The sequence below is a fragment of the Variovorax sp. ZS18.2.2 genome, from assembly GCF_024701975.1.
In the GTDB taxonomy this organism is placed as follows: domain Bacteria; phylum Pseudomonadota; class Gammaproteobacteria; order Burkholderiales; family Burkholderiaceae_C; genus Variovorax.
This window is the reverse complement of record NZ_JANLNM010000003.1, coordinates 54,282-167,929: the sequence shown is the minus strand read 5'-3', so window position 1 is coordinate 167,929 and position 113,648 is coordinate 54,282. Positions and strand designations below refer to the sequence as shown.

General features: G+C 66.9%; 98 protein-coding genes and 1 pseudogene (2 of these 99 cut by a window edge). 59 read left to right on the top strand and 40 right to left on the bottom strand.

Annotated elements, in window-relative coordinates; genetic code table 11:
* On the bottom strand, positions 1-665 hold the 5' portion of the coding sequence (locus NU688_RS14540; protein WP_257861383.1) for a C4-dicarboxylate transporter DctA. The gene continues 664 nt to the left of window position 1, outside the view; the window shows 665 of its 1,329 coding nt (coding positions 1-665); the start codon lies at positions 663-665; the stop codon falls past the left edge of the window.
* Positions 666-905: 240 nt separating this feature from the next.
* On the opposite strand from NU688_RS14540, the gene NU688_RS14535 reads away from it, so the two are divergent.
* The gene (locus NU688_RS14535) at positions 906-1,553 is read left to right on the top strand and encodes a nucleoside/nucleotide kinase family protein (protein ID WP_257861382.1); all 648 of its coding nucleotides are present in this window, start codon (positions 906-908) and stop codon (positions 1,551-1,553) included.
* Between the two features lie 12 nt (positions 1,554-1,565).
* Here the strand turns inward: NU688_RS14535 and NU688_RS14530 are convergent, their stop codons facing one another.
* Complete coding sequence (locus NU688_RS14530; protein ID WP_257861381.1) at positions 1,566-2,468, bottom strand: AraC family transcriptional regulator; 903 nt, start codon at positions 2,466-2,468, stop codon at positions 1,566-1,568.
* 48 nt (positions 2,469-2,516) lie between these two features.
* Complete coding sequence (locus tag NU688_RS14525; RefSeq protein WP_374684656.1) at positions 2,517-3,821, bottom strand: sugar ABC transporter substrate-binding protein; 1,305 nt, start codon at positions 3,819-3,821, stop codon at positions 2,517-2,519.
* A 253-nt stretch (positions 3,822-4,074) separates the two neighbouring features.
* Between NU688_RS14525 and NU688_RS14520 the strand changes: the two genes are divergently transcribed.
* Positions 4,075-4,677 (top strand): triacylglycerol lipase, encoded by a 603-nt coding sequence (locus NU688_RS14520; RefSeq protein ID WP_257861379.1) that lies wholly within the window; start codon positions 4,075-4,077, stop codon positions 4,675-4,677.
* Between the two features lie 30 nt (positions 4,678-4,707).
* On the opposite strand, the gene NU688_RS14515 is transcribed toward NU688_RS14520, so the two are convergent.
* Together NU688_RS14515 and NU688_RS14510 are read right to left on the bottom strand one after the other, a co-directional pair.
* Positions 4,708-5,310, bottom strand: coding sequence for a hypothetical protein (locus NU688_RS14515; RefSeq protein ID WP_257861378.1), 603 nt, complete (start codon positions 5,308-5,310; stop codon positions 4,708-4,710).
* Between the two features lie 71 nt (positions 5,311-5,381).
* Positions 5,382-5,786 carry a hypothetical protein gene (locus NU688_RS14510; RefSeq protein WP_257861377.1) on the bottom strand — a complete coding sequence of 135 codons (405 nt, stop codon included), beginning with the start codon at positions 5,784-5,786 and terminating at the stop codon, positions 5,382-5,384.
* 142 nt (positions 5,787-5,928) lie between these two features.
* Between NU688_RS14510 and NU688_RS14505 the strand changes: the two genes are divergently transcribed.
* Positions 5,929-6,786, top strand: a complete 858-nt coding sequence (locus NU688_RS14505; RefSeq protein ID WP_257861376.1) for an aldo/keto reductase — start codon at positions 5,929-5,931, stop codon at positions 6,784-6,786.
* Between the two features lie 4 nt (positions 6,787-6,790).
* On the opposite strand, the gene NU688_RS14500 is transcribed toward NU688_RS14505, so the two are convergent.
* The 4 genes from NU688_RS14500 to NU688_RS14485 all read right to left on the bottom strand — a co-directional run bounded on the left by NU688_RS14500 (position 6,791) and on the right by NU688_RS14485 (position 11,517).
* Positions 6,791-8,287, bottom strand: a complete 1,497-nt coding sequence (locus NU688_RS14500; protein WP_257861375.1) for a nucleobase:cation symporter-2 family protein — start codon at positions 8,285-8,287, stop codon at positions 6,791-6,793.
* Positions 8,288-8,448: 161 nt separating this feature from the next.
* Entirely contained in the window at positions 8,449-9,207 is a 759-nt protein-coding gene (locus tag NU688_RS14495) for a GntR family transcriptional regulator (protein ID WP_257861374.1), read from the bottom strand.
* 49 nt (positions 9,208-9,256) lie between these two features.
* Complete coding sequence (locus NU688_RS14490) at positions 9,257-9,994, bottom strand: aspartate/glutamate racemase family protein (RefSeq protein WP_257861373.1); 738 nt, start codon at positions 9,992-9,994, stop codon at positions 9,257-9,259.
* A 29-nt stretch (positions 9,995-10,023) separates the two neighbouring features.
* Positions 10,024-11,517, bottom strand: a complete 1,494-nt coding sequence (locus NU688_RS14485) for an NCS1 family nucleobase:cation symporter-1 (RefSeq protein ID WP_257861372.1) — start codon at positions 11,515-11,517, stop codon at positions 10,024-10,026.
* 869 nt (positions 11,518-12,386) lie between these two features.
* Here NU688_RS14485 and NU688_RS14480 point away from each other — a divergent pair.
* The 7 genes from NU688_RS14480 to NU688_RS14450 all read left to right on the top strand — a co-directional run bounded on the left by NU688_RS14480 (position 12,387) and on the right by NU688_RS14450 (position 20,957).
* On the top strand, positions 12,387-14,834 hold the full coding sequence (locus NU688_RS14480) for an alkaline phosphatase family protein (RefSeq protein WP_257861371.1): 2,448 nt from the start codon (positions 12,387-12,389) through the stop codon (positions 14,832-14,834).
* 117 nt (positions 14,835-14,951) lie between these two features.
* On the top strand, positions 14,952-16,394 hold the full coding sequence (locus NU688_RS14475) for a cytochrome c peroxidase (protein WP_257861370.1): 1,443 nt from the start codon (positions 14,952-14,954) through the stop codon (positions 16,392-16,394).
* Positions 16,391-17,053 carry a hypothetical protein gene (locus NU688_RS14470; RefSeq protein ID WP_257861369.1) on the top strand — a complete coding sequence of 221 codons (663 nt, stop codon included), beginning with the start codon at positions 16,391-16,393 and terminating at the stop codon, positions 17,051-17,053. Before NU688_RS14475 ends, NU688_RS14470 begins: the two co-directional genes overlap by 4 nt.
* Positions 17,054-17,102: 49 nt before the next feature.
* A complete protein-coding gene (locus NU688_RS14465; protein WP_257861368.1) occupies positions 17,103-17,783 on the top strand; it encodes a hypothetical protein in 681 nt (226 codons plus the stop codon).
* Positions 17,784-17,804: 21 nt separating this feature from the next.
* Positions 17,805-18,698 (top strand): 2OG-Fe(II) oxygenase, encoded by an 894-nt coding sequence (locus tag NU688_RS14460; RefSeq protein WP_257861367.1) that lies wholly within the window; start codon positions 17,805-17,807, stop codon positions 18,696-18,698.
* Positions 18,699-18,927: 229 nt separating this feature from the next.
* Positions 18,928-19,593, top strand: coding sequence for a response regulator transcription factor (locus NU688_RS14455; RefSeq protein WP_257861366.1), 666 nt, complete (start codon positions 18,928-18,930; stop codon positions 19,591-19,593).
* Positions 19,590-20,957 carry a HAMP domain-containing sensor histidine kinase gene (locus tag NU688_RS14450; RefSeq protein ID WP_257861365.1) on the top strand — a complete coding sequence of 456 codons (1,368 nt, stop codon included), beginning with the start codon at positions 19,590-19,592 and terminating at the stop codon, positions 20,955-20,957. The genes NU688_RS14455 and NU688_RS14450 overlap by 4 nt, the downstream gene beginning before the upstream one ends.
* 65 nt (positions 20,958-21,022) lie before the next feature.
* On the opposite strand, the gene NU688_RS14445 is transcribed toward NU688_RS14450, so the two are convergent.
* Both NU688_RS14445 and NU688_RS14440 read right to left on the bottom strand, forming a co-directional pair.
* A complete protein-coding gene (locus tag NU688_RS14445) occupies positions 21,023-21,346 on the bottom strand; it encodes a hypothetical protein (RefSeq protein ID WP_257861364.1) in 324 nt (107 codons plus the stop codon).
* Positions 21,347-21,534: 188 nt separating this feature from the next.
* Positions 21,535-21,800, bottom strand: a pseudogene (locus NU688_RS14440) (S-layer protein); the annotation flags it as partial.
* A 128-nt stretch (positions 21,801-21,928) separates the two neighbouring features.
* Between NU688_RS14440 and NU688_RS14435 the strand changes: the two are divergent.
* Positions 21,929-22,324, top strand: coding sequence for a DUF1090 domain-containing protein (locus tag NU688_RS14435; RefSeq protein WP_257861362.1), 396 nt, complete (start codon positions 21,929-21,931; stop codon positions 22,322-22,324).
* Between the two features lie 16 nt (positions 22,325-22,340).
* On the opposite strand, the gene NU688_RS14430 is transcribed toward NU688_RS14435, so the two are convergent.
* Genes NU688_RS14430 through NU688_RS14415 form a run of 4 tightly spaced genes read right to left on the bottom strand, consistent with a single transcriptional unit; the run spans position 22,341 to position 27,005 of the window.
* Positions 22,341-23,567, bottom strand: coding sequence for a M20/M25/M40 family metallo-hydrolase (locus NU688_RS14430; protein WP_257861360.1), 1,227 nt, complete (start codon positions 23,565-23,567; stop codon positions 22,341-22,343).
* A gap of 17 nt (positions 23,568-23,584) precedes the next feature.
* Positions 23,585-25,363 (bottom strand): 2-oxo-4-hydroxy-4-carboxy-5-ureidoimidazoline decarboxylase, encoded by a 1,779-nt coding sequence (uraD, locus tag NU688_RS14425; protein ID WP_257861358.1) that lies wholly within the window; start codon positions 25,361-25,363, stop codon positions 23,585-23,587.
* 2 nt (positions 25,364-25,365) lie between these two features.
* Positions 25,366-26,331: an allantoinase PuuE gene (puuE, locus tag NU688_RS14420; protein ID WP_257861357.1), complete on the bottom strand. Its 966-nt coding sequence runs from the start codon at positions 26,329-26,331 to the stop codon at positions 25,366-25,368.
* A gap of 8 nt (positions 26,332-26,339) precedes the next feature.
* Positions 26,340-27,005 (bottom strand): GntR family transcriptional regulator, encoded by a 666-nt coding sequence (locus tag NU688_RS14415; RefSeq protein WP_242630889.1) that lies wholly within the window; start codon positions 27,003-27,005, stop codon positions 26,340-26,342.
* A gap of 91 nt (positions 27,006-27,096) precedes the next feature.
* On the opposite strand from NU688_RS14415, the gene uraH reads away from it, so the two are divergent.
* Entirely contained in the window at positions 27,097-27,447 is a 351-nt protein-coding gene (gene uraH, locus NU688_RS14410) for a hydroxyisourate hydrolase (protein ID WP_257861355.1), read from the top strand.
* Between the two features lie 2 nt (positions 27,448-27,449).
* Here uraH and NU688_RS14405 read toward each other — a convergent pair whose 3' ends face one another.
* On the bottom strand, positions 27,450-27,947 hold the full coding sequence (locus tag NU688_RS14405; protein ID WP_257861354.1) for a hypothetical protein: 498 nt from the start codon (positions 27,945-27,947) through the stop codon (positions 27,450-27,452).
* Between the two features lie 53 nt (positions 27,948-28,000).
* Here NU688_RS14405 and xdhC point away from each other — a divergent pair, with 53 nt between their 5' ends.
* The 4 genes from xdhC (at position 28,001) to NU688_RS14385 (ending at position 33,268) form a co-directional block, all read left to right on the top strand.
* Entirely contained in the window at positions 28,001-28,807 is an 807-nt protein-coding gene (gene xdhC / locus NU688_RS14400) for a xanthine dehydrogenase accessory protein XdhC (RefSeq protein ID WP_257861353.1), read from the top strand.
* A gap of 213 nt (positions 28,808-29,020) precedes the next feature.
* A complete protein-coding gene (locus NU688_RS14395) occupies positions 29,021-30,226 on the top strand; it encodes a urate hydroxylase PuuD (RefSeq protein ID WP_257861352.1) in 1,206 nt (401 codons plus the stop codon).
* Positions 30,227-30,305: 79 nt separating this feature from the next.
* Positions 30,306-31,655 carry a glycerate kinase gene (locus tag NU688_RS14390; protein ID WP_257861351.1) on the top strand — a complete coding sequence of 450 codons (1,350 nt, stop codon included), beginning with the start codon at positions 30,306-30,308 and terminating at the stop codon, positions 31,653-31,655.
* 170 nt (positions 31,656-31,825) lie between these two features.
* Entirely contained in the window at positions 31,826-33,268 is a 1,443-nt protein-coding gene (locus NU688_RS14385; protein ID WP_257861350.1) for an NAD-dependent succinate-semialdehyde dehydrogenase, read from the top strand.
* Here the strand turns inward: NU688_RS14385 and NU688_RS14380 are convergent, their stop codons facing one another.
* The 4 genes from NU688_RS14380 to NU688_RS14365 all read right to left on the bottom strand — a co-directional run bounded on the left by NU688_RS14380 (position 33,269) and on the right by NU688_RS14365 (position 38,051).
* Positions 33,269-33,985 (bottom strand): MgtC/SapB family protein, encoded by a 717-nt coding sequence (locus NU688_RS14380; protein ID WP_257861349.1) that lies wholly within the window; start codon positions 33,983-33,985, stop codon positions 33,269-33,271. It abuts the gene before it with no gap.
* Between the two features lie 102 nt (positions 33,986-34,087).
* Positions 34,088-36,856 (bottom strand): magnesium-translocating P-type ATPase, encoded by a 2,769-nt coding sequence (gene mgtA, locus NU688_RS14375; protein ID WP_257861348.1) that lies wholly within the window; start codon positions 36,854-36,856, stop codon positions 34,088-34,090.
* 34 nt (positions 36,857-36,890) lie between these two features.
* Positions 36,891-37,649 carry a hypothetical protein gene (locus NU688_RS14370; RefSeq protein WP_257861347.1) on the bottom strand — a complete coding sequence of 253 codons (759 nt, stop codon included), beginning with the start codon at positions 37,647-37,649 and terminating at the stop codon, positions 36,891-36,893.
* 195 nt (positions 37,650-37,844) lie between these two features.
* A complete protein-coding gene (locus NU688_RS14365) occupies positions 37,845-38,051 on the bottom strand; it encodes a hypothetical protein (protein WP_257861346.1) in 207 nt (68 codons plus the stop codon).
* A 569-nt stretch (positions 38,052-38,620) separates the two neighbouring features.
* On the opposite strand from NU688_RS14365, the gene NU688_RS14360 reads away from it, so the two are divergent.
* Genes NU688_RS14360 through NU688_RS14335 form a run of 6 tightly spaced genes read left to right on the top strand, consistent with a single transcriptional unit; the run spans position 38,621 to position 44,421 of the window.
* Positions 38,621-39,004: an ectoine synthase gene (locus NU688_RS14360; RefSeq protein ID WP_257861344.1), complete on the top strand. Its 384-nt coding sequence runs from the start codon at positions 38,621-38,623 to the stop codon at positions 39,002-39,004.
* Complete coding sequence (locus NU688_RS14355; RefSeq protein WP_257861343.1) at positions 38,982-40,220, top strand: MFS transporter; 1,239 nt, start codon at positions 38,982-38,984, stop codon at positions 40,218-40,220. The genes NU688_RS14360 and NU688_RS14355 overlap by 23 nt, the downstream gene beginning before the upstream one ends.
* On the top strand, positions 40,217-41,791 hold the full coding sequence (locus tag NU688_RS14350) for a class I adenylate-forming enzyme family protein (protein WP_257861342.1): 1,575 nt from the start codon (positions 40,217-40,219) through the stop codon (positions 41,789-41,791). Before NU688_RS14355 ends, NU688_RS14350 begins: the two co-directional genes overlap by 4 nt.
* Positions 41,788-42,774 carry a class I SAM-dependent methyltransferase gene (locus tag NU688_RS14345; RefSeq protein WP_257861340.1) on the top strand — a complete coding sequence of 329 codons (987 nt, stop codon included), beginning with the start codon at positions 41,788-41,790 and terminating at the stop codon, positions 42,772-42,774. Before NU688_RS14350 ends, NU688_RS14345 begins: the two co-directional genes overlap by 4 nt.
* Complete coding sequence (locus NU688_RS14340; protein WP_257861339.1) at positions 42,743-43,954, top strand: acyl-CoA dehydrogenase family protein; 1,212 nt, start codon at positions 42,743-42,745, stop codon at positions 43,952-43,954. Before NU688_RS14345 ends, NU688_RS14340 begins: the two co-directional genes overlap by 32 nt.
* Positions 43,951-44,421, top strand: a complete 471-nt coding sequence (locus NU688_RS14335; protein WP_257861338.1) for a low molecular weight protein-tyrosine-phosphatase — start codon at positions 43,951-43,953, stop codon at positions 44,419-44,421. The genes NU688_RS14340 and NU688_RS14335 overlap by 4 nt, the downstream gene beginning before the upstream one ends.
* A gap of 4 nt (positions 44,422-44,425) precedes the next feature.
* Here the strand turns inward: NU688_RS14335 and NU688_RS14330 are convergent, their stop codons facing one another.
* From NU688_RS14330 to NU688_RS14290, 9 genes are all read right to left on the bottom strand, one after another.
* Entirely contained in the window at positions 44,426-44,845 is a 420-nt protein-coding gene (locus NU688_RS14330; protein ID WP_257861337.1) for a thioesterase family protein, read from the bottom strand.
* Entirely contained in the window at positions 44,845-46,146 is a 1,302-nt protein-coding gene (locus NU688_RS14325) for a TRAP transporter large permease (RefSeq protein WP_257861336.1), read from the bottom strand. The genes NU688_RS14330 and NU688_RS14325 overlap by 1 nt, the downstream gene beginning before the upstream one ends.
* Positions 46,143-46,667, bottom strand: a complete 525-nt coding sequence (locus NU688_RS14320; RefSeq protein WP_257861335.1) for a TRAP transporter small permease — start codon at positions 46,665-46,667, stop codon at positions 46,143-46,145. The genes NU688_RS14325 and NU688_RS14320 overlap by 4 nt, the downstream gene beginning before the upstream one ends.
* A 3-nt stretch (positions 46,668-46,670) precedes the next feature.
* Positions 46,671-47,717 carry a TRAP transporter substrate-binding protein gene (locus NU688_RS14315; RefSeq protein ID WP_257861333.1) on the bottom strand — a complete coding sequence of 349 codons (1,047 nt, stop codon included), beginning with the start codon at positions 47,715-47,717 and terminating at the stop codon, positions 46,671-46,673.
* An 84-nt stretch (positions 47,718-47,801) separates the two neighbouring features.
* Complete coding sequence (locus NU688_RS14310; RefSeq protein WP_257861332.1) at positions 47,802-48,800, bottom strand: tripartite tricarboxylate transporter substrate binding protein; 999 nt, start codon at positions 48,798-48,800, stop codon at positions 47,802-47,804.
* Between the two features lie 45 nt (positions 48,801-48,845).
* Positions 48,846-50,462, bottom strand: a complete 1,617-nt coding sequence (locus NU688_RS14305; protein WP_257861331.1) for an indolepyruvate oxidoreductase subunit beta family protein — start codon at positions 50,460-50,462, stop codon at positions 48,846-48,848.
* A gap of 8 nt (positions 50,463-50,470) precedes the next feature.
* Positions 50,471-52,630 carry an indolepyruvate ferredoxin oxidoreductase subunit alpha gene (locus tag NU688_RS14300; RefSeq protein ID WP_257861330.1) on the bottom strand — a complete coding sequence of 720 codons (2,160 nt, stop codon included), beginning with the start codon at positions 52,628-52,630 and terminating at the stop codon, positions 50,471-50,473.
* A 94-nt stretch (positions 52,631-52,724) separates the two neighbouring features.
* Positions 52,725-53,378 (bottom strand): c-type cytochrome, encoded by a 654-nt coding sequence (locus tag NU688_RS14295; protein ID WP_257861329.1) that lies wholly within the window; start codon positions 53,376-53,378, stop codon positions 52,725-52,727.
* Entirely contained in the window at positions 53,375-54,571 is a 1,197-nt protein-coding gene (locus tag NU688_RS14290) for a sorbosone dehydrogenase family protein (RefSeq protein ID WP_257861328.1), read from the bottom strand. Before NU688_RS14290 ends, NU688_RS14295 begins: the two co-directional genes overlap by 4 nt.
* Positions 54,572-54,691: 120 nt before the next feature.
* Between NU688_RS14290 and NU688_RS14285 the strand changes: the two genes are divergently transcribed.
* From NU688_RS14285 to NU688_RS14215, 15 genes are all read left to right on the top strand, one after another.
* Complete coding sequence (locus NU688_RS14285; RefSeq protein ID WP_257861327.1) at positions 54,692-55,606, top strand: LysR family transcriptional regulator; 915 nt, start codon at positions 54,692-54,694, stop codon at positions 55,604-55,606.
* Between the two features lie 415 nt (positions 55,607-56,021).
* The gene (locus tag NU688_RS14280; RefSeq protein ID WP_257861326.1) at positions 56,022-63,497 is read left to right on the top strand and encodes a non-ribosomal peptide synthetase; all 7,476 of its coding nucleotides are present in this window, start codon (positions 56,022-56,024) and stop codon (positions 63,495-63,497) included.
* A gap of 17 nt (positions 63,498-63,514) precedes the next feature.
* On the top strand, positions 63,515-64,834 hold the full coding sequence (locus tag NU688_RS14275) for a glycosyltransferase (protein WP_257861325.1): 1,320 nt from the start codon (positions 63,515-63,517) through the stop codon (positions 64,832-64,834).
* A 31-nt stretch (positions 64,835-64,865) separates the two neighbouring features.
* Positions 64,866-65,078: an MbtH family protein gene (locus tag NU688_RS14270; RefSeq protein WP_257861324.1), complete on the top strand. Its 213-nt coding sequence runs from the start codon at positions 64,866-64,868 to the stop codon at positions 65,076-65,078.
* 8 nt (positions 65,079-65,086) lie between these two features.
* Positions 65,087-66,055, top strand: a complete 969-nt coding sequence (locus NU688_RS14265; protein ID WP_257861323.1) for a glycosyltransferase family 2 protein — start codon at positions 65,087-65,089, stop codon at positions 66,053-66,055.
* The gene (locus NU688_RS14260) at positions 66,052-67,311 is read left to right on the top strand and encodes a TCR/Tet family MFS transporter (RefSeq protein WP_257861322.1); all 1,260 of its coding nucleotides are present in this window, start codon (positions 66,052-66,054) and stop codon (positions 67,309-67,311) included. Before NU688_RS14265 ends, NU688_RS14260 begins: the two co-directional genes overlap by 4 nt.
* 187 nt (positions 67,312-67,498) lie before the next feature.
* Positions 67,499-69,121 carry a xanthine dehydrogenase small subunit gene (xdhA, locus tag NU688_RS14255; RefSeq protein ID WP_257861321.1) on the top strand — a complete coding sequence of 541 codons (1,623 nt, stop codon included), beginning with the start codon at positions 67,499-67,501 and terminating at the stop codon, positions 69,119-69,121.
* Positions 69,122-69,123: 2 nt separating this feature from the next.
* The gene (gene xdhB / locus NU688_RS14250; protein ID WP_257861320.1) at positions 69,124-71,592 is read left to right on the top strand and encodes a xanthine dehydrogenase molybdopterin binding subunit; all 2,469 of its coding nucleotides are present in this window, start codon (positions 69,124-69,126) and stop codon (positions 71,590-71,592) included.
* Between the two features lie 103 nt (positions 71,593-71,695).
* The gene (locus tag NU688_RS14245; protein ID WP_257861319.1) at positions 71,696-72,688 is read left to right on the top strand and encodes a LysR family transcriptional regulator; all 993 of its coding nucleotides are present in this window, start codon (positions 71,696-71,698) and stop codon (positions 72,686-72,688) included.
* A 77-nt stretch (positions 72,689-72,765) separates the two neighbouring features.
* Positions 72,766-74,166, top strand: coding sequence for an NCS2 family permease (locus NU688_RS14240; RefSeq protein ID WP_257861318.1), 1,401 nt, complete (start codon positions 72,766-72,768; stop codon positions 74,164-74,166).
* A gap of 111 nt (positions 74,167-74,277) precedes the next feature.
* Positions 74,278-75,792, top strand: a complete 1,515-nt coding sequence (locus NU688_RS14235) for an ABC transporter ATP-binding protein (RefSeq protein ID WP_257861317.1) — start codon at positions 74,278-74,280, stop codon at positions 75,790-75,792.
* The gene (locus NU688_RS14230) at positions 75,785-76,927 is read left to right on the top strand and encodes an ABC transporter permease (protein WP_257861316.1); all 1,143 of its coding nucleotides are present in this window, start codon (positions 75,785-75,787) and stop codon (positions 76,925-76,927) included. Before NU688_RS14235 ends, NU688_RS14230 begins: the two co-directional genes overlap by 8 nt.
* Before the next feature lies 1 nt (position 76,928).
* A complete protein-coding gene (locus tag NU688_RS14225) occupies positions 76,929-77,849 on the top strand; it encodes an ABC transporter permease (protein WP_257861315.1) in 921 nt (306 codons plus the stop codon).
* A 50-nt stretch (positions 77,850-77,899) separates the two neighbouring features.
* Positions 77,900-79,072 carry a BMP family ABC transporter substrate-binding protein gene (locus NU688_RS14220; RefSeq protein WP_257861314.1) on the top strand — a complete coding sequence of 391 codons (1,173 nt, stop codon included), beginning with the start codon at positions 77,900-77,902 and terminating at the stop codon, positions 79,070-79,072.
* Positions 79,073-79,142: 70 nt separating this feature from the next.
* Positions 79,143-79,517 (top strand): hypothetical protein, encoded by a 375-nt coding sequence (locus NU688_RS14215; protein ID WP_257861313.1) that lies wholly within the window; start codon positions 79,143-79,145, stop codon positions 79,515-79,517.
* A gap of 27 nt (positions 79,518-79,544) precedes the next feature.
* Here NU688_RS14215 and NU688_RS14210 read toward each other — a convergent pair whose 3' ends face one another.
* The gene (locus NU688_RS14210) at positions 79,545-80,372 is read right to left on the bottom strand and encodes a hypothetical protein (protein ID WP_257861312.1); all 828 of its coding nucleotides are present in this window, start codon (positions 80,370-80,372) and stop codon (positions 79,545-79,547) included.
* Positions 80,373-80,455: 83 nt separating this feature from the next.
* On the opposite strand from NU688_RS14210, the gene NU688_RS14205 reads away from it, so the two are divergent.
* From NU688_RS14205 to NU688_RS14195, 3 genes are all read left to right on the top strand, one after another.
* Entirely contained in the window at positions 80,456-81,256 is an 801-nt protein-coding gene (locus NU688_RS14205; protein ID WP_257861311.1) for a GrpB family protein, read from the top strand.
* Complete coding sequence (locus NU688_RS14200) at positions 81,247-81,834, top strand: hypothetical protein (RefSeq protein WP_257861310.1); 588 nt, start codon at positions 81,247-81,249, stop codon at positions 81,832-81,834. The genes NU688_RS14205 and NU688_RS14200 overlap by 10 nt, the downstream gene beginning before the upstream one ends.
* 209 nt (positions 81,835-82,043) lie before the next feature.
* Positions 82,044-82,445: a hypothetical protein gene (locus tag NU688_RS14195; RefSeq protein WP_257861309.1), complete on the top strand. Its 402-nt coding sequence runs from the start codon at positions 82,044-82,046 to the stop codon at positions 82,443-82,445.
* A 64-nt stretch (positions 82,446-82,509) separates the two neighbouring features.
* On the opposite strand, the gene NU688_RS14190 is transcribed toward NU688_RS14195, so the two are convergent.
* The gene (locus NU688_RS14190) at positions 82,510-83,490 is read right to left on the bottom strand and encodes a zinc-binding alcohol dehydrogenase family protein (RefSeq protein ID WP_257861308.1); all 981 of its coding nucleotides are present in this window, start codon (positions 83,488-83,490) and stop codon (positions 82,510-82,512) included.
* Between the two features lie 241 nt (positions 83,491-83,731).
* On the opposite strand from NU688_RS14190, the gene NU688_RS14185 reads away from it, so the two are divergent.
* Positions 83,732-84,793, top strand: coding sequence for an adenosine deaminase (locus tag NU688_RS14185; protein WP_257861307.1), 1,062 nt, complete (start codon positions 83,732-83,734; stop codon positions 84,791-84,793).
* On the opposite strand, the gene NU688_RS14180 is transcribed toward NU688_RS14185, so the two are convergent.
* A complete protein-coding gene (locus NU688_RS14180) occupies positions 84,754-86,058 on the bottom strand; it encodes an MFS transporter (protein WP_257861306.1) in 1,305 nt (434 codons plus the stop codon). The two genes, NU688_RS14185 and NU688_RS14180, sit on opposite strands and share 40 nt — an antisense overlap.
* A 97-nt stretch (positions 86,059-86,155) precedes the next feature.
* Here NU688_RS14180 and NU688_RS14175 point away from each other — a divergent pair, with 97 nt between their 5' ends.
* Positions 86,156-87,106, top strand: coding sequence for a LysR substrate-binding domain-containing protein (locus NU688_RS14175; protein WP_257861305.1), 951 nt, complete (start codon positions 86,156-86,158; stop codon positions 87,104-87,106).
* 12 nt (positions 87,107-87,118) lie between these two features.
* On the opposite strand, the gene NU688_RS14170 is transcribed toward NU688_RS14175, so the two are convergent.
* The 3 genes from NU688_RS14170 to NU688_RS14160 form a co-directional block, all read right to left on the bottom strand.
* Positions 87,119-88,339, bottom strand: coding sequence for an MFS transporter (locus tag NU688_RS14170; RefSeq protein WP_257861304.1), 1,221 nt, complete (start codon positions 88,337-88,339; stop codon positions 87,119-87,121).
* A gap of 127 nt (positions 88,340-88,466) precedes the next feature.
* A complete protein-coding gene (locus NU688_RS14165; RefSeq protein WP_257861303.1) occupies positions 88,467-90,659 on the bottom strand; it encodes a xanthine dehydrogenase family protein molybdopterin-binding subunit in 2,193 nt (730 codons plus the stop codon).
* A gap of 1 nt (position 90,660) precedes the next feature.
* A complete protein-coding gene (locus NU688_RS14160; protein WP_257861302.1) occupies positions 90,661-91,143 on the bottom strand; it encodes a (2Fe-2S)-binding protein in 483 nt (160 codons plus the stop codon).
* Between the two features lie 107 nt (positions 91,144-91,250).
* Between NU688_RS14160 and NU688_RS14155 the strand changes: the two genes are divergently transcribed.
* From NU688_RS14155 to NU688_RS14145, 3 genes are all read left to right on the top strand, one after another.
* Positions 91,251-92,201 carry a GlxA family transcriptional regulator gene (locus tag NU688_RS14155; RefSeq protein WP_257861301.1) on the top strand — a complete coding sequence of 317 codons (951 nt, stop codon included), beginning with the start codon at positions 91,251-91,253 and terminating at the stop codon, positions 92,199-92,201.
* A gap of 89 nt (positions 92,202-92,290) precedes the next feature.
* Positions 92,291-93,118 carry an SDR family oxidoreductase gene (locus NU688_RS14150; RefSeq protein WP_257861300.1) on the top strand — a complete coding sequence of 276 codons (828 nt, stop codon included), beginning with the start codon at positions 92,291-92,293 and terminating at the stop codon, positions 93,116-93,118.
* 89 nt (positions 93,119-93,207) lie between these two features.
* Positions 93,208-94,308, top strand: coding sequence for a BMP family ABC transporter substrate-binding protein (locus tag NU688_RS14145; protein WP_257861299.1), 1,101 nt, complete (start codon positions 93,208-93,210; stop codon positions 94,306-94,308).
* Here NU688_RS14145 and NU688_RS14140 read toward each other — a convergent pair.
* Positions 94,305-95,168 carry a LysR family transcriptional regulator gene (locus NU688_RS14140; protein ID WP_257861298.1) on the bottom strand — a complete coding sequence of 288 codons (864 nt, stop codon included), beginning with the start codon at positions 95,166-95,168 and terminating at the stop codon, positions 94,305-94,307. The genes NU688_RS14145 and NU688_RS14140 overlap by 4 nt on opposite strands.
* 121 nt (positions 95,169-95,289) lie before the next feature.
* On the opposite strand from NU688_RS14140, the gene NU688_RS14135 reads away from it, so the two are divergent.
* From NU688_RS14135 to NU688_RS14110, 6 genes are all read left to right on the top strand, one after another.
* Complete coding sequence (locus NU688_RS14135; RefSeq protein ID WP_257861297.1) at positions 95,290-95,895, top strand: short chain dehydrogenase; 606 nt, start codon at positions 95,290-95,292, stop codon at positions 95,893-95,895.
* Positions 95,892-96,875 carry a hypothetical protein gene (locus NU688_RS14130; protein ID WP_257861296.1) on the top strand — a complete coding sequence of 328 codons (984 nt, stop codon included), beginning with the start codon at positions 95,892-95,894 and terminating at the stop codon, positions 96,873-96,875. The genes NU688_RS14135 and NU688_RS14130 overlap by 4 nt, the downstream gene beginning before the upstream one ends.
* A gap of 98 nt (positions 96,876-96,973) precedes the next feature.
* On the top strand, positions 96,974-98,260 hold the full coding sequence (gene guaD / locus NU688_RS14125; protein ID WP_257861295.1) for a guanine deaminase: 1,287 nt from the start codon (positions 96,974-96,976) through the stop codon (positions 98,258-98,260).
* A 79-nt stretch (positions 98,261-98,339) separates the two neighbouring features.
* Entirely contained in the window at positions 98,340-98,906 is a 567-nt protein-coding gene (gene dcd, locus NU688_RS14120) for a dCTP deaminase (protein ID WP_013542862.1), read from the top strand.
* Positions 98,907-99,006: 100 nt separating this feature from the next.
* Positions 99,007-99,897, top strand: a complete 891-nt coding sequence (locus NU688_RS14115; RefSeq protein ID WP_257861293.1) for a neutral zinc metallopeptidase — start codon at positions 99,007-99,009, stop codon at positions 99,895-99,897.
* 131 nt (positions 99,898-100,028) lie between these two features.
* Positions 100,029-101,513 carry a DEAD/DEAH box helicase gene (locus NU688_RS14110; RefSeq protein ID WP_257861292.1) on the top strand — a complete coding sequence of 495 codons (1,485 nt, stop codon included), beginning with the start codon at positions 100,029-100,031 and terminating at the stop codon, positions 101,511-101,513.
* A 72-nt stretch (positions 101,514-101,585) separates the two neighbouring features.
* On the opposite strand, the gene NU688_RS14105 is transcribed toward NU688_RS14110, so the two are convergent.
* From NU688_RS14105 to NU688_RS14090, 4 genes are read right to left on the bottom strand one after another with little or no spacing between them, the layout of a single operon-like run.
* The gene (locus NU688_RS14105) at positions 101,586-103,211 is read right to left on the bottom strand and encodes a rhodanese-related sulfurtransferase (RefSeq protein ID WP_257861291.1); all 1,626 of its coding nucleotides are present in this window, start codon (positions 103,209-103,211) and stop codon (positions 101,586-101,588) included.
* The gene (locus NU688_RS14100) at positions 103,208-103,807 is read right to left on the bottom strand and encodes a cysteine dioxygenase (RefSeq protein ID WP_257861290.1); all 600 of its coding nucleotides are present in this window, start codon (positions 103,805-103,807) and stop codon (positions 103,208-103,210) included. The genes NU688_RS14105 and NU688_RS14100 overlap by 4 nt, the downstream gene beginning before the upstream one ends.
* Positions 103,804-104,784, bottom strand: a complete 981-nt coding sequence (locus NU688_RS14095; RefSeq protein WP_257861289.1) for an ABC transporter substrate-binding protein — start codon at positions 104,782-104,784, stop codon at positions 103,804-103,806. Before NU688_RS14095 ends, NU688_RS14100 begins: the two co-directional genes overlap by 4 nt.
* Positions 104,781-106,016 (bottom strand): acyl-CoA dehydrogenase family protein, encoded by a 1,236-nt coding sequence (locus NU688_RS14090; RefSeq protein ID WP_257861288.1) that lies wholly within the window; start codon positions 106,014-106,016, stop codon positions 104,781-104,783. Before NU688_RS14090 ends, NU688_RS14095 begins: the two co-directional genes overlap by 4 nt.
* Positions 106,017-106,174: 158 nt before the next feature.
* Between NU688_RS14090 and NU688_RS14085 the strand changes: the two genes are divergently transcribed.
* The 8 genes from NU688_RS14085 to NU688_RS14050 all read left to right on the top strand — a co-directional run.
* Positions 106,175-107,185: an ABC transporter substrate-binding protein gene (locus tag NU688_RS14085; protein ID WP_257861287.1), complete on the top strand. Its 1,011-nt coding sequence runs from the start codon at positions 106,175-106,177 to the stop codon at positions 107,183-107,185.
* Between the two features lie 84 nt (positions 107,186-107,269).
* Positions 107,270-108,349 (top strand): LLM class flavin-dependent oxidoreductase, encoded by a 1,080-nt coding sequence (locus tag NU688_RS14080; protein ID WP_257861857.1) that lies wholly within the window; start codon positions 107,270-107,272, stop codon positions 108,347-108,349.
* A 146-nt stretch (positions 108,350-108,495) separates the two neighbouring features.
* Entirely contained in the window at positions 108,496-109,320 is an 825-nt protein-coding gene (locus NU688_RS14075) for a class II aldolase/adducin family protein (RefSeq protein ID WP_257861286.1), read from the top strand.
* A 115-nt stretch (positions 109,321-109,435) separates the two neighbouring features.
* Positions 109,436-110,437, top strand: a complete 1,002-nt coding sequence (locus NU688_RS14070; RefSeq protein WP_257861285.1) for an ABC transporter substrate-binding protein — start codon at positions 109,436-109,438, stop codon at positions 110,435-110,437.
* On the top strand, positions 110,434-111,498 hold the full coding sequence (locus NU688_RS14065; RefSeq protein ID WP_257861284.1) for an ABC transporter permease: 1,065 nt from the start codon (positions 110,434-110,436) through the stop codon (positions 111,496-111,498). The genes NU688_RS14070 and NU688_RS14065 overlap by 4 nt, the downstream gene beginning before the upstream one ends.
* 2 nt (positions 111,499-111,500) lie before the next feature.
* Positions 111,501-112,280: an ABC transporter ATP-binding protein gene (locus NU688_RS14060; protein ID WP_257861283.1), complete on the top strand. Its 780-nt coding sequence runs from the start codon at positions 111,501-111,503 to the stop codon at positions 112,278-112,280.
* A gap of 1 nt (position 112,281) precedes the next feature.
* A complete protein-coding gene (locus tag NU688_RS14055) occupies positions 112,282-113,445 on the top strand; it encodes a cytochrome c (RefSeq protein WP_257861282.1) in 1,164 nt (387 codons plus the stop codon).
* 33 nt (positions 113,446-113,478) lie between these two features.
* Positions 113,479-113,648: the 5' portion of an ABC transporter substrate-binding protein gene (locus NU688_RS14050; protein WP_257861281.1), read on the top strand. 802 nt of this gene lie beyond the right edge of the window; only the first 170 of its 972 coding nucleotides appear in the window; its start codon is at positions 113,479-113,481; its stop codon lies off the right edge, out of view.

The window sequence follows — 113,648 nt, the reverse complement described above, 5'->3', positions numbered from 1 at the left end:
CCCAGCTGCTTGAGCGAGCCGATGCCGTATTGCCCCACCGTGAAGGCGATGGCGCCCAGCACGCCCAGCGGCGCCAGCTTGATGATGATCCCCATGATCTTGAAGAGCACCAGCGAGAGCGCGTCCACCACCACCGACACCGGCTTGCCGCGCTCGCCCAGCAGCGACAGCGCGCAGCCGAACAGCACCGCGAACAGCAGCACCTGCAGCACGTCGCCCGTGGCGAAGGCGTTGACCACCGTGGTGGGGATCAGCTTCATCAGGAACTCGACCGTGCCGCCGCTCGTGAGCTTGTCGGCGTTCGAGGCGTAGGCGCTCATGGCCGCCGGGTCGAGCTTGGCCGGGTCGACATTCATGCCCACGCCCGGCTGGAACACGAAGGCCAGCACCAGGCCCATGGCGAGCGCGATGGTGGTGAGCACTTCGAAGTAGATCAGCGCCTTGACGCCCACGCGCCCCACGCGCTTCAAGTCCCCCGCGCCCGCGATGCCGTGCACGACGACGCAGAACACCAGCACCGGGATGATCATCTTGATCAGCTTGATGAAGCCGTCACCCAGCGGCTTGAGCTTGACGGCGAACTCGGGCCAGAAGAGGCCGGCGAGCACGCCGAGCACCAGCGCGATGACCACCTGACCGAAGAGCGATTTGGCGAAGCGAGGCATGGAAGTCTCCTGTCTTATGTCTTGTCGAGGTTTGCATGCAAGGATCGCTTTTTCTTGCATACAAGAAATGTAGGCAAGAAGACTTCAGGGGTGGCAGAGGGTATTCCCGGGCCTTTGGGTGGACTGGGAAGTAAAGCGGCCGGCTGCGGGCGCAGTGGAAGTCAGCTTTCAGACATTACGCGCAAAGAACGAAGGCGTTTTCTGCAAAGTCCGAGCGAACACAGGCGATACGCTGACGCCATGAACGCCACGCCGCAACCCTTCTCTCTTCCATCGAATTCCCTCGCGCGCCTGCAGTCCCTGATGACCGGCGGGCAGCGCAAGCTGCTAGGGCTGGTCGGTGCGCCCGGCGCGGGCAAGTCCACGCTCGCGATGGCGCTGCTCGAAGCCGTGGGCGCCGACCGCGCGCAGGTTGTGCCGATGGACGGCTTCCATCTCGCCAACGTCGAGCTCCAGCGCCTTGGCCGCGCCGGCCGCAAGGGCGCGCCCGACACCTTCGACAGCGCCGGCTACGTGGCCTTGCTTCAGCGGCTGCGCAACCAGCAGCCCGACGGCGACATCGTCTACGCCCCCGAATTCCGCCGCGAGATCGAGGAGCCGATCGCCGGCGCCATCGCGGTACTGCCATCGACGCAGCTCGTCATCACCGAAGGCAATTACCTCCTGCATGACGGTGGACCGTGGGCCGGCGCGGCGGCGATGCTCGATGAGGTCTGGTACGTGGACATCGACGATGCGCTGCGCGAAGAGCGACTGGTCGCGCGCCACCAGCAGTTCGGCCGCAGCGCCGAGGCCGCGCGCGACTGGGTGGCCGGCACCGATGCGCCCAACGCGCGGCTGATCGCCGCCACGAAGGCGCGAGCCCATCACGTGTTCACATGGTCTTGAGCCCTGCGGCCCTCAGGGAGCGTCCGCAAACTTCTTGCGAAATGCAGAAGGCGTCATCCCCTTCACGGCAAGGAAGCGGCGGTTGAAGTTGGCGACGTTGCTGAACCCGACGTCGTGACAGATCGCTGCAATCGGTTCACGCGCCTGCACCAGCAACTGGCACGCCCTGGACACACGCAGCTGGATCAGGAAATCCGTGAACGTGTTGCCCGTGCGGCGATGAAAGAGGCGCGAGAAGTGGCTCTTGCTGATGTCGAAGTGCCGGGCCACCCGCGGCATCGAGAGGTCTTCGGCATAGTGGTCGTTCATGAAGCCGATGATCGCGTCGATCTGCGCCATCGAGGCTGCATCTTCTGCCGCATCGACCCAGGGGTTGGACAGCAGCCGATAGTCCTTCCATTCCCCGAGCACGCCGAGAAACTCCAGAAAGACCGAAAGCCTCGATACGCCTTGGCTGGCGCGGATGCGGCTGAAGTAGTCGTTGGCGAGCGCCGACATGTCGAAGAACTCGATGCCTCGCGCAGACCGGTCCAGGAGCGGCAGCACCTCTTTCAGTTCCGAGATCGATTTCGAGGCCCGATCGATCGGCTGCCGGTCGAAGATGATGCAGTGATCGCGCAGCGCCACGCCATCGGCGGGCGCATCCGTCGAGATCCAGTTGTGAGGGAGCCTCGGGCCCGTGATCACGAGATTGCCGGGCTCGAAGGTGCCGATGTAGTCCCCCACGAACATCTTTCCGCGGGTGGCCACGACCAGGTGGATCTCGTAGTCGTCGTGGTAGTGCCACCGGATGAGCGGCGAGGGCGTGCCGTGGCTCACGCAGCGCACGAGCCTGTCGAGATCGGATGACGGGCTGTACCCGAGCTCGGCGTTCCGGCACAGCGGATCTTCTCTGGAGGGGGGAGACTTTCCCATGCGCTTTCCGATCGCTCTTTGCGTTGGCTTTCTGCCTCTATGAACCGGCTACTTGTAGTAGCCAGCCTTCTTCATCTCGCGCTCGGCGATGCTCTGCGAGGTCTTCAGTGCCTGGTCGACCGTGACCTTGCCCGACAGCGCCGCGCTCATCTGCTGGCCCACGCCGGTGCCGATGGCCTGGAACTCGGGAATCGCTGCGTACTGCACGCCGACATAAGGCGACTTGGGCAACGTGCTGTCGCTCAGGTTGGCACTGTCGATGGCCTTCTTCTCGGCCGCGGCGAACTTGGCCACCTTCTGGAACTCGGGGTTCGCATAGGTCGACTTGCGCGTGCCGGTAGGCACCGAGGCCCAGCCGTTTTCCTTGGCCACGAGGTTGATGTACTCCTTGGACGTCGCCCACTTCACGAAGGTCTGCGCGGCGGCACCCTTGGTCGAGCTGGAGGGAATCGCCAGGTTCCAGGTCCACAGCCAGTTGGCGCCCTTGGGCGTCACGGCCACAGGAGCCTGTGCGAACGCGACCTTGTCGGCCACCTTCGACTGCTTCGGATCGCTGATGAAAGATGCCGCGATGGTCGCGTCCACCCACATGCCGCACTTGCCTTCGTTGAACAGCGCCAGGTTCTCGTTGAAGCTGTTGGCCGAGGCACCCGGCGGGCCGTAGGCCTTCATCAGGTCGACATAGAAGGTGATCGCATCCTTCCAGGGCTTGGTGTCGATCTGCGGCTTCCACTGCATGTCGAACCACTGGCCACCATACGTGTTCACGAGGGTGGTGATCGGGCCCATGTTGTCGCCCCAGCCCGGCTTGCCGCGCAGGCACATGCCGTACACACCGGCCTTCGGGTCGTGGATCTTGCCGGCCAGTTCCTTCACCTGTGCCCAGGTGGGCTGCTCGGGCATCTTGAAACCGACCTTGTCGGCCAGGTCCTTGCGGTACATGAGCATCGAGCTCTCGCCGTAGAAGGGCGCCGCGTAGAGCTTGCCTTCGTACGAGAGGCCGGCGCGAATCGCGGGCAGCAGGTCGTCAGCGTCATAGGCGGCGTCGGTGGCGATGGGCTGCAGCCAGCCCTTCTTCGACCAGATGGGTGCTTCGTACAGGCCGATGGTCATCACGTCGAACTGGCCGCCCTTGGTGGCGATGTCGGTGGTCACGCGCTGGCGCAGCGTGCCTTCTTCCAGCGTCACCCACTTGAGCTTGATGTCGGGGTTGGCTTTCTCGAAGAAGGGCGTGAGCTTCTGCATCTCGATCATGTGGCCGTTGTTCACGGTCGCAATGACCAGCTCCGTTGCCGAGACGGAAAAGGCGAACGCCGACCCGGCCAAGCCCACGAGCAGCTTTGTGTAATTCATCATGTCTCCAATCGAAGGGGGGAATCGGCGAATCCGACCCCCAAGGATCGCGAAGATCGGGCGATTCCGGTAACGCGCCGGCCTGCCTTCATCGGTACTTTGGTGCTTTTGGGCCTAGCGATTTTCCCTAGCCGACTGGGCGAGCCAGTGGCCCGGCGGTATCGGAGACCGATGCTTTTGCGATCCGTCAGGCCCGGCGGGCCGACCGCCCAGTACGCTTGGTGCATCGGACTTCCACGTCATCCCGCCCGACATGCACGCCATCCTCATCCACGGCCTCGGCCGAACGCCCGTCTCGATGCTGCTGCTCGCCAGGCGCCTGCGTGCCAAGGGATTCACGACCCATCTGTTCGGCTACTCCGCCGCGTTCGAAGGCTGGGATGCGTGCGTCGGGCGGCTTCGCGGATTCATCGCCGCACGCACGCATGGCGAGCGCTTCATCGTGGTCGGACACTCGCTGGGATGCGTATTGACCCGGGCCGTTCTGCCGACCCTCGCGCATGCGCCGGAACTCGGCGTCTTCCTGGCGCCACCGAGCACGGCATCCAGTCTGGCGATCAAGCTGTCGAGGCGGTGGCTGTTCCGCGTGCTGACCGGCGAGATGGGCCAGTTGCTGGCCAGCCGGGACTTCATGGACGCCTTGCCGGTGCCCGACATTCCCTTGCGCGTGTACGCCGGCACCAAGGGCCCGCGCGGCAGGTGGATGCCGTTCGGCGACGAGTTGAACGACGGCGTCGTTTCAGTGAAGGAGGTCCGGCTGGGAGCGACGCCGGTGCAACTGCTGCCGACCATCCACACCCTCATCATGAATTCGCGCCAGGTGGCGGCCGATATCGGGGCGGCCGTGAAGCAGTGACGTGCGCTTCGCGCAGCGTTGGTCAGCCCGCTACTCGTACCACTCCCACGCCGCCAGCATCTCGCGCGCTTGCTCCGCGCTGCCGGTGAACGCGGCCAGTTGCTCGGCGACGTAGACCTTGCTGCTGGCCTTGAGCTCGAAGGTCTCGTCCAGCGCATCGTCCCCGAGTTTGGCCAGCGCATTGGCCACCGTGGCGATCGCGCCCAGTGCCGTCGCCAGGTCGGGTGCGAAGCGGCGCGGCGCGTTCCAGTGGCGCATGCCGGTGAAGTGGAACAGCACGCTACCGTCGTTGCGATCGAAGACGAAGGGAAGCCCGCCCTCCTGCGCGATCACGAGCCAGTGTTCCGGCCAGCCGTCGAGCCGGTTCGCGGGATTGCGCGACCACGCGTAGCCATCCTGCCGCGCCCAGAGCTTGTGCAGCGGCGGCACGCTCACCGGGTTGCCGCCCGTGTTGATGCTCAGCCCGTCGGGGCTGTCGGATGCGTCATGAAGATCGCCCCACGGCCCGACCTCGCGATAGAACTCGGCGATGGCTTCGGGCAGGGCGAAAGGGCCGTTCCAGTCACTGGCCGGCTGGGGTTTCAGGGCGCCCCATGGGGCCAGCAGCGGGCGGATCTGGTCGAAGCTGGGCATGGCGGTTTCCGTCCTTTCGTGCGCGAGGCCAGAACGGCTTATAGCTGAAGGATGCAGCGGCTGCCTGCTGCTCACGGGCAGCGGTTCGTCGCGATGCAGGCGTGTCCGAGTGCCGCCATCTGCGCGAGCTTTTCGACCGCCTGCGCGAAGAGCGCCGGCTGCGCCTTGAAGGTGAAGCGCACGTGTTCCGGCAGCTCGAGCGCGCCGGCGCCTTCGGGCGTGAGGGTGAGCGCGAGGCCTTCGCCCCGCACCGCGAGCGCCAGGACTTCCCCACTGCAGGCCAGGTCCTGGCTCGTGCGCTCCAGGTACAGCGCGTCTTCTTCGAGGATGCCGGTGGGGATCTTTCCGCAGACGATGTGCAGCACGTCCAGCGGCTCGCCCAGCGAGGCAAAGCCGAGCGTGAGCCACAGCATGCCGTCGTCGTCGCCCACGAAGAGTTCGACCACGTCGAAGGCGGTGACTAGAGGTTCCGGCACGGCGTGATTCATTCGGCGTGGAGTGAAGGTTTCGCGGGGACTCTAGGAGGCCGATGGCGGGTTCGCCAGTGTCGAAAGTCACCCCTTCTGGGCCGCGGGCATGCATGCCGCTCTCTCGCATCACTCTCGTACCATTACCCGCATGCGAACACTTCCACTCCCCACCGGCGGCGAGATGCCGGTCCTCGGCCTCGGCACCTGGCGCATGGGCGAGGTGGCCTCTCGCCGCGCGGCAGAGGTCGCCGCGGTGCGCGAAGCCATCGTGCTGGGCTACCGGCTCATCGATACCGCCGAGATGTACGGCGAAGGCGGCGCCGAGACCGTGCTCGGGCAGGCCGTCGGCGAGGCGCTGCGTGCGGGCGACGTGCGGCGTGACGAGCTCTTCATCGTGAGCAAGGTCTATCCGCACAACGCGAGCCGCCGCGGCACGCGCGAGGCCTGCGAGCGCAGCCTGAAGCGATTGGGGCTCGATGCCATCGACCTCTACCTGCTGCACTGGCGCGGCAGTCATCCGTTGAGCGAGACGGTCGAGGCGATGCATGCGCTCGTGGCGGGTGGGCGCATCGATCACTGGGGCGTGAGCAACTTCGACACCGATGACATGGACGAGCTGGCTGGTGTTGTCGGCAGCGGTCCGGCTTGTGCGGCGAACCAGGTGTACCTGTCGCTCGGCGAACGCGGCCCCGAGTTCAGCCTGCTGCCCTGGCTGCGTGAGCGCGGCATGCCGCTGATGGCCTATAGCCCGATCGACCAGGGCGCACTGGCTGGCGACGATGCGCTCGGAGAACTGGCGCAGCGCCTTGGCGTGACCGCCGCGCAGCTCGCACTGGCCGCGGTGATCGCGCGGCCCGGTGTCGTCGCGATTCCGAAGGCGGTGCGCAGCGCGCATCTTCAGGAAAATCTCGCAGCCGTCGAACTGAAGCTCGATGCCGCGACCCTCGCCGAGCTGGACCACCTGCACCCACCGCCGCGGCGCAAGACGCCGCTGGCGATGATCTGATTTCCTAGTGCGCCTCGGCCTGCTTGGCCGCAGCGATCACCGCCTGCTCGTCGTGCTTCGCGCCGTTGAGGAACAAGTTCAACAGCACCGCCGCAATCGACGCCAGCAGAATCCCCGACTCGATCAGCGAGTGGATCGCATGCGGCATCCACTGCTTGAAGTTCGGCGCGATCAGCGGAATCATCCCGACGCCGATCGAGACCGCGACGATCATCGCGTTGTGGCGGTTCGTCTTGAAGTCCACGCCCGAGAGAATGCGGATGCCGGTGGCGGCCACCATGCCGAACATCACGAGGCCCGCGCCGCCGAGCACGACGGTGGGCAGCGACTCGACCAGCGCCGCCATCTTCGGCAGCAGGCCCAGCACGATGAGGATCACGCCGCCCGCCACGCACACATAGCGGCTCTTGATGCCTGTGACGGCCACGAGGCCCACGTTCTGCGAGAAGCTGGTGTACGGAAAGGTGTTGAAGATGCCGCCGATCAGCGTGCCCAGGCCGTCGGTGCGCAAGCCCTTGGCCAGGTCCTTCTGCGTGATCTTGCGGTCGGTCATCTCGCCGAGCGCGAGGAACATGCCGGTCGATTCGATCATCACCACGATCATGATCAGCGTCATCGTCAAGATCAGGATCGGGTCGAACTGCGGCATGCCGAAGTGAAAGGGCAGCACGATGTCGACCCACGCGGCCTTGCCGACCTTCTCGTACGTCATGAGCCCGGTCACCGAGGCCACGACCGCGCCGATCACGATGCCCAGCAGCACCGAGATGTTGGCGACGAATCCCTTGGCGTACTTGACGATCAAGAGGATCGACACGAGCACCAGCGCGGCCACGCCGAAGCCCGAGAGGTCCGCGTACTTGGGGTTGGGCACGGTGGGCATGATCGCGAAGCCCTTGGGCACTGCGGGAATCGAGCTGCCCGGCGAGGTGACTTCGGCGAGCCACTTCGCGTACACCGGGTCGACCAGCGCGGGTGCCGTCGGCCCCACGGGGTTGCCGAAGATCCAGTTGATGCCCACGCGCATCAGGCTGATGCCGATGACCGCGATGATCGTGCCCGTGACCACCGGCGGAAAGAACCGCAGCATGCGGCTCACGAGCGGCGCGATCAGGATCGACACCACGCCCGCGCCGATGATCGCGCCGAAGAGCAACTGCGCGCCGTTCTGCCCGGGGTTGGCGTTGGCAATCGCCACCATCGGCGCGACCGATGCGAAGGTCACGCCCATCATCACCGGCAGCTTGATGCCGAACCACTGCGTGGCGCCCAGCGCCTGGATCAGCGTGGCGATGCCGCAGCAAAAGAGGTCGGCCGAGATCAGCAGTGCAACTTCATCGGGCGAGAGCTTGAGCGCGCGCCCGACGATGAGCGGCACCGCGACGGCGCCGGCGTACATCACCAGCACGTGCTGCAGGCCGAGGGCCGCGAGCTTGCCGGAGGGCAGGTGCTGGTCCACGGGGTGGACTGTGGAAGCAGTTGAAGAGGTCTCGGCCGTCATCGTGAATCTCCTGGCGCAGCAAGGGGAGAGAAGGCGCGGACGGCGCGTCGTTCCGCGGCGTCCACAAAGTGTGTACGCGAAACTGTATACAATTTATGCCGCAATCCGGATGCAGGAAAACCCGCACCGCAGACCGCTGTTTGTGGCTATTTGCCGCTATTTCAGGCGAGCAGCGCCTTGACCAGGTCCAGTTGCCGGTCGGGCTTGTCGGTGCCCAGCTCGAGGCTGGCCTCGATGCGTTCGAGGTGCTCGGTCATGCAGACCACCGCGCCTTCCACATCGCCTTTGCGGCAGATGCGTAAGAAATCCGAGTGCTCATCCGACGAGCAGTGCGGATCGTTCGACGAGTGATACAGCATCGCGATCAGCGAGCTGCGCGCCACCAGGTCGCGCACCAGCGCGGCCAGCGTGTGGTTGCCCGTGAACTCGGCCAGCGCCACGTGAAAGTCGCCCAGCACCTTCTCGCGCACCGTGCCCATCGCGGGGCTCTGGCGCAGCGCCGTGCGCTCGAACTTGATGTGCTGCTCCAGCACCTGGTAGTCGCGCGGCCGCGCATTCGCGATGAAGAGGCGCACCACTTCGCTCTCGAGGATGCGGCGCACCGCGAACACCTCGCGCGCCTCCTGCACCGTGGGTTGCGAGACGAAGGCGCCCTTGTCGGGAATCATCTCGATGAGCTTGTCCTTCGACAGCATCAGGAGCGCCGCGCGCACCTTCGTGCGGCTCACCGAATAGACGCGGCCCAGCGCCTCTTCGCGCAGCCACGTGCCGGGCGGCAGGCGCTTCTCGACGATGGCGGTGGCGATGTCCTGGGCGATGCTCTCGATGGAGCTGCCCTTGTCGGCGGCAGCCGCGCCGTTCTCGGTCGGCGCGGTGGATGTTTCGGGAAGAGCGGGGGTTTTGGTGCTGGCGCGGGGCATGCGGAGATTGTGGCTCAGCGTTCGATGGCCTTGCCCGCGCCGCCTGGCATCACCCGCGCAGCGTGAAGCCTTCAAGCGCCCCCGTCATGGTCTTGGGCAGCGGCCGCGCCAGCTCGCCGCGCTTGCTGGTCTTGAGCTTCAGCGTGACGAGCGATTCGATGAGCTTGGTGCCAGCGGCGACGCCGTCGATCACCGGCACGCCGAGCAGGTCGCTGATGTGTTCGCACAGGTCGGTCATGCCGGCGCAGCCGAGCACGATGCAGTCGGAGCCGTCTTCTTCGAGCGCGCGCCGGCATTCGTCGACGATGCGTTCGCGCGCATGCGAGCCGGGTTCTTCCAGTTCGAGCACCGGCAGTTCGCAGGCGCGCACATTGGCGCAAAAGCGCTCCATGCCGTAGATCTCGGCCAGGTGCCAGGCCTGGCCCATCGTGCGGCCCAGCGTGGTGACCACGCTGAAGCGGCTGCCGATCATGCTGGCCAGGTGCATCGCCGCTTCGGCGATGCCCACCACCGGGCCGCGCGCCAGCTCGCGTGCAGCCTTCAGGCCCGGGTCGCCGAAGCAGGCGATCACGTAGCCATCGATGCCGTCGCGTTCGCCCGCTGCAATCTCCTGCAACAGGCCGGGCACGGCCAGCGCCTCGTCGTAGTGGCTCTCGATGGAGACCGGCCCCATGGCCGGGCTGACCGCGACGATTTCCGTGCCGGCGTGCGCCACCGCGCGGGCGCAGGCGCCGATCTTCTCGGTCATGCTCCAGGTGGTGTTGGGGTTGATGATCTTGATGCGCACGGGGCGGCCCTTTCTTTCTCTTCGGTATTTCAAGTCTTGTTGTTGCGGTTCAAAAGCACGTAGAGCACGAAGCCCAGCCCCATGCCGATGAACCACGCATAGTTCGCGCCACCGCGCAGCGCCGGCACCATCACGCACAGGATCGGCACGAGGGCCGACGGCACCAGCGCCTGGATCGCCTTCGGGTTGTAGCCGTTGCTGTACCAGTACTTGCCCTGCTTGCTCATGGTGTAGAGCGCGTCCACGTCGATCTGTTGCTTGCGCACGATGTAGTAGTCGGCAATCAGGATGCCGAACAGCGGGCCGATGAACGAGCCCAGCACGTCGAGCGTGTAGTGAATGACCTCGGGGCTGTTGTACAGGTTCCAGGGTGTCAGGAACACCGAGCCCACCGCTGCGATCATGCCGCCCGTGCGCCAGCTGATGTGCTGCGGCGCCACGTTCGAGAAGTCGAAGGCCGGCGAGACGAAGTTGGCGACGATGTTGATGCCGATGGTGGCGATCATGAAGGTCAGCGCGCCCAGCACCACGGCCGTCGTGCTGTCGATCTTGCCCACGGTATGCACCGGATCGGTGATCAGTTCACCGAACACGGGCAGCGTCGCGGCCGTGGTGATCACCGTCAGCAGCGAGAAGAACACGAAGTTCACCGGCAGGCCCCAGAAGTTGCCCTTCTTCACCGCGTCGAAGCTCTTGCCGTAGCGGGAGAAGTCGCCGAAGTTGAGCATCGGGCCGCTGAAGTAGCTCACCACCAGCGCAATGGCCGAGAGCATCACCGGCAGCGCGTCCCAGCCCTGGAACTTGATGCCGCCCAGGTTCAGGTCGACCCTGCTCCAGCCCGCCTTCCACACCAGCCAGCCGCACAGCACGGCCATCACCACGTACACCGCCGGGCCGGCCCAGTCGATGAACTTGCGGATGGCTTCCATGCCGTGCCAGAACACGAAGGCCTGCAGCACCCACATGACCATGAAGGCGACCCAGCCGAGGGCGGAGAGGCCGACGAAGCCGTGCTGCGCGACATCGGCGTACGGCGCGAGGTTCGGGAACATGTGCAGCGCCAGCACCATGAAGGCGGCCGACGCAAGGTAGGTCTGTACGCCGTACCAGGCCACCGCGATCAGCCCGCGGATGATGGCCGGGATGTTCGCGCCCAGCACGCCGAAGGACGCGCGGCACACCACCGGGTAGGGCACGCCCGTCACCTGGCTGGGCTTGGCCACGAGGTTGCAGAAGAACTGCACGATCACGATGCCCACGAGCAGCGACACCAGCACCTGCCAGCTCGAGAGGCCGAGCGCGAACAGGCTGCCGGCCGTGATGTAGCCGCCCACGCTGTGCACGTCGGACATCCAGAACGCGAAGATGTTGTATTGGCCCCAGGTCTGTTTCTTGAGGGGCGCAAGGTCCTCGTTGGTCAGGCGCGGGTCGTAGCCGGGCTTGATGAGGGCGTTCGATTCCGCGTGCGGCGCAAGGCCCGCTTCGCTGGCCCCGGCGGGGGCGTGGCTGACGACTGTGCTCATGGTCTTTTCCTCGTTCAGGTGTTGGGGAGATGAAGCCAGTTTTTGACGCAAATATCGCGCCACATATCGAGTGCGTTATTTGTATACAAAAAATGCACGCAATCAAGACCATTCGGGGAATCATATATCCGTAGATTCCCTGATGCGGCTGCCGGTGGTCGGCACGACTGCGGGGGACGTCGCGACCCATCGCAGCGGGTGCCGGTCGGCAGCGGCAAGCAAAGCGATGCCGTAAATCGGATTTAATTTCTTCGAAATTGCCAATGGATAAATTAGACGAAGAAATTCCTTTTCGCAAGGCTCCTGGCCGAGATTAATTGCCAATTACTTGATGCGGGGGCAGGGCCGGTCTCCTTCGGCTGGCGTGCCGCAGGTCAACCGGCCCTCGGGTGACACGTCCCGCTGTTGGGGGTAATTGAATTGCGCGAATTAATTGTGTGTGTCAATTTCCGCAGGTAATCTCCCAGTCGAATTTATCGAGCGGGTCCTCAATACCGAAGAAACGAACGCAAGGCCCTCGGCGGCCCTCTGTACGGCTGGAGGAGAGCGGCCATCTTCGACGCGTCAGCTTCTTCGCCATGACCCTGAAAATCACCTCCCGGTCAAGCTCAATCGGCGTCCTAATTCTCTACTAATTAACAGGTCAGCCCATGGTCAGGCTGACTGTGGCTGCGAATTGGCGCGCCGCAAATGTATCCATTGAATTAGCAAAGAATTAGCAAAAAGCCAGGCGCCAATTTGACACATAGATGTCACTCGCTATTTCTACATTTCTCCTCGATGTGGCGTTTCGTACTCAAACGCACGATGCCCGCATGCCCCATGCAGGCCGGTCAAAACCATCGATAACCAACTGCCCCATATATATGATGATTTTCCAGAAAAGAGTTTTGCTCTCGTCATTGACGACGGTTGCGGCCTGCGTGCTGGCCGCTTGCGGAGGCGGAAGCGACGGGGGGAGCAACTTCTTCCCGAGCATTCCGCCGAACAACACGAGCAGCACGACTTACAGCGGCGTGGTGGCCGCCAGCGGCTACGTGCCGGGCAGCACCACGGGCAACCCGACCCTGAAGCCCGGCTACTACCAGAAGGCAACCGTCTTCGTCGACGCCAACGGCAATGGCGTGCTCGACAGCGGCGAGACGTCGGCCGTCACCGACGCCAGCGGCAAGTTCACGCTGACGACCAGCGCAACCGGACAGCTGGTGGCCGACATCGGCACCTCCGCGACCAACACCGCCACCGGCGCCACCGTGGCCAGCCACCTGGTCCTGCGCGCTTCGACCGCCCAGATCGCCGACCAGGGCGCGGGCAAGATCGTCATCAGCCCGCTGTCGAGCGAAGCGCAACGCCTGGTGGAAGCCAACAGCAGCACCTACGCGGCCGAAAAGGCCAACCTCGTTGCACGCCTGAATGGCCCGGCCTTCAACCTCGGCGATGCCAAGTTCAGCGATCCGCTGGCGGACGTGAACACCCTGAGCGGCGCCACCCAGTACGCGGCGCTGTACCAGGACAACGAGCTGACCAACCGCTACACCTACGCGACGGCCAAGCTCGACCGCAAGGACATGTTCCCCGACAACCTGGCCGTCGCGGGCGGTGACCCGCGCCTGGCGGGCCTCGCGGGCGTGACCCTCACCAACACCGACGGCACCCAGGCCACCCCCTCGGTGCCGACGCAGAAGCAGGCGGCCATCACCTTCGCGCAGGCGCAGCAGGCGGCCTTCAATGTGGAAGGCGTGCCGGCCTACGACAACATCTTCGTGATCATCGAGGAGAACAAGTCGACCGACGTGATCGTCGGCAACTCGCGGGCTGTGAACATCAACCACATCCTGAACAACTACAACCAGCTGAGCACGTACTACTCGACCGGCAACCCGTCCGAGCCGAACTACACCGCGCTGGGCGGCGGCGACGACTTCGGCATCACCGACGACAACTGGTTCGGTTGCGGTGTCATCCCCAACGGCCCCTACGCGCTCACCGACGTCGCGTTCGCCGGCGGCACGGCCTCCGACGGCCAGCCCCTGCCCGCCCAGGACAAGCTCCCGCCGGCGACCAGCGCCTCCCGCGCCGGCTACAGCGCGGCCAGCACGACCTGCGGCGACGCCCCGAGCACCGGCACCGTGCACAACGTTCCCGGCAGCAACCTGTTCACGTTGATGTCCAGGACGGGCCGCACCATCCGCACCTACAGCGAGTCGATGAACCCCGGTCAGGACACGCGCTCCGACAGCATTGCGGACGCATCCGTGGTCGCCACGTACGACACGAGCCGCCTGAAGGGTGTCACCAACCTCGACGGCTCCGCCGTGCCCGCCCTCGTCGGCACGCCCAACTTCGCGGTGGTGAACGGCCTCTACAAGGTCAAGCACGGCCCGTCGATCGCCTTCCAGGACGCACGCAACCTGCCCGAGTTCGCGGCCACCAACCGCACCATCTTCGGCACGCAGTACCAGGAAGCGGACTGGCTCAAGACCGCGGCCTACAAGGTTCCGAGCGGCTGGGTCTACGACCAGTTCAGCAAGGACCTGGCCACGGGCGATGTGGGCAACATCAACTTCATCGTTCCGGACCAGTGCGACGACATGCACGGCGTGGGCAGCGACACGAGCTGCCAGGGCGGCAACGACGGCCAGGGCGTGAACATCAAGCGTGCCGACATCTACCTGGGCATGACGGTCAAGGCGATCCAGAACTCGGCGCTGTGGAAGAACCCGCACAAGCGCGTGGCGATCGTCGTGATGTACGACGAAGGCGAAGGCGGCAGCAACGGCTCCTGCTGCGGCTGGAACGCGGGCGGCAAGACTTCGGGCGCCGCACCGGTGACCGTGGACGCGAGCGGCAAGGCGACGGCCACCACCCCGCCGACCAACTACGCCGCGGGCAACTTCGGCCACGGCAATTCGATCTTCGGCATCATCTCCAACCAGCAGGACGTGGGCACGGCGAAGAAGAAGGTCGCGGACAGCGATGCCTATAGCCACTTCTCGTTCGTGCGCACACTGCAGGACATGTTCCAGATCGCCGACCCGGCCGTCGATGCGACGTACCTGAACCGCGCCAAGTACTCGGAAGCGTTCATCACGGCCAACATCCTGGCGCTGCCGGAATACCAGAACAGCGCGGACACGCACTTCGACTCGGTGCGGCCGATCAACCATGCCTACGTGATCCCGGGCAACTACACGCAGAAGCTGTACGCGGCCGACATCGACGGTCAGGTCGACAGCGCCACGGGCCTGCTCGAAGGCAAGATCACTCCGCAGGTGGGTCCTGACGCAAGCCAGACGAACGTCTGGGCGACGAAGTAAACCGAAGACCGACCGGACAGACAGACGACAGAAAAGCCGCGGAGGGTTCGGAGGCTGGACGCGAGGCGCCTTGCCTGCGGGCCCCCGCGGCGCAAGCTTGAAGCGATTTTCCTTTTGATGAATCTGGTAACGGACAAGATGGTCCCGCTCGTCATGGCGCTCTCGGTAGCGCTATTGACTTTGACGGCTTGCAACGGGAACAGCAATGGCAGCGCGGCGGCGGCGGGCAGCAGCACCGCCGGCCCGCGCAAGCCGGTCCTGAGCACGCAGGCCCAGGTCGGGCAGCTGGCCTTCTTCGACAAGAACCTCTCGGGTGGCAGGAACATGTCGTGTGCGAACTGCCACGATCCGCAATACGCCTACGGTCCGCCGAACAGCATCTCGGTGCAACTGGGCTCCGACATCACGCAGACCGGCGCGCGCGCCGTGCCCTCGTTGCGCTACAGGGAATCGACGCCGGCCTTCAGCGAAGACGCGCCGAACCCCGATGGCGTGACCTCCAACTCGCCGGGTGGCGGCTTCATGTGGGACGGCCGCGGGACGACGATGGCGGCGCAGGCCGCACTGCCGCTGCTCAACCCGGTCGAGATGAACAACCGCTCGAAGGAAGCGGTCGTGAAGGCGGTGCAGAACGGCGCCTATGCCGATCTGTTCAAGCAGGCCTTCGGTGCCGACGTGTTCGACAACACCGATGTCGCCTTCGACGCCCTCGGCACCGCGATCCAGGCGCTGGAGACGGAAGACCTGAGCTTTCATCCGTACAGCAGCAAGTACGACCTCTATGTCTTCAACAAGATCGGCGGCGCGCTGACGCCGGCCGAACGGCGCGGCGAGGTGCTGTTCCACAGCACCGGCGTTACCAATTGCTCGGGCTGCCACTACACGGGCGCCAACTTCAACGGCAACAGCGGCCTGATGACGGACTTCACCTACCAGGCCCTGGGGGCGCCGCGCAACGACAGGTCGATTCCGAACAACCCGGACCCGATTCCGGCGAACGACGACCCGACGTACTTCGACATGGGCCTCTGCGGCCCCTTCCGTACCGACTACATGCCCGCCACGCCGGGCACGGCCCACCGGTACTGCGGCATGTTCAAGGTGCCGGTGCTGCGCAACGTGGCGACGCGCGGGGCCTTCTTCCACAACGGCGTGCTCCATTCGCTGGACCAGGTCGTCAACTTCTACAACACGCGGGACACCAATCCGGAGTACTGGTATCCCGCCCAGAACCACGACAACCACGACAGCGACAGCACCGGCAAGCCGCAGGCCAACCCGGTCTGGGCGCTGCAGCCCACCTCCGTGCCGGGCGCAACGGTCGACAAGTACAACGACCTGCCGCAAGCGCAGCAAGGCAACGTCGACGAGGAAGTGCCGCTCGGAACCGGCGAGGGCGGCGACAAGACGCTTGCCAGCGGCACGAAGCCGCGCGCGCCCGGTTCCACCCCGGTCATGACGCCGCAGCAGATCGCAGACCTGGTCTGCTTCCTGGGCACGCTGAGCGATGGCTACCAGTCTTCCTCCGCGCCATCGACCAGCGGCAGGTGCGTGAAGTGAAGACCAATACAAGCTCAGTCCTTCGATGCGTCGGCGGTGCGGTGTCCCTGCTGGTGCTGCTGTTCTCGCTCACCGGTTGCGACAACGAACAGGCGCGCCTTCCGAACCAGGAGAACTTCACCGCGACGACGAACGACTACCTCGCGCAGCGCGGGCATGTGTGCCTGGCCAAGTACGACTGGCCGATCACGGTGGTGGCCGGATCGCGCGAACCCGATGCGCAGCAGATGCCGGTGCTCGAGAAGCTGGGGCTGGTGACCGGCAAGGATGTCGTCGCCACCCCCAAGGACACGGCCGCGGCCGCGCCGGCCCGCGAATACGCGCTGACCGATGCGGGCCGCAAGTCCTACCTGCAGGTGCCCGTGGTGATCCGCACCACGACCGAGAACATCACGCACCCGGCCGACTTCTGCGCGGCCACGCTGAGCCTGGACCGCCTGATCGGCTGGGACCCGCCGCAAACGCGCGATGGCCGCACCGCGACCTCGTTGCTCTTCACCTATCGCATCGCGCCCGAACCCTGGGCGGCAACGCCCGAGGCGCAGCAGGCCTTTCCGTTGCTGGCGCGTGCCATCCAGCGCGAAGGAACGATGCAGATGCGCCTGGGCGTCCACCTGACGCAGCGCGGCTGGGTTGCGGACGAGCTCGATGCGCACTGACCGAATCCACGACCGCCACGCTATCCGTCAATCAACAACAAGACTCCGCATGAATTTCCGCTTCACCCGCCCGAGCCGTCGCTCCCCGGCATCGACGATCAAGACCCTGGCGGGCATCGCCCTGGTCTGCGCGCTGGCCGCATGCAGCACCAGCCACGATGCCAACGCACCCACTGCCGAGAACCTCGCGGCGCCGCTGGACGACTACCTGGCCCAGCGCGGCGACATCTGCCTCGCGATGTTCGACTGGCCGATCGACCTGACCGAAGCCGAGGCCGGTTCCGGCACCCGCCACGCCATCCAGTTTCCAGTGATGGAGCAACTGGGCCTGGTGCACAGCACCATCGTCGCCGTGCCGAAGAGCAGCGAGAACCCGGACGGCGCGATCAAGCGCTTCGAGCTGACCGACGCCGGCCGCAAGTTCTACAAGCCGCATGCGTCCGCAGTCCGCGGCGCCGAACAACAACATGCCAACGATTTCTGCGTGGCGCATCTCAAGCGCGAGCAGATCGTCGACGTCAAGGTCGACGCCTCCAGCGCGCAGCATCCGATGGCGGTGGTGAGCTATACCTACCGGATCGACACCGCGCCGTGGATGCAGGAGGCCGACGCGCAGCGCGTGTTCCCGATGATCGCGCGCATCGCCAACGGCGCGGGCGGGAAGCTGCAGCTGCGCCAGGGCTTCACGCGCGGCGACAAGGGCTGGGTTGCCCAGACGGGGCCGGTCTGAGTCGGAGAGGCTGACTCGCCCATGAGCACCGTCGTCCGCTTCTCGCCCGACCTGGGCCGCTGGCTCACGCACAACCTCAATGCCGGCCAGATGCCGCAGGCGCTGGTGGCCACGATGCTGAAGCAGGGCATGAACGAGCGGGCCGCACAAGCCATCGTCGCGGCCTACATCGATGCGCGCCAGCGGGGTGCTGCGATGCCGGCCGACGCCATCGAACTGCCGGACGAGGCGCCATCCAGGCCCGTGGCACGGCTCGCGCCGGGCACGCGAATCCTCGCGGCCGACCGCGAGATCGTCGTGCACTCGCGCGGCGAAGACCCGGTCTTTGCCGCGCTCGGCAACGTCGTGGATGCCGACGAATGCAAGGCCCTCATCGAGATGGCGAGGCCGCGCCTGAAACCTTCCACGCTGGTCGACCCGATGAGCGGCCGCGATGTGGTGAGCGACAAGCGCGCGAGCTGGGGCATGTTTTTCCGATTGAGCGAGAACGACCTGGTCGCCCGCCTCGATCGACGCCTTTCCGCGCTGATGAACCTCCCGCTGGAAAACGGCGAGGGGCTGCAACTGCTGTACTACCCCACCGGCGCAGGCAGCGAGCCGCACTACGACTACCTGGCGCCCACCAACGCCGCCAACCGCGAATCCATCGCGCGAAGCGGCCAGCGTGTGAGCACCCTGGTGACCTACCTGAACGACGCGCCCGAAGGCGGCCAGACCGTCTTCCCGCAACTCGGCCTGGCGGTTTCGCCGATTCGCGGCAATGCCTGCTACTTCGAGTACTGCGATGGCAACGGCCGGGTCGATACGCGCTCCCTGCACGCGAGCGCGCCGGTGACGCGGGGCGACAAATGGGTCATGACGAAATGGATGCGTGAGCGCCGCTTCGTGGCCGCCGAGGGCGTCGAACACCGCTGAAAGCCGACCCGGTCATGGAGCAACGCTTCCATGCACCCGGTCGTCGGGACGCCACGGTGCGTTGTGGCGGGGTGGTTCCGCGCGTACCCTGCACATGTCGCTGCCGCCGGGGTGGCGTGAATCCGAAAATCGCCAGGTCGAATGGCCGGTGCGTTCTTAACGGGAAATTAATCGCTTCCCGGCAAGATCGACCACCGCCATTCCATGCCGCCAACCGCAACCGCCCCCGATGCACCTCCTCCTGGTTGAAGACGACAGCATGCTCGCCGAGGCGATCTGCGACGGCGCGCGCCAGACCGCCTGGACGATCGATCACGTGGGCGACGCCGCCGGCGCGCGGCTCGCGCTGGTCGACCATGCCTATGCGGCGGTGCTGCTCGACATCGGACTGCCCGGCGAGTCGGGCCTGAGCGTGCTGCGTTCTCTGCGCAGCCGCTACGACCCGACGCCTGTACTCATGCTCACCGCGCGCGGCCAATTGAGCGAGCGCATCCTCGGGCTCGATGCCGGCGCCGACGACTACCTGGTCAAGCCCTTCCAGTTCGACGAGCTGTGGGCGCGCGTGAGGGCCGTCATCCGCCGCAGCCAGGGGCGCGTGATTCCCGTCTTCAGGCATGGCGACATCCAGCTCGACCGCAGCCGGCGCGTGGTCACGCGGGGCGGCGTCGAGGTTCCGTTGAGCGCGCACGAATACCGCACGCTGCTGGCGCTGCTCGAGCGCCCCGGCCATGTCGTCACGCGCGACCATCTGCAGGATGTGGTCTACGGCACGGCCAGCACCATCGAGAGCAACACCATCGCGGTCTTCATTCACCAGCTGCGCCGCAAGCTCGGCGACGACCTCATCCGCACGGTTCACGGTCATGGCTACGTGATCGGGCAGGCGCAGCCATGAAGTCGCTCCAGGGGCGAATGCTCGTCGTGCTCGGCGCGACGATCTTGCTGTGCTGGGCGGTTGCGCTCGCGGTGCTGTTCGTCTACGTGCGGCAGAACCAGGCCAGCATCTGGGACAACAAGCTCGAATCGATGGCCACCCGCGTGCTGCTGGCCATCCCCGCCAAGACCAACCTTCCGGACGCACGGCGCGAAAGCCTGCAACTGCGCCCGGATGCCTTGCCGAAGAACGACCAACTGGCGTTTCAGGTCTGGGTCGACCGCACCCGACTCTCGGTTCGCACACCGGGTGCACCGGCCACGCCCCTCAGGCCGGACTTTGCCGAAGGCATTGCCACCACCGTCATCGACGGCGAGCGCTGGCGCGTCTATTCCGTCTCGGACAGCATGGGACGCATCTATGTCCAGGTGGGCAACCTGCAGCGCGTGGTCGATAGCGATCTGCGGGCCAAGGCGTTCATCGCGCTGGCCATCAACACCGTGTTGCTGGCGCTCGTGGGCGGGCTGATGTGGGTTGCCGTGCGGCATTCGCTCAAGCCCGTGACCGCGATGCAGGCCACCTTGCGCGAGCGCCAGACCTTCGACCTCACGCCCGTGCCGATGGCGGACCTGCCCTCGGAACTGCGGCCGCTGGTCGCATCGTTCAACCATCTGCTCGACCAGCTAGACAAGGCGGTCGAGGGAGAGCGGCGTTTCATCGGCGATGCGGCGCACGAACTGCGCACGCCCCTGTCGGCCCTGCAGGCGCAGGCGCAGGTTGCGATGCAGGCGACCACGGTGGCCGAGAAGAACGTGGCACTGGCCAAGCTGCTGCTCGTGGTGGAGCGCAGCGTTCGGCTGTCGGAGCAGATGCTCGACCTCGCCCGGCTCAACGCCGGCGCGATCGTGAGCCGCCACGTGCCCGTCGACCTGAGCGAGCTGGTGCTGTACGTGGCGCGCGAATTCGAGGTGCACGCCAAACAGCAGGGCCGCTCGATCTTCCTGGCGATCGAGTCCGGCTGGATCGCATGCGACATCGACGAGATCGGCATCCTGCTGCGCAACCTCGTGGACAACAGCCTGCGCCACACGCCGGCAGGAGCGCGCATCCGCATCGCTTGCGGCGTCGTGCTGGAAGGCGGCGTGACGCAGGTGTTCCTGGAGGTGGCGGACGACGGGCCGGGCGTGCCCGAGGCCGAGCGCGAGGCCATCTTCGAGCGCTTTCACCGGGTGGCCGGCACGGGCTCGCGCGGCAGCGGGATCGGGCTCTCGCTGGTGGCTGGCATTGCGAATCTGCACCGCGCCACCGTCCGCACCGGCGAGGGGCTCGACGGCCGTGGCTTCAGTGTGCGGATCCTGTTCCCGGCATCGGACCGGGCCGCCTAGCCCCGGCCTGCCGCCATTGCCGCCGTACAGGAGGTTTTGCCGGCGCTGCAGGCTGCGGGCGCTGCTCACCCCGGCGTCTTGCTGCAGCCCTGGCGTGTCTGCACCTCGGCGAGCTTGAGTTCGCGTTCCTCGGCTTGCGACAGCGCGGAGTTCGCATTGACGTACCTCGCGGCCACGAGGATCGGCAGCACCACGTGCCAGGAATCGCTGCGCGCCTGCGTCGCGACGCGCCTGCTCTCGCCGGCCATGGCGGTTTCGGCGTCGAGTTCGCGGCAGGTCATCTGCGAGAAGCGCGACTCGGGGGTGGCGCTCATCGGAATGCTGGTGCATGCCGAGACAAGCAGCACCGCAATGAGCGCGAGGAAGGGGGATTTGAGACGGTTCGGCACGGAAGCTCCAGTTCGGTGCGAGCTAGGACGACATGTCTTTCGCTGGCAGAACCGGATGCTGATCCGCAGCCTTTAATAACTCTTTAGGGGTTTTAGGATTTGATTAGGCGCAGGCGCGCCGCCGCATGCATGCATTCTTCTTTTGGGTGCGTCGAAAGAATGTCTATGCAGCGAGCGAGGCGCACGGCCTACTGCGCCGCGACCTTCACGAACACCGGGTTCGAGTAGAACCACAGGTCGCTGTAGTTGCGTGCATTGATGGCGTTGAAGCGCGCCACGTTGTCCGCACCGGTCGTCTGCGCATGAAGCGCTTGACGACGCGGGTCGACGGATTCGTGTCGCGCGCGTAGCCGGGCGTGCCCGGGGTTTCGCGGCCGGTCACGTCGCCAGCGATCAGGTCGACGTGATCGACCACCGGCTTCACGTTGGCGAAGACGCCGCTGCCAAGCTGGAATCCTGTCGTGACGCGGCGATGAAAGTGAAGTGAAAGGCTTGAGCGGGAAAGGCCGCAGTCCGGGCGGCGGGAACGCTCGCTACAGTGAACCACCGGCACACGTCACCCGCCGGGCACAAGGACGACACGTGCGACATCTTCTTCCATCGGTTCTTGCCGCGGCCATCGTCGCGACCCTCTCCACGATCTCCATGAACGCGGCCGCGCAGCCGATCACCAGCGAAAGCTGCAACGCCAAGCGCGAGGCCATCGAGCGCGACATCGACGCGGCCAAGGCCAAGGGCCAGGCGCAGCGGGTGCGTGGGTTGGAGCGTGCGCTGAGCGCCAACCAGCGCAACTGCAGCCAGGAGCGGCTGCAGGCCGAGCACCGCAAGCGCGTCCAGGCGCAGGAGCGCAAGGTGGCCGAGCGGCAGCGCGAGCTGGCGGAGGCGAAGCACAAGGGCCGCGCCGACAAGATCGCGCAGCGCGAGAGCAAGCTGCGCGAGGAAGAAACCGAGCTCGAGCGGCTGAAGGCCACCCACTGACCGTCGGCGCGGAGGATCAGGCCAGCAGGTCGCTCAGCGTGCGTGCCACCACCTTGGTGGCGCGGCGCAGGTCTTCGAGCACCACGCGCTCGTCGCTGCGCTTGGCGTGCGATTCGAGCACGGTGCGCGGACCGGCGCCGTAGATCACGCCGGGAATGCCGGCCTCGCCGTACAGGCGCACGTCGGTGTAGAGCGGCGTTCCCATGGCCCTGATCGGCTCGCCGAACAGCTCGCCGCCGTGCTTCTGGATCGCATCGACCAGCGGCTTGTTGCCCGCGAGCGGCTTCATCGAATTGGCCAGCAGCAGGCGCTTGATGTCCACCGTGATGCCGGCGCTCTCTGCGGCCGCATCGGCGATCACCTTGCGGATCGTCGCCTCGACCTCGACCGGGTTCTCCTCGGGGATCATGCGGCGGTCGAGCTTGAACACGACCTTGCCGGGCACGACGTTGGTGTTGGTGCCGCCTTCGATGCGGCCGACGTTGAGGTAGGGGTGCGTGATGCCTTCGACCTTCGATGTCACCTGCTGGTAGAGCGTGTTCTGCGCGTAGAGCGCGTTCAGGATCTTCACCGCGCCTTGCAGCGCATCGACGCCGGTGGTCGGAATGGCGGCGTGCGCCATCTTGCCGTGCACCGTCACCTCCATCTGGAGGCAGCCGTTGTGGGCCGTGACGACTTCGTAGCTGAAGCCGGCCGCGATCATCAGGTCGGGCTTGGTCAGGCCCTTCTCGAGCAGCCAGCCCGGGCCGAGGATGCCGCCGAATTCCTCGTCGTAGGTGAAGTGCAGTTCGACGCTGCCCTTGGCCGGCTTGGCGACCGCTTCGAGCGCACGCAGCGCGAAGGTGAAGCTCGCAAAGTCGCTCTTGCTCACCGCGGCGGCGCGGCCGTAGAGGCTGCCGTCGGCGATCTCGCCGCCGTAGGGATTGTGCGTCCAGCCTTCGCCCGGGGGCACCACGTCGCCGTGGGCATTGAGCGCGACCGTCAGGCCGCCGTTGCCGTAGGTGCGGCGCACGATCAGGTTGGTGATCGATTCGAGCCCGTAGTCCTTCACCTCTTGCGCGGGCACGGCGTGCTTCTCGGCGTCGAGGCCGAAGTCCTTCAGCAGCTCGGCGGTGCGCTCGGCGTGCGGCGCGTTGTTGCCGGGCGGGGTGTCGGTGGGCACGCGCACGAGTTCCTGCAGGAACTTCACTTCCTCGTCGAAGTGGGCGTCGATCCAGGCGTCGAGCTTGGCGTAGTCGGTCATGGGTGTTCTTCTGAGAGTCAATGTGCTTGTTCAGCTGCGAGGTCGTTCAGCAGGTTCTGGAAGGCCTGCACCGCGAGCTGAATGTCGTCGTTGGTGCTCGATTCGAGCGGGTTGTGGCTGATGCCCGAGTTGATGCCGCGCACGAAGAGCATGGCCTGCGGCATCACCTCGTGCAGCTTCATCGCGTCGTGGCCAGCGCCGCTGGGCATGCGGAAGAGCGGGATGCCCAGCGCGTCGACCGCTTTCTCCCAGCGCTGCTGCCAGGCGGGCGCGCTCGGCGCGGCCGAGGCGCGCATGCTTTCCTCGATCTCGTAGCGCACGCCGCGGCGTTCGCAGATGGCCTTGAGTTCGGCGAGCACGTCGTCGGTCAGCGCATCGCGCTGCGCGTTGTTCGGCGCGCGCATGTCCAGGCTGAACTTGCAGCGGCCCGGCACCACGTTGATGGAGCCGCTGGGCACTTCGAGCATGCCGACGGTGCCGACCGAGTCGCCGTCTTTCGCGGCGCGCTGCTCGGTGTAGAGGATGAGTTCGGCCACCGCGGCGGCGGCGTCGCGGCGGCGGTCCATCGGCGTGGTGCCGGCATGGCTGGCTGTGCCGATCACTTCGCCCACGAAGCGCACGCCGCCGTTGATGGCGGTGACGATGCCCAGCGGCAGGTCGAGTTCGGTGAGCACCGGGCCCTGTTCGATGTGCACTTCCACAAAGCCGAGGTAGCGTGCCGGATCGCGCTGGATCTTCGGAATGTCTTCCTGCTTCAGGCCCGCGTGCTGCATGGCCTCGCGCATGGTGATGCCGTCGGCATCCTTCTGGTCGAGCCAGCGCTGGTTGAAATGGCCGATGAGCGCGCCCGAGCCGAGGAAGGTCGCCTTGTAGCGCTGGCCTTCTTCTTCCGCGAAGCCGACGACTTCGAAGGCGAAGGGCAGGCGCTTGCCCTGGCGCGCGAGTTCGCGCACGCAGGCGATCGGCACGAAGATGCCCAGGCGCCCGTCGTACTTGCCGCCGTTGCGCACGGTGTCGTAGTGCGAGCCGGTGAGCAGGGTCTTCGCGTCGGGCGTTGCGCCTTCATAACGGCCGACGACATTGCCGACCGCATCGATGTGCACCGAGTCGAAGCCCACATCGCGCATCAGCGCGCTGATCTGCGCGGCGCAGGCGCGGTGCGCATCGGTCAGGTAGGTGACGGTGAGCTGGCCCTTCTCGGCATAGCCGGGGTCGGTGTGCACCGCGAGCTGTTCCTGCCAGTCCCACACGTCGTTGCCGAGCGTGATGTCGGCCGCGAACTTGTCGTTCAGGCGGATCTCGGCGATGCGGTGGATGTTGCGCAGCGCTTCGCCGAGTTCGAAGTCCGGATGATTGAAGAGTCGGCGCTCGAAGGTGTCGATGATCTCGCGCTTGGCGAGGCCGGTGCCGCGCGGGCCGCGCACCGCGAGGATGAAGGGAAAGCCGAACTTCGCGTTGTAGTCGGCGTTGAGCTTCTGGATCTTCGCGAACTCTTCGGGCGTGCAGTCGGTAAGGCCGGCCTTGCTCTGCTCGTTGGTCGATTCGGCGGTGAGCGTCTTGCTCACCATGGCCTTGCCTGCAAGCTCGGGGTGAGCGCGGATCAGGCCGATCTGTTCGTCGGCAGACGATGCGGCCAGCGCCTGCACCAGCGCATGCTTCAGGTGCGCGAGCGAACGGAAGGGGCGGGCGGGCAGCGCGCGCTGCGCGATCCAGGGCGAGTGTTCATAGATGCCGTCGAGCAACGCGACAGCTTCGGCCGGCACGGCCGCATTGAGTTGGGAGATGGTGAGGCTCATGGTCAGCTTCCTGTGACGGCCGATGTGAAGGGATGCGCCTGCTTCCAGTGCCGCGCAATGTCCACGCGCCGGCAGACCCACACGCGGTCGTGCTGCGCGATGTGATCGAGAAAGCGCTGCAGCGCGGTGATGCGGCCAGGCCGCCCGAGCAGGCGGCAGTGCATGCCGATGCTCATCATCTTGGGGCTGTTGTCGCCGTTCGCGTCGCCTTCGGCATAGAGGGCGTCGAAGGTGTCCTTCATGTACTGGAAGAACGGGTCGGCGTGCGAGTAGCCCTGCGGCAGCGCGAAGCGCATGTCGTTCACGTCGAGCGTGTAAGGAACGATGAGCTGCGGCACCACCGTGCCGTCGGTCTTCTGCACCTTCATCCAGAAGGGTAGGTCGTCGCCGTAGTAGTCGCTGTCGTACTCGAAGCCGCCGTAGTCGGCCACCAGGCGCCGGGTGCGCGGACTGTCGCGGCCGGTGTACCAGCCGAGCGCGCGCTCGCCGGTGAGCTTCTCGATGGCTTCCATGCCCAGGCGCATGTGCTCGCGCTCGGTGGCTTCATCGAGGTTCTGATAGTGGATCCAGCGCCAGCCGTGGCAGGCGATTTCGTGGCCCAGTTCCTTGAAGGCGGCGGTCAGTTCAGGGTAGCGCTCCAGCGCCATGCCCACGCCGAACACCGTGAGCGGCAGGCCGCGTTTTTCGAACTCGCGCAGGATGCGCCAGACGCCTGCGCGCGAGCCGTATTCGTAGATGCCTTCCATGCTGATGTGGCGGTCCGGAAAGCTGGCCGGATTGAACATCTCGGAGAGGAACTGCTCGGAGCCCGCGTCGCCGTGCAGTGTGGCGTTCTCGCCGCCCTCTTCGTAGTTGAGGACGAACTGCACCGCGATGCGCGCGCCGCCCGGCCACTGGGCATGCGGCGGGTTGCGGCCGTAGCCGACGAGGTCGCGCGGGTAGGGCAGGGTGGTGTCGTAGACGGTCATGGTGTGGATCAGGACAGCGCGAGAGAGATGTCGTTGGTCGGAACCTTGCGGTCGAAGGTCAGGTTGGCCTCGACGTGTTCCAGGTGTTCGGTCATGAGGCGAACGGCGCGCTCTTCGTCTCGGGCGGCCAGCGCCTTCACGATGTCGGCGTGCTCGTCGTTGGAGTGCTCGGCGGCGCTCGTGCTCTGGTACATGAGCGTGATGAGGGCGCAGCGCGAGATGAGCTCGCCGAGGATCTGCGCCAGCACCTGGTTGCCCATGAGCTCGGCCATGCGCACATGGAAGTCGCCGAGCAGTTCGGTGCGGCCGGAGATGTCTTCACCCGAAACGGCGGATTTCTCGAGAGCGACGTGTTCCTTCAGCGCCTTGATCTTCGCGGGCGTGACGGTGCGCACGAACTCGCGCGTCATCTCGGCCTCGAGCATGCGGCGCACCTTGAACACCTGCCTGGCCTCGTCGACTGCCGGGGCCGCGACGAAGGCACCGCGTGCGGGCTCCAGGCGGATCAGCTTGTTCTGCGAGAGCTGGAACAGCGCCTGCCGCACCAGCGTGCGCGAGACACCGAAATGATCGGCCAGCTTCTGCTCGGCGAGCTTGGTGCCGGGCTGCAGGCGATGCTCGACGATGGCTTTCGTGAGGGCATCGACGATCGAACGGGTGGTGGAGGACTCCATGTTTTTCATGATAGACCCAAAGCCGGTAACTGTATACACTTTTGTCCACCGGAATTTCCCGCACCCGACTCGACATTCGAAGGAGCGCCCCATGGGCTTGAGCACTCACGTACTGGACACGATGCACGGTGGCCCCGCGGCCGGCATGGAAGTGGCGCTGTACACCACCGACGGCGATGCCGCGACGCTGGTGAAGCGCTTCACGCTGAATTCGGACGGCCGCAGCGACGGTCCGCTCTACGACAACAATTCGATCAAGGTCGGCACCTACCGGCTGGTGTTCGACGTGGCGGGTTACTTCAAGGCGCTCAGCGTGAAGCTGCCCGAGCCCAATTTCCTCAACAAGGTGTCGCTGGACTTCGGCGTGGCGCACACCGACCAGCACTACCACGTGCCGCTGCTGGTCAGCCCGTGGAGCTATTCCACGTACCGCGGCTCCTGAGGTCAGTCGCCTTGTTGCTGACCTTCGGTGAGCGTGTCGAGTTGGAACCGGCCGCTCTTGTCCCAGAGCCAGGTGTCCGTCCACGTCACCGCGCCGAGCCGCGTGGCGGCCGGGAAGGGCGCAGCCTGCAGCACGGCGCGTTCGATCTCGGCAATAACCTCGGGCGCATGCTGCGGTGCGCGCAACCAGTGCATCGAGACGACCTTGCCGCCCGTATCGAGGTTCACCTGCAGCGTGCCGACCGCGTAGAGCATGGGCGGCAGCTGCCCGCTGTAGATGCGCGACCGGTTGAGGTCGTAGACGTGGCGCGCTGCATCGCGGCGGTAGTCGCGTGCGGTGGCCGCATTCGATGCGCGCGGCACGGCGCCGGATGCGCCGGCCTTGGCGCCGCTCAACTGGCCGGGCACTGCCCCTGGGCTTCCGCAGCCGGCGAGCCAGAGGGCGCACGAAAGAACGGATGCCGCCAGTGCAAGGCGGCGCGGCGTAAGCTGGGCATTCATCGCCGGGTTTATACCGTGAGTCCTCGCGGGCCCGGCAACCGAAGGTATCGGGCATGAGCGGTGCGGTCGACCAACTGCTGGCGCGTCTTCGCACCGAAGACGCGGTGCTGGTGCGTGTCGAGTCCACGCAGGGCTCGGCGCCGCGCGAGGCCGGCACATGGATGGCGGTGTGGGCTGACGCGCTCACGGCCACGATTGGCGGCGGGCAGCTCGAATTCCAGGCCACGCAGGAGGCGCGCGAACTGCTTGCGGGGAAGCGCGCCATCGACGGCATCCAGCGCTATCCGCTCGGCCCCAGCTTGGGGCAGTGCTGCGGCGGCGTGATGTACCTGTCGTACGAGCGGATCACAGCAGCCGATGCACCCGCGTTGCAGCGCGAGCTGGTTGCGCAACTCAAGCCCGTGGCGCTGTTCGGCGGCGGCCATGTGGGCGCCGCGCTCGCGCGATTGCTCGCCGCGCTGCCGTTCTCGGTGCGCTGGATCGACAGCCGCGACGGCGTCTTTCCCGACGAACTCCCCGCGCAGATCGACACCGAGCATTCCGAGCCCGTGCAGGACGCCGTGGCCGCGCTCGCGCCGGGCAGTCGTGTGCTCATCATGAGCTTCAGCCACGCCGAGGACCTCGACATCGTCATCGCCTGCCTCAAGCGCCTGCGCACACGCAACGACCTGCCCTACATCGGCCTCATCGGCAGCAAGACCAAGTGGGCCACCTTCAGCCACCGGCTCGAAGCGCGCGGCTTCACGGCCGACGAACTGGCCCGCATCACCTGCCCGATCGGCGTGCCCGGCATCACCGGCAAGGAACCCGAGGTGATCGCCGTCGCGGTGGCGGCACAGTTGTTGCAATCGCTGGGCTGAACAGGGTTTTCCTGGCGGCGACGCTGCAAAAAACCAACCCGACCCTTGCCAAAACTGTATACACTTTCGGTCCACAATAAGCCGCAGCGGAGCGAGGCCCATTTCATGGAGCCTGCGTTCGCGGCACTTTCTCTGCTTACAGCGCCCGCAGTGGTGAGCAGGCTGAAATCCCTCTTCGACGCCCCACGCGTCTAGAGGGTTGCGAGAGAGCACATGGAAAGCTATTACCTCGACTGGGCCAACCTGCTGCTGCGCTGGGTCCACGTCATCACCGCCATCGCCTGGATCGGCGCCTCCTTCTACTTCGTGATGCTGGACAACAGCCTCGAGAAGCCGCAGGACCCCGAGTCGCTCGACAAGGGCGTGGGCGGCGAGCAATGGGCCGTGCACGGCGGCGGCTTCTACAACATGCAGAAGTACGCGCTGGCGCCCAAGAAGCTGCCGGACCACCTGCACTGGTCGTACTGGGAGAGCTACTCCACCTGGATCACCGGGTTTGCGCTCTTCACCATGTCGTACCTGTGGAACGCGAGCACGTACCTCATCGACAAGTCGAAGATGGACTGGCAGCCCGGCGCCGCTATCGCCGTGGCGCTGGCCTTCTTCGTGGTGTTCTGGATGGTCTACGACGGCATCTGCCAGGTCTTCGGCCGCCGCAAGAACGGCGACACCATCGTCGGCGTGCTGATCGCGATCTTCATCGTCTTCGCGACCTGGCTGGCCTGCCAGTGGTTCGCGGGCCGCGCGGCCTTCCTCCTGGTGGGCGCCATGATGGCCACCACGATGAGCGGCAACGTGTTCTTCTGGATCATCCCCGGCCAGCGCAAGAACGTGGCGGCGCTGCGCGAAGGCAGGCCGGTCGATCCGGTGCATGGCCAGCGCGGCAAGCAGCGCAGCGTGCACAACACCTACTTCACGCTGCCCGTGCTGTTCGCGATGCTGAGCAACCACTACAGCTTTACCTACACGCACAAGTACAACTGGGTGGTGCTGCTGCTGATCATGCTCGGCGGCGCGGCCATTCGGCAGTTCTTCGTGGTGCGCCATCGCTTCAAGCTCGGCAACGCGGGCAACCCGCTGCCGTATGCGATGGTCGGCATCGCGGTGCTGGGCCTGACCATCGTCTGGATGAAGCCCGAGCCCGCCGCCGCTCCCGTGGCTGCAGCAGCGGCGCCCGCAGTCGCGTATGCCGACGTGCAGAAGGTGCTGGAGCAACGCTGCTTCATGTGCCACGGCGCGGCCGTGCAGATGAAGAACGTGCGCCTGGATTCGCCGGAGCAGGTCACGGCGCATGCGCAGGCGATCTACCAGCAGGTCGTGGTCACCAAGATCATGCCGATGAACAACGCGACCAACATCACCGACGAAGAGCGCGCATTGATCAGCCGCTGGTTCCAGGCCGGCGCAAAGACGAACTAGCTCGCTCGCAAACTAGACCGCGGTCAAGAGGGCGGGCCACCGCTCCCCGCACAATTGCCGGATGGAGACAAAGCAAGCCATGACCGCATCGACTTCGTCCTTCGGGCCCGCGCCCGATCCGCGCGAAACCCCCCGCGCCTTCCTCGAACACCTCTACCGCGTGGCGGTGGACCGCGCGCTGCCGCTGTCCACGCTGGGCGCCCACCTGCCCAAGCCGCCGGACCCGAAGAAAGGCCGCACGCTGGTGCTCGGCGCCGGCAAGGCCGGCGGCTCGATGGTGCAGGCGCTCGAAGCCCTGTGGCCGGCCGATGCGCCGCTCTCGGGCCTCGTCGTCACGCGCTACGACCACATTCCGCCGCGCCCCGAAGGCGTGCCGCAGCGCATCGAGATCGTCGAGGCCGCGCACCCGGTGCCCGATGCGGCGGGGCAGCAGGCCGCCGAGCGCATCCTCGCGCTCACGCAAGGGCTCACGGCAGACGACCTCGTGCTGTGCCTGATCTCGGGCGGCGGCTCGTCGCTGCTGGTGCTGCCCGCCGAAGGCCTCACGCTGGCCGACAAGCAGCGCATCAACAAGCAACTGCTCGACAGCGGCGCCGGCATCGGCGAGATGAACTGTGTGCGCAAGCACCTCTCGCGCATCAAGGGCGGCCGGCTCGCGGCAGCCTGTGCACCGGCCCGCGTGGTGACGCTCACCATCAGCGACGTGCCGGGCGACGATGCGGCCGTCATCGCGAGCGGCCCCACGGTGCCCGATGCGACGACGTGTGCCGATGCGCTCGCCATCCTCGACCGCTACGGCATCGAGGTGCCCGCGCCCGTGCGCGCTCAGCTCCAGAGCGGCGAACTCGAAACGCCCAAGCCCGACGACAAGGCCTTCACCGGCCACGAGACCCACATGATCGCCACGCCCCAGCAGTCGCTCGAAGCGGCAGCCAAAGCGGCGCGCGAGGCGGGCATCGAGGCGCACATCCTCAGCGACGAGATCGAAGGCGAATCGCGCGAAGTCGGCAAGGTGCATGCCGCCCTGGCCCGCGCCGCCGCCCACCGCGGCCAGCCGTTCGCCCGGCCCTGCGTCATTCTTTCGGGCGGCGAGACCACGGTCACGATCCGCCCGCGCCAACCGGGCCAGGCCAAGGGCCGCGGCGGCCGGGCCGGCGAGTTCTGCATGGGTCTGGCCGGTGCGCTCATGGGCGTGCCGAACGTGTGGGCGTTGGCCGCCGACACCGACGGCATCGACGGCGTGGAAGACAACGCCGGCGCCTTCGTCACACCCGACACCCTGGCGCGCGCCACGGCGCTGGGCAAAAAGCTGTCGGACCACCTCGACCGCAACGACGCCTACGGCTATTTCGACGCCATCGGCGACCTGTTCGTGACCGGGCCGACGAACACCAACGTCAACGATTTCCGCGCGCTTTTGATCCTGTAACGGGGCAAAAAGGGCGATTTCCGGGCCCCGGCGAAGACTGTTAACTCGGGTTAATCTACGCACCCGGCGGCAATTTGCCGCCGTTGTCGCATGCGCACCTCCCCCAGGTGCCGCGCCGCGCACCCAGATTTCCCCTTTTCATCATCCAGTCCTCGAAGGAAAAGCTCGTCATGACCGCCACCTACACCGACACCCGCCTGCTGATCGACAACGAATGGGTCGACGCCATCGGCGGCAAGACGCTGGACGTCGTGAACCCCGCCACCGGCAAGGCCATCGGCAAGGTGGCGCACGCCAGCATTGCCGACCTGGACCGCGCCCTGGCCGCCGCCCAACGCGGTTTCGACAAATGGCGCAACACCCCCGCCAACGAGCGCGCCGCCGTCATGCGCCGCGCCGCCGGCCTCATCCGCGAACGCGCCGGCGACATCGCCAAGCTGCTCACGCAAGAGCAAGGCAAGCCGCTCGCCGAAGCCAAGGGCGAGACCCTGGCCGCCGCCGACATCATCGAATGGTTCGCCGACGAAGGCCGCCGCGTCTACGGCCGCATCGTGCCCTCGCGCAACCTGGCCGCGCAGCAGCTCGTGCTGAAGGAGCCGCTCGGCCCCGTCGCCGCCTTCACGCCCTGGAACTTCCCGATCAACCAGATCGTTCGCAAGCTCGGCGCCGCACTGGCCACCGGCTGCTCGTTCCTGGTGAAGGCGCCCGAAGAAACCCCGGCATCGCCCGCCGCGCTGCTGCAGGCCTTCGTCGATGCCGGCATTCCGCCCGGCGTCGTGGGCCTGGTGTTCGGCAACCCCGCTGAAATCTCGAACTACCTGATCGCCCACCCGATCATCCGCAAGGTCACCTTCACCGGCTCGACCCCGGTCGGCAAGCAACTGGCCGCCCTGGCCGGTTCGCACATGAAGCGCGTGACGATGGAGTTGGGCGGCCACGCCCCGGTGATCGTGGCTGAAGACGCCGACGTCGCCCTGGCCGTCAAGGCCGCCGGCGCCGCCAAGTTCCGCAATGCGGGCCAGGTCTGCATTTCGCCCACCCGCTTCCTGGTGCACAACAGCCTGCGCGAAGAGTTCGCTCGCACGCTGGTCAAGTACACCGAGGGCCTGAAGCTCGGCGACGGCCTCGCCGAAGGCACGACCATCGGCCCGCTGGCCAACGCACGCCGCCTCACCGCGATGGCCTACGTGCTGGAAGATGCGCGCAAGAAGGGCGCCACCGTGGCGGCCGGCGGCGAACGCATCGGCGATTCGGGCAACTTCTTCGCCCCCACCGTGCTGACCGACGTGCCGCTGGACGCCGACGTGTTCAACAACGAACCCTTCGGCCCCATCGCCGCGATCCGCGGTTTCGATACGCTCGAAGAAGCCATCGCCGAAGCCAACCGCCTGCCCTTCGGCCTGGCCGGCTACGCCTTCACCAAGTCGATCAAGAGCGCGCACCTGCTGAGCCAGAAGCTCGAACTCGGCATGCTGTGGATCAACCAGCCCGCCACCCCGTCGCCGGAAATGCCGTTCGGCGGCGTGAAGGATTCGGGCTACGGTTCGGAGGGCGGCCCCGAGGCGCTCGAGGCTTACCTCAACACCAAGGCCGTGTCGATCCTCGGCGTTTAATCAGTCGTCTGCGCTGGCGTTCCAGAAGGCCTGCTGGACGCCATCGAGCGCTTCGAGTTCCGTGATCACCTGGTCGAGCTCCAACGGCTCGACCGCGGTGGCATACAGCGTCGCTTCGATTTCCGTGTCGGCCGGCCCGAAGGCGTGCTGGTCGACATCGCGCACCGGGTAGTTCGCGGCTTCGAGCAGGAGCAGCAGCTGGTCCATCACCTCGGGCCGCGCTGCGCGCGAGCAGATCACCCGCACCGTGTAGGTCGCTTCGCTCGATTCTTCCTTGATCGGACGGCGGTTGATGCGGTTGACCACCGGCAGCAGAAGCGTGTTGCTGGCCAGCACGAACAGCGCGGCGATCATCGCCTCACCGATCAGGTCCGCGCCCGCGCAGGCGCCCACCGCCGCCGACCCCCACAGCGTGGCCGCCGTGTTCAGGCCCGTGATGTTGGTGCCTTCCTTCATGATCGCGCCCGCTCCCAGGAAGCCGATGCCCGAGACCACGTAGGCCGCCACATGCACGGCTCCGTCGTGGCCGTGCAGGCGATTCGCCATGTCCACGAACACCGCAGCGCCCACCGCTACGAGCGTGTTGGTGCGCAGGCCCGCGGCGCGTTGGCGTATCTGGCGCTCCAGGCCGATCAGCGAGCCGAGGGTGAAGGCGATCGCCACGCTGACGAAGGTGTCGAGCAGCGAAGGAAGGTTGAAGTTTTGAATGGCTTGCATCCGATGCATCCTCCGATGTTTTGCGCCAGTGTGCGGGGTTTGGGTGTCATCTGCGTGTAGCTTTTCAGGGCGGTCGTTGATCACCCGCCCTGAACAAAACCCTCACTGCCACCCATACCGCCGCGCATACCAGCCTTTGACGGTCTGCGTCAGCACCGCATATCCCACCAGCATCGCCACCAGCCACGGGAAGTAAGCCAGCGGCAGCGCCTGCAGCTTGAAGTAGTGCGCGAGCGGCCCCATCGGCAGCCAGATGCCTACGGCCGCAATCGCAGCACCCATCGCCAGCAGCGGCCAGGCCGCGCGGCTTTGCAGGAACGGGATCTTGCGGGTGCGGATCAGGTGGACGATGAGCGTCTGCGACAGCAGCCCCTCGATGAACCAGCCCGACTGGAACAGCGTCTGGTGTTCCACCGTGTTGGCCGCGAACACGTACCACATCACCGTGTAGGTCAGGATGTCGAACACCGAGCTCAGCGGCCCGAAGAACACCATGAAGCGCCCGAGGTCCGCCGGGTTCCATTGTTGCGGCGACTTGAGGAATTCCTCGTCCACGTTGTCGAACGGAATCGCGATCTGCGACACGTCGTACAGCAGGTTCTGCACCAGCAAGTGGAGCGGCAGCATCGGCAGGAAGGGCAGGAATGCGCTCGCCACCAGCACCGAGAACACATTGCCGAAGTTCGAGCTCGCGGTGAGCTTGATGTACTTGAGCATGTTGGCGAACGTGCGGCGACCCTCGACCACGCCTTGCTCCAGCACCATCAGGCTCTTTTCCAGCAGGATGATGTCGGCCGACTCCTTGGCCACGTCCACTGCGCCGTCCACCGAGATGCCGATGTCCGCCGCGCGCAGCGCCGGTGCGTCGTTGATGCCGTCGCCCATGAAGCCCACCACGTGTCCGTTGGCATGCAGCGCGTGAACGATGCGCTCCTTGTGCGCGGGCGTGAGCTTGGCGAACACTTGGTGCTTTTCGACCAGCACGCGCAGTTCGTCGTCGCGCAGGTCCTCGATCTCGCGGCCGAGCACGATGTGGCCGGCCTCGATGCCCACGTCGCCGCAGACCTTGCGCGTGACGAGTTCGTTGTCGCCCGTCAGCACCTTCACCGCCACGCCGTGCTCGGCCAGCGCGCGCAATGCGGGCGCGGTCGATTCCTTCGGCGGATCGAGAAAGGCCACGTAGCCCAGCAGCGTGAGGCCCGATTCATCGGCCACGCTGTAGGCGGGCTTGCGTGCCTCGGTGGCCAGCGTGCGGCTGGCGACGGCCACCACGCGCAGGCCGTGCTGGTTCAACTCCGAGGCCACGCTGTGGATGCGAGCGAGCAGCTCCGCATCGAGCGCCAGCACCTCGGCGCCGCGCTCGACCGACGTGCACACCGACAGGATCTCTTCGAGCGCACCCTTGCAGATCAGCAGGTGCTCGCTGCCGCCGTTCTCCACCACCACCGACATGCGGCGGCGCGAGAAGTCGAAGGGCACTTCGTCGATCTTGCGGTAGGCCGTCTGCAGCCGTGTCTCGGGTTGCATCTCGGCGTGGTTCAGCACCGCCTTGTCGAGCAGGTTCTTCAAACCCGTCTGGTGAAAGCTGTTCAGGTAGGCGAGCTGCAGCACATGGTTGGAGCCCTCGCCCCATGCGTTGGTGTGGCGCTCCAGCACGATGCGGTCCTGCGTCAGCGTGCCGGTCTTGTCGGTGCACAGCACGTCCATCGCGCCGAAGTTGTGAATCGCCTCGAGGCGCTTGACGATCACCTTCTGGCGCGACATCACGACCGCGCCCTTGGCGAGCGTGGCGGTCACGATCATCGGCAGCATCTCGGGCGTGAGACCGACCGCGATCGACAGCGCGAACAGCGCCGCTTCCCACCAGTCGCCCTTGGCCACGCCATTGATCACCAGCACCAGCGGCGCCATCACCAGCATGAAGCGGATCAGCACCCAGCTCACGCGGTTGATGCCCGCCTGGAAGGCGCTGGTGCCGCGGTCGGTGGCGGTCACGCGCTGCGCAAGGGCGCCGAAGAAGGTGCGGTCGCCGGTGTGCACGATGAGTGCGGTGGCGGTGCCGCTGATCACGTTGGTGCCCATGAAGAGCAGGTTCTCGCGCTCGAGCACGCCGGCCTCGTGGTCGCCGCGGTCGATGGAAAACTTCTCGACCGGCATCGCCTCGCCCGTCAGCGCGGACTGGCTGATGAAGAGGTCCTTGGCGGTGAGCAGCCGGCAGTCGGCCGGGATCATGTCGCCGGCCGAGAGCGCGATCACGTCGCCCGGCACGAGGTCGCGCATCGGCACCTCGACGCGCACCGTGCCCGCGTGCGTGGCATCGAAGCCCTCGTCGCCTGCGGCGCCTGCCTTGCGGCCCGGCGCTGGCCGCAGCACCGTGGCCGTGTTGCTCACCATCGCCTTGAGGCGCTCGGCCGCCTTGTTGGAGCGCGACTCCTGCAGGAAGCGCAGCACCGTCGACAGCACCACCATGCTGCCGATCACGAGCGTGGCCTTCATGTCCTCGGTCACGTAGGAGATCAGCGCCAGCACCGTCAGCAGCAGGTTGAAGGGGTTGCGGTAGCACTGCCACAGGTGCGTCCACCACGGCAGCGGCTGCTCGTGGCGCACCTCGTTGCTGCCCAGGCGCTTGCGCAGCACCTGCGCGTGGCCTTCGCTCAAACCTTGCGGCGAGCTGTTGAGCTTGACGAGCATCTCGCCGGCGTCGGTGCGCGATGCGGTGGCCAGCGCCTTCGCGATGTCGGGCGGCATCGCGACCGAGCTCACGCCGACGGGCTTGGAGCCCAGCAGCGTCTGCCAGCGCTCGAAGTGATGCAGCATGTGGCGGCTGCGCAGGAAGCTCTCGAAGAGGGACTTCAGGACGTTTTTTTTCATTTTGTTTTCTCCTTGATGAAGGAAGCGATGGGGGTCAGCGAGCGAAGGCCCAGGTGAGGCCCAGCGTCCACCACGCGGGGGCGTCGGCGCGCAGGCCGCGTGCACGGCTCAGGTCGACGCTCAGCGCCTGCACCGGCGTCCAGCGCACACCGGTGCGCCATGCGTTGCCGCCGCCTTCGCGAAAGCGCTCGGCGACGAACGAGACGGAGGGCAGGGCGCTCCATTCGATGGCCGCGCCCGAATGGCTGGTGCTGGGTTGCGCGCGATGGAAGTCGCGACCCAGGTTGATGTGCGCGCGCCAGCTGTCGTCGATCTGCCAGGTCACGGGAATCACGACGCTGCTGCTGGCGAAACGCAATGCGGTGGCGCGCGTGTCGCCTTGCCAGGCGGCCGTGGCGAGCACGCCGGCGCTCAGGCTGTCGTTGATCGCAAAGGCCCACTTGATCTGCGGACCGGCGCGTACGGTGCGGCCTTCGCCGCCGCGTTCGCGCTCGAGGTTCAGCCCGAGCTCGACCGCGCCGACGCGGCAGGTCGGGCCGATGTGGATCAGCCCTTGCGCGTTGTTCGCGTGCCGGTCGGTCCAGGTCTCGACCTGGCATTGGCCCGCATCGAGGATCGCGGCGTCGTCCACCGAATGGTGTCCACCGGCGGCATGCGTCTGCGTTGCCGCGAGGCCGCAGAGGTATGCCGCCCACAGGCGAGGCAAAGGACGGTGAGGGTAGTGGCGGGGTGTGGTGAGGCGGGCGGCCGTGGCCGTTCGCCGCACGACACGCCGCAGGCGTTCGCGGGTCATGGTGAGGTTCTCCTTCGGGTGCGGCGCCCGCGAAGGAAGAACCTCCCGCTTCAATCAGCCGGCAGGCATCCTCCGCAGCATGGCGCGCTGCGTTGTGGTGGGCATCGATGGATGGGGCGCGCTACGGCGCCAGAGAGGGGCGGGGTCCATGGTGGCCTCCTTGCGGTCTGCGGTGCGGTCCGGTGTGCGAGTGCGTCAGCGCTGCACTGTGCGGGGCGGTTGCTCGAGCAGCAGGAAGAAGCTGCGGATGCGCCGCGTGGTCCAGAGCGCGGCGGCCCGGTCGAGCGTTTCGTTCTCGACGTCCTGCGCCGTCGCTGCGTGCGCGGGCACGTGCGCCGACGGGCGAACGGGTTCCTGCATCGGCTGCTGTTGCTGCTGCTGACGAGTTTGAATTTGACGCATGACAAGGCTCCTTCGCAGTGAAGGGCCTCGCGCACGGACACGCAAGCTGACTGAATAAGTCAGTGACGGAGAACGACGGATTTCGGAAGGGGAGAACCGCTGGCCTGAATGGCGAACGGGTCACGCTGCGTGCACGGCGGCCACAGCGCGAGAGAGCCTGCGCTAGAGGGCCGGATGTGTCACGCCTGCCGAGGCACGCGTCTTCTTGTCACTGATCCAACTGGCACTGTCCACGCACGGGGCTCCGAAGTAAAGATGCAGGATTGTTGCACCGCGTCACAATGAGCGTCAACCTTTTAGCGCTTGTCCTGCAATGCCAGCAGGGTCGTTATCGCCTCGCTGTTGCGATTTCGCCTCGTGCCGCGCCGCAACCTTTCAACCGGCTTTCAATTCGACGCAAGACAGCATGTGCTCCTTTGTCGTCGGCCGCCGTTCGGTCATCTGTGCATCAATCGCCGACTGGAAAAGTATCGAACTTTGCAATCGTTACTCGGAGAATTCATGCGCCATCGCGAGAAGTCTCGCTGCGATGAGCAAGAACGATCGCAAACAATTTGCAGGGAGCAAAAGTGTTCGTACGAAATCTTCGCGATGTGGAGAAGTCGGGTCTGCTGGTGGAATGGGGTAGTGGAACGAGCCATCGGCTGCTGACAGAAAAAGACGAGATGGGGTTCACCGTATGCCACACGGTGGTCCGAGCCGGAACGGAGTCATTGCTCCAATACCGCAATCACCTGGAAGCGTGCTACTGCATTGCCGGTGAAGGCGAAGTCCAGGACATGGATGGCAATGTCCATGCGATCCGCCCCGGTGATCTCTACGTGTTGAACAAGCACGACAGGCACTTTCTGCGCGGCGGATCGAAAGACCTGGTGCTGCTGAGCATCTTCAATCCACCCCTCAAGGGGCACGAGCGCCATGACCTGAAGAATGCAGATGGCTCCGCCTACTGAACCGGCGGAATCGAGCTCGCCGCGGGCCAACTTCCTGGCCTTCCTCGCGTCGCTGTTCCTGTCGAAGATTGCCGACCAGGTGCTGCTGTTCCTGGTGCCGCTCGTGGTGTTCCAGACCACGCAGGATGTCGGGTGGTCGGGGCTGGCGTTTGCGGTGGAGGCGTTCCCCCGCTTTCTATCATTCCCGATCTGCGGGGCCCTGTGCGATCGCATTTCCCCGGTGCGCCTGATGCGGTGGAGTCAGGTCTTGCGTGCCGTCATCTGCGCCTCGGGCGCCATCTGCGCTTCGGTCTTCGGCGGCGTGGGCTGGTTGATCGCCGTCTCTGCCCTTTGCGGGGTGCTGACCACCCAGGGCGCGATGGCGCGCGAAGTGATATTGCCGCAGGTCTTCAAGAAGCACAGGTTCGAGAAAGTGCTGGCGTATTCCCAGACCGCCGATCAACTGGGGGCGGTTCTGGGACCGGTGGTTGCCGCGGTTCTGCTGATGCAGGTCCATTGGCAGGCTGCCGTGGGGATCACCGCCATCATCTTCGTGCTCGCCGATGGCGCCATGACCTATTGGCGGCGCACCACCAGGGTCCGGTTGAGGCCGCGCGAAACGGCGCAGGGCAACATGGTCGCCGCCATGAAGACGGCACTCGCCCACGTGATCGGCCTGCCCGGCCTGCGAAGGCTCGTCATCCAGGCGGCGGGCGTCAACCTGGTGGTGGGCGTCACGCTTGCATCGTCGGCGGCACTCGTCACGGGTGTTCACGCACAAACGGCCGGGTACTACGGTGCGCTGCAGACCGCCGGCGCCATCGTCACGGTGCTCGTTCTCATGGGCATTGCCCACATTTCCATCCCCGTGCAGAGGCTGGGCCTTGCCGGGTTCTCGTTGATGGTGGTGGGCGGGCTCCTGACGGCGCTCAGTCCCGGCGCCTGGGGATACGCGGCGGGATACCTGCTGGTGATCGGCTTCGACAAGATGTTCAACATCTACCTGCGCAGCAGTCGCCAGCGCGTGATTCCCACGGCGGACTATGGAAAGACGACGGGCGTGATGACGCTGCTCAACAACCTGACGCAGCCCCTGGCCGGCCTGGCCATCGGCGCCTTCGCGACCGAATGGACCGCGGGCAGGGTCATCCTCGTCCTCACCTTGGGCATGGCGTTGCTGGGTTGCCTCTCGGTGCTGGCCGGCGGCCGACCCGCAATGGCCGAGCGCGCCGAATGATGGTGGGCTTCTTCCATGAATTGTTCGAGGCGGCGGCGCTTCTCGATCCCGGCAAGACTGCGATCGAAGTTGACGGAATAACCGCCACCTTCGCGGAGCTGGCGCGCACCGAGCTGCAGGTGTCCCGCATGCTGAAGCACGCGGGCGTATTGCCCGGCGATCGTGTCGGCCTGAGCTGTGCAATTTCCCCGGCGGCCGTCGCATCGGCTTTCGCTGTCATGCGGGAGGGCTGCATTCTTGCGACGATCAGCCACCTGTGCGAAGAGGGGCAGTTCATCGACCTCGTGGCCGACTGCGGTGCGACCGTGCTGGTCACGGATCGCAGCGTCGACACATCTGCGCTGTCGAGGCAAACGGCCGTCCGGCGATGGTTTCACGGAGGGGCGGGAGCATTGTTGGAGGCGTGGAGATCGGCCGATCCCCAAGCTCGTTCACGGTGCACCGATTACGTCGATGCGGCGCGGCCGCAAGGGCTGGATCGACCGGCTGCGATCTTCTATTCGTCGGGGTCGACGGGAAAGCCGAAAGGCGTCCTGGTCAGTCACCGCAACATGACGGCCGCATTTCATTCGGTCACCGGCTACCTGGGCACCCATCGTGCAGACAGGGTGTTGAGTTTCACTGCCGGACTGAGTTCGGACTACGGCTTCTACAACGTCACGATGCCGCTGTTGCTGGGCGCAACGGCTGTCGTGAAAAGCGTGTTGCCCGCACGGAGCGAGGAGGTCGGGGCCATTCTTCGCGACGAAGAGATCACGGCATTGCAGGTCTTTCCACCTGCGCTCCTTCACATGCTCGAGGCCGAGGTGCTGCCACCGCTGCCCGCGCTGCGATACATCTCCAGCAGTGGCGATGTGCTGCCGGTCCGGCATATCGAAAGGATTCGCGAAACCTATCCCGAAGTCCGGATCTTCTCGAACTACGGAATGACCGAGTGCAAGCGGATCGCGTACCTCGCCCCGGAGCAACTCGAACGGCGTCCCGGCTCGGTTGGAAAAGCGATTCCCGGTGTGCAAACGCTTCTCTTCGATCAAGAGGGCGCTGTCATCGAGGCGAGCCATCGGATCGGAGAGCTCGGCGTGATGGGCGACCTTGTCATGCAGGGCTACTGGAACCAGCCGGAATTGACGGCGAAGGTGTTGAAGCGCAACTTCGTGGATGGAAGAAGCCTGTTCCTGACCGGTGACCTGTTTCGGATGGACGAGGACGGCTATCTGTATTTCGTTGGCCGCAAGGACGACATGCTCTTCAGGGACGGCGTGATGCTCAACCCGCGCGATGTCGAGCGCGAACTGCTGTGTCATCCCGCAGTTTCCGAAGCGATGGTGCTTCCGGTTCGTGGCAACGACCCGTCGGGCTTTCTGTGTGCGTGCCTCGTGCTGCGCATCGGATGCAATGTCTCCGAAGAGGAACTGAAAGCGCATTGCGCAAGCAACCTGAAGCAGCGAGAAATCCCGGAGCTTTTCTTGTTCATGGAGGTCCTGCCACGCACTTTTGGCGGAAAGGCCTCCAGGCGAGAGATGGCGGAACATCTGTGTGCGAGTGGTATTTTGGGAGCGAAGAAGATATGAAAACGACAACGCCCTTCGGGGCCGACGAGTACCTGAACGAATCGGCGATGGTGCGCATGGCCGGTTACTTCGATGACCTGGCGACCGGAAAAACCCAGGTGCCGCGCCAATCGGTCCGAACGCGCATACCCGATCGAATTGCCGATTCCGAGGTCTTGAAGTACCACGACCTCGTGGTCGAGCGGGCAGGACCTCTCTTTACGCACTTTCTTGCCAGCGTGCCTTGCATCCTCGAGGAAATGAGCCGCGTGGGCGTCGCGCTCGAGAGGCTCGTGCAGTCGTCGCACGACGCCCCGAAGAGGGTGTTCGGCTTCTACGAAGTCGACGCCTTCGACGGCACGAACGGACGCGCGTTGGCGACCTACTCGCAAGGAAAGATCAAGACGCTGACGAGTTCGCCCAACCAGGCCAATCAGCAGCATTTCGATCGGTTCGCCGACCCCGAGAGATCGCAATTCTGTCCCCAGTCGTTCTTGCGAATCGATGCGGGCGTTCTGCGCGAAGAAACTTCGTTTCCCGAATTTCGCGAGGGATTCGATTTCATCTACGAGACCGCGGCATTCCAGTTCTACGGGCAGGACCGTGAACAGCAGATCGGGCATGTGTCGAAGCTTCTGAAGCCGGATGGGCTGATCTTCTTTCTGGAGAAGCTGAATCATCCGGATCAGGCGGTCTACGAACTTCGCGAACGGGCGAAAGACGATCTGCACAAGCTTCACTACTTCACGCCCGAGGAGGTGGCATGGAAGCGCAATCAGATGCTCACCCAGATGCACAACGGGCAGGTGGAGTTCGACGTGTTGCTGCGGGCCATCCGATCGCAGTTCGCGCACGTCTATCTGTTGTGGAACAGCACGAATTTCTACGAGTTCGTTGCGTCGAACGATGCAGACCGGATCGCGCGGTTTGTTTCCATCCTGGGCCTTCCTGCCATTCCAGCGGAGTTTTGTTTTGAAGCCGATCTTCCCCGCAAGCTTGCCTGAGGCGGAGTCGATTCCTGGCGCTGCGGACTACGGCGCCGAGCACCGGGCCTTGTGCCAGCGCGCCGAGGCGCTTGTGCCCGTCTGGAGGGAGCACGCCGCAGCAAGCGAGGCGGCGCGATGCTTGTCCCGGGAAGCGATCGCGCAATTGCACGCAGCCGGGCTGCTTCGAATCCTTGCGCCAAGAAAATTCGGCGGGCTCGAGCTGGGATGGCCGAGCATCGTGGAAGCCTCGCGCATTGCCGCCCGTGCATGCGCTTCTACCGGATGGGCGATCAGTCTTGTGGGCGGACACATCGCAACGATGGGCCGGCTTTCCCTGGAATGCCAGACCGAGGTATTTGCAGACGGTCCGCACCAGCTGGTCGCAACGGCATCTGCCCCCACCACTGGGACCATTGCACGGGTGCCGGGCGGCGTTCGTTTGAACGGCACCTGGCGATTCGCGTCGGCAATCGACCATGCCAACTGGATCATCGTGGCGGGCCCGTGCGGAGGCGGCGATGACGGTTTGCCGACGGTCCTCAAGGTGGTCGTCCCCGCGTCGCACGCACAGATCGTGGACACCTGGGATGCCGTTGGCATGCTGGCAACGGGATCGAACGACATCCGCTTCGACGACGTGTTCGTGGTCGAAAAATGGACCGTTTCCAAAGCGGAATGCTTCGCTGCCGATCCGGCCGGCGCGAAGGTCAATGCGGACGCCTACCTCTGCCACGTGCCACTCCTGCCCTACTGCACGAGTTGGATCGTTGGGCCGATCCTCGGTGCCGCCGAGGGCGCATTGAACGAATACATCGGCGCCGCGCGCCTGCAGTCCCCGAATCTCCGGAGCGCCGCAGCCGGCGATCGGTTGGCCGAGAGCGCCGCGGAGCTTGCCTGCGCCGCCCGCTTGTATGAAGCGCTGTGCGCCAGGCTGCATGGGGCAGGCGTTGCACGGCGGGCGATCGAGCCTTGGGAGCTGGCCATCGTCAAGCGTGATCGGGCGTACCTGGCGCAGCTCTGCTTGCAAGCGGTGGGGCGATTGATTCGACAACTGGGGGCCTCCGGCGCATCCAGGGCGAATCCGATTCAGCGTCATTGGCGTGATCTGCAGGTCATGGCGTCCCATGTAGACATCGGCCGGGATCGCGCATTTGCAGCCTATGCTTCGGGCCTGCTAGACCCCGCTGAGTACGCATGAAAGAAATTGCCGTCCTGTTCGTCTGCACCGGGAATATCTGCCGGTCCCCCACTGCCCACGCGCTCCTGCTGCACAAGGCCCGCCTCGCAGGCATTTCCGTCGATGTCGACAGCGCCGCCATCTCCGACGAGGAGCGCGGCAACCCGCCCGATCCACGTTCGATCGCCGAGGCGCGCCGGCGCGGCATCGAGATGCCTGCGCACCGCGCACGGCAGGTTCGTGCCGGCGACTTCGAGCGCTTCGACTGGATCGTCGGCATGACCGCGCAGCATTGCGCGGCGCTGCGCCGTCTCGCACCCGCGGGCACTGCCCACAAGGTGCACCTGCTCACCGAATTTTCCGAGGATGACGAAGGCGATGTGCCCGACCCCTGGTATGGCGGCCAGCAGGCCTTCGTCGAAGCCTTCGACCTGATCGATCGCGGCGTCGACGGCCTGCTCGCGAAGCTCCGGGCCAGGGCCTGCTGACTGGCTATTCGCAGAGCGCGCGAATGTCCGCCGGAATCGGCACCGCACGGATGCCGCCGCCTTCGCGCTTCGCAGCAAAGATCCGTACCTCTTCACATTCGAGGATCAGGTCTTCGCCGCGCGCCACGCGGTAGGTCTGCACGAAGCTCTTGTCGCGCCACTCGGTGATGCGCACCGCGATCTCGAGCGTGTCGCCGTAGCTCGCGGCCTTCACGAAGCGCGTGTGCGTGTCGACCAGCGGCGTGCCGATCACGCCGATCGTTTTCGTGGTTTCTTCCCAGCGCGGCACGCCGCAGCCGGCGAAGAAATGCCGCGAGGCTGCATCGATCCAGCGAAAGAAGTTGGGAAACCAGACGATGCCGGCCGGGTCGCAGTCGCCGAATTCGACGTGTGCGGTGTAGACGATTTCCTTGTGTGTGCTCATCAGCCCATTCTCGTTGGCAGCCACAGCGCGATGACCGGGAACGCGATCAGGATCACCAGGCGCACGATGTCCGTCACGATGAACGGCAGCACGCCCTTGAAGATGGTGGTGAAGCTCACATCCTTCACCACGCTCTTGATGACGAAGACGTTCATCCCCACCGGTGGATGGATGAGCCCCAGCTCCACCGTCATCACGATGATCACGCCGAACCAGATGGGGTCAAAGCCCAGATGAACGATCACCGGAAAGATGATGGGCACCGTGAGGATGATCATCGCCATTGCGTCCATCAGGCAGCCGAGCACCAGGTACATCAGCATGATGAGCGCGAGCACGCCGTAGCGACCGATGCCCAGGCCCGTCAGAAATTCGGTGAGCTTCTGCGGGCTCTGCGTGATGGTGAGGAAGTAGCCGAACAGCAGCGCGCCGATCAGCACCGTGAACACCGCCGCCGCTGTGCGCGTGGCCGAGAGCAGCGCCTCGCGGATCTTCGGGCCGTCGAGCTTGCGCCTGACGAGCCCGAGGATGAACGCGCCGCTTGCGCCTACGCCGCCCGCCTCGGTCGGCGTGAAGAAGCCGCCGTAGAGCCCGCCGATCACGAACACGAACAGCACCAGCGGCGCCCACACATTGCGCAGGTCCTTGAAGCGCTCCGACCACGGTTTGATCTCGCCGCCGGGCAGCCAGTCGGGCCGGAGCTTCACGATGATCGCGATGGTCATCACGTACATCGCCATCGCCAGGATGCCCGGCACGATGCCCGCCATGAAGAGCTTGCCGATGTCCTGCTGCGTGAGAATGGCGTAGACCGCGAGCACGGTCGACGGCGGCAATATCGCGCCGAGCGTGCCGCCCGCCGCGATCACGCCGGTGGAGAACGACTGCGGGTAGTTGAAGCGCCGCATCTCCGGATACGCCACCGCCGAGAACGTGGCGGCCGTGGCCACCGACGAGCCGCAGATCGCGGCGAACCCGCCGCAGGCCACCACGGTGGCGACGCCCAGGCCGCCGCGCAGGTGGCCGATCATCGAATTGGCGGCCTTGAAGAGCTCGCGGCTCACGCCCGACACCGACACCAGCGCACCCATCAGCATGAACATCGGGATCACGCCGAAGGTGTAGTCGGTCACGGTGCGCATGGAGGTCTGGCCGACCAGCTTCAGCGCGGGCCCGGGACCCACGAGGTAGCTGTAGCCGACAACGCCGACAAGGCCCATCGCCATGCCCACCGGCACGCGCAACAGCATCAAGACGAAGAGGGCGACGAAGCCCAGGATGGCAACTGCATCGGGGCTCATTCGTCGGCCTTCTGTTCAGCGTGGATTTCTTCAAGCTGCTCGGGATGGAAGATCAGCCGGTACGTGCGGATCGCGATCAGCAGCACGGCGCACACGTCGCCCGCCCAGGCGACCGCGTAGAACGGCCAGGTCGGGATGTTCATGTCGAAGGTCAGCACGTTGTCCACGTAGGTGCCGCGCACCTTGTCGAACAGCATCGCGGTCTGCACCGCCACCACGAACAGGAGAACGAGCGTGGCGAACACGTCGATCACGCGCTTCATGCGCGGCCCCGCCGCCGTCCACACCAGGTCGACCGTGATGTGGCCGCCCCGGTAGCTGGTGGCCGCGATGCCCCAGAAGATCAGGATGCCCAGCAGCATGCGACCGAAGTCGTAGGCGTCGGGAATCGAGGTGTCGAAGAACTTGCGCAGCACCACGGCCACGAAGATGTTGAGCGCAACGATCCCCACGAAGATGGCGGCGAGCCATTCGATCGTGTTGATCGCGCGGTCCATGTAGCTGGCGGACCGGGCTGCCATCGCTCAGAGCGCCGACTTGTATTTCGTGAGGCTGCCTTTCAAGGCATCCATCACCGCCTTCGGGTCTTCGCCTGCCTTCTTCACGCTCTCGGCCCATTGCGCTTCAGACGGCGCGGCGGCCTTGCGCCATGCATCGAGCTGCTCCGGCGTGAGCTTGTAGACCTCGTGGCCCGATTGCGCCGCGATTTTCGCGCGCCCGCCGAATTCGAAGTCGGCCCACGGCCCCGCCACCTTCTGCGCCCATTCGCTGGTGCAGTGGTCGTCGATCACCTTCTTCTGGCCCGCGGACATCGCGTCGTACTTGCCCTTGTTCATCACCCAGACGAAGGGCGTGACATAGAGCGGCGCATCCATGTGGTACTTCACCACCTTGTCGATGCCGAAGAGGCCGATCGATCCCCATGGGAAGGTGATGGCATCGGCCACGCCGCGCTCGAGCATGTCGCGCGACTCGGGCGCCGAGGCCTGCACGTTGGTGCCGCCCAGCGAGGTGATCAGCTGGCCCACTGTGCTCGTGGCCGGGCGCACCTTCAGGCCTTTCACATCGGTCGGCAGCACGATCTTCTTGCGCGAATGGAAGGTGCCGGGGTCGTGCACGAACGCGAAGCAGTACTTCACGTCCTTCATCTCCTTGGCCGCGTAGTTGCGATACCAGGCGTCGATGGCGGCCGAGCCTTCCTTGCCGTTGGCGAACAGGAAGGGCAGCGACGCGCCCGCCATCACCGGGAAGCGGCCCGGCTGGTAGCCCGGGTTCACGTACGAGAAGTCGGCGATGCCGTCGCGCGCCATGTCGTAGTGGTCGAAGGCCTTGCCGAGCTGCTCCGACGGAAACAGGATCGCGGTGAGGGTGCCGTTCGATGCCTTCTTGATGTCGTCGGCCCAGGCTTGCAGGGCAGGGTTGAGCGGGTGCTGCGCGGGCACCCAGCTCGAGAGCTTGAGCTGCACGGGTTTGTCCTGCGCGAGGACCGGTGCACCAAGCGCTGTGCAAAAGCCTGCAACAGTGAGCGCGAGCGCCTGGGAGCGAAAGCGCGTGGCGGAAGGGGTCTGCATGTCTTGTCTCTCTTTCTGTGTTGTGAATCTTCTGGAGCGCCGATGCCGGCAACGAGGGAGCAGCCTGGGAATGCGACGGCGGTGTCAGTCGGCCGCGATCTTCCTTTCGCGAATCAGTGCGCCGAAGCGCTGCGAGTCGGCGGCGGCGCGCTGCTGGAAGTCCGCGGGCGAGCCAGGCACCGCCTCGCCGCCGAGCGACGCGATGCGCTCCTTCACCGCCGGCAGCGCGAGCGCGCGGTTGATCTGCGCATTGAGTTGCGCCACCACCTCCGGCGGCGTGCCGGCGGGTGCATAGAAGCCGAACATCGTGTCGGCATCGAAACCGCGCAGGCCCGCCTCGTCGAGCGTGGGCACGTCCGGGAAAAGCGGCGAGCGCCGCGGGCTGCCGACCGCGAGCAGCCGCAGCTTGCCCGCGCGCACCTGCTGCAGCGCGATGCCGGGATCGAAGGCGTAGTCGAGCTGGCCTGCGAGCAGGTCCTGCAGCGCGGGGGCCGCGCCGCGGTACGGCACGTGCAGCGCGAAGAGGCTGGCCTGGCTCTTGAACATTTCGCCCGCCAGGTGCGGCGAGCTGCCGTTGCCCGGCGAGCCGTACGACAGCTTGCCGGGGTTGGCCTTGACGTAAGTGATGAACTCCTGCACGTTCGCGGGCGGCAGCGAAGGCTTGGTCACCAGGAACACCAGCACGCGCGCGGCGGCAGCCACCGGCACGAGGTCCTTGGCCGGGTCGAAGCTCATGCGTGCGTAGAGGTGCGGGTTGACCGACACCATGCCGCCCGAGCTCATCAGCAGCGTGTAGCCGTCCGCCGGCGCGCGCGCCACTGCCTCGCCGCCGACATTGCCGTTGGCGCCCGCGCGGTTCTCGATCACCACCGGCTGCTTCAGCGCCTCCTGCAGCGGCTGCGAGATGGCACGCGCGATCTGGTCGGCCGCACCGCCGGGTGGGAAGTTGACGATGACCTTGATCGGCTTGGTGGGCCAGGCGTTGGGGCCCGTGTTGGCCTGCGCGTGCGCGAACGCCAACAGCGCCACGGCGGTGGTGGCGAGCGCCAGCTTGCGCCTGATGGGAAATGGATGGAGTGTCATGGCGGGTTGTCTCTGATGTCGTTATGAATTCGTTCGGCCGGAAGTTCACGCGGCCTTGGAAGGCGGCCGCTTCATCCAGCGAATCGGCTGCGCCTGCACCGGCCGTGGCGCGGCACCATGGCGCACCAGCGCTGCGTCGAGCGCCTTGCCGCCTTCGTCGGTCAGCGCCGCTTCGCGCGCCGCGGCAATCGCTTCCGCGCGAGCCGGCGCGGGCAGGGCCGGGTTCGCGGCGAGTGCGTCGATCACATGCAGCAGGTTGTGCTTGCCGCGTTCGTTGGTGCTGCCATAGCCTTTGATGAGCCGGCCGCACAGCGCGAGCTCGTGGCCCAGCGCCCAGGTCTCGCGCGTGCCGGTTTCAACGGCCGCGAGCCAGCGCTCGATGAGCGCCTGCTCTTCGGCGAAGCGGCTGCCACGGCGGCGCAGCCACTTCAGCGATGACAGGAGCCGCAGCGACGCCATGCCGAAGACCGAGTGGCTGCCCACCTTCAGCGGCAGTGCCCAGGGCTCCCGGCCGCGCGCCTGCCGGCCGCGGTCCCATGCGGTCACGCGACGCGACAGCGCGGGCGGCAGCAGCGCGGCGAACTCGGCGGCGCCGGGCTTGAAGTGGTCGTAGACCTTCACGATGTCTTCGTCGGTGGCGCGCACCTCCTGGCGCACACGCTGCGCACGGCTGGCGCGGCCCTTGAGCGCGGCCACGCGCACGATGTCGTCGAAGGCCATCCACAGCGCAAGCCAGCGCGCGGCTTCGCGGGTGACGGCGAAGCCCTGGGCGCCGGCCGGATCGGCGGCACGCTCGGCATCGAGCACCTTGCCCAGGCGCTCGGCATACAGCGTCGTATAGGCGGCGTCCTGGTAGTCGAGCACGCGCGCATGGCCGAGCGTGAGCATGTCGTGCACCGCAGGCGGAAAGCGGCATGCCAGTTCATCGGGCAGGGCGCGTGCCGGTGGCGGCGCATCGGCGGAATCGCCGGCCATCACGCTGTTCACGAAGGCGGCTTGCGTGCGCGGCGCGCTCACCGCGTCGAAGGCGGCCGCAAAGCCGCGCAGGCTGGCGGCGGCCATCTTGTCGAGCTTCTCGGGTGCGCTCGTGTCGCCGCCGCGCACCACGTGCTCATACGCTTCGCGCGGAAACGGGAACAGGCCGCTGCCTGCGATGGCGCCGAGCATCACCGCGCTGACCACGGTGCCGGTGTCGCGCGCGATCGCGTTCATGTCGAACACATGGTGCTCGCGGCTGAAGGCTTTGACCACATCGACGAAGCGCTGCGCATCGGCGCGTCCATCGCCGGGCTCCATGCGCTCCGCGGTGGTGAGGATGCGCGCCGACGAACTGATGACCAGCGTGCGCAGCGGTGCGCTCATGCCATTGCCGATCTGCCGCGCGGTTTCGAGCAGCTCCGAAGAAACGATCGCGTCGAGCGCACCCGGCACCGGACTCAGGCTGAACACCGGGCGCCTGCCGCCGAGCTGCGCGAGCGGCACGGGGAACACCTCGATGTAATACGTGGTGGCGCCGGTGCGCTGCGCGACGCCGGGGATCGAGGTGCTCTGCGCGGCGTAGCCGGCATGGCGGGCGATGTCCACCAGCCATTCGGTGAGCACGCCGCCGCCTTCGCCACCGAGGGCGCAGACGAGCAGGGTCGTGGGGCGGTTCTGTTCCATGGCGTGGCTCATGCGGATTGGAGGGCGCGCACCATGGCGCCGCGCAGGCCGTGCAGCAGGCGTTCGTGCCACTTCGGGTTCTGCACCACCTCGGCGCGATAGAAGCTCGGGCACAGCGTGGCCGCGTGCGCGTTCGCGCCGCACAGGCCGCAGCCCACGCAGCCGTCGATCACGGTGGCGACCGGGTCGACCTTCAGCGGATCAGGGTTGTCCTTGAGCGTGAGCGTGGGGCAGCCCGAGAGGCGGATGCAGGCGTGGTCGCCGTTGCACACGTCTTCATCGACGCCGTACTTCACGCGTACCACGCGCTCGCCTTTCTTGAGCAGACCGGCGATCCACGGCTTGATGCGCCGCTGCCGTTCCAGCTGGCACTCGCCCTCGGCGATCACCACCTTGAGGCCGTTGAAGTCGCTGGTGAGCGCCTCGGTCAGCGTCTTGCGCATGCGTTCCACGTCGTAGGTGGTCACGGTGCGCATCCACTTCACGCCCAGGCCCGTGAGCGTGGCCTCGATGGTCTGGTTCTTGTCGACCAGGCTCTGCTGCTTGTCGACCGCGCGCTCCTTCATCTCGTCGTCGGGCGTGGAGATGATGTCCTGCGTGCCAGTGGCCGAGGTGTAGCCGTTCTTGAAGATCAGCAGCACCGCATCGTCGTCGTTGAAGAGCGCGCTCTGCACGCCGGTGAGCAGGCCGTTGTGCCAGAAGCCGCCGTCGCCCATGATCGACAGCGTGCGGCGGTTCATCATCGGCGCCACGCCCGCGCGGCTCGCGAGGCTCATGCCGTAGCCGAGGATCGAGTGGCCCATGGAGAACGGCTCGAAGGTGCCGAAGGCGTGGCAGCCGATGTCGGCCGCGATGTGCACCGGCCCCGTCTCCTGCTGCGCAAGCTTGAGCGCGGAGAACACCGGGCGTTCGGGGCAGCCGATGCAGAAGCTCGGCGGGCGGTTGGGCAGCGGTGCCGTGAGCTGGCGCGCAACGGCCTCGCGGCGTTCGCGGTTGCCCGCGAGCCAGGCCTGTGCCGATGACAACGCCTCGCCGGCTTCGATGTATTTCGCAGCGAACGTGCCGATGCCGCCCGACAGCACCTCGACGCCGTACTCGCCGGCGGCGGGCAGCATGTCCTTGCCGTGCAGCGGTGTCTGGATGTCGCGCCGGCGCAGCAAGGTCGCGATGTCCTGCTCGATGTACTCGGGCTGGCCTTCTTCCACCACCAGCACCGCGCGCTTGCCCACGCAGAAGTCGGCGACCTGCTCGGGCACCAGCGGGTAGGTCACGTTGAGCACGAGGATCGGGATGTCCGTCTCGCCGAACGCATCGGCCAGGCCCTGTTGCTGCAGGCTGCGGATCAGCGCGTTGTAGAGCCCGCCCTGCACCACGATGCCGAGGTCCTCATGGCGATGGCCGGGTATCAGCTCGTTGAGGCCGTGTTCGACGATGTAGCGCCGCGCCGCCGGGATGCGTTGGTCGCCCTTGAGCTTCTCGTGGCGGAAGGTGACGGGCGGGTGCGCGAGGCGCATGTAGTCGAAGCCCGCGGGCTCGGTCATCAGCGCGCGCGTGGAGACCGCGGGCGCGATGTTGTCCTTGCACTCGAAGCTGCCGCGCACGTGGCAGGTGCGAATGCGCAACTCCATCAGGCAGGGCATGTTCGAGGTTTCGGAGAGGCGAAAGCCTTCTTCGACCATGCGCACCATCACGCCGAGGTCGGGCCGCGGATCGAGCAGGCACATGCTCGACTTGAGCGCGTAGGCGTGCGTGCGCTCCTGGATCACGCTGGCGCCTTCGCCGTAGTCCTCGCCTACGACGATCAACACGCCGCCGGTCACGCCCGGTGAGGAGAGGTTCGACAGTGCATCGGCTGCGACGTTGGTGCCGACGATGGACTTCCAGGTGACCGCACCGCGCAGCGGATAGTGGATGGAGGCGCCGAGCATCGCCGCGGCCGAGGCTTCGTTCGAACAGGCCTCGACGTGCACGCCGAGTTCGTCCATGTAGGTCTTGCCCTGGACCATCACGTCGAGCAGGTGCGAAACGGGCGCGCCCTGGTAGCCGCCCACGTAGGCCACGCCCGACTGCAGGAGGCCCTTGGTGATGGCGAGGATGCCCTCGCCGTGGAAGGTGTCGCCTGCGCCCAGGCGCAGCATTTCCACTTCCTTGCTGAATGAGACTTCCAAGAGATTCGGCTCCGATGTTGAGTGTTGGGGGGTATGACGGGTACGCGGCGCGCTGCGCTCCGCATCGCGCATCCGCAGATGTCGTACGGCGGTGTTACTTCGGTGGAGGCTTCGCGGGGGCGCTTGGAAAGCGCGCGACGTAGTAGGCGAGCGTGTCCAGGTCTTCAGGCGAAATGCGGCCCACCGCTTCGCCCATCGCCTGCGTGTAGCCCGGGCGCTTGCCGGTGCGGAAACCGTGCAGCGTGAGCTGCAGGTAGTCTTCATGCTGCTGACCGATGCGCGGCACCTGCTGGCCGCCGCTCAGGTCGGCGCCGTGGCAGATCACGCAGCGATGCTCTTGCGCCAGTGCCTGACCGCGCGTCATGCGCGCAGCGTCGGGTGGTGTAGCGGCCGGCGGTGCAGGCACCGCGGGCAGCGTGGCGATGTAGTCCGAGAAGCCGCGCAGGTCCGCATCGTTCATGGTCTTGGCCACTGCGGTCATCGCCGGGTTGTCGCGCCGGCCTTCGCGAAAGAGAAAGAGCTGCGTGATCGCATAGAACGAATGCTGGCCCGCGAGCACCGGCGTGCCCGCCATGTCGCTGCGGCCGTTCGCGCCGTGGCACGAGGCACACAGCGCCGCGTAGCGCTGGGCGTAGGTGCCCGGTACCGATTGCGCCGATGGCGTGCCTTGCGCCGCGGCCGACGAGAGCGCGATGACCATGCTGATTGCCGCGACCGCTTGCGCAAGAAGAAGGCTGACCTTCTTCATCGGCCGCCGTAGCTGATGCGGTAGATCGCTCCGGCGTGGTCGTCGCTCACGAGCATCGAGCCGTCCTTCAGCACGAGGAAGTCCACGGGCCTGCCGAGGTAGGTGTTGTTCTCGACGAAGCCCGTCATGAAGGGTTCGACCTTCGCACCGCCCTTGCCGTCGGGCCATGCGACTGCGATGTCGGCGTACTTGGTGGTGCGGTTCCACGGGCCATGGCGCGCGATGAACATCGCGCCACGGTACTTGGCCGGGAAGCTCTTGCCGTTGTAGAACGTGAGGCCCAGCGCGGCGGCGTGCGGGCCGAGCAGGGCCGCGGGCTTCTGGTAGTCGTTGCAGTTCTTGCCCCAGCCGAATTCCGAATCGAGGAGGTTGCCCTGGTGGCAGTACGGGTAGCCGAAGTGCTGGTCGGGCTTGGTCACCACGTTGAGCTCGTCGTTGGGCAGGTCTTCGCTGAGCCAGTCGCGGCCGTTGTCGGTGAACCAGAGGTTGCCGGTCTTCGGATCGAAGTCGAAGCCCACCGTGTTGCGCACGCCGCGCGCCACCGTCTCGATGCCGCTGCCGTCGGGGTTCATGCGGAAGATGCGGGCATGCGCGTCGTCGGGCTCGCACAGGTTGCAGGGCGCGCCGACCGCGTAGTAGAGCTTGTCCTTGTGCATGCGCAGGTATCGCCAGCTGTGGTCCTGGCCGCCGGGCAGCTTGTCGTTGAGCACCACGGGCGTGCCGGGGTTGTCCAGCTTGTCCTCGATGCCGTCGTAGCGCACGATCTGCTTGTGGGTCGCGAGGAAGAGCGCGCCCTTGTAGAACTCGATGCCGGTGGCGAACTCGGTCTTGTCGATGATGGTCTTGGGCTTGCGGTCGCCCTTCTCTGCGATCGCATAGACCTTGTTGCCCACGAAGAGCGTGCTCACGAAGACGGTGCCCTTGGCGCCTTGACGCAGTTCGCGCGCATCGAGCACGCCCGAGGCCCAGGTCTCCACCTTGAAGCCCGGCGGGAGCTTGAACTTCGCGGTGGGCAGCTGGTCGGGCGCGGTGGGAATCGGGAAGGAAGGCACGGGTGCCAGGCGCGTGGCGGCTTCGTTCTTGGGGCGGCCCTTGGCCCACCCCGGTTCCTCGGCCGGGGGCTGCTGGGCCCATGCGGCGGTGGCTGTGAAGAGCAGGGCGGCGAGTACCGCGTGCGAACGGCGTAGGGCCATGTCGTGTCTCCTTCTTGTCGTGGGGTGTTCGAACAGGTCGACCTGGAGGCCGACTGAATACCGCTCGCCAGTGTGCGTGCCATGGGGTCTGCGTTCAATAAAATAATCAAGCTAAGCAATATGAATGGCATGCATATCGACTCCGTCGACCTCAACCTGCTGCGTCTGTTCGATGCGGTCTACCGCGAGCGCAGCGTGAGCCGCGCCGCGGAGTCGCTGAGCCTCACGCAGCCCGCGGCGAGCCATGGGCTGGGGCGGCTTCGGCTGTTGCTGAAGGACGCGCTCTTCACGCGCGCCCCCGGCGGCGTGGCGCCGACGCCGCGCGCCGACCGGCTCGCGGTCGCGGTGCAGGCAGCGCTCGGCACGATCGAAGCGGCGCTGCACGAGCCCGACCGCTTCGAGCCGCAGGTGTCGCGCAAGAGCTTTCGTATTCACATGAGCGACATCGGCGAGGGGCGCTTCCTGCCCGCGCTGATGGCCCGGCTGGGCGAGCTGGCGCCCGGTGTGCGGCTGGAGACCCTGCCGCTGCAGCCGGCGGAGGTTGCGCCCGCGCTCGACAGCGGCCGCATCGATTTCGCCTTCGGCTTCCTGTCGAGCGTGCGCGACACGCAGCGCATCCATCTCCTGAAAGACCGCTACATCGTGCTGCTGCGCAAGGGCCATCCCTTCGTGAAGCGCAGGCGCAAGGGGCAGGCGCTGCTCGAGGCGCTGCAGGAGCTCGACTACGTGGCGGTGCGCACGCACGCCGACACGCTGCGCATCCTGCAACTGCTGAACCTCGAAGACCGCCTGCGGCTCACGACCGAGCACTTCATGGTGCTGCCGGCCATCGTGCGCGCTACCGACCTCGCGGTGGTGATGCCGCGCAACATCGCGCGCGGCTTTGCGGAAGAGGGCGGCTACGCGATCGTCGAGCCGCCGTTTCCGCTGCGCGACTTCAGCGTGTCGCTGCACTGGAGCAAACGCTTCGAGGGCGACCCGGCCAATCGCTGGCTGCGGCAGGTGATCACGGCGCTGTTCTCCGAGCGCGCCTGAAGCGCCTGAAGCGACGCCGCTCGATAACCAAAGTACGCGCCGCGTGGTGCGTGGGCGTGGCACTCCGCGGGTAGCACACCAAGGGATTCCCCTACAGCCATCTCGCCCAGTTGCTGCATCGCAACATTCCTTTTGGGTGTTTGGCGCGCGAAATACGAGGAAAGACTTCGATTCTGAAAACCACGATTCAGATCGCAACGCGTGGAAGAAATCTTTCGGGCTCAAAAGCGTTTACGAAATGTTTTTCCCCAAAAACCGTCACCGAAATTGTTGCAACCACTTGTACAGTGGATTGGCAATGTGAACGGATTGTTACCGCGGAGCACCGGCATTTCTCCTTGAGCGGCCGGTGCACGACGCGTCGATTTCGCGCACATGCATCGTTGCCAATTTCACTCAAGACCTGGAGAAGTGCATGAGTACCGTCGATCAGCTGGGCCGCACGGCCCCCCTCACCTCGGGGCAGATGGCGATGTGGCTCGGCGCAAAGTTCGCGTCGCCCGACACCAATTTCAATCTCGCCGAAGCCATCGACATCGCCGGCGAGATCGACCCCGACATCTTCATCGCCGGCATGCGCCAGGTGGCCGATGAAACCGAAGCCACCCGCCTGAGCTTCGTCGATACCCCGCAGGGGCCGCGACAAGTCGTCGTGCCGGTTTTCGCCGGCGAGATCCCCTACCTCGACCTCAGCGGCGAGAGCGATCCGCAGGCCGAGGCCGAGCGCTGGATGCAGGCCGACTACACCCGCAACATCGACCTCGCGCACGGGCAGTTGTGGCTGTCTGCGTTGATCCGCCTCTCGCCCGATCGCCACATCTGGTACCACCGCAGCCACCACATCGTGCTCGACGGTTTCGGCGGCGGCCTCATCGCACGCCGCTTCGCCGACATCTACACCGCGATGGTCGACAACAACGCAGCGGTGCCCGAGGAGTCGCGCCTCGCACCGATCTCGCAGCTGGCCGAAGAAGAACATGCCTACCGCGAGTCCGGCCGCTTCCCGCGCGACCGCCAGTACTGGGCCGAGCGCTTCGCCGACGCACCCGATCCGCTGAGCCTTGCCTCGCGCCGCTCGGTCAACGTCGGTGGCCTCTTGCGCCAGACGGTGCACCTGCCCGCGGCCAGCGTGCAGGCCCTGCAAACCATTGCGCAGGAACTGGGCACCACGCTGCCGCAGATATTGATCGCCACCACGGCCGCCTACCTGTACCGCGCGACCGGCATCGAGGACATGGCGATCGGCATCCCCGTCACCGCGCGCCACAACGACCGCATGCGCCGCGTGCCGGCGATGGTGGCCAACGCGCTGCCGCTGCGCCTTGCGATGCGTGCGGACCTGCCGATTCCGGAACTGATCCGCGAGGTCGGCCGGCAGATGCGGCAGATCCTGCGGCACCAGTCGTACCGCTACGAGCACCTGCGCAGCGACCTCAACATGCTGGTGAACAACCGGCAGCTCTTCACCACCGTGGTCAACGTCGAGCCCTTCGACTACGACTTCCGCTTTGCGGGCCATGCTGCCAAGCCGCGCAACCTTTCGAACGGCACTGCCGAAGACCTCGGCATCTTCCTGTACGAGCGCGGCAACGGGCAGGACCTGCAGATCGACTTCGACGCCAACCCCGCGGTGCACACCGCACAGGAACTGGCCGACCACCAGCGCCGCCTGCTGGCCTTCATCGACGCCGTGATCCGGCTGCCGTTGCAGGCTGTCGGCCAGATCGATCTGCTCGGCGCCGACGAGCGCAAGCAATTGCTGGTCGAGTGGAACGACACGGCCCACGCGGTGCCCGACACGCATCTCACCGCACTCATCGAGGCGCAGCTTGCCGCAAACCCGCAAGCCATCGCGTTGCGCTTCGACGGTGAGGCGATGAGCAATGAAGAACTGAACCGCCGCGCCAACCGTCTCGCGCACCTGCTGCGCGCACGCGGCGCAGGCCCCGAGCGCACCGTGGCGCTCGCGATTCCGCGTTCGATGGATTTGGTGATCGCCTTGCTCGCCACGCTGAAGACCGGCGCGGCGTACCTGCCGGTCGATCCGGATTTCCCCCAGGACCGCATCGCCTTCATGCTCAGTGACGCGCAACCGGTGTGCCTCGTCACGACCGAAGCCCTTGCAGAGTCGCTGCCGGCAGCCGCCCCCGCATTGCTGATCGATGGAGCGCAAACGATTGCGGATCTGGCGAGTTGCGACGACGCCAACCCCGGCATCGCGATCGACCCTTCGCATCCGGCCTATGTGATCTACACCTCGGGCTCGACCGGCATGCCCAAGGGCGCGGTCGTGTCGCACCGCGCCATCGTCAACCGCCTGCGCTGGATGCAGGACCGCTACGGCCTCCAGGCCGACGACCGCGTGCTGCAGAAGACGCCGTCGAGCTTCGACGTGTCGGTGTGGGAATTCTTCTGGCCGCTGATCGACGGCGCCACGCTGGTGCTCGCGAAGCCGGGCGGCCACAAGGATGCGGCGTACCTTGCCGGCCTCATCGCCGACGAAGGCATCACGACGATCCACTTCGTGCCATCGATGCTCGAAGTCTTCCTGCTCGAACCCACGGCCGCCGCGTGCACCACGCTGCGGCGCGTGATCTGCAGCGGCGAGGCGCTGTCGCCCGCGCTGCAATCGCAGTTCCAGCAGCGACTCTCGTGCGAGTTGCACAACCTCTACGGTCCGACCGAGGCTGCGGTCGATGTCACCTCGTGGGAGTGCGAGCGCACGGACGACGCGGAAGCCACGAGCGTCCCCATCGGTCGCCCGATCTGGAACACGCAGATGCATGTGCTCGACAGCGGCATGCAGCCCGTGCCGGCGGGCGTGACCGGCGAGCTCTACATCGCGGGTGTCGGCCTCGCGCGCGGCTATCTCAAGCGCCCGCTGCTGAGCGCCGAGCGTTTCATCGCCAACCCCTACGGCGCACCCGGCAGCCGCATGTACCGCACCGGCGACCTCGCGCGCTGGCGCAAGGACGGCAGTCTCGACTTCCTCGGCCGCGCCGACCAGCAGGTGAAGATCCGGGGCCTGCGCATCGAGCCGGGCGAGATCGAATCGGCGCTGCTGCAGCATCCGCAGGTCGCGCAGGCCGCAGTGGTGGCGCGCGAAGACGTGCCGGGCGAGAAGCGCCTCGTGGCCTATGTTGTCGCAGCCGATGCCACCGATCCGCAAGCGGCCGAGCTGCGCACGCACCTCGCGCAATCGCTGCCCGAGTACATGGTTCCGTCGGCCTTCGTGAGCCTCCCGTCGCTGCCGCTCGGTCCGAGCGGCAAGCTCGACCGCAAGGCACTGCCGCCGCCCGAAGTGCAGGCCGCCACGCCCTACGCCGCACCGCGCACGCCGACCGAAAAGATCCTGGCCGGTCTCTGGGCCGAGACGCTGCACCTGCCGCGCGTCGGCGTGAACGACAACTTCTTCGAACTCGGCGGTCACTCGCTGATGATCGTGCAGCTGATGTCGATGATCCGACAGCAATTCATGATCGACCTGCCGGTCGACACGTTGTTCCAGGTCTCCACCATCGCCGGCCTCGCCGAGCTGCTCGACCAGGAATCGGTCGCGCGCCCGAGCCTTACGCCGATGCCGCGCCCCGCGCGCATTCCGCTGTCCTTCGCGCAGCGCCGCCTGTGGCTGATGAACCAGCTCGAAGGCGCGAATCCGGCCTACAACATGCCGCTCGCGTTGCGCCTCTCCGGCACGCTCGATCGCACCGCGCTGCATGCGGCGCTCGGCGACCTGGTGCAGCGCCATGAAAGCCTGCGCACGGTCTACCCGAACGAAGACGGGCTGCCGTACCAGCACATCCTCGACGGCGCGGATGCGCGTCCAGCGGTGATCGAGGCCGACAGCAGCGAAGAAGAAATCGCTGCGCAGCTCCACGCCGCGGCGGGCCACGCCTTCGACCTCGGCAGCGCGGCGCCGCTGCGCGTCTACCTGTTCAAGCTCGTGGCCGACGAGCATGTGCTGCTGCTGCTCACGCATCACATCGCGGGCGACGGCTCTTCGCTGCTGCCGCTGGCGCGCGACCTCAGCGTCGCCTACGCCGCACGCTGCGAAGGCAAGGCGCCGGGCTGGGAGCCGCTGCCGCTGCAATACGCCGACTACGCGCTGTGGCAGCAGGAGCTGCTGGGCAGCGAAGACGATGCCGACAGCATGGCCGGCCGCCAGCGCGAGTTCTGGCGTTCCTCGTTGAGCGAACTGCCCGAGCAACTGGCCTTGCCCGTCGACCATGCGCGCCCGCTCGTGCCCACCTACCGCGGCGACGTGGTGCCGCTGCAGATTCCGTCGCATGTGCACGAACGCATCCTGCAACTGGCGCGTGACGGGCAGGCCAGCGTCTTCATGGTGCTGCAGGCCGCGCTCGCGGGTCTCCTGAGCCGGCTCGGCGCGGGCGACGACATCGTCATCGGCAGCCCGGTCGCCGGCCGCAGCGACCACGCACTGGACGAACTCATCGGCTGCTTCGTCAACACGCTGGTGCTGCGCACCGACACCTCGGGCCAGCCGAGCCTGCGCGAGCTGGTCTCGCGCGTGCGCGCCACCAACCTCGCGGCGTATGCGAACCAGGAGTTCCCGTACGACCGCCTCGTGGAGCTGCTGCGCCCGGGCCGCTCGCGCGCCAACCTGCCGCTGTTCCAGGTCATGCTGGGCTTCCAGAGCACGAGCCGGCTGTCGTTCAGCCTGCCGGGCCTGTCGATCACGCCGCAGCCGGTGGCCATCGACACCGCGAAGTTCGATCTCTCGTTCATCCTCGGCGAGCAGCGCGGCGCCGATGGGCTGCCGGGCGGCATCTCCGGCGGCATCCAGTACAGCACCGACCTGTTCGAGCGCAGCACCATCGAAGCCATGGGCGCGCGGCTGGTGCGTTTGCTCGAAGAGGCCTGCGATGCGCCCGACGACGCGGTGAGCGGTATCGCCATCCTGAGCGCCGAAGAAACCGACCGCCTGCTGTCCGACTGGAGCGGTCGCACGCGCGATCTCGCGCCGCTCTCGTTCGCCGCCATGGTGGCCGCGCACGCCGCCGAGCGCCCGCAGGCGGACGCGGTGGTGCTGGACGACGCGACCATCAGCTATGCCGAACTCGACGCACGTGCCAACCGGCTCTCGCACCTGCTGCGCGCGCAGGGCATCGCGGCCGGCGCCATCGTCGCGACGGTGCTGCCGCGTTCGCTCGACCTCATCGTGGCGCACCTGGCCATCGTGAAGGCCGGCGCGGCCTACCTGCCCATCGACCCCAATCACATGGCCGCGCGCAGCGCCTTCGTGTTCGAGGAGGCCGCGCCCGCCGCCGTGCTGACGCACGATGCGCTGCTGCCCGAACTGGCCGGCGTTCCCCGCTGCATCGCGCTGGACAGCGACAGCATGGTCGCTGCGCTCGCCATCCAGTCGGACAAGCCGCTCGCGCAAACGGCCGCGCCCGGCGATGCCGCCTACATCATCTACACCTCCGGCTCCACCGGTGTGCCCAAAGGCGTGGTGGTGCCGCATGCGGGCCTGAGCAGCCTTGGCACCGCGATGGCGGAGCGGCTCGTCATCGGCCACGACTCGCGCGTGCTGCAGTTCTCGTCCAGCGGTTTCGACGCCTCCGTGATGGACCAGCTGATGGCCTTCCGCGCCGGCGCCGCGCTGGTGGTGCCGGGGCCGGAGCAACTGCTCGGCACGGAGCTGGCCGACCTGCTCGAGAAGCAGGCCGTGAGCCACGCGCTGATTCCGCCCGCCGCACTCGCGACCTTGCCGCATGGCGAGTTCCCGCAACTGCAGACACTGGTGGTCGGCGGCGATGCCTGCTCCGCCGCGCTGGCGGCGAAGTGGTCGCAGGGCCGTCGCATGATCAATGCCTACGGCCCGACCGAGATCACCATCTGCGCGAGCATGAGCGCGCCGATGACGGCCGAGGAGCTGCCCTCCATCGGCCAGCCGATCTGGAACACGCGGATGTACGTGCTCGACAGTGCCCTGCAACCGGTGCCACCGGGTGTCGCGGGCGAGCTCTATATCGCCGGCAGCGGCGTGGCGCGCGGTTACCTCAACCGCCCTGCGTTGAGCGCGGAACGCTTCATCGCCGACCCGCACGGCGCACCCGGCAGCCGCATGTACCGCAGCGGCGACCTCGCACGCTGGCGCGCCGACGGCACGCTCGATTTCCTCGGCCGCGCCGACCAGCAGGTGAAGATCCGCGGCTTCCGCATCGAGCCGGGCGAGATCGAATCGGTGCTGCTCAAGCACCCGCTGATCACGCAGGCCGCAGTCATCGCCCGCGAGGACACGCCCGGCGAGAAGCGCCTTGTCGCCTACTTCGTCGCCGGCTCCGAACCGCAGCCGACCGAGTTGCGCGCCCACATGGCGCAGGGCTTGCCCGACTACATGGTGCCCTCGGCCTTCGTGCGCCTGCCGTCGCTGCCGCTCACGCAGAGCGGCAAGCTCGACAAAAAGGCGTTGCCGCTGCCTGACCAGCAGCCGGTCGCACTGTATGTGGAGCCCCGCACACCGACCGAGAAGCTGCTCGCGGACCTGTGGTCCGAGACGCTGCACCTGGAGCGCGTCGGCATCCACGACAACTTCTTCGAGATCGGCGGGCATTCGCTCATGGCCATCCAACTGGGCATGCGCATCCGCCAGCAGGTGCGCGCGGACTTCCCGCACGCCGAGGTCTACAACCGCCCGACCATCGCCGACCTGGCCGCGTGGCTCGACAACGAAGGCGGCACGACGGAAGCGCTGGACCTGTCGCGCGAACTCGATCTGCCCGCGCACATCCGCCCACAGGCCAACCCACCGAAGCTCGCACTGCGCCGCGTGTTCCTCACCGGTGCCAGCGGCTTCGTCGGCAGCCACCTGCTTGCAGCGTTGCTGCGCGACACCGCAGCCTGCGTGGTCTGCCATGTGCGTGCGCCCGACGAGCAGGCCGGCGAGGAGCGCCTGAAGCGCACGCTGGCCCAGCGCCAACTCGGCGCGATCTGGGACGACGCGCGCATCAAGGTCGTGACCGGCGACCTCGGCAAGCCGCGCCTGGGCCTGGATGACGCGGCCGTGCAACTGGTGCGCGATGGCTGCGACGCCATCTACCACTGCGCCGCGCAGGTCGACTTCCTGCATCCCTACGCGAGCCTGAAGCCCGCGAACGTCGACAGCGTGGTCACGCTGCTCGAATGGACGTCGCAGGGCCGCGCGAAGAGCATGCACTACGTCTCCACGCTCGCGGTGATCGACCAGAACAACAAGGAAGACACCATCACCGAGCAATCGGCGCTGGCCTCGTGGAGCGGGCTGGTCGACGGCTACAGCCAGAGCAAGTGGGTCGGCGATGCGCTGGCCCGCGAGGCGCAGGCGCGCGGCATGCCGGTCGCGATCTACCGGCTCGGGGCCGTCACCGGCGATCACACGCACGCGATCTGCAATGCCGACGACCTGATCTGGCGCGTGGCGCATCTCTATGCCGACCTGGAAGCGATTCCCGACATGGACCTGCCGCTGAACCTCACGCCGGTGGACGACGTGGCGCGCGCCATCCTCGGCCTTGCGGCGCAGGAGGCCTCGTGGGGCCAGGTGTTCCACCTGATGAGCCAGGCGGCGCTGCGGGTGCGCGACATTCCGCACGTCTTCGAGCGCATGGGCATGCGCCTCGAGCCAGTCGGCCTGGAGCCCTGGCTGCAGCGCGCACATGCGCGGCTGGCCGTCGCGCAGGACCGCGACCTGGCCGCCGTGCTCGCCATCCTCGACCGCTACGACACCACGGCCACGCCGCCGCAGGTGAGCGGGGCGGCCACGCATGCGCAGCTCGAAGCCATCGGTGCGCCGATCCGGCCGGTGGACCGCGACCTGCTGCAGCGCTACTTCGTCGACCTGGGCATCGATACCAAGGCGCGCCGCGCTTTGGAAACCACCACCTCTTGAAGCAAAGGAGCAACCCCATGGCACGCTATCTCATCGCCGCAACCGCCTTGCCGGGACACGTCCTGCCGATGCTGGCCATCGCGCAGCATCTGGTGAACCAGGGGCAAGAGGTGCGGGTCCACACCGCGAGCCAGTTCAGGGCGCAGGCCGAGGCGACCGGCGCGAGCTTCACGCCCTTCGAGCGCGCGATCGACTTCGACTACCGCGACCTCGACAAGCGCTTTCCCGAGCGCCAGCGCATCGCCTCGGCGCATGCGCAGATGTGCTTCGGCCTGAAGCACTTCTTTGCCGACGCCATGGCCGCGCAGCACGCGGGCCTCTGTTCGATCCTCGAAGACTTCGAGGCCGACGCCATCCTGGTCGACACGATGTTCTGCGGCACCTTCCCGCTGCTCTTGGGCAAGGCGCGCGAAGACCGTCCGGCCATCGTCGGCATCGGCATCTCGGCGCTGCCGCTCTCCAGCTGCGACACCGCCTTCTTCGGCACCGCGTTGCCCCCTTCGGCCACGCCGGAAGGGCGGGTGCGCAACAAGGCGATGAACGCCAACCTCAAGCAGGCGATGTTCGGCGAGGTGCAGCGCTACTTCGACACGCTGCTCGCGCGCTCGGGCCTGCCCGCGCTGCCGGACTTCTTCGTCGATGCGATGGTGAAGCTGCCCGACCTCTACCTGCAGCTCACGGCGCCTTCGTTCGAATACCCGCGCAGCGACTTGCCGGCCTCGGTGCACTTCGTCGGCCCGCTGCTCTCGCCCGCGAGCCGCGACTTCACGCCGCCCGAGTGGTGGCACGAGCTCGACGACGGCCGCTCGGTCGTGCTGGTCACGCAGGGCACGCTGGCCAACCAGAACCCGTCGCAACTGATCGGCCCGACGCTGCAGGCGCTGGCCGGCGACAAGAGCATCCTCGTCATCGCCACCACGGGCGGCCCGGTGCCGCCGGCCCTTGCGGCGAACCTGCCCGCCAACGCGCGCGTGCTGCCCTTTCTGCCCTACGACCGGCTGCTGCCCAAGCTGCACGCGATGGTCACCAACGGCGGCTACGGCTCGGTCAACCATGCGCTGAGCCTCGGTGTGCCGCTGGTGGTGGCCGGCACCTCCGAAGAAAAGCCCGAGATCGCCGCGCGCGTGGCCTGGTCGGGCGCGGGCGTCAACCTCGCCACCGGCCAGCCGACCGCGCGCCAGGTCGGCGATGCGGTGCGCAAGGTGCTGGGCAACTCCAGCTACCGCCAGCGCGCGGCGGTGCTGCGCGAGGACTTCGCATGCCATCGCGCGCTGACCGGCATCGCGGACGCCCTCGAGGCATTGCTGCAAACCGCCGCACCCGCGGAAATGGCTTGAACCTGAACCCCATACGACAAGGAAATCTCAGATGAGCAACCCGTTCGACGACAAGAACGCCAGCTTCCAGGTGCTGGTGAACGACGAGGGCCAGCATTCGCTGTGGCCCGCCTTCATCGCCGTGCCCGCCGGCTGGCAGGTGGCGCTGGCGCCGACCGACCGCGACGCCTGCAGCGCCTACATCGAGGCGAACTGGCAGGACATGCGGCCGCGCTCGCTGGTGAACGCCACTGCTGCCAGCTGACGCCGAGGATGTCCGTCCCGTTCGGTGCCGTCGTCGTCACCTATTTCCCGACCGACGAGCAAGTCGCGAACCTGCATTCGCTGGCCACCTCGCACGCGCACCTCTGCGTGGTCGACAACACGCCGCAGGTGGACGGCTGGCATCCGGCGCTCGTCGAGGCGGGCGTCTCGGTGCTGCACAACGGCAACCGCGGCGGCATCGCGGGCGCCTTCAACCGCGGCATCGCCGAACTCGAAGCGCGGGGCGCCGAACTCTTCTTCCTGCTCGACCAGGATTCGAAGCTGCCGCCCGGTTACTTCGATGCCATGTGCGAGGCCGCGATGGTGGCCCGGGGCAGGGCGGGCGAGGGCGAGCGCGAGGAAGACGCGGCCTTCCTCATCGGCCCGCTCGTGCACGACACGAACCTGGGCGCGCTGATCCCGCAATTCGGCCTCGAGGGCAAGCGCGTCTACCAGTTCGACCTGCAGCAGCCTTTCACCGAGCCGCTGGTGCGCTGCGCTTTCATGATCTCCTCGGGCTCGCTGATTTCGCGCGGCGCCTGGGCCAAGGTCGGCCGCTTCGACGAGCGCTACGTGATCGACCATGTGGACACCGATTACTGCATGCGCGCCCTCGGCCGCGAGGTGCCCCTGTACCTGAACCCGCACGTCGTTCTGCGGCACCAGATCGGCGACATCCAGGCCCGGTCGCTGTTCGGCTGGAAGATCCACTTCATCAACTATCCGGCCGCGCGGCGCTACTACATCGCGCGCAATGCGCTGGACCTTTCGCGGGCGCATGTGCGCGCTTTTCCCGCGATCCTGTTCATCAACGTCTACACGCTCAAGCAGATCCTGCCCATGCTGATGTTCGAGCGCGATCGGCTGAAGAAGACCATCGCGCTGATGCTCGGCTGCTTCGATGGCCTGTTCGGACGGCTCGGGGGTCTCATCGAGGCACATCCCCGGATGGGCAAATACCTGAGCCGCAGCGAGTGACCGCCACCCTTCCTGCGCCGCGCGTGCGCCGTGCCGCGCTCGCCTTCATCTTCGTGACGGTGCTGATCGACTTCCTGGCGTTCGGCCTGATCCTGCCCGGCCTGCCGCACCTGGTGGAGCGCCTGGCCGGCGGCAGCACCGCAACGGCGGCGTACTGGATCGCGGTGTTCGGCACGGCGTTCGCGGCGATCCAGTTCGTGAGCTCGCCGATCCAGGGCGCGCTGTCCGATCGCTTTGGGCGGCGGCCGGTGATCCTGCTGTCGTGCCTCGGGCTCGGCGTGGACTTCGTGTTCATGGCCCTGGCCGACAGCCTGCCGTGGCTGTTCGTCGGCCGGGTGGTGTCCGGCGTGTTCTCGGCCAGCTTCACCATCGCCAATGCCTACATCGCCGATGTGACGCCGCCCGAGGAGCGCGCCAGGAGCTACGGCATCGTGGGCGCGGCCTTCGGCATGGGCCTCGTATTCGGGCCGGTGCTCGGCGGGCAGCTGAGCCACATCGATCCGCGCCTGCCGTTCTGGTTCGCGGCCGGCTTGACGCTGCTCAGCTTCTGCTACGGATGGTTCGTGCTGCCCGAGTCGCTGCCGCCGGAGCGGCGTGCCCGCAAGTTCGACTGGTCGCATGCCAATCCGCTCGGATCGCTGCTGCTGCTCAAGCGCTATCCGCAGGTGTTCGGGCTGGCGGCGGTGATCTTTCTCGTCAACCTGGCCCAGTACGTCTACCCGAGCGTGTTCGTGCTGTTCGCCGACTACCGCTACCACTGGAAGGAAGACGCCGTGGGTTGGGTGCTCGGCGCGGTGGGCGTGCTCAGCGTGCTGGTCAACGCACTGCTGATCGGGCCGGGCGTGAAGCGCTTCGGCGAGCGCCGTGCCCTGTTGTTCGGCATGGGCTTCGGTGTGCTCGGCTTCGTCGTCATTGGCTTCGCAGATGCCGGCTGGATTCTCCTGGCCGCGTTGCCGTTCGGCACCTTGCTGGCGTTCGCCGGGCCGGCGGCACAGGCGCTGGTCACCCGGCAGGTTGGCATCGCCGAGCAAGGCCGCATCCAGGGCGCGCTGACGAGCCTCGTTTCGGTGGCGGGCATCGTCGGGCCGGCGATGTTCGCCGGCAGCTTCGGCTATTTCATCGGCGCGGATGCACCGGTGCACCTGCCGGGCGCGCCGTTCTTCATCGCCGCGATGTTCCTCTGCATCGGCGCGCTGATCGCGTGGCGCTACGCACAGCCGAAGGCGGCGGCGGCAGCGGTGCCCGAGCCGACCTGAAACGGCGCTCCGGGCGCACCCATGCGCCCATGGCCCGGGAATTGCTCGCTTTCTCCAGGGTTTCCCCCTAGGTCGCATACCCGCGCCCACATACGCAATATGGCTCCCGCGGTATGTGGGTTGCGGCCCAAGCGACTAACGTCCAGGCTTGGCCGGAAACACCGAGCCGCCCACGAGCCAGAAGAGCATGAGTACAGAGCGCAACACCATCCAACCCGTCCGCTTTTTCCACCGCGGCAAGATCGTCGACGTCAGCGGCGTGCACCCGACCCGCTCGGTGCTCGACTGGCTGCGCGAAGACGCGCACTGCACCGGCACCAAGGAAGGCTGCAACGAGGGTGACTGCGGCGCCTGCACGGTGGTGATCGGCGAGCTGGCGACCGACGCCAATGCACCGGGCGCCATCGGCGGCCTGCAACTGCAGACGGTCAACGCCTGCATCCAGTTCTTGCCCACGCTGCACGGCAAGGCGCTCTTCACGGTCGAAGACCTGAAGGCGCAGTGCGCCACCCCGCAATCGCAAAAATTGCAAGACAAGAAGCACCCGGTCCACACGCTGCACCCCGTGCAGCAGGCGATGGTCGACTGCCACGGCTCCCAGTGCGGCTTCTGCACGCCGGGCTTCGTGATGTCGCTGTGGTCCACCTACGAACACCACCAGGCCGAGGGCACGCAGCCCACGCGCCAGCAACTGGCCGACGACCTTTCGGGCAACCTGTGCCGCTGCACCGGCTACCGGCCGATCCTCGATGCGGGCCAGCGCATGTTCGACCTGCCGAGCGTGCGGCTCGACACGAAGCCCGTGGTGGCCGCGCTCACCGCACTGCAGAACGACGGGCAAGACCTGAACTACGCCGCGCCGCTCGGCGCCCGCCTGGACCACTTCCACGCCCCCAGGACCATCGCCCAGCTCGCCGCGCTGCGCGAACAGAAGCCCCGCGCCCAGCTGCTGGCCGGCTCCACCGACGTCGGCCTCTGGGTCAACAAACAGTTCCGCGACCTGGGCGACATCATCTATGTGGGCGACGTGGCCGAAATGAAGACCATCGAAACACGTCAGAACGACGGAGCCGATGAGCTCTACATCGGCGCTGGCGCCTCGCTCGAATCCGCCTTCGAGGCCCTCGTGCAGCGCGTGCCCAGCCTGCAGGACGTGTGGCTGCGCTTTGCCTCGCCGCCCATCCGCCATGCCGGCACCATGGGCGGCAACGTGGCCAACGGCTCGCCCATCGGCGATTCGCCGCCGGTGCTGATGTCGCTCGACGCCCAGATCGAACTGCGCCGCGGCGATGTGGTGCGCCGCATGCCGCTGCCCGACTTCTACATCGACTACATGAAGAACCAGCTGCAGCCCGGCGAGTTCGTGCAGGGGCTGGCGATTCCGCTGGTCGCCATGCGCCGCCAGGTGCGCGCCTACAAGATCAGCAAGCGCTTCGACTGCGACATCTCGGCGCTGTGCGCGGGCTTCGCGATCGAGCTGGACGAGGGCCGCGACACGGTGAAGGCCGTGCGCCTGGCCTTCGGCGGCATGGCCGCCACCGTCAAGCGCGCCGCGAACGCGGAAGCTGCGCTCGTCGGCAAACCCTGGACGCAATCCAGCGTCGCCACCGCCAAGCTCGCACTGGCGCAGGACTTCAAGCCCCTGTCGGACATGCGCGCCTCGGCCGACTACCGGCTGCAGGTGGCGCAGAACCTGATCCAGCGCCTGTGGCTCGAAACCCGCACCGAAGACGCGCTCTCCCTCGAGGAAACCAGCGTCTGGAGCGTGATGCCCCATGCCGCTGTCAAGACAGCGGCGGAAGGAGTCTGACCATGAACAAACCCATCGACGCCCGCCTGCTGCAGCCCGCCGAGGCCTTTGCCGATTACCTGAAGAACACCGCCGCGCGCATCGACCCCGCGGCCGAAGCGGTGGCGCACGACCTGGGCGCGCGCGTCGGCATCAGCCGGCCGCACGAGTCGGCGCACCTGCATGTGGCCGGTGAAGCGACCTACATCGACGACATTCCCGAACTCACCGGCACGCTGCATTGCGCACTGGGCCTCTCGCCTGTGGCCAATGGTCGCGTGACGGCGCTGTCGCTCGACGCGATTCGCGCCATGCCCGGCGTGGTGGCGGTCATCACCGCCGACGACATTCCCGGCACCAACGACTGCGGCTCGATCATTCACGACGACCCGATCCTGCTGCCGGTGGCAGACGGCGGCGAAATCCGCTACCTCGGCCAGCCCGTGTTCGCGGTGATCGCCGAGACGCGCGAGGCCGCGCGCCGCGCCGCCGCCAAGGCCAAGGACGCGCTGACCATCGAGGCGCAACCACCCGTCATCACGCCGCAGGACGCGCATGCGCGCGGCCAGTACGTCGTGCCGCCGATGCACATCGTGCGCAGCGGCGGCAGCGCCAACGAAGGCGACGAGGCGGCCGTGCGCGCCGCCATCGCCAAGGCGCCGCATCGTCATAAATCCACGCTCGACGTGGGCGGGCAGGAGCAGTTCTACCTGGAAGGCCAGATCAGCTACGCCATTCCGAAGGAGGGCGGCGCGCTGCACATCCACTGCTCGACGCAGCACCCGAGCGAGATGCAGCACCTGGTGGCGCATGCGCTGCACCTGCAATCGAACGAAGTGCATGTGGAATGCCGGCGCATGGGCGGCGGCTTCGGCGGCAAGGAATCGCAGTCGGCGATCTTTGCGTGCGTGGCGGCCATCGCGGCGCGCCAGCTGCAGCGCCCCGTGAAGCTGCGGCTGGACCGCGACGACGACTTCATGATCACCGGCCGGCGCCACTGCTTCTGGTACGAGTACGACGTGGGCTACGACGACGAAGGCCGCATCCTCGGCGCGGAGATCACCATGGTCTCGCGCGCTGGCCACTCGGCCGATCTCTCGGGCCCGGTGATGACGCGCGCGCTCTGCCACTTCGACAACGCCTACTGGCTCCCCAACGTGGCGATGCACGGCTTCTCGGGCAAGACCAACACGCAGAGCAACACCGCATTCCGCGGCTTCGGCGGCCCGCAAGGCGCCATCGCCATCGAGAACATCATGGATTCGGTGGCGCGCGAGCTGAAGCGCGACCCGCTCGATGTGCGGCGCGTCAACTTCTACGGCAAGGCGGAGAACAACGTCACGCCGTACCGGCAGATCGTGACCGACAACATCGTCCACGAACTCGTGGCCGAGCTGGAGGCCAGCAGCGACTACCGCGCGCGGCGCGAAGAGATCGCGGCGTTCAACCGGAAGAGCACGGTGCTCAAGCGCGGGCTTGCGTTGGCGCCGCTCAAGTTCGGCATCTCGTTCAACGTGAAGCACTTCAACCAGGCCGGTGCGCTGGTGCACGTGTACACCGACGGCTCGATCCTCGTGAACCACGGCGGAACCGAGATGGGGCAGGGCCTCAACACCAAGGTGGCGCAGGTGGTGGCGCACGAGCTGGGCGTGAGCTTCGAGCGCGTGCGCGTCACCGCGACCGACACCACCAAGGTGGCGAACACCTCGGCCACCGCCGCATCGACCGGCGCCGACCTGAACGGCAAGGCCGCGCAGGATGCGGCACGGCAGATTCGCGAGCGCCTGGCCGACAGCGCGGCGCAGCGCCACGGCGGCAAGGCCGGCGAGGTGCGTTTCGCGAACGACAAGGTCGAGGTCAACGGCAAGTCGCTGACCTTCAGCACCGTGGTCGGCGAGGCCTACCTCGACCGGAAGCAACTCTGGTCCGACGGCTTCTACGCCACGCCCGGCCTGAGCTGGGACAAGGACAAGATGCAAGGCCGCCCGTTCTTCTACTACGCCTACGGCGCGGCGGTGAGCGAGGTCGTCGTCGACACGCTCACCGGCGAATGGAAGCTCTTGCGCGCCGACATCCTGCACGACGCGGGCAAGTCGCTGAACCCGGCCGTGGACATCGGCCAGGTCGAAGGCGCCTTCATCCAGGGCATGGGCTGGCTCACGACCGAGGAGCTGGTGTGGCACCCGCAAAGCGGCAAGCTCACCACGCATGCGCCGAGCACCTACAAGATTCCGACGGCCAACGACTGCCCGCCGGTCTTCAACGTGCGCCTGTTCGAAGGCCAGAACTTCGAGGATTCGATCCACCGCAGCAAGGCTGTCGGCGAGCCGCCGTTGCTGCTGCCGTTCTCGGTGTTCTTCGCGATCCGCGATGCGGTGTCGGCGGCCGGTGGCCACCGGACCGATCCGCCGCTGAAGGCGCCGGCCACGAGTGAGTCGATTCTTCGTGCCGTCACCGCCGTGCAGGCGGGGCCGGCTGCATCGGTCGAATGAAAACGGGCCGTGCTCGCACGGTCCGAGCTTCACTCCCACACCCGGTTTCGCCAAATGCTGCGCTGTATAACTGTTCGCACAGACAAGAAAGGTGTGAACAGCCATGAGAGACCAAGCGCTTTTCGACAAGATCGATTTACACCTGATCCGGGTGCTTCACACCGTGCTGACCGACCGCAGTGTCTCGCGCGCCGCCATACGCCTCGGGATGTACCAGCCGGCCGTCTCGGCTGCGCTCAAGCGCCTGCGCGAGTTGTCGGGCGATCCGCTGCTGGTGCGCTCGGGCTCGGGCATGGTGCCCACGGATGCGGGGCTGCGGATGATCGAGCCCGCGGCCAACATCCTGCGTGCTGCCGAGATGCTGTTCTCCGATGCGCGCGGCTTCGAGCCGCAATCGGCGGCCACCACCTTCCGCATTGCAGCGAGCGACTACATGGACCCGCTCTTCCTGCCGATGCTGGTGGCGCACGTCAAGCGCGAGGCACCGCTCTGCCAGATCGAGATCCACGCGCTCTCGCCCGATTCGGACTACCACGGGCACCTGGCGCTCGGGCAGGTCGACCTGGTCATCGGCAACTGGTTGAAGCCTCCGGAAGACCTGCACATGGCGCGGCTCTTCGGCGACGAGGTGGTGTCGCTGGTCAACCAGGACCATCCGGCGGTGCGCCGCGGCTGGGACCTGGAGACCTGGCTCGCGGCCGAGCACATCGCGCCCACGCCCATGCACCCGGGGGGGCGCGGCATCATCGACCAGATGCTCGACGAGCTGGGGCGGCAGCGCAATATCACCGCGCGCTGCGCGCACTTCAGCCTGATTCCCGACATGGTCGCCTCGAGCCTGCTGGTGCTCACCACCGGCCGCCAGTACTGCGAGCGCTTCGCCGCGCGGCTGCCGGTGAAGATCCTCGATTGCCCGGTGGCGCTGCCGCGCCTCATGTACTACCAGCTCTGGCACGAGCGCACGCATTCGTCGAGCTCGGCGCGCTGGCTGCGCGAATGCATCAAGGACGTGGCGGCGTCGCTGCGGCCTCCTGCTTCCGCGATACCAGGCGCCGCGGCGCGCCCGTCTGCCGCCCCTGAAAACCCGGACCCCTGAGAAACCCCCGTTCGCGCCGGCGTCGTGAGCGGGGCAACGATGAAACCGCCACTACAACAGCTGGAGACAAGCGAAAAATGAGTACGTTTGAACAGGCGCCCAAAGGCGCCGAGCCCCCCGTTCCGGGGCATGTCGAGTCCGCGCGTCCGCGTGCGGCTGTGGGCAGCGCAAGCGGCTCGGGTCTGCTTGAACGCGTGTTCAAGCTCAGTGCGCACAACACCACGGTGCGCACCGAGGTCATCGCGGGGCTCACCACCTTCCTCACGATGGCCTACATCATCTTCGTGAACCCCTCGATCCTCGGGGACGCGGGCATGCCCAAGGGGGCGGTCTTCGTGGCCACCTGCCTGATCGCGGCGCTGGGCACGTTGATCATGGGCCTCTATGCCAACTACCCGATCGCCATGGCGCCGGGCATGGGCCTGAACGCCTACTTCGCCTACGTGGTGGTGCTGGGCATGGGCTACACGTGGCAGGTCGCGCTGGGCGCGGTGTTCATCTCGGGGTGCCTGTTCCTCATCGTCACGGTCACCGGGTTGCGGGAGCTGTTCATCGCGGGCATACCGCAGTCGCTTCGAACGGCGATCACGGTGGGCATCGGCATGTTCCTCGCGCTCATCGCGCTCAAGAGCGCGGGCATCGTCGCCGCCTCGCCGGCCACCTTCGTCACGCTGGGCGACCTGCACTCGCCGCCGGTGGTGCTGGCCACGCTGGGCTTCCTGGTCATCGTGACGCTCGACCGGCTCAAGGTGCGAGGGGCGATCCTGATCGGGATCATGCTGGTGACGGTGCTGTCGTTCTTCTTCGGCGGCAACAAGTTCCATGGCGTGTTCGATGCACCGCCGTCGATCGCGCCCACCTTCATGCAGCTGGACATCCTCGGTGCGCTCAAGGGCGGCATCCTGAATGTGGTGCTGGTGTTCTTCCTGGTCGAGATGTTCGACGCCACCGGCACGCTGATGGGCGTGGCCAAGCGCGCGGGCCTCCTGGTGCCCGGCAAGATGGAGCGCATGAACAAGGCGCTCTTGGCCGACAGCGGCGCGATCTTCGCGGGCTCGCTGCTCGGCACTTCGAGCACCACGGCGTATGTGGAAAGCGCGGCCGGCGTGCAAGCCGGCGGTCGCACCGGCCTCACGGCCGTGGTGGTGGCGCTGCTGTTTCTCGCCTGCCTGATGATCTCGCCGCTCGCGGGCTCGGTGCCGGCCTACGCCACCGCCCCGGCATTGCTCTTCGTGGGCTGCCTCATGCTGCGCGACCTGGTCGAGCTCGACTGGGAAGACACCACCGAGGTCATTCCCGCCGCCGTGACCGCGCTGGCCATGCCCTTCACCTACTCGATCGCCAACGGCCTGGCCTTCGGCTTCATCACCTACGCGGTGCTCAAGCTCTGCACCGGGCGGGCACGGGAAGTGCATGCGATGGTGTGGGTGATCGCGGCGATCTTCCTGTTCAAGTTCGCCTACGTCGGCGGGCACTGAAGCTGAGCGCCGTCGGGCGCCGCTGGTCGCGGGAGCAGTCGTCAGTGCTAATAAACTGACAACTGTTCCCGCTTTGTTGCTGTTGAACGAGACAAACCCACGAAACCCGGCATGACAACCCCCCGACTCCAGCTCGCGCACATCACCAAGCGGTATCCCGCGGTGGTGGCCAACAGCGACATCTCGCTGGCCGTTGCCCCCGGCGAGATCCATGCCGTTCTCGGCGAGAACGGCGCGGGCAAATCGACGCTGATGAAGATCATCTACGGCTCGGTCAAGCCCGACGAAGGCACCGTCACCTTCGACGGCCACGCCGTCACCCTGCGCAACCCGCAGCAGGCGAGGGCGCTGGGCATCAGCATGGTGTTCCAGCACTTCAGCCTGTTCGACACGCTCACCGTGGCCGAGAACGTGTGGCTGGGCCTGGACAAATCGCTGCAGCTCGCCGAAGTGGCCCGCAGCATCACGGCCAAGGCCAGCGAGTACGGCCTGGACATCGACCCCTCGCGCCCGGTGCACACACTCTCGGTGGGCGAGATGCAGCGGGTGGAAATCATCCGTGCGCTGCTCACCAACCCGAAGCTCCTGATCCTGGACGAGCCAACCTCGGTGCTCACGCCGCAGGCGGTCATCAAGCTCTTCACGGTGCTCAACAAGCTGGCCTCCGAGGGCTGCAGCATCCTCTACATCAGCCACAAGCTGCACGAGATCCGGGAGCTCTGCACCGCCTGCACGGTGCTGCGCGGCGGCAAGGTCACGGGCGTGTGCAATCCGCAGAACGAGAGCAATGAATCGCTCTCGCGGCTGATGATCGGCAGCGAGCCGCCGCCGCTGCAGCACCGCCCGGTGCATGCGGGCGCGGTGGCGCTGCGCGTGAAGGGGCTGACGCTGGCGCGCGAAGACCAGTTCGGCGTTGACCTCGATGGCATCTCGTTCGAGGTGCGTGCCGGCGAAGTGGTCGGCATTGCGGGCGTCTCGGGCAACGGCCAGAAGGAACTGCTCTACACGCTCTCGGGCGAGGACGTGCGCGCCGACGCTTCGATGGTGCAGGTGTTCGACAAGCCTGCCGGTCGGCTGCGCCCGCGCGCACGCCGCGCACTGGGCCTGCATTTCGTGCCCGAGGAGCGGCTGGGCCGCGGCGCGGTGCCCACACTGGGCCTCGCGCACAACCTGCTCCTCACGCGCAGCAATGCGGTGGGCAAGGGCGGCTGGATTCGCACCGCCGCACTCGAGAAACACGCCAAGGGAATCATCGAGCGCTTCAACGTCAAGGCCGGCGGCCCGAACGCGGCGGCGCGTTCGCTCTCGGGCGGCAACCTGCAGAAGTTCATCGTCGGCCGCGAGATCGACGCCAATCCCAAGCTCTTCATCGTCTCGCAGCCCACCTGGGGCGTGGACGTGGGCGCGGCCGCGCTCATTCGCGGCGAAATCCTCGCGCTGCGCGATGCAGGCTGTGCGGTGCTGGTGGTGAGCGAGGAGCTCGACGAGCTGTTCGACATCAGCGACCGCCTGCACGTCATCGCCAAGGGGCGGCTGTCGCCCTCCATCGACCGCGCCGCGGCCACGCTGCCGCAGATCGGCGAATGGATGAGCGGACTCTGGAACAAGGAGGCCGCGCATGCTTAAGCTCGAACCCCGCCCGGAGCTTTCGCGCTTCTGGACTTTCGCCTCGCCGATCCTGGCGCTGCTCATCACGGTGCTGATCGGCGTGGCCCTCTTCGCCGCGCTCGGCAAGGACCCGGTCAAGGGCCTCATGGTGTTCTTCTACGAGCCCATCAAGAACGGCTATGCGCTCGGCGAGTTGATGATCAAGGCGACCCCGCTGCTCATCATCGCGCTGGGCCTCGCGGTGTGCTTCCGCTCCAACGTGTGGAACATCGGCGCCGAGGGGCAGTTCGTGTTCGGCGCCATCGTCGCGGGCGGCGTGGCGCTGCTGGCCGACAAGAACACCGGTTCGTGGATCGTCGTCGCCATCCTCATCGCGGGCACGCTCGGCGGCATGGTGTGGGCGGGCATCGTGGCGTTCCTGCGCGACAGGTTCAACGCCAACGAAATCCTGGTGAGCCTGATGCTGGTGTACGTGGCCACGCTGCTGCTGAGCTACATGGTGTTCGGCCCGTGGAAGGACCCGCAGGGCTACAACTTCCCGCAGTCGAAGACCTTCGAGGCGGTCACGCAGATTCCACGGCTCTTCAAGGGCTCGCGCGTGAGCATCGGGTTGATCATCGCGCTGGTGGGCGTGGGGGCGCTGTGGGTGTTCCTGTTCCGCACGCGTGCGGGCTTCGCGCAGCAGGTCGGCGGGCTGGCCCCGGCGGCGGCGCGCTACGCCGGCTTCTCGGCGCGGCGCGCGGTGTGGATCGCGCTGCTTACCTCGGGCGGCGCGGCGGGGCTCGCCGGTGCGCTCGAAGTCGCCGGGCCGCTCGGCCAGCTCACGCCGTATGTGCCGGCCGGCTACGGCTTCGCGGCCATCATCGTGGCCTTCGTCGGGCGGCTGCATCCGGTGGGCATGGTGTTCTCGGCCATTCTCATGAGCATGTTCTACATCGGTGGCGAACTGGCGCAATCGCGCCTCGGGTTGCCCAAGTCGTTGACCGGTGTGTTCCAGGGGCTGCTGCTCTTCACGCTGCTGGCCTGCGACACGCTCATCGCCTACCGCATCCGCCGCAAGGCGGCTGCCAAGGCCATTCTCACGACGAGTTCGCTGCAAGTCAGCACGCCGCTGACCGCGCCGGTCGCGCGGCCGACCGAGGGAGCCCTCTGACATGGACAGCTACGCACTCCTCCTTGGCTCGACATTGAGCGCCGGCACCGTGCTCGCGATCGCGGCACTGGGCCTCCTGATCAACGAGAAAGCCGGCATCGTCAACCTCGGCGCCGAGGGCATGATGCTCTGCGCCGCCATCGCCGGTTTCGCGACGGTGGTCATCACGCACAACCCCTGGCTCGGTTTTCTCGCAGGCATGGCGGCAGGCGCATTGCTCGCCGCGTTCTTCGGCGTGCTGGTGATCTGGCTCAACACCAACCAGTACGCGACGGGGCTCGCGCTCAGTCTCTTCGGCGTCGGCTTCTCGGCCTTCGCCGGCATCAACTTCGTGCAGGCCAAGCTGCCCGAGAGCGCGAGCTATGCGATTCCGGTGCTGGCCGACATTCCGCTCGTCGGCCCCGCGCTGTTCCGCCATCACCCGATGGTGTATTTCGCGGTAGTGCTGACCTTCGGGCTCATCTGGTTCCTGTACCGCACACGCGCCGGCCTCGTGCTGCGCTCGGTCGGCGAATCGCCCGAGTCGGCGCATGCGCTCGGCTACCCGGTGCGGCGCATCCGCTTCATGGCGGTGATCGCGGGCGGGGCGCTCTGCGGGCTGGCAGGGGCCTACCTCTCGACCGTCTACACGCCCCTCTGGGTCGAAGGCATGGTCGCGGGCCGCGGCTGGATCGCGCTGGCGCTCACCACCTTCGCCACCTGGCGGCCGATTCGCGTGCTGCTGGGCGCCTACCTCTTCGGCGGCGTCTCGATGCTGGGCTTTCACCTGCAGAGCAGCGGTGTCGACGTGCCGAGCCAGTTCCTCAGCATGCTGCAGTACATCGCGCCGATCGTGGTGCTGGCGCTGATCTCGCGCAACCCGGCCTTCATCCGTATCAACATGCCGGCTTCCATAGGGAAACCGTTCTACCCCGGCTCATAATCGCGTTTTTCGTTTTCCCGCCAACCCATCCTTTTTGAGGATTTCCGACAATGAATGATCTGAACAAGCGCTCCCTGCTCAAGCTGGCCGCCCTCACGGCGGTCGCTTCGGCGGCCCTGATCGGCTGCGGCAAGAAAGAAGAAGCGGCAGCACCGGCCGCGGCCCCCGCGCCTGCCCCGGCACCCGCTGCAGCCGCGCCGGCCCCGGCCGCGCCGCTCAACATCGCATTCGCATACATCGGCCCGGTGGGCGACGGCGGCTGGACCTTCGCGCACGACAACGGCCGCAAGGCCCTCGAGAAGGAATTCGGCGACAAGATCAAGACCACCTTCGTCGAGAGCGTGCCCGAAGGCGCCGACGCCGAGCGCGTGTTCCGCGACATGGTCGGCCAGGGCAACAAGCTGATCTTCGGCACCACCTTCGGCTACATGGAGCCCATGCTCAAGGTCGCCACCGACAGCAAGGATGTGAAGTTCGAGCATGCCACCGGCTACAAGACCGCCGACAACATGCGCACCTACGACAGCCGCACCTACGAAGGCGCGTACATGGCCGGCATCATTGCCGGCGCCATGACCAAGAGCAACACGCTCGGCGTCGTCGGCTCGGTGCCGATTCCCGAAGTGCTGCGCAACATCAACAGCTTCACGCTGGGTGCGCAGTCGGTCAACCCGAAGATCACCACCAAGGTCGTGTGGGTCAACGAATGGTTCAGCCCGCCCAAGGAAACCGAAGCGGCCACCGCGCTCATCAACGGCGGTGCCGACGTGCTGTTCCAGAACACCGACTCGCCCGCCGTGCTCAAGACCGCACAGGAAAAAGGCAAGCGCGCCTTCGGCTGGGATTCGGACATGACCGCCTACGGCCCCAAGGCCCACCTGGGCTCGGCCACCATCAACTGGGCGCCGTACTACATCAAGGCCACGCAGGACGCGCTCGACGGCAAGTGGGCGACCGGCCAGGCCTGGTGGGGTGTGAAGGAGGGCGCCATCGACCTCGTCTCGATCGCCGAAGACGTGCCCGCCGAAACCAAGGCCAAGGTCGAGGAAGTGAAGAAGGGCCTGAAGGACGGCAGCTTCGTGATCTGGAAGGGTCCGATCCTTGGCCAGGATGGCAAGGAAGTGGTCGCCAAGGATGCAGCGGCCGACGACAAGTTCCTGACGGGCATCAACTTCTACGTCAAGGGCGTGGAAGGCAAGGTGCCGGGCGGCGACAAGAAGTAATCGCTTCGGCGATGCATGCAGAGAGGGTCGCCCAGGGCGGCCCTTTTTCATTCAAGGAAGGATTCGCACCATGAAGCTGATGTTCCTCGCCGCAGGCACCGCACTGCTGTCGGCCTCGCTGTCGTTCGCTGCCGGACCCGCGAAGTTCTCGAAGGAGGAGCAGCCGCTTCAGAAGGCCGTCTCCGACACCGAGATGTGCTTTCACTTCGCGGGCGAGTTCAACGGCGACGGCTCTGCGCGCGACAAGGAAATCAACCGCATGCAGCGCAAGAACTGCAACAAGGCGGGCCAGCAGTTGCTGAAGAAGGCCTGGCGCGCGAACCCGCAGGACGCGCGCCTCTATCCGGCCGTGCTGATGCTCAACAGCCTCGCGACGGAGTTCCTGTCGAAGGCCGAAGTGGCCAGGTTGTGCGCGGTGTCGAAGACGGAACTCGTCTGCCCCTGAGCCGGGGGCAGACGGTGGCGCCTTGCCTTACTTCGGCGTGTAGGTGATCTGCGTGGCGACGATCGTGCCGACGTCCTCGCCGATGCGCGTCACCAGCTTGAGCATCTGGCCGCGGTAGGGGCCGTCGGCGGCGATCCAGTTGTCCTGGTTCTGGATGAGGTCCGATCCGTCCACTTGCCGCACGCGGGTGATGCCCGAGAACTTGCAGGCTCCGAAGGAGCCCATGGGCGTCACGAGGGTCTCGCGCCCGACGTAGGTGTCCGTTCCCGAGATGGGTTGCTCGTTCCTGATCTCGCCGTTCGCGCCGCTCACGGACTTGACCACGTAGTTCAGCTCCAGCGTCTGGCCCGGCGACATGACGGGCATCGCGAACGTCGGCACGTTGGTGTTGGTGCCGAGCGCAGGGTCAGCGCCTTCGCCGCCGTTGCGGGAGCCATATCGCAGGATCTTTCCGTCCACGAAGTCGATGTACTGCCTGTCCGTCGCTTCCGAGTTGTTGAAGTAGTTGAAGCTGGTGCGCAGCAGCCGCACCGGGTTCGCGTCCGCGAAGGACTCGCGGGTGCGGGTGACCGTGGTCACGCGCTGCTTGAAGGTCTGGCCCTTGGAGGTGATGTCCAGTTCCACCACCGATGTGGTGCCCTCGTGCAGGTCGGCTTCGTTGAAGCAGGCCGCGGAGGATGTGTTGTCGGGGTTGGGGGCCGGTGCCGGCGAAGGTGCCGGAGCGGGCGCCGGGGCTGGTGGGCCTATCGGTACGAGCGGAACGATCTGAAATGGGCTTGGGCTGCTATCGCCGCCTCCACCACAGGCAGCCAGCGTCGCAGCAGCCACGGCCGCCAATAAAAATCGTGTGTTCATGAGCTTCCCTCTTTGTTCTAAAAAAGAAGCCCGGAGGTTTGGATTCACCTCAGGGCGCGCCGAACTATGGCGCGGGAGCACCCATGTTCACCAGTGCCATAGGTCACGCAAACTTTGGTGTCTACAGCTTGCTGGCGCGTATGCCTGCGACCACGATTTCCGCGCTGTCGACGAACCCCCGGATCAACCGCTGGCGAGGCGGTGCACGCAGCCACAGCGCTATCGCGATGGCAACGGCTACCAGCGCCACGCATCCAGATAGCGAACTACCATTCGACCCGGCGCGGCCATCCGCAATGAACAGTCCACATGGAGAAGCCATGAAGATCGATGCGTTCGACGAGAGCCCGGACCACCGCAACATCCTGCCCTACGACCCCGCATACGCTGATGTGTTCGCGCAGGTGCAACGCCACGTTCACGAGCGCCTCGAGGGCGTGGAACTCGTCCACATCGGGAGCACCGCCATCCGCGGCTTGCGGGGCAAGCCGATGGTGGATGTTGCCGCCATCACGCACACAGAGAATCTCCGCGCCGCGCAACAGGCGTTCGAGACGCTCGGGTTTCATCGGCGTGCCGTATGGGTCGATAAAGATGAGAAGCCGTATGTCTGCGGGAGCATCGAGCACGAGGGGCGCAGGTTCAACGTCAACATCCACATCTGCCATCGGGGCGACCCGGTGCACAAGGATTCGCTGGCCTTCATGGACATCCTCGACCGGCGTCCCGACCTGCAGAGGAAGTACGAAGAGGCCAAGGACCGCGCCCACGCGATCGATCCCGTCAACCCGGAGGTCTACAACCGGGAGAAAGCGGCGGTGATCCAGGAGATACACGTGCAGATCGAACTGAATGATCAACAACGAGGAACACCATGCCGCTGAATGCTGAAGTCCTGGACGAGATCCACCAACTGGTCCGCGGTGGATTCGAGAAGCGCGCTCGCATCGTCGAGATCGTTTGCGAAGAGCTGTACGAGCCCGGCGAGCTGGACGACGCCGAGGTCGAATCCGCGATCGACGAGGCGTTCACCGTGCTGGAAAAAGAGCAGGCCGTCTGGCCGACGATCACCGACTGCGACAAGCTCGATCAGGTGTTCTCAGCGCTCGAACAACTCGGAATCATCGCGCTCCAGAACGCGGGCCACACACAGAGCGACGGGTATGAAGACGTGCAGGCCGCTTATGCCGAGAGTGAGGCGAAGAGCAGCATCGTTGGCTATTGCTTCTATCACGGGCAAGACCTCGATCGTGTGGTCCGCGACGGCGCGCTGTTCCTTGCATTCGGCCCCATCGATCCTGAGAAGGAAGAGTCCGACGGGCCGCGAATTGGCGAGGCAGTGGTTGCCGAGCTTGCTCGTGCCGGGCTGGCAGTCCAATGGGACGGCAGCTGCAACAGCCGCATTCTCGTCATGAACATCGACTGGAAGCGCCGACGCCTCGGCCGTCGAAAGATCTGGTAGGCCGCCGCGATTCACGCCTTGGCGTCGCTCGCTGATGACATGGCCGAGATCGGCTGTCCCCGGTGAACGCGCAGCACTGCAAGGTTCATGGCTGGCAGCCAGCCGCATCAGGAGGACCTTCGAAGCCCGCCACGGGCAGACTTTTGCAGTCCATCGACAGACGAGGTCGAGACCATGACAATGTGGCCCCTATCTTTGGAGCGCGTCCCATGTTCAATTGCACTGAGGCCTTCCGGATCAAACACATTCGTCTTCTCGGACCGGGTGGCACCGATGATTCGCGTGCGGCGGTTCTGCATCAGGCCGGCGTGACTTGGGCGGCTCGCACGATGGTCTTGAACCACGGGGCAGCGAACACCGTGATGTTTCTCTCGCCCGCTCAAGCGAACCCTCTCCAGGTTGCGATCGGCGCTATCGGAGCTACCCAGGCAAACGTCAATGTGATGGTTCGAATCCCTTGGGCAGTCACTTGGGTGAACGCCACGCAGGACGAAATCATCAGAAACGCGGCTGGCTTTGTTTGCTCTACAGATGCCCAAGGGGAATGCTGCCATTTCGGCGGAATTCTCAAGGACGCCCACAGCCAGTCACACACGCATTGGCGAAGCTGATCGCCGAGGCCAACAGTTCTTTGAATTGCTGGCTTTTTCACGTCCGGGGCAGCGCGACTCTTGGCTAGATCACAACGACCAGCTTGCCCTTCGCCTCGTTCTGCTCCATCGCCCTGTGCGCTTCGGCGATGTCGTCGAACGCATAGGTCTTGTCGATGGGAACGGAGAGCTTGCCCGATGCCACGTCATCGAGATAACTCTGCAGGACGGATGACGGCAGGTCGGCCGCCTCGCCTGAATAAGCGCACAGCCTCACCGTATCCGGCAGATAGCCGATCGGATAGAAGTCCTTGACGGTCCACTCGTTCGACAACATGCCCGTGAAGCACGCGACACCACGCCGGCGCAATGCGCGCAGGGTGTCGGGCAGCGTGGGCGTTCCGACCAGCTCGAGCGCGAGATCGACGCCTTCCGGAAAAAGCCTGCGGACCTGCGGCGCCACGGCGCCGTCATCGATCAGCACGTGATCGACACCGGCCGCGACCAGCGCCGATTGCTTGGCGGCGCTTCGCGTGGTCGCGAGAACCGTCAGGCCGCGTTGCTTTGCAAGGCTCGCCGTGGCCAGCCCGACCGACGACGTTCCGCCGCGTATCAGGATCGATTGGCCCGCCTCTGCATCGAGCGCCGACACGAGCGACCCATACGCGGTCTGCAGCATCTCGGGCACCGCGCCCAGAACATTCCATGGCAACGCACTCTTGAATGCGATCACGTTCGACGCGGGCACGCAGGTGTATTCGGCGTAGCCGCCGTCGTAGGTGCGGCCCATGTTCCCCATCATCGCGACGACCTGCTGCCCGACCGCGAACTCGTTGCCCGGGCACGCGGCGACTTCGCCGCACGCCTCGATGCCCAGCACGCGCGGAAAGGTCACGCCTTCGGCCAGGTCGATGCGGGTGTGCAGCTCCGAGCGGTTGAGCCCGAAGGCGCGGACCTTGATCAGCACCTCCCCGGGCCGGGGCACGGGGATAGGCAGAACGCGAATCTTCAGGGCCTCGGGCGGCCCCGGGGCGTCGAGCACGACGGCGCGCATGGTGGGAGTCATGGGTGTCCTTTACATCGGGAGATCGAAGCGTAGCGTTGTCGACATGCAGCCGCGAGCCTGGGCAGAAAAACTCATTTCCACCGGCACGAGGTCATCGTTTCTCGTTGCAATGAGTTTCGGCAATGGAGGGCCGCACTTGAACTCGGCCCGCAGCATCGACTGACGGCTATACGTTGGCGGTGATGGCGCAGGCCGTGGCTGCGCTTATGCTGTGCGGGATCACAACGCCGATTCCCACGCCATGACCGACTTCCGCCCTGTCTACGACAAGCGCTTCGACAACATCCCCGCCGACCGCCTCCCCGAGTTGCTGCGCGCCATGCCCAAGGCCGAGCTGCACATGCACATCGAAGGCTCGCTCGAACCCGAGTTGATCTTCGCGCTCGCGCAGCGCAACGGCGTGGCCATTCCGTATGCCAGCGTCGAAGACCTGCGAAAGGCTTATGCCTTCACCAACCTGCAGAGCTTTCTGGACATCTATTACGCCGGCGCGAGCGTGTTGCTGAAGGAGCAGGACTTCTACGACATGGCCTGGGCTTATCTGGAACGCGCCGCGGCCGACAACGTGGTGCACACCGAGATGTTCTTCGACCCGCAGACGCACACGGCGCGCGGCGTGTCGATGGAAACGGTGGTCAGCGGCCTGCACCGCGCGTGCCTCGATGCGGGGCCGAAGCTCGGCGTGAGCGCATCGCTCATCCTCTGCTTCCTGCGCCACCTGAGCGAAGAAGAAGCCTTCGAGACGCTGGAGCAGGCGCTGCCGTTCCGCGACTTGTTCATCGGCGTGGGCCTCGATTCGAGTGAGGTCGGCCATCCGCCCGAGAAGTTCGCGCGCGTGTTCGCACGCTGCCGCGAGCTGGGACTGCGCCTCGTCGCGCATGCGGGTGAAGAAGGCCCGCCCGAATACGTGTGGAGCGCGCTCGATGTGCTGAAGGTCGAGCGCGTCGACCACGGCGTGCAGAGCGCGAAAGACCCGGCGCTGATGAAGCGGCTCGCGCAGGACCGCATTCCGCTCACCGTGTGCCCGCTGTCGAACCTCAAGCTCTGCGTGTTCCCGGACCTGTCGAAGCACAACCTCGGCGAACTGCTCGATGCGGGGCTCGTCGCCACCGTCAACTCGGACGACCCCGCCTACTTCGGCGGCTACATGAACCAGAACTTCACGCAGACCTTCGAAGCCACCGGGCTCAAGGTGCAGCACGCCTGGCAGCTCGCGGCCAACAGCTTCGAAGGCAGCTTCATCGATGCGGCCGCCAAGCGCGCCTACGTGGACCGGCTCAACGCCGTCTTCGCGAGCTTCTGATCCGAAGACGCGACCGGCCGCGGCACCAGCAGCGGCATCGCCACCAGCGCACAGGCGCTGGCCGCAAGCCACACCATCGGCCAGCCCTGCAGCGCGAGCAGGTGCGGAATCGAGAAGGGCGTGACGAAGCACACCAGGAACACGCTGGTGTTCGCCATGCCCAGCGCGGTGCCGGCGCGCGCCGCGCCGGCCAGCGTGGCGAGCTCGGTGTAGGCCACGCCGTGCCAGGCCGACACGCAGACACCGCTCACCCCCAGAAGCACGACCAGCGCGATGCGGAGCGCTAGTGAATCGGCGGTGTGCGTGCCCGCGGCCATCACCAGCACCGCGAGCGCGGCGAACAGCGCCACGCTGAGTGCGCTGCAGGCGCGCAGGTAGGCGGGGCGGTTGCGGCGGCGGTCGGTCCAGCGGCCGCTCCATACGCGCATCACCATTGCCCCGACCTGCGTGAAGACCATGGTGGCCGTGATCGTCGCGAGGCCCGCGTGGCCGAAGTCGTGCAGGAACACCGTGCCGAAGGACAGCACCGCGAACTGCGGCGCGCAGAGGATGCCGATGCCCAGCACGATGCGCCAGACGCGTGCGTCGTGCAGCGGGCCGGTCTTCGGGGTTTCGGCCGTGGCCGTCGGGGTGCGCGGCGCATCCCGCGCAATCGGTGGCTCGTGCACCCACGCCCAGCTCATCACCGCACTCAGTGCGCACAGCAGTGCCAGCAGGCCGTAGAGCGCGGCGAAGCCGAAGTGCAGCGCGACGAACGGCAGCACCAGTGCGCCGATGCCGCCGCCCAGCGGCACGGCGGTCTGGCGGATGCTCATCGCGAGCCCGCGTTCGCTGGCGTCGAACCACGTCATCACCGCGCGGCCGCTCGCGCCGTTGACGCTGCCGCCCAGCAGGCCGACCAGCAGCAGGCCAGCGGCGAGCCATCCGAGACCGGGAATGTGCTGCGCGCTCGGCGCGGCCCAGAGCGCCATCGCCACGAGCGCGATCGCGGTACTGCCGAGCCCGGTCAGCAGCACTGGCCTGTCGCCCCACCGGTCGGTCAGAAGGCCCCATGGCAACTCGCTCACCGCGATGCCCAGGCCCATGAGGCCGAGCACGAGGCCGAGCGTTGCGTTGTCGAACTGGTAGCCGGTGCGCATCAGCACCGCGGTCATCGGGATGCCGCTGAAGGCCACGGAGAACGCCGCGTTGGCGGCCACGCCTGCGGCCAGCACCTTCCAGCGGTGGCGGGGCGATTGCGAGGAGGAGAGGGCAGATGGATTCATGTTGTGGCGAAGTTTCTGCCGTCGCCAAGGTTTTGAAAATCAGAAAATAATGAGTAAATCGTCCAGAAAAACAGGATGATCAGAAAAGGATGAACCCATGTCCCAGGTGATGTTCGATCTCGATGTGCTGCGCAGCTTTTCCACCGGCATCGCGCTCGGCAGCTATGCCCGCGCGGCCGACCGGCTGGGCCGCTCGACCTCCGCGGTGAGTGCGCAATTGAAGAAGCTGGAGGCGCAAGCCGGTACCGTGCTGTTCCGCAAGGCCGGCCGCGGGCTGGAACTCACCGACGCCGGCGAAACCCTGCTGGCCTACGCCCACCGCATGCTCGAACTCAACGAAGAGGCGAGCGCCGCCATGCGCGGCGCCGACCTGGAGGGCTGGGTGCGCCTGGGCCTGCAGGAAGACTTCGGCGAGACGCTGCTGCCCGCGGTGCTCGGCCGCTTTGCGCGTGCGCATCCCAAGGTGCGCATCGAGGCCTGCGTAGCGCGCAGCGCCGAGTTGCGCGAGCGTCTCGAACTCGGAAAGCTCGACCTCGCGCTGGCGTGGGATGCGGGCGACCACCCGCCGTCGCTGCATGCCGAGCGCGTGGCGCGCCTGCCGCTGCAATGGATCGGCCCCGCGTCCGGCGACGTGCTCGATGCGGCCTGGTGGAAGGAACGCGAGCGCCGCGAAGGCGGAGGTCGCGGCGCGCGCAAGTCGAAGGAGCCGCTGCCGCTGGTGCTGCTCGATGCGCCGTGCCCGCTGCGCGACATCGTCACCCAGACGCTCGACCGCGCCGGCGTGCCGTGGCGCCATGCGTTCACCAGCGCCAGCCTGGCGGCCTTGTGGGCCGCGAGCTCGGCGGGCCTCGGCCTCACGGTGCGCACGCCTTTCGGGCTGCCCTCGCATGTGCGCGCGATCGACCGCACGGTGGTCGGCCTGCCGGCGCTGCCGCAGATGTCGATGGCGCTCTACCGCGCGCAGGCCAATGCCGAGGCGCCGGTCGGCCGGCTCGCCACGCTGCTGCTGGAGGCGGTGCGGCGGCACGTGCAGCCAGGCACGAGCTGAGCAAAGCTCGTGCTACCGCCGCTTCGCCAGCCAGTTCCACCCGGCGCCTGCGGCCATGAGCACGCAGGTGCCGAGGAACACCGCCCGCATGCCGATGTGCCCGCCCACGAAGCCGCCGAGCAGCGGCCCGGCGACCTGCCCCGTGTACTGGGCCGAGGTCGAGTACCCGAGCATGTTGCCGGCCACGCGCTCGGGCACGTTGTGGCGGATCACGCTCGCGATGCAGGGCAGCAGCCCGCCGAGCGAGAGCCCCATCAGGAAGCGCAGCACCACCAGCTGCCAGCCCGAGGTGACGAAGGCCTGCGGAATCAAGAGCAGCGCCGACACCGCCAGGCACCCGACGATCACGTTCCAGTGCCCGACGCGGTCGGCCAGCTTGCCCAGCCGCGAGGCCGAGAGGATGCTGCCGAGCGCGGCGGCCGACATCACGAGGCCGGCCATCATCGTCACGCGGTTCGGGTCTTCGACCAGCGTGGCGACATAGACAGTGATGATCGGCTCGATCGACATGTTGGCCAGCATCAGCAGCATGCCGGTGAAGAGCATCGCGATGAGCGGGCGCTTGTCGGGAACGGCGGCCCAGCCGGTGTCGGGGGCGTCGCCTTGCTTCGAGGCCGAGGGTGCCTTCTTCTCCTCGCGAATCATGAAGGCGGTGGCGAGAAAGGCCACGAAGATCATCGCGCCCGCCGCGAAGAAGGTCGCGCGGATGCCGATGAGCGGCGGCAGCGCGCCGCCGACCAGCGGACCCACGAGGTTGCCGGCCATGATGGCCGAGGACATGGTGCCGAGCGCCCAGCCGGTGCGGTCTTTCGGCGTTTGCGTGGCGACCAGCACCATCGAGCCCGAGGCGTAGCCGCCCAGGAGACCCGCGAGCAAACGCAGGCCGACCAGTTGCCACACGTTGCCCGCCATGCCGATGAGCGCCATCGCCACTGCCATGCCCAGGCTCGCGCGGATCAGCATGGGCTTGCGGCCATAGCGGTCGGCCAGGCGCCCCCACAGCGGCGCCACCAGCGCGGCGCTGAAGAAGGTGGCGCCATAGGCCACGCCGGACCACTGCACGATGGCCGCATGGTCCTTCACGCCCAGTTGCTCGACGTACAGCGGCAGGAAAGGCAGCAGCAGCGTCATCGCCACGATGGTGGTGAAGGAGCCGAACATGCAGACGGCGAGGTTGCGCTGCCAATGCGCGTGGGCCACAGCGCTGCTGGCGGAAGTTGTCGGGTTCGTCATGGGGCGAACCATTGTCCCGCCGCGTGGCCGTGCCCGCGCCTGCCGATTCGCGGCGGTACCCATCGTGGTGTCGCATGGGTGCGCGCCGCGCGCGCCGTGTGCGCCGTTCGCGGCCGGTCGCCGCCGGTCAGGCCGTCTTGAGCAACTCGGGGTCGATCGGCAGCTTGCGCACCCGCTTGCCCGTCGCCGCGAAGATGGCATTCGTGAGCGCCGGCGCCAGCCCCGAGGTACCGGGCTCGCCCATGCCGCCGGGGGCTTCCTTGCTTGCGACGATGTGGGTCTCGATCAGCGGCGTCTCGTTCATCCGCACCACGCGCACGTCGTGGAAGTTCGATTGCTCGATGCGCCCGTCCTTCACCGTCGCCTTGCCCCAGAGCGCGCCCGAGATGCCGAAGATCACGCCGCTCTGCACCTGGGCCTGCACGGTGTCGGGGTTGACGATCACGCCCGAATCGAGCGCGCAGACCACGCGCTTGACGTTCACGTCGCCCGACTTGGTGACCTCCGCATCCACCACCAGCGCCATGAAGGTGCCGAAGGCGAACTGCAGCGACACGCCGCGCCCCTGGCCCGCGGGTAGCGGCTGGCCCCAGCCGGCTTTCTCGGCGGCGAGCTTGAGCACGCCCAGCGCGCGCGGGTTCTGCGCGAGCAGCGCGGTGCGGAAGGCGACGGGGTCGGTCTTCGCGGCGGCCGCGAGCTCGTCGATGAAGCTCTCGACCACGAAGACGTTGTGCGTCGGCCCGACGCCGCGCCAGAACGCGGTCGGCACCGGCGGCTCGTGGTTCACGTAGTCGACCAGGATGTTCGGCAGCGCGTAGGGCGGTTTCTCGGCGCCGTCGATGGTCTCGGGGTCGAAGTTGTTGTTGTAGGCCGGTGGCAGCCAGCGCTTGAGGATCGAGGAGCCGGTGATGCGGTGGCTCCACGCGACGGGCTTGCCCTGTGCGTCGAGGCCGGCGCTCACGCGGTCGTAGAAGTAGGGGCGGTACATGTCGTGCTGCGTGTCTTCTTCCCGCGTCCAGATCACCTTGACGGGGCCGTCGACCTTCTGCGCGATCTGCACGGCGCGCGTGACGCTGTCGACCTCCAGCCGCCGGCCGAAGCCGCCGCCGAGCAGGTGGTTGTGCACCGTCACCTTCTCCACCGGCAGGCCCGTGACCGCGGCGGCCGCGGCCTGCGCGCGCGTGAGCACTTGCGTGCCGACCCACACCTCGCAGCTGTCCTTGCGCACGTGCACGGTGCAGTTGAGCGGCTCCATCGCCGCGTGGATCAGGAAGGGCACTTCGTAGACGGCCTCCAGGCGCTGCGCCGCGCCGGCCATGGCCTTGGCGTTGTCGCCTTCCTTGCGCACGACCGCGCCTTGCTTCTGCGAGGCCTGGGCCATCGACTGCACGATGCTTTCGGTGCTCACCTTGGCGTTGGCACCGTCGTCCCATTCGACGACGAGTGCGGCCAGGCCTTTCTTCGCCGCGCCCATGTGGTCGGCGACCACTGCCACGCAGTCATCGAGCCGTACGACCTGGCGCACGCCGCGCACCTTCAGCGCCGCGACGTCGTCGACGCTGCGCACGCGGCCGCCGAACACCGGCGACTGCTTCAGCGTGGCGACCTTCATGCCGGGCACACGCGCGTCGATGCCGTACATCGCGGTGCCGTTCACCTTGGCGGGTGTGTCGAGGCGCCGGGCGGAGGTGCCGATCAGCTTGAAGTCGGCTTGCGGCTTGAGTTCGACCTTTTCGGGCACGGGGAGCTTGGCGGCATCGGCAACCAGCGCGCCGTATTTGAGACGGCGTCCGCTCGCGGTGTGGACCACCTCGCCACGCACGGCGCGGCACGAGGCCGGCTCGACACGCCAGCGCTGCGCCGCCGCCTGCACGAGCACCGTGCGGGCCGTGGCGCCGGCGCGCCGCATCGGCTCGTAGGCGCCGCGAATGGTGGTGGAGCCGCCCGTCACCTGGAAGCCGAGCAGCGGGTTGCCGTAGAGCTTGTCGCTGGGCGGCGCATGTTCGAGGCGCACGCCGGCGAGGTCGATCTCGAGTTCCTCGGCAATCAGCATCGGGATGCTCGTGTACGTACCCTGGCCCATTTCGATGAAGCCCATGACCACGGTCACCTGGCCATCGGGGGCGATGCGCACGAAGGCATTGGGTGCCCAGGGCGCGGCGACTGCACTGGTCGCGCCGGCCGCATCGGCCGTGGAAGGCGCGGCGCCGAAGCCGACGCCGATGAGCAGGCCGCCGCCCAGCGCGGCACCCACCGAGAGAAAGTTGCGGCGCGACAGCGCGGTGTCGACTTCAGGGGTTGTCAATCGATCGAGGATCATGTCAGGCCGCCTTCTTTGCTGGTGCTGCTGTCTTGCCGGAAAGGGCGCGCGCCGCCTCCTTGATGCCGGCGCGGATGCGCACATAGGTGCCACATCGGCAGATGTTGCCGCTCATGGCGCCATCGATCTCTTCGTCGGTGGGAGATGTGTTCTTGCCGAGGAGGGCCGTGGCCGACATCAGCTGGCCCGATTGACAGTAGCCGCATTGCACGACATCGAGGTCGAGCCAGGCCTTCTGCAATGCGCGCCCGACGCGCGTGCCCGCGAGCGATTCGATGGTGCTCACGCTGGCATTGGCCACCGATTCGACCGGCGTGATGCACGAGCGCGTGGCCACGCCGTCGATGTGTACCGTGCAGGCCCCGCACATGCCCAGGCCGCAGCCGAACTTGGTGCCCGTCATGCCGAGCACGTCGCGCAGCACCCAGAGCACGGGCGTGTCGCCGTCGACGTCGACCGGTCGTTCGATTCCATTGACTTTCATAGCGCTTCTTTCTGGTGGTATGCCGCGTGGGACGGCTGATTGACCGGTCGGAGGATGTCACGTAGCCTTTCGGCCGGAATGTCGAAATTACCTCTTTTCAGGACATCATGCAGAAGCGCATCGCCGTCGTCGTTTTTCCGGGCTTCCAGATCCTCGATCTCGCGGCCCTCGCCACCTTCGAGCTGGCGAACCAGCAACTGGGCAAACCGGTCTACCGGGTGGAGCTGCTGTCCGAAACCGGGGGAGCGGTGTCCAGCTCGATCGGCATCAATGTCGAGACCAAGCGGTTCACCGCGTCGAAGTTCGACACGCTGGTGATGACCGGCGCGCTCACCATCGAGCCCACCTCCGACACCCTGTGCAAGATGCTGCGCGCGGGCGGGCGCACCTCGCGCCGGCTCGCGAGCATCTGCACCGGCGCCTTCGGGCTGGCCGATGCGGGGCTGCTCGATGGCCGGCGCGTCACCACGCACTGGGCCTTTGCGCAGGAACTGCAGAAGCGCCACCCGCTCGCCAAGGTGCAGCCCGACCGCATCTTCATCAACGACGGTTCGCTCTGGACATCGGCCGGCATGACGGCGGGCATCGACCTGATGTTGGCGCTGGTGGAGCAGGACCTGGGCGTCGACGTGGCGCGGCTGATCGCCAAGAAGCTGGTCGTGTACCACCGCCGGGCGGGCGGGCAATCGCAGTACTCGGCGCTGCTTGAGCTCGAACCCAAGTCCGACCGTATCCAGCAGGCACTGGTGCATGCGCGCGCCAACCTGCGCGACGCGCTCTCGGTCGAAGACCTCGCCGAGGTGGCGCACCTGAGCCCGCGCCAGTTCAGCCGCGCCTTCAAGTCGGAAACCGGCCAGTCGCCCGCGCAGGCCGTCGAGCACCTGCGCGTGGAAGCGGCGAAGGCGCTGATCGATGCAGGCGGGCTGGCGCTCAACGTCGTGGCCGATGAAACGGGCTTCGGCGATCCCGAGCGCATGCGCCGCGCGTTCCTGCGCACGCTGGGCCAGCCGCCACAGGCCGTTCGCCGGGTGGCGAGGCAGGTCGCGGAAGTGGCTTAAAAAGAGGTTTATATGACATTTACGCCATCGCACTGACGGAGGAAACTTCCCTTCACGCCGCAATGACGCGGCTTCCAAAGGAACCTCCAATGACTGCGACATCCAAGGGCACTGCTCTCATCACCGGCGCTTCTTCGGGCATCGGCGCCATCTATGCCGACCGGCTCGCCCGCCGTGGCTTCGACCTCGTGCTGGTCGCGCGGAACAACGACCGGCTGCAGGCGCTGGCTGCCAGGCTCACCGCCGAGACGGGCCGCAAGATCGAGACGATCGCCGCCGATCTCACGGACAAGAAAGACATCGCGCGCGTCGAGGCCGCCATCCGCACGAACCGCGAGCTCACGCTGCTGGTGAACAACGCTGGCGTCGGCGCCACCGCGCCGCTGCTCGCCTCGGACATCGAGAAGATGGAAGAGATGATCGCGATCAACGTGAATGCGCTCACGCGCCTCACGTATGCGGCCGTGCCGGGCTTCGTGGCGCGGGGCGCGGGAACCCTCGTGAACATCGCGTCCATCGTGGCGGTTTCGCCCGAAACGCTCAATGGCGTGTACGGCGGCAACAAGGCCTTCGTGCTCGCGTTCAGCCAGTCACTGCAGCATGAAGTGGGCGACAAGGGCGTGCGCGTGCAGGCCGTGCTGCCCGGTGCCACGGCCACCGAGTTCTGGGGCATTGCCGGCCTGCCGGTGCAGCACCTGCCGAGCGCGATCGTCATGACCGCGGAAGACCTGGTCGATGCGGCGCTCGCGGGTCTCGACCAGGGCGAGAAGGTCACGATCCCGTCGCTGCCGAGCCAGGACGAGTGGGACGCTTTCGATGCGGCGCGGCGCGCCATGTCGGGCCGGATTTCCAGTTCGGTGCCAGCGGCTCGTTATGGCGTGAAAGGCGCAAGCGCGGAGGCTGCAGCTACGGCCTGAAAACGGTCGCACTAAAATCCGCATCCCGCAGTTGGGCGTCCCGGCCGACTGCGGGTTTTTGCTTTTCCGGGGCCATGTAGAGGACCACCATGTACAAAAACCTCGCGGGCCGCGCCGTTCTGGCGTGGGTGACCGCCTGTTTTTTATCTCCCGCCTTTTCTCAACCGCAGGCTTCGAAAGAACCGCTGAAGATCGGCTTCGTCTACGTCACGCCGGTCACCGATGCCGGCTGGGTGCGCCAGCATGAAGAGGGCCGCAAGGCCGTCGATGCGGCGCTCGGCGCGAAGGTCAAGACCACCTTCGTCGAGAACGTGGCCGAAGGCGCCGATGCCGAACGCGTGATCCGCGACTTGGCGCAGCAGGGCAACAAGCTCATCTTCACGCCCAGCTTCGGCTACATGGAGCCGACGCTGAAGGTGGCGCGCGATTTTCCGGATGTGAAGTTCGAGTCGATCACCGGCTACAAGCCCGCGGCCAATGTCGCAACGGCCAATGCGCGCTACTACGAGGGCCGCTATCTCGCGGGGATCGCGGCCGGTCGCATGACGAAGACGAACGTGGCGGGCTACGTGGCGGGCTTTCCGATTCCCGAGGTGCTGCAGGGCATCAACGCGTTCACGCTCGGCATGCGCTCGGTGAACCCGAATGCGAAGGTCGTCGTGGTGTGGCTCAACGAATGGTTCGATCCGCCGAAGGAGCGCGATGCGGCCATGGCGCTCTTCAACCAGAACGCCGACGTCGTCGCCTTCCACACCGGCTCCACCGCCGTGATGGCCGCGGCGCAGGAGCGCGGCAAGATGGCTATCGCGTACCACTCCGACATGCGCAAGATTGCGCCCGATGCGCAGATCGTCGCGGTCACGCACCAGTGGGGCGGCTACTACACGCAGCGCGCGAAAGCCGTGCTCGACGGCAGCTGGAAGAGCGGCAATCTCTGGGGCGGCGTGAAGGAAGGAATGATCCGCGTCGGCGACTTCGGCACCAAGGTGCCCAAGGCGGTGCAGCAGGAGGTGCTGGCGCGGCAGCAGGACATCGCGGCCGGCAAGCTGCAGCCGTTTCGCGCGGTGGTGGGCGATGTGCGCGACAACGAGGGCCACGTCGTCATCGCCAAGGGCGCGCAGTTGAGCGACGAGCAGATCCTGAAGATGAACTGGCTGGTCGACGGCGTGCAGGGCCGCGTGACGCGTTAGCTCAATCGCTCGACCACGAAGTCGACGAAGGTCCGCAGCTTGGCGCTCGGCCGCGCTTCGGGCAATCGCATGATGTGCACGGGGCGCGTCGGCAACTGCCATTCGGGCAGCAGCTGAACCACCTGCCCCGACGCCAGGGCAGGGCCGAGCAGCGCATCGGCCTGCACGATCACCCCCACGCCGGCCATCGCGGCTGCGAGCAGCGCTTGCCCGTTGTTGGTGGTGAGCGGGCCGCGCACCGGCACATGCACCGTCTGGCCGTCGCGCGTGAAACGCCATGAATGGTCCGGACCCCAGGTGGCGAAGCCCAGCAGCGGAAAGGCTTCGAGGTCCGACGGGTGCTTCGGCTGGCCGTGGCGCGCGACCCATGCGGGGCTCGCGACCGCGAACATGCGCGCCAGGGCGAGCGGCCGCGCGATGAGGCGTTCATCGACCGCCGCCCCCGAGCGGATGCCGCAGTCGAAGCCTTCTTCGGCCAGGTCGACCACGCGGTCGTTGAGCACCAGGTCCACCTTCACTTGCGGATGGGCGGCGATGTAGTCGCCGATCACCGGGGTGAGCCGGTGCGCGCCATAGGCCACCGGCGCCGTGACGCGCAGCACGCCCTGCGGCATGGCGCGCAGCGACTCGGCCACGCCGTCGGCCGTGTGCACGCTCGCGAGCACGTCGCGGCAGCGCTCCAGGTAGGCGGCACCGATTTCCGTGAGCGCATGGCGCCGTGTGGTGCGTTCGAGCAGGCGCGCGCCCAGTTGTGCCTCCAGCGCGCGGATGTGCTTGCCGACCATCACGGCCGAGAGATCGAGCGCGTCGGCGGCCGCGGCGAAGCTGCCCGCATCCACCGTCGCGACGAAGACTTCCATGGCGCGCAGCTTGTCCATATTGAGAACCCAGAGTTTCGAATTGCCGAACCGGATGGCAATTTATCAAACTATCCATTCGCAAAACAATGGGCGCTTCTTGATTCATTCGGCGAGGTTTTTCATGAAGATTCTTGTTGTGGGCGCCACGGGTGCCATAGGCAGTGCGGTGGCCGGGGTGCTGGCCGAACGCGGGCACGAGGTGGTTCGGGCGGGGCGCACGCGGGGCGACGTGCAGGTCGACATCACGAGCGATGCGAGCGTCCAGGCGCTGTATGCGGCGGTGGGGCGTGTCGATGCGATCGTCTCGGCGGCCGGAGGCTTGTTCTTCGGGCCGATTGCCCAGATGCGGCCGGCCGATTTCAACGTCGGTCTGCAGGACAAGCTGCTCGGCCAGGTGCGGCTCGCGCTGCTGGGCCAGCACGTTCTGGCCGATGGCGGATCGATCACGCTGACCACGGGCGTCGCGGCCGAAGACCCGGTTCGCGGCGGGAGCAATGCGGCGGCGGTGAATGCCGGGGTCGAAGGTTTCGTGAAAGGCGCGGCAATCGAGTTGCCGCGGGGCCTGCGCATCAATGCGGTGAGCCCGACGCTGCTGACCGAATCGTTGGCTGCGTATGGCGCGCTCTTTCCGGGCGTCGAGACCGTGCCGGCCGCGCGCGTGGCCTTGGCCTATGTGCGCAGCATCGAAGGTCCGCTGACGGGGCGCGTGTTGCGCGTATGGCAATGAGCAGGCGCGCACGGCTGGCCGGCGCGTTGCTCGCGCTCGCCGCGACGGCGGCCACCGCCGCACCGCCCGTCGTGCAGGCGCTGCCCGAGGACTGGTACCCGGAAAGCGTCGCCATCGGACCGGACGGCGCGTTCTATGTCGGCAGCTGGCGCCAGGGCGCGGTCGCGCGATTGAGGCCGGGCGTCGCGCCGAAAGCCGAGGTGCTGGTGAAGCCCGGTGCCAACGGCCTGGCGAACGGGCAGGGCGTGCTGGTCGATGCGAAAAGCCAGGCCCTCTGGGTCTGCTCGGGCAACAGCGGCTTCACCACCGTCCCGCAGACGCCGAGCGCGCTCAAGCGCTACGACCTCGCCACCGGTGCGCCGCGCGCGAGCTACGCGATGCCCGATGCGGGCTATTGCAACGACCTGGCGCAGGACGCGCACGGCAACGTCTACGTGACCGACTCCTTCCATCCGCGCGTGCTGCGGCTCGCACCGGGCGCGGCCGCGCTCACGGTCTGGAAAGAAGACCCGGCGCTTGCCGGCGAAGGTCCCTACAAGGGACTGAACGGCATCGCCATCGATGGCGGGCGCGACGTTTATGTGAGCCTCGTGGCGGCGTCGTCGCATCTGCTGCGCATCGGGTTGGGCGCGGACGGCCGGGCGGGCGAAGTCACGCGCATCGAGGCGCCACGCGTGATGAAGAACGTCGACGCGATCCGCGCCTGGAAGCCCGGGCGGCTGGTGCTGTTCGAGAGCAATGCCTTCGGCGACGGCCCGTACGGCGGCCAGGTCACGGTGGCGCGTGTCGATGGCGCGAAGCTTGGCCTGCAAACGGTGGTGGCGGGGCTCAACGATCCGTCGTCGGGTGCGGTGCTGGGCGACCGCGTCTATTTCATCGAGTCGAAGTACGCGCTGTTGACCAAGCGCAAGGACGGTGACGGGCCCGTGCCGCGCGGCGTGCCCTTCGATATCCAGTCGCACGCATTGCCGCGGGACTAAGAGGCCGAGAGGCCACCGGGGAGTGCATTCCGCATATAGCACTCATATGCGCATGGAAATTGCAGCGGCGCGAGGCTGGATTACCCTCCGCAGCCACGATGAAAAAAGCCTACCGCGCCTCCCTCCTGCGATTCGACAACGCGGGCCTGCCCGTTTTCGATGAAGACGGCCTGCTGGTCGTCGCCCCCGACGCCGCCGGCCGCCAGCGCGTCGTCGATGCCGGCAGCCACGCCGCCGTGTCGCCGCGCCATTCCGATGCCGATGTGATGCACCTGCCGGGCCGCATCCTCGCGCCGGGCTTCGTGGACATGCACATCCACTTTCCGCAGACCGACATCATCGGCGCACCTTCGCCGGGCCTCTTGCCCTGGCTCGAGAACTACACCTTCCCCGCCGAGAGCAAATTCGTCGATCCGGCGCATTCGCGCGAAGTGGCCGATGTGTTCTTCGACGAGCTGCTGCGCAATGGCGTGACCACCTCGCTGACCTTCGCGACCTCGCATGTCGCCTCGGTCGATGCCTTCTTCGAGAGCGCGCAGCGCCGTCAGCTGCGCATGATCACCGGCAAGGTGCTGCAGGACCGCAACTCGCCCGACGGCGTGCGCGACGAAACCGAGCAGAGCCTCATCGATACCGAGTCGCTGATCCGCAAGTGGCACAACGTCGACCGCCTGGGTTACGCCATCACGCCGCGTTTCGCGCCCACCAGCACCGATGCGCAGATGCGTGGCGCCGGCGAACTGGCCGCCAAGTACGGCGACACCTGGATCCAGTCGCATGTGGCCGAGAACCGCGACGAGGTGCAATGGGCGCGGGAGCTCTACCCGAAGTCGCGTTCCTACCTCGATGTGTACGCCGGCTTCGGCCTGATGCGCGAGCGCGCCGTGTACGCGCACTGCATCTACATCGACGATGAAGACCGCCGCCTGATGCGCGAGACGAAAACGGCTGCGGCCGTGAGCCCGACGAGCAACCTGTTCCTGGGCAGCGGCTTCTTCGACTTCGGCGCGGCCGACCGCATCGAATCGCCCTACGGCCTTGCGAGCGACGTGGGCGGCGGCACCAGCTTCAGCCCCTTTCACACGATGCTGGCCGCCTACTACGTGGGCCGCGAGGGCCAGACCAAGACCGGCCTGAGCATTCCGCCCTCACGGCTTTGGTGGCACCACACCGGCGGCGCGGCGCGCTCGCTGGGGCTCGATGGGGTGGTCGGCAACCTGCAGCCGGGCTGCGAGGCCGACTTCCTGGTGCTCAACCCCTCGGCCACGCCGCTGCTGGCGCGCAAGACGAAGCTGGCGAACACGCTGGAAGAAATGCTCTTCGCGATGATCGTGCTGGGAGACGACCGGCTGGTCGAGCGCACGGTGATCTCGCAGGCGGGCTGAACCGCGCCCGGGGGAGGGCGCACAGGGCGCCCATGCCACAATTCGGCCCCGATTCCCCCCGCAGCAGCAGCGAGCGCATATGAGCATCAAGAGCGACAAATGGATCCGGCGGATGGCCGAGCAGACCGGCATGATCGAGCCCTTCGAGCCCGGCCAGGTCCGCGAAGCCTCCGGCCACAAGATCATCAGCTACGGCACCTCGAGCTACGGCTACGACATCCGTTGCGCGCCCGAATTCAAGGTCTTCACCAACATCCACAGCACCGTGGTCGACCCGAAGAACTTCGACGAGAAGAGCTTCGTCGACATGCACGGCGACTACTGCATCATTCCGCCCAACAGCTTCGCGCTGGCGCGCACCGTCGAGTACTTCCGCATCCCGCGCAACGTGCTGACGATTTGCCTCGGCAAGAGCACGTACGCGCGCTGCGGGATCATCGTCAACGTGACCCCGTTCGAGCCCGAGTGGGAAGGCTACGTGACGCTGGAATTCAGCAACACCACGCCGCTGCCCGCCAAGATCTACGCGGGCGAAGGCTGCGCGCAGGTGCTGTTCTTCGAGAGCGACGAAGTCTGCGAGACCAGCTACAAGGACCGCGGCGGGAAGTACCAGGGCCAGCGCGGCGTGACGCTGCCAAAGACCTGATTCGCGTGTCCTGACCGCCGGTTACGTCACCGGCACCCGGGGCAAGTACCATCCTGCAACGGTCCGGCAACACTTCTGCAACGCCGGGAAGGAGACTGCGATGAGATGGGAAGGCAACGAACAATCGGACAACGTCGAGGATCGCCGCGGCGAAGGTGGCGGGGGCGGCGGCAGAGGCGGCTTCATCGGCGGCCGCGGCATCGGCATCGGCACCATCGCGGTCGCGCTGATCGCCGGCTGGGTCTTCGGCATCAACCCGCTCACCGTGCTGAGCCTGCTCAGCGGTGGCGGCGGTACTGAGCAGGTGCAACAGGCGCCGCAGGGCCCGGCACCCAAGCCGCCTTCGGGCGACCGCGAAGCGGCCTTCGTCTCGACCGTGCTCAAGAACACCGAAGTGGTGTGGACCGACATCTTCCGGAAGAATGGCGGCAGCTACCAGGCGCCCCGGCTCGTGCTGTTCCGCGGCGCCACGCCCACGGCCTGCGGCACCGGGCAATCGGCCATGGGCCCGTTCTACTGTCCCGGCGACAAGAAGGTCTACATCGACCTGGGCTTCTACGAGACGCTCAAGAACCAGCTCGGCGCGCCGGGCGAGTTTGCGCAGGCCTACGTCATCGCGCACGAGGTAGGCCATCACGTGCAGGACGAGCTGGGCATCACCGCCAAGGTCGACGGCATGCGCGGGCGCCTGAGCCAGTCGCAGAACAACGCGGTGAGCGTGCGCGTCGAGCTGCAGGCCGACTGCTTCGCTGGCGTGTGGGCGCACCATTCGCAGGAATCGAAGAAATGGCTCGACCCGGGCGACATCGAGGCCGCCATGAATGCCGCACAGAAGATCGGCGACGACGCGTTGCAGCGTTCCGCGGGCCGCGCGGTGGTGCCCGACAGCTTCACCCACGGCTCCAGCGCGCAGCGCCAGAAGTGGTTCGGCGCGGGTTATCAAAGCGGCGACATGAAGTCGTGCGACACCTTCAACGCACGCAATCTTTGAGCTTCATGGGCGCAGGACGCCCGTGATTGTTGGCTTTGTTGCTATTGAATAAATAGCAATGCCGGCGGCGCGGGCGTTGTCACGACGCCGTCACTGCCGTTTTTTGCGGCAATGCGACAATAGCGGGCTCAATGACAAGCTCCTTCTCCAATCTATCGCTGGCAGAACCGCTGGCCCGCGCCGTAGCCGAAATGGGCTACGAGACCATGACACCGATCCAGGAGCAGGCCATTCCGGTCGTGCTTTCGGGCCAGGATGTGATGGGCGCCGCGCAGACCGGCACCGGCAAGACGGCGGCGTTCTCGCTCCCCTTGCTGCAGCGCATGCTCAAGCACGAAAACGCCTCCACCTCGCCCGCCCGGCATCCGGTGCGCGCGCTGGTGCTGCTGCCCACGCGTGAACTGGCCGACCAGGTCGCGCAACAGGTCAAGCTGTACGCCAAGTACACGAACCTGCGCAGCACGGTGGTGTTCGGCGGCATCGACATGAAGCCGCAGACGCTGGAACTGAAGAAGGGCGTCGAAGTGCTGGTGGCCACGCCGGGTCGTCTGCTCGATCACATCGAAGCCAAGAACGCGGTGCTCAACCAGGTCGAATATGTGGTGCTCGACGAAGCCGACCGCATGCTGGACATCGGCTTCCTGCCCGACCTGCAGCGCATCCTGAGCTACCTGCCCAAGCAGCGCACCACGCTCCTGTTCTCGGCCACGTTCTCGCCTGAAATCAAGCGGCTGGCTGGCAGCTACCTGCAGAACCCGGTCACTATCGAAGTGGCGCGGCCGAACGAAACGGCCTCCACCGTCGAGCAGCATTTCTACAGCGTCTCCGACGACGACAAGCGCCGTGCGCTCAAGCAGATCGTCACGCAGCGCGGCATCACGCAGGCCTTCGTGTTCGTCAACAGCAAGCTCGGCTGCGCGCGCCTCGCACGCTCGCTGGAGCGCGACGGTCTGCGTACCACCGCATTGCACGGCGACAAGAGCCAGGACGAACGGCTGAAGGCGCTCGCCTCGTTCAAGGCCGGTGAAGTCGACCTGCTGGTGTGCACCGACGTCGCGGCCCGCGGCTTGGACATCAAGGACGTGCCCGCCGTCTTCAACTTCGACATTCCGTTCAACGCCGAAGACTACGTGCACCGCATCGGCCGCACCGGCCGCGCCGGCGCCTCGGGCCTGGCCGTGAGCTTCGCCAGCGGCGGCAACGATGCACGCCTGGTGGCCGACATCGAGAAGCTGATCAAGAAGAAGATCGAGCTCGAGCCCGTCGAGTTCGAGGAAGACCGCCCGCGCGGCCGCATCAACGACGGACGTCGCCATTGGCGCGAAGAAGGCGAAGCCGGCGATGCACGCGACGTGCTCGACCAGCCGCGCGAACGCAGCAGCAGCGGCTTTGGCGCCGACGCTCCCCGTCGCAGCAACAGCGGCGGCGGACGCCCGCACCGCGCGCCTTCGGCGCCGCGCGATCCGTTCTTCGACAAGCCCTACGAGCCGGGCGAAGCCGACGCCACGCCGGCATGGGAAGCCGCCGCCAAGGCAGCGCCTGCGCGCGGCATCTCGAGCAACATCAAGAGCAAGCGCAAGGTCGCGGCTCTGTTCAAGTCGGCCGAGCCGAGCTGATCGGTTCCGGAGCGGAGCAAAAACAAAGGCCGGGTGATCCCCGGCCTTTTTCTTTGGCGCAGGCCTGAACGGTCAGATCACTTTGAAGTGATGCGTTCCATCGCGCCCCAGTTGCGCGACCAGCCCGTACTCCCAATCGAGATACGCCTGCATGGCTTCCGTCGGTGCATCGGTGCCTTCGTAGGGACGGCGATAGCGATCGGTGCGCGCTGTCGCAAGGCGCGTCTCGCCGGTTTCCACTTCGAGCCCTGCGGCGAACCATGCCGCATTGCCACCGGCGAGCACCAGCACTTCGACATCGCGCTGTCCGCGCGCATCGAGCAGCGCGCGCAGGTCGGCTGCGGCATAGCGCGCGAGCAGGCTGCTGCCGCACGTCAGCACATAGCGCTGCGATGCAGGAATGACCGCATCGATCGCACCCGCGAGCTGCGCGCGAATCACGTACCAGGCGCCCGGGATGTGGCGCCTCACGTAGTTGGCGCTGGTGGTCACGTCGAGCACGGCGGTGCCGGGCTGCTTCAGCAACTCCGCCAGGGCCTTGGGAGCGATCTCTCCGACGGCCGCTGCAACCGGCGGATAGGCGGGCGAGGGCGCAGCCTTCTCGATGAACGCGGAGGCAGAAGGTGCCGTGTCGGGCACATAGACCTCCCACCCCATCTGCGCGAGCCACGACGCGCTCATCGAGGCGCGCACGCCATCGTCGTCCGCCAGCACGATGCGCGCGCCGCGCACCGGCACCTGGTGATCGGTTTCCTGCACCAGCTGTCCGCCGGGCGCGCTCGCAAAGCCGGGCAAATGGCCCGCCGCATATTCCTCGGGCGTGCGCACGTCGAAGCGATAGACGGTGCGGTGCGGTGCCTCCAGCGTCTGCAACGCATCGAGCGCGATGCGCCGCACGCCGGCCTTGTCGGCCACGCGCCGTGCATCGGCCTGTGCCTGCGCGCGATGCGCATCGGACACCACGGCCGGCGCCTGCCGCTCCGCCCCATGGTCCAGCACCTGCCCCGCGAGCTTCCATCCGATCGTGCCGTTGCGCAGGGCAGCCACCGGGTTCGGAATGCCCGCATTCACCAGCGACTGCGTGCCGATGATGCTGCGCGTGCGCCCCGCGCAATTGACGATCACCTGCGTCGACGGATCGGGTGCGAGTTCGCGCACGCGCAGCACCAGCTCCGCACCGGGCACGCTGGTGGCCGAGGGAATGCTCATCGTCTGGTACTCGTCGAAGCGGCGCGCATCGAGCACCACCACGTTGGCCTTGCCTTCGACCAGCGCCTTTACCTCGGGCGCGGAGAGCGAGGGCGTGTGCCGCTCGTGCTCGACCAGTTCGCCGAAAGACTTGCTCGGCACGTTCACGTCGCGGAACAGCTCGCCGCCTGCCGCGCGCCAGCCTTCGAGGCCGCCTTCGAGCAGGTGTACGTTCGTGTAGCCGAGCGCCGCGAAAGTGCGTGCGGCGAGCGGTGCGAGATCGACGCTGTCATGCGCGCCATACAGCACGATGAAAGTGTCCAGTCGCGGAATGCGTCGCCAAGCCTCGATCTCGATCTTCGAGAGCGGCAGGTTCGCGGCCCACAGCGGGTGTTCCTGCGCGAACGGATCTTCCTCGCGCACGTCGAGCAGCGCCGTCTCTTCGCGCGCAATGAGCCGTTCGCGCACGGCAGAAAAAGACACGAGGGGGAAAAAAGCAGCGGTCGTCATGCGAATGTCGATTTGAGTTCTTCGGAGCGATCCCAGAGGTTGGGAAGCAGCGTGTTGGAGTAACCCGAGACGAAGGGCTTGCGCCCGCCCTCGGCCGGGTAAGTATGCCGCCGTACCGCGCCGATGTTGGCGCCGTAGACATGGATGCTGATCGACACGCGGTCCGCATGCGCGTTGTGCACGCGGTGCAGGTCGCCGACGGTGGGCGACACGGCCTCCACGTCGCCGGTATCGAGCCGCACCGCCTCGCCCTGCGGCTGCGCGCGGCCATCGCCGTCGAACACGTAGCCCTGGCTGTACTCTGCGCCGCGCAGCATGCCGATGAGGCCCCACACCGTGTGGTCATGGATCGGTGTGGCCTGCCCCGGCCCCCAGACGAAGCTCACCACCGAGAAGCGCTCGGTGCTGTCGGCATGCAGCAAAAACTGCTGGTAGCGCGCCGGGTCGGGCCGCGCGAAGGCATCGGGCAGCCAGTCGTCGCGTGCGACCAGCGTGCGCAGCAGCGCACCGCCTTCGGAGAGGATGCGGCGCTCGTCGGGCGCGCTGTCGAGCAGTCGGCCGAAGGCGCCGACGAAGTCGCGCAGCGGCGCGATCACGCGGGGCGCTTCCAGAGCTGGGTGTCGGTGATGGCGCGCACGTCCACGCGCACCGGCAGGATGCCGTCGCGCGCCGAGCGGTCGGCCACGGCCTGCAGCGCAATGATGTCGGCTTCGCTCACCGGGCGGCCTGCAACAGACGCACGCGAAGTGATGATGCGTGCCGACTCGATCGGCAGCCGCGTGAGCTGGCTGTAGGCCTGCGCATAGGCCTCGGGGTTGGCCAGCGCCCAGTCGCCCGCGCGGCCCAGCCGGTCGAGGAATTGCACGATGGCCGCGCGCCGGGCCGGATCGGCCAGCGAATGCTCGCTCGCAGTGATGAAGCCCAGGGCCGTGTTGATGCCGCGCCCGTCGCGCAGGATGCGCCCGCCCTGCTGCACCGCGATCGTGTAGTACGGATCGAAGACGGCCCATGCGTCGATCTGCTTCGATGCGAACGCGGCCGCCGCATCGGTCGGCAGCACGAACTTCACCGTCACCTCGCTGCGCGGCACACCGGCTTCTTCGAGCGCGCCGTAGAGCTGGTACTGCGAGATGCTGCCGCGCGCCGACGAGACGATCACCGTCTTGCCGCGCAGGTCGCTCACGCTGCGCAGCGGCGAATCGGCCTGCACCACGATGCCCAGCGAATCGGCCTTGCCGACGCGCGTGGCGACGATCTTGAGCGGCGTCTTGCCGACGGCCGCAGCGAGCACCGGCAGGTCGCCGGCCATCGCGGTGTCGACCGCGGCGCTGCGTTGCGCCTCGAACAGCGGCGCGGCGCCCTGGAAGTTGGCCCAGCGGTAAGCGAACGGTGCGCCTTCGAGCGCCTTCGAGGCTTCGAACAGCGAACGCAGGCCACCGGCTTGGTCGCCGAGGATCAGCGTGGTTTGCGGCTGCGCCCACGCACGCAGCGAACCCGCTGCCGCGAACGAGAGCGCGGCACCTTGCTTGAGCCAGTTGCGGCGCGAGGCCTTGGAGAAAAGCAGGTCGGTCATGCGGCTGCTCCCGCAGTCAGCAGCGCACGCTTCCCTGCACCGACCAGGATCGCATCGTTCTGCGGCGTGTGGATGCGGCTGCACAGCACGTCGCGGTAATGGCGCTCCAGTGGGTTCTGCCGCGTGAGACCGTGGTTGCCGCTCAGCTGCAGCGCGAGCTCGACCACGCGCACCGCGTTGTTCGTCACCGTGTACTTGAGCAAGCCGCTGTCGGTGGCCGGCTGCGCGTGGCCGTTGTCGACGGCGCCTGCTGCGTCGTCGAGCAGCACGCGGTTGGTGCGCAGCAGCGCCTCGATCTCGCCGACATGCTCCTGCACGCGCGGCAGGCTCGCGAGCGGCGCGCCCAGGCTGCCGGGCGCGCGCTGGTTCAAGAAGCCCACCAGCCAGTCGCGCGCGGCCTGTGCCACCGCGTCGTAGAGGCTGCCAAGCAGCACGACCATCCAGGCCTGCTGGGTGGCGTGCGCGTCGATGTCGGTCTGGCTGCCGGCGTCGGGCGCCCAGTCGGCCGGTGCGCGCAGGTCGACCGCGTGGTCGAGGTCGATCGCGACGTTCTCGAAGATCACTTCGTGGCTGCCCGAGGCGCGCAGGCCCAGGTGGTCCCAGCTGGCGATCACGCGCACGCCGGGGGCGTGGCGCGGCACCAGGAACACGCCGGTGCGCGGCGTCGCTTCGTCGGTGCGCGCCCACACGGCGAGCCATGTCAGGCCTTCGATGCCGGTGGTGTAGAGCTTGTGGCCGTCGATGGCCCAGCCGTTGTCGCTGCGCCGTGCGACGGTCGATGGCAGGCCGCCGCGCGAAGGCGAGCCCAGCGCGGGCTCCACGCGCAGCGCGTTGATGAGCGCACCGCGCTCCGCCGCATCGCGCGCCACGCGTTCGCGCAGCTGCGGCGGCCAGCGGTTGTCGCCGCGTGTGAGCGCGTGATGCTGCAGATAGGTCATCGTGAGGATGAGCGCGGTGGCCGGCTCGCCGCGCGCCACGGCTGCGATCACGCGCCGGGCCGTCGCCAGCGTGGCGCTGCCGCCACCGTGTGCAGCGGGTGCCACCAGGCCGACAAGGCCGCTCGCCTGCAGCGCCTCGAAGTTCTCCTGCGGAAAGGCGCCGCTGCGGTCGTAGTCGGCCGCGCTGGCTGCGAACTGGGCCGACAGCCGGGCCAGCACTGCGGCATCGACGGTGGCGGAGGGGGATTCTTCTTCAGGCGTGGCCGACGGGCGGCGCAAGGGGAGTGCACTCATGGTTCCCGCACGGTAATGGCCCGCTGGCGACCCGAAAACGACGCATCCTGCATATGCAAACTCGTTTTTCTGCGTTCGCTTTTTCGGGGCGCCTCGGTACGGTCTCGCTTCTCTCTCCTGCGGCTCCCGTGGGCAGGGAAGAAGAAAGACCGCAACGCATGACACCCGATTTCCCCCTCGATCGCCGCAGCCTGCTGCAGGCCGCCGCCGCATGGGGTGCAGCCGCCGCTGGCCTGGGGGCGCAGGTGGCCCAGGCCGCAACACCGTCGCGCGACCTCTCGGGCGTGACCTTGCGCGTCGGCACCTACAAGGGCCTCTGGCGCCCGCTGCTGCAGGCTTCGGGCCAGGCCAACACGCCTTACAAGGTCGACTGGCGCGAGCTCAACAACGGCGTGCTGCACATCGAGGCCATCAACGGCGATGCGCTCGACCTGGGCTCGGGCAGCGAGATCCCGCCGGTGTTCGCGGCGCGCCAGAAGTCCAGCGTGCGCCTCGTTGCCGTGACTCACGAAGATCTGAACAACCAGGCCACGCTGGCGCGCAAGGATTCGCCGATCCGCAGCATTGCCGACTTCAAGGGCAAGCGCGTGGGCTACGTGCGCGCCACCACCTCGCACTACTACCTGGCCAAGCAACTGGCCGAGGCGGGGCTCTCGTTCAGCGACATCCAGGCCGTGAGCCTCACGCCCTCGGACGGCCTCTCGGCCTTCGCGCGCGGCGACCTCGATGCCTGGGCCATCTATGGCTACAACGGGCAGATCGCGCGCACCCAGTACGGCGCGCGGGTCATCAAGACCGGCGTGGGTTATCTCTCGGGCAACTTCCCGATCTACGCCAACCCGCGTGCGCTCGACGACACGCTGCGTCGCGCGGCGCTGAGCGATCTGCTGCAGCGCCTGCAGCGTTCGTTCGCGTGGATCAACGGCAATTTCCTGGCCTATGCGCGCGCGCAATCGGCCGAGACGCGTGTGCCGGTCGGCGACCTCGTCGAACTCTTCAACGGCCGCAGCGGCGACTACAGCCTCGGTCCTGTCAGCGACGCAGTGGTGCGCAGCCACCAGGATGTGGCCGACACCTTTTTGAAGATCGGCGTGCTCGACGGCCCCGCCGACGTGAAGCCCCTGTGGGACCGCAGCTTCGAGAGCGTGCTGCGCCTGCCCGCCGCCTGATCACCCCAACACCTCGACAACAACACAAGGACTCCCGTGAGCCAGAACACCCAGAACACCCAGAACGAAGTTGAATTCATCGGCATGATCCAGGGCCAGAAGGTTTCGGAGATCCATGCCGCCAAGGGCCCGGCCATCGACCGCGACTACGTGCGTGCCTTCGCGCAGGCGCACGAGAACGCCGGCTTCGACCGTGTGCTGGTGCCGCACCACTCGACCGGCCCCGACGCCACGCTCACCGTGGCGTATGCGGCCTCGGTCGCCGAGCGCATCCACTTCATGCTCGCGCACCGCCCCGGCTTCGTGGCGCCCACGCTCGCGGCGCGGCAGTTCGCCTCGCTCGACCAGTTCAGCGGCGGCCGGCTCGGCGTGCACTACATCTCGGGCGGCTCCGACGAAGAGCAGCGCCGTGATGGCGACTGGCTCGACCACGACCAGCGCTACGCCCGTACCGACGAATACCTCGACGTGCTGCACAAGGTGTGGACCGCCGACAAGCCCTTCGACCACGAAGGCGCGCACTACCACTACCAGAACGCTTTCTCCGAAGTGAAGCCGCTGCAGACGCGCAACGGCAAGCCGCACGTGCCGGTGTACTTCGGCGGCGCGTCGGAGGCGGCGATCCCGGTCGCCGGCAAGTACGCCGACGTCTATGCGCTGTGGGGCGAATCGCTCGACCAGGCGCGCGAACTCACGACGCGCGTGCGCGCCGAGGCCGCAAAGCACGGGCGCAGCGTGCGCTTTTCGGTGTCGTTCCGCCCGATCCTCGCGGAGACCGAAGAGGCCGCCTGGGCGCGGGCCGAGAACATCCTGGCTGAGACCAAGCGCCTGCGCGTGGTGCAGGGCTACAACCGCGGCGGCCCGCAGCAGAGCGAAGGTGCCAAGCGCCTGCTGGCCGCGGCCGACAAGGGCCCGCGCGTGGACAAGCGCCTGTGGACGGCAGTCGCGCAGGAGATCGGCGGACGCTCCAACAGCACCGCGCTGGTCGGCACGCCCGAGCAGGTGGCCGATGCGCTGCTCGACTACTACGACCTGGGCGTGACCACCTTCCTGATCCGCGGTTTCGATCCGCTGGAAGACGCGACCGACTACGGCCGCGAGCTGATTCCGCGCACGCGCGAGCTGGTGGCGCAGCGCGCGGCTTCGGTTCGCAAAGCGGCATGACTTGACTTTCTCCCTCCCCCTCTGGGGGAGGGCAGGGGTGGGGGCAAGCGGCCTTCACGACGCCGCGGCCTTTCGAGCGCCGCTTGCCCCCATCCCAACCTTCCCCCAGAGGGGGAAGGAGCAAAAACCGAATACGAGGAATCCCCATGAGTGCCGTTCTTTCCATCGACCGCAGCGCGGCCCAGCCGCTCAAGCTCAACCCGAACCCGCAGCAGAAGTACTGGTTCGACCCGGTCCCGCCGCGCACCAGCGTGCAGGCCGAGCGCCGCCATCGGCAGGAGCGCCTGGCGGGCGCCTTCCGCCTGTTCGCGCGCTTCGGCTTCGCGCAAGGACTGGCCGGCCACATCACCGCGCGCGATCCCGAGCTCACCGACCACTTCTGGGTCAACCCGCTGGGCATCCACTTCTCGCGCATCAAGGTGTCCGACCTGCTGCTTGTCAACGCGAAGGGCGAAACCGTGATCGGCGACAAGCCGCTCAACAAGGCCGCCTTCGCGATCCACGCGGCGATCCACGAGCACAACCCGAAGATCGTTGCCGCCGCCCACACGCACTCGACCTACGGCAAGGCCTGGTCCACGCTCGGCCGCAAGCTCGACACGATCACGCAGGACAGCTGCGTGTTCCACGAAGACGTGGCCCTCTTCGACGACTTCACCGGCATGGTGGTCGACACCAGCGAGGGCGACCGCATCGCCGAGGCGCTGGGCGACAAGAAGGGCGCGATCCTCAAGAACCACGGCATCCTGACCGCGGGCCCGACGGTGGAGGCCGCCGCGTGGTGGTACATCGCGCTGGACAACGCCTGCCACACGCAACTCCTCGCCGAAGCCGCCGGCAAGCCACAGCCCATCGACGAGGAAACCGCGCGCCACACCCACAGCCAGATCGGCGGCCCGGAGGGGGCCATCCATTCCTTCGACAGCCTCTACGAGGGCTTGGTCGAGGCCGAGCCCGAACTGCTGCTTTGACGCCAGGACCCGTTCAACAAAACCGTTCACGCTGAGCTTGTCGAAGCGCCGCGCGAGGCTTCGACAAGCTCAGCCCGAACGGTTCCTATCGCATGACACCTTCCGGAATCCGCCCATGACCGCATCCCTTTCACGCCGCAGCGTTCTGCGCACAGGCGCCGCTGCCGCCGTGGTCGCCTCGGGCGGCCTGATCGCCTCGCAGGCGTTTTCGCAGCAGGCGCGCAAGCTCACCTTCGCATGGAACGCCGCCGCGTTCTGCCTCTCGCCGGTGGTGGTGGCGCAGGAGCGCGGCTACTTCGAGCGCAACGGGCTGCAGGTGGAGCTGATCAACTACACCGGCTCCACCGACCAGTTGCTCGAATCGCTCGCCACCGCGAAGGCCGATGCGGCCGTGGGCATGATCCACCGCTGGCTCAAGCCGCTGGAGTCGGGCTTCGACGTGAAGATCGTCGGCAGCTCGCACGGCGGCTGCGTGCGCCTGGTGGGCGCCAAGGCGGCGGGCGTGACCAACCTCGCGAGCCTGAAGGGCAAGATCATCGGCGTGTCGGACATCGCGAGCCCGGGCAAGAACTTCTTCTCGATCCTGCTGGCGAAGAACGGCATCGACGCCGACCGCGACGTCACCTGGCGCCAGTACCCGGCCGACCTGCTCGACATCGCGGTGCAGAAGGGCGAGATCCACGCCATTGCCGACGGCGACCCGAACGTCTATCTGATCGAGAAGCGCAACAAGGGCGCCTTCGTCGAAGTGGCGAGCAACCTCTCGGGCGAATACAAGGACAAGGTCTGCTGCATCGTCGGTGCGCGCGGCGAGCTGGTGCGCAAGGACAAGCCGACCGTCGCGGCGCTGGTGCGTTCCATCGCGCAGGCGTCGGCCTACGTGGCCGAGAACCCGAATGAATCGGCCAAGCTCTTTGCCAAGTACTCGCCCAAGGTGCCGATCGAAGACCTGCGCGCGCTGCTGGGCACGCTCACGCACAACCACCATCCGCTGGGCAAGAACCTGCGCGACGAGGTGGAGTTCTACGCGCGCGATTTCCGCAGCGTCGGCGTGCTCAAGAAGACGACCGACCCGGTGAAGTTCGCCGATCACGTGTCTTTCGATCCGCTGGCATGAGCGCGGTCATTGATCGGGTGCTGGAGGCGCCGCCCGCGCCGGGAAACTGGCGACGTGCTGGCACTGAAAAGGTCGCGCCGGCTTCGTTTCCCGTGCGCGCCGCGGAGGGCTTCTGGCTGACCGGCGTGCTCGCGACCGCCGCATGGCTCGCCCTGGGCCTGCTCACTATCTACTGGCCGAACAAGGCGGTGGGCTTCAGCGACTGGGCGTACACGGACGAGTTCGGCATCGCCGCCATCGCCGTGGGTGCGCTGCTGCTGGCCGTCGCATTGCTCGGGCCGCGCGCCGGTCGCGTGGCGCGCGTGCTGCGGCCCGCGGGTCCGTGGCTCGTCGCGCTGCCGGTGCTCTTCGCGATCTGGGAGATCGTGACCGCCAAGCTCGCGCTGCTCCCCACGCCTTTCTTCGCGCCGCCGCAGAGCCTGGTCGAAACCTACATCGACGACTGGCGCCGCCTCGGCGAAAGCCTGCTGCATTCGGCCCGCCTGCTCGCCCACGGCTTCGTGCTCGGCGCGCTCGCGGGATTTCTCACAGGCGTGACCATCGGCTGGTCGCGCATCGCGGGCTACTGGGTGCATCCGGTGCTGCGCTTCGTGGGGCCGGTGCCGGCGTCGGCGCTGCTGCCGCTCGCATTCTTCTTCTTTCCGTCGAGCTATGCGGCGGCCGTGTTCCTGATCGCGCTGGCCACGGGCTTTCCGGTGGCGGTGCTCACCTGGTCGGGCGTGGCCGGCGTCAACCGCAACTACTACGACGTGGCGCGCACCATGGGCGCGAGCGAGCGCTTCCTGGTGCTGCGCGTGGCGATCCCCGCCGCGCTGCCGCAGGTGTTCGTCGGGCTCTTCATGGGGCTGGGCGCCGCGTTCTCGGTACTCGTGACCGCCGAGATGATGGGCGTGAAGGCCGGCCTCGGCTTCTACCTGTCGTGGGCGCAGGGCTGGGCTTCGTACTCGAACATGTACGCCGCGCTGATCGTGATGGCCGTGCTGTGCTCGGGCCTCATCACGCTGCTCTTCAAGGTCCGCGACCGCGTGCTGTCGTGGCAGAAGGGGACCGTGAAGTGGTAGCGATGGCTGAAACAGGCGTGCGACAGGCTGGCGCGCACATCGACATCCGCGGCGTGAGCCACTGGTTCGACGTGCCCGCGGGGCCGCTGCAGGTGCTCGACGACATCGATCTCACGGTGAAGCCTGGCGAATTCGTCGCGCTGCTCGGCCCGAGCGGCTGCGGCAAGTCGACGCTACTGCGGCTGGTCGCGGGCCTGGAGCCCGCCACCGCCGGCCGCATCACGCAGGACGACGTGCCGATCACCCGGCCCGACCCGTCGCGCATCGTTGTCTTCCAGGACCCGACGCTCTACCCGTGGCGCAGCGTGTGGGACAACGTGGCGCTCGGCCTGCAGGCGCGCGGCGTGCTCAAGGCGCAGCGCGGGCGGGTGGACGAGGCACTCAAGCTCGTGGGCCTGACCGACTTCGCGAAAGCCTTTCCCCACCAGCTCTCGGGCGGCATGGCGCAGCGCGTGGCATTGGCGCGTGCGCTGGTCAACGACCCGCAACTGCTGGTGCTCGACGAACCGCTCGGCAAGCTCGACTCGCTCACGCGCATCGCGATGCAGAGCGAGCTGGTCAACCTGTGGCAGCGCGCGGGCTTCTCGGCGCTCCTGGTGACGCACGACGTGGAAGAGGCGCTGTTCCTCGCCAACCGTGTGATCGTGCTGAGCGACCGGCCGGCGCGCATTGCGGCCGAGATCGTGGTCGACCTGCCGTACCCGCGTCATCGCGGGCACGCGCGACTGGCAGAGCTGCGTCACGAAGCGCTGCGGCACCTGGGGCTCGACGCCACCTGGTGAGATGAACAGCACGCCCGAGGCCGATTGGCTCAACCTGCTGATCGGCCTGCTCCATGGCGCGCAACTGCAACTCTTGCGGGCGCTCGATGCGCTCGGGCTCGCGGGGCAGGTGCATGGCCAGCCGGCGTGGCCGTGGGCGCGGCGGTTGTCGGGCGAGAACCTGCTGATCGATCTGGGGCAGGCGCGCAATCTCGCATGGACGCTGGTGTGCGTGGCCTTGGCGGTCCTTGCATTGCTTGTCGCACTGCTCTGGCGACGTCGGCGCTTCTACGCGCTCGCGCTGGTGCCGATGCTGCTGATCGCGGCGCCATGGCCCGAGGCGCATGTGGTGCTGGTGCCCGCCACGCCGACGAGTTTCCAGTCTTCGCCGACAGGCTTCACCGCCGCCTCCATCGCCAAGGGCCGCGCGCTCTACGCGCAGAACTGCGTCGCGTGCCACGGTGCGGACGGCAAGGGCGAAGGCCCGCTCGCGGCATCGCTGGCAGTGTGGCCGCCCAACCTGAGCGGCCCCTTGCTGTGGCGCCGCGCAGATGGTGACTTGCTCTGGCGCATCCTGCACGGCACGCGCGATGCGCAGCAGGGCGGCAAGCCCACGATGCCCGGTTTCGGCGGCAAGCTCGATGAGGCCGATGCCTGGGCGCTGATCGACTACATGAAGGCGCAGGGCGCGGGCCAGAGCCTGCGCGCGCTCGGCAACTGGCCACAGCCCATCGGCCTGCCCGACATGGCGGTGCGTTGCGGCGCGCAGCCGCCACGGTTGCTCGCGAGCTGGCGCGGCCAGCGCGTGCGCATCGTGACGGGCAACGTCACGCCGGCGGAAGACCCGCGGCTCGTGACCGTCCAGCTGGTAGCGCCTTCGGAGGCAGCACTGGCCGCCGCCGACTGCGTGGCCGACTCGCCTGCCGCCTGGGAAGCGCTGGCCCTCATCACCGGTACCGATCGCCTCGCCGGCACGCAACTCATCGCCGACCGCGACGGCTGGCTGCGTGCGCGCGGCGAGCCCGGCAAGGCGGGCTGGTCCGACGACGACCTGCTGTGCCGCAGCGAGCGTGCGCCCGCTGCATTGGCGAAGAACGCCGCGCTGCCCGCCGATGGACTGGGTGCACTCATCGCCCGCATGGACGCGGAGCCGGTGCGCTTCGTCAAGGGCGGCTTCATTCACTGATTTTTCTTGACCTCGACCGAACACGGAGAACCCATGACCTCACACCTCGACCCATCCCGCCGCAAGCTCCTCACCCAAGGCCTCGCTGCCGCCACGGCTGCTGCTCTACCCGCCTTCTCATTGCCGGCCCGCGCACAGGGTCGTCCGGTGCTCAAGGCCGGCGACCAGAAAGGTGGGCTGCGCGCGCTGCTCGAAGCGGCCAA

What these genes read in the sequence shown, in the direction of transcription:
- NU688_RS14415 (WP_242630889.1), bottom strand. Translation starts at nt 27,005, where the DNA reads ATGGAGTCCTCCACCACCCGTTCGATCGTCGATGCCCTCACGAAAGCC.
- NU688_RS14405 (WP_257861354.1), bottom strand. Translation starts at nt 27,947, where the DNA reads ATGAATGCCCAGCTTACGCCGCGCCGCCTTGCACTGGCGGCATCCGTT.
- NU688_RS14475 (WP_257861370.1), top strand. Translation starts at nt 14,952, where the DNA reads ATGAATCTGGTAACGGACAAGATGGTCCCGCTCGTCATGGCGCTCTCG.
- NU688_RS14185 (WP_257861307.1), top strand. Translation starts at nt 83,732, where the DNA reads ATGACCGACTTCCGCCCTGTCTACGACAAGCGCTTCGACAACATCCCC.
- NU688_RS14295 (WP_257861329.1), bottom strand. Translation starts at nt 53,378, where the DNA reads ATGAAGAAGGTCAGCCTTCTTCTTGCGCAAGCGGTCGCGGCAATCAGC.
- NU688_RS14155 (WP_257861301.1), top strand. Translation starts at nt 91,251, where the DNA reads ATGCAGAAGCGCATCGCCGTCGTCGTTTTTCCGGGCTTCCAGATCCTC.
- NU688_RS14225 (WP_257861315.1), top strand. Translation starts at nt 76,929, where the DNA reads ATGGACAGCTACGCACTCCTCCTTGGCTCGACATTGAGCGCCGGCACC.
- NU688_RS14465 (WP_257861368.1), top strand. Translation starts at nt 17,103, where the DNA reads ATGAATTTCCGCTTCACCCGCCCGAGCCGTCGCTCCCCGGCATCGACG.
- NU688_RS14520 (WP_257861379.1), top strand. Translation starts at nt 4,075, where the DNA reads ATGCACGCCATCCTCATCCACGGCCTCGGCCGAACGCCCGTCTCGATG.
- NU688_RS14495 (WP_257861374.1), bottom strand. Translation starts at nt 9,207, where the DNA reads ATGCCCCGCGCCAGCACCAAAACCCCCGCTCTTCCCGAAACATCCACC.
- NU688_RS14095 (WP_257861289.1), bottom strand. Translation starts at nt 104,784, where the DNA reads ATGACCGACCTGCTTTTCTCCAAGGCCTCGCGCCGCAACTGGCTCAAG.
- NU688_RS14345 (WP_257861340.1), top strand. Translation starts at nt 41,788, where the DNA reads ATGAAAACGACAACGCCCTTCGGGGCCGACGAGTACCTGAACGAATCG.
- NU688_RS14515 (WP_257861378.1), bottom strand. Translation starts at nt 5,310, where the DNA reads ATGCCCAGCTTCGACCAGATCCGCCCGCTGCTGGCCCCATGGGGCGCC.
- NU688_RS14285 (WP_257861327.1), top strand. Translation starts at nt 54,692, where the DNA reads ATGAATGGCATGCATATCGACTCCGTCGACCTCAACCTGCTGCGTCTG.
- NU688_RS14355 (WP_257861343.1), top strand. Translation starts at nt 38,982, where the DNA reads ATGCAGATGGCTCCGCCTACTGAACCGGCGGAATCGAGCTCGCCGCGG.
- NU688_RS14160 (WP_257861302.1), bottom strand. Translation starts at nt 91,143, where the DNA reads ATGAAAGTCAATGGAATCGAACGACCGGTCGACGTCGACGGCGACACG.
- mgtA (WP_257861348.1), bottom strand. Translation starts at nt 36,856, where the DNA reads ATGAAAAAAAACGTCCTGAAGTCCCTCTTCGAGAGCTTCCTGCGCAGC.
- uraH (WP_257861355.1), top strand. Translation starts at nt 27,097, where the DNA reads ATGGGCTTGAGCACTCACGTACTGGACACGATGCACGGTGGCCCCGCG.
- NU688_RS14080 (WP_257861857.1), top strand. Translation starts at nt 107,270, where the DNA reads ATGATCCAGGGCCAGAAGGTTTCGGAGATCCATGCCGCCAAGGGCCCG.
- NU688_RS14430 (WP_257861360.1), bottom strand. Translation starts at nt 23,567, where the DNA reads ATGACCGACTACGCCAAGCTCGACGCCTGGATCGACGCCCACTTCGAC.
- NU688_RS14110 (WP_257861292.1), top strand. Translation starts at nt 100,029, where the DNA reads ATGACAAGCTCCTTCTCCAATCTATCGCTGGCAGAACCGCTGGCCCGC.
- dcd (WP_013542862.1), top strand. Translation starts at nt 98,340, where the DNA reads ATGAGCATCAAGAGCGACAAATGGATCCGGCGGATGGCCGAGCAGACC.
- NU688_RS14270 (WP_257861324.1), top strand. Translation starts at nt 64,866, where the DNA reads ATGAGCAACCCGTTCGACGACAAGAACGCCAGCTTCCAGGTGCTGGTG.
- NU688_RS14325 (WP_257861336.1), bottom strand. Translation starts at nt 46,146, where the DNA reads ATGAGCCCCGATGCAGTTGCCATCCTGGGCTTCGTCGCCCTCTTCGTC.
- NU688_RS14230 (WP_257861316.1), top strand. Translation starts at nt 75,785, where the DNA reads ATGCTTAAGCTCGAACCCCGCCCGGAGCTTTCGCGCTTCTGGACTTTC.
- NU688_RS14320 (WP_257861335.1), bottom strand. Translation starts at nt 46,667, where the DNA reads ATGGCAGCCCGGTCCGCCAGCTACATGGACCGCGCGATCAACACGATC.
- xdhB (WP_257861320.1), top strand. Translation starts at nt 69,124, where the DNA reads ATGAACAAACCCATCGACGCCCGCCTGCTGCAGCCCGCCGAGGCCTTT.
- NU688_RS14165 (WP_257861303.1), bottom strand. Translation starts at nt 90,659, where the DNA reads ATGATCCTCGATCGATTGACAACCCCTGAAGTCGACACCGCGCTGTCG.
- NU688_RS14315 (WP_257861333.1), bottom strand. Translation starts at nt 47,717, where the DNA reads ATGCAGACCCCTTCCGCCACGCGCTTTCGCTCCCAGGCGCTCGCGCTC.
- NU688_RS14170 (WP_257861304.1), bottom strand. Translation starts at nt 88,339, where the DNA reads ATGACGAACCCGACAACTTCCGCCAGCAGCGCTGTGGCCCACGCGCAT.
- NU688_RS14065 (WP_257861284.1), top strand. Translation starts at nt 110,434, where the DNA reads ATGAGCGCGGTCATTGATCGGGTGCTGGAGGCGCCGCCCGCGCCGGGA.
- NU688_RS14275 (WP_257861325.1), top strand. Translation starts at nt 63,515, where the DNA reads ATGGCACGCTATCTCATCGCCGCAACCGCCTTGCCGGGACACGTCCTG.
- NU688_RS14090 (WP_257861288.1), bottom strand. Translation starts at nt 106,016, where the DNA reads ATGAGTGCACTCCCCTTGCGCCGCCCGTCGGCCACGCCTGAAGAAGAA.
- NU688_RS14330 (WP_257861337.1), bottom strand. Translation starts at nt 44,845, where the DNA reads ATGAGCACACACAAGGAAATCGTCTACACCGCACACGTCGAATTCGGC.
- guaD (WP_257861295.1), top strand. Translation starts at nt 96,974, where the DNA reads ATGAAAAAAGCCTACCGCGCCTCCCTCCTGCGATTCGACAACGCGGGC.
- NU688_RS14265 (WP_257861323.1), top strand. Translation starts at nt 65,087, where the DNA reads ATGTCCGTCCCGTTCGGTGCCGTCGTCGTCACCTATTTCCCGACCGAC.
- uraD (WP_257861358.1), bottom strand. Translation starts at nt 25,363, where the DNA reads ATGAGCCTCACCATCTCCCAACTCAATGCGGCCGTGCCGGCCGAAGCT.
- NU688_RS14145 (WP_257861299.1), top strand. Translation starts at nt 93,208, where the DNA reads ATGTACAAAAACCTCGCGGGCCGCGCCGTTCTGGCGTGGGTGACCGCC.
- NU688_RS14190 (WP_257861308.1), bottom strand. Translation starts at nt 83,490, where the DNA reads ATGACTCCCACCATGCGCGCCGTCGTGCTCGACGCCCCGGGGCCGCCC.
- xdhA (WP_257861321.1), top strand. Translation starts at nt 67,499, where the DNA reads ATGAGTACAGAGCGCAACACCATCCAACCCGTCCGCTTTTTCCACCGC.
- NU688_RS14205 (WP_257861311.1), top strand. Translation starts at nt 80,456, where the DNA reads ATGTTCACCAGTGCCATAGGTCACGCAAACTTTGGTGTCTACAGCTTG.
- NU688_RS14525 (WP_374684656.1), bottom strand. Translation starts at nt 3,821, where the DNA reads ATGAATTACACAAAGCTGCTCGTGGGCTTGGCCGGGTCGGCGTTCGCC.
- NU688_RS14380 (WP_257861349.1), bottom strand. Translation starts at nt 33,985, where the DNA reads ATGCAAGCCATTCAAAACTTCAACCTTCCTTCGCTGCTCGACACCTTC.
- NU688_RS14210 (WP_257861312.1), bottom strand. Translation starts at nt 80,372, where the DNA reads ATGAACACACGATTTTTATTGGCGGCCGTGGCTGCTGCGACGCTGGCT.
- NU688_RS14385 (WP_257861350.1), top strand. Translation starts at nt 31,826, where the DNA reads ATGACCGCCACCTACACCGACACCCGCCTGCTGATCGACAACGAATGG.
- NU688_RS14290 (WP_257861328.1), bottom strand. Translation starts at nt 54,571, where the DNA reads ATGGCCCTACGCCGTTCGCACGCGGTACTCGCCGCCCTGCTCTTCACA.
- NU688_RS14130 (WP_257861296.1), top strand. Translation starts at nt 95,892, where the DNA reads ATGAGCAGGCGCGCACGGCTGGCCGGCGCGTTGCTCGCGCTCGCCGCG.
- NU688_RS14395 (WP_257861352.1), top strand. Translation starts at nt 29,021, where the DNA reads ATGGAAAGCTATTACCTCGACTGGGCCAACCTGCTGCTGCGCTGGGTC.
- NU688_RS14235 (WP_257861317.1), top strand. Translation starts at nt 74,278, where the DNA reads ATGACAACCCCCCGACTCCAGCTCGCGCACATCACCAAGCGGTATCCC.
- NU688_RS14220 (WP_257861314.1), top strand. Translation starts at nt 77,900, where the DNA reads ATGAATGATCTGAACAAGCGCTCCCTGCTCAAGCTGGCCGCCCTCACG.
- NU688_RS14280 (WP_257861326.1), top strand. Translation starts at nt 56,022, where the DNA reads ATGAGTACCGTCGATCAGCTGGGCCGCACGGCCCCCCTCACCTCGGGG.
- NU688_RS14245 (WP_257861319.1), top strand. Translation starts at nt 71,696, where the DNA reads ATGAGAGACCAAGCGCTTTTCGACAAGATCGATTTACACCTGATCCGG.
- NU688_RS14175 (WP_257861305.1), top strand. Translation starts at nt 86,156, where the DNA reads ATGTCCCAGGTGATGTTCGATCTCGATGTGCTGCGCAGCTTTTCCACC.
- NU688_RS14460 (WP_257861367.1), top strand. Translation starts at nt 17,805, where the DNA reads ATGAGCACCGTCGTCCGCTTCTCGCCCGACCTGGGCCGCTGGCTCACG.
- NU688_RS14505 (WP_257861376.1), top strand. Translation starts at nt 5,929, where the DNA reads ATGCGAACACTTCCACTCCCCACCGGCGGCGAGATGCCGGTCCTCGGC.
- NU688_RS14070 (WP_257861285.1), top strand. Translation starts at nt 109,436, where the DNA reads ATGACCGCATCCCTTTCACGCCGCAGCGTTCTGCGCACAGGCGCCGCT.
- NU688_RS14450 (WP_257861365.1), top strand. Translation starts at nt 19,590, where the DNA reads ATGAAGTCGCTCCAGGGGCGAATGCTCGTCGTGCTCGGCGCGACGATC.
- NU688_RS14390 (WP_257861351.1), top strand. Translation starts at nt 30,306, where the DNA reads ATGACCGCATCGACTTCGTCCTTCGGGCCCGCGCCCGATCCGCGCGAA.
- NU688_RS14530 (WP_257861381.1), bottom strand. Translation starts at nt 2,468, where the DNA reads ATGGGAAAGTCTCCCCCCTCCAGAGAAGATCCGCTGTGCCGGAACGCC.
- NU688_RS14335 (WP_257861338.1), top strand. Translation starts at nt 43,951, where the DNA reads ATGAAAGAAATTGCCGTCCTGTTCGTCTGCACCGGGAATATCTGCCGG.
- NU688_RS14195 (WP_257861309.1), top strand. Translation starts at nt 82,044, where the DNA reads ATGTTCAATTGCACTGAGGCCTTCCGGATCAAACACATTCGTCTTCTC.
- NU688_RS14500 (WP_257861375.1), bottom strand. Translation starts at nt 8,287, where the DNA reads ATGACGGCCGAGACCTCTTCAACTGCTTCCACAGTCCACCCCGTGGAC.
- NU688_RS14455 (WP_257861366.1), top strand. Translation starts at nt 18,928, where the DNA reads ATGCACCTCCTCCTGGTTGAAGACGACAGCATGCTCGCCGAGGCGATC.
- NU688_RS14350 (WP_257861342.1), top strand. Translation starts at nt 40,217, where the DNA reads ATGATGGTGGGCTTCTTCCATGAATTGTTCGAGGCGGCGGCGCTTCTC.
- NU688_RS14075 (WP_257861286.1), top strand. Translation starts at nt 108,496, where the DNA reads ATGAGTGCCGTTCTTTCCATCGACCGCAGCGCGGCCCAGCCGCTCAAG.
- NU688_RS14105 (WP_257861291.1), bottom strand. Translation starts at nt 103,211, where the DNA reads ATGACGACCGCTGCTTTTTTCCCCCTCGTGTCTTTTTCTGCCGTGCGC.
- NU688_RS14310 (WP_257861332.1), bottom strand. Translation starts at nt 48,800, where the DNA reads ATGACACTCCATCCATTTCCCATCAGGCGCAAGCTGGCGCTCGCCACC.
- NU688_RS14200 (WP_257861310.1), top strand. Translation starts at nt 81,247, where the DNA reads ATGCCGCTGAATGCTGAAGTCCTGGACGAGATCCACCAACTGGTCCGC.
- NU688_RS14055 (WP_257861282.1), top strand. Translation starts at nt 112,282, where the DNA reads ATGAACAGCACGCCCGAGGCCGATTGGCTCAACCTGCTGATCGGCCTG.
- NU688_RS14485 (WP_257861372.1), bottom strand. Translation starts at nt 11,517, where the DNA reads ATGAGCACAGTCGTCAGCCACGCCCCCGCCGGGGCCAGCGAAGCGGGC.
- NU688_RS14215 (WP_257861313.1), top strand. Translation starts at nt 79,143, where the DNA reads ATGAAGCTGATGTTCCTCGCCGCAGGCACCGCACTGCTGTCGGCCTCG.
- xdhC (WP_257861353.1), top strand. Translation starts at nt 28,001, where the DNA reads ATGAGCGGTGCGGTCGACCAACTGCTGGCGCGTCTTCGCACCGAAGAC.
- NU688_RS14305 (WP_257861331.1), bottom strand. Translation starts at nt 50,462, where the DNA reads ATGGAACAGAACCGCCCCACGACCCTGCTCGTCTGCGCCCTCGGTGGC.
- NU688_RS14085 (WP_257861287.1), top strand. Translation starts at nt 106,175, where the DNA reads ATGACACCCGATTTCCCCCTCGATCGCCGCAGCCTGCTGCAGGCCGCC.
- NU688_RS14140 (WP_257861298.1), bottom strand. Translation starts at nt 95,168, where the DNA reads ATGGAAGTCTTCGTCGCGACGGTGGATGCGGGCAGCTTCGCCGCGGCC.
- NU688_RS14535 (WP_257861382.1), top strand. Translation starts at nt 906, where the DNA reads ATGAACGCCACGCCGCAACCCTTCTCTCTTCCATCGAATTCCCTCGCG.
- NU688_RS14480 (WP_257861371.1), top strand. Translation starts at nt 12,387, where the DNA reads ATGATTTTCCAGAAAAGAGTTTTGCTCTCGTCATTGACGACGGTTGCG.
- NU688_RS14370 (WP_257861347.1), bottom strand. Translation starts at nt 37,649, where the DNA reads ATGACCCGCGAACGCCTGCGGCGTGTCGTGCGGCGAACGGCCACGGCC.
- NU688_RS14180 (WP_257861306.1), bottom strand. Translation starts at nt 86,058, where the DNA reads ATGAATCCATCTGCCCTCTCCTCCTCGCAATCGCCCCGCCACCGCTGG.
- NU688_RS14115 (WP_257861293.1), top strand. Translation starts at nt 99,007, where the DNA reads ATGAGATGGGAAGGCAACGAACAATCGGACAACGTCGAGGATCGCCGC.
- NU688_RS14135 (WP_257861297.1), top strand. Translation starts at nt 95,290, where the DNA reads ATGAAGATTCTTGTTGTGGGCGCCACGGGTGCCATAGGCAGTGCGGTG.
- NU688_RS14365 (WP_257861346.1), bottom strand. Translation starts at nt 38,051, where the DNA reads ATGCGTCAAATTCAAACTCGTCAGCAGCAGCAACAGCAGCCGATGCAG.
- NU688_RS14060 (WP_257861283.1), top strand. Translation starts at nt 111,501, where the DNA reads ATGGCTGAAACAGGCGTGCGACAGGCTGGCGCGCACATCGACATCCGC.
- NU688_RS14150 (WP_257861300.1), top strand. Translation starts at nt 92,291, where the DNA reads ATGACTGCGACATCCAAGGGCACTGCTCTCATCACCGGCGCTTCTTCG.
- puuE (WP_257861357.1), bottom strand. Translation starts at nt 26,331, where the DNA reads ATGACCGTCTACGACACCACCCTGCCCTACCCGCGCGACCTCGTCGGC.
- NU688_RS14240 (WP_257861318.1), top strand. Translation starts at nt 72,766, where the DNA reads ATGAGTACGTTTGAACAGGCGCCCAAAGGCGCCGAGCCCCCCGTTCCG.